Annotated in this window: 70 protein-coding genes and 2 pseudogenes (1 of these 72 running past the window's edge); 26 read left to right on the forward strand and 46 right to left on the reverse strand. The window is 62.0% G+C overall.

Features of this window, described 5'->3' with window-relative positions:
* The 4 genes from NTD88_RS07005 to NTD88_RS07020 form a co-directional block, all read right to left on the reverse strand.
* A protein-coding gene (locus tag NTD88_RS07005) for a TonB-dependent receptor plug domain-containing protein (protein WP_262156241.1) crosses the window boundary here: on the reverse strand, nucleotides 1–2,296 show its 5' portion. Its footprint begins 89 nt before the window's first position; only the first 2,296 of its 2,385 coding nucleotides appear in the window; its start codon is at nucleotides 2,294–2,296; its stop codon lies off the left edge, out of view.
* Nucleotides 2,297–2,671: 375 nt separating this feature from the next.
* Nucleotides 2,672–3,718, reverse strand: coding sequence for a substrate-binding domain-containing protein (locus NTD88_RS07010; protein WP_262156242.1), 1,047 nt, complete (start codon nucleotides 3,716–3,718; stop codon nucleotides 2,672–2,674).
* A 32-nt stretch (nucleotides 3,719–3,750) separates the two neighbouring features.
* Nucleotides 3,751–4,776, reverse strand: coding sequence for an ABC transporter permease (locus NTD88_RS07015; protein WP_410017264.1), 1,026 nt, complete (start codon nucleotides 4,774–4,776; stop codon nucleotides 3,751–3,753).
* A complete protein-coding gene (locus NTD88_RS07020; protein WP_262156243.1) occupies nucleotides 4,769–6,334 on the reverse strand; it encodes a sugar ABC transporter ATP-binding protein in 1,566 nt (521 codons plus the stop codon). Before NTD88_RS07020 ends, NTD88_RS07015 begins: the two co-directional genes overlap by 8 nt.
* A gap of 539 nt (nucleotides 6,335–6,873) precedes the next feature.
* Here NTD88_RS07020 and NTD88_RS07025 point away from each other — a divergent pair.
* The 5 genes from NTD88_RS07025 to NTD88_RS07045 all read left to right on the forward strand — a co-directional run bounded on the left by NTD88_RS07025 (nucleotide 6,874) and on the right by NTD88_RS07045 (nucleotide 12,535).
* Nucleotides 6,874–8,136, forward strand: coding sequence for an acyl-CoA dehydrogenase (locus NTD88_RS07025; protein ID WP_262156244.1), 1,263 nt, complete (start codon nucleotides 6,874–6,876; stop codon nucleotides 8,134–8,136).
* Nucleotides 8,133–9,485 carry an LLM class flavin-dependent oxidoreductase gene (locus NTD88_RS07030; protein ID WP_262156245.1) on the forward strand — a complete coding sequence of 451 codons (1,353 nt, stop codon included), beginning with the start codon at nucleotides 8,133–8,135 and terminating at the stop codon, nucleotides 9,483–9,485. Before NTD88_RS07025 ends, NTD88_RS07030 begins: the two co-directional genes overlap by 4 nt.
* 22 nt (nucleotides 9,486–9,507) lie before the next feature.
* Nucleotides 9,508–10,560, forward strand: a complete 1,053-nt coding sequence (locus tag NTD88_RS07035; protein ID WP_262156246.1) for an NADP(H)-dependent aldo-keto reductase — start codon at nucleotides 9,508–9,510, stop codon at nucleotides 10,558–10,560.
* A 46-nt stretch (nucleotides 10,561–10,606) separates the two neighbouring features.
* On the forward strand, nucleotides 10,607–11,809 hold the full coding sequence (locus NTD88_RS07040) for an acyl-CoA dehydrogenase family protein (RefSeq protein WP_262156247.1): 1,203 nt from the start codon (nucleotides 10,607–10,609) through the stop codon (nucleotides 11,807–11,809).
* Between the two features lie 102 nt (nucleotides 11,810–11,911).
* Complete coding sequence (locus NTD88_RS07045) at nucleotides 11,912–12,535, forward strand: dTMP kinase (RefSeq protein WP_262156248.1); 624 nt, start codon at nucleotides 11,912–11,914, stop codon at nucleotides 12,533–12,535.
* Here NTD88_RS07045 and NTD88_RS07050 read toward each other — a convergent pair.
* The 6 genes from NTD88_RS07050 to phnD form a co-directional block, all read right to left on the reverse strand.
* Nucleotides 12,519–14,003 carry an EAL domain-containing protein gene (locus NTD88_RS07050; protein WP_262156249.1) on the reverse strand — a complete coding sequence of 495 codons (1,485 nt, stop codon included), beginning with the start codon at nucleotides 14,001–14,003 and terminating at the stop codon, nucleotides 12,519–12,521. The two genes, NTD88_RS07045 and NTD88_RS07050, sit on opposite strands and share 17 nt — an antisense overlap.
* A 304-nt stretch (nucleotides 14,004–14,307) precedes the next feature.
* The gene (gene phnX, locus NTD88_RS07055) at nucleotides 14,308–15,135 is read right to left on the reverse strand and encodes a phosphonoacetaldehyde hydrolase (RefSeq protein WP_262156250.1); all 828 of its coding nucleotides are present in this window, start codon (nucleotides 15,133–15,135) and stop codon (nucleotides 14,308–14,310) included.
* A gap of 35 nt (nucleotides 15,136–15,170) precedes the next feature.
* The gene (gene psrA, locus NTD88_RS07060) at nucleotides 15,171–16,259 is read right to left on the reverse strand and encodes an iron-containing alcohol dehydrogenase PsrA (protein ID WP_095153398.1); all 1,089 of its coding nucleotides are present in this window, start codon (nucleotides 16,257–16,259) and stop codon (nucleotides 15,171–15,173) included.
* Nucleotides 16,260–16,338: 79 nt separating this feature from the next.
* Nucleotides 16,339–17,157 (reverse strand): phosphonate ABC transporter, permease protein PhnE, encoded by an 819-nt coding sequence (gene phnE, locus NTD88_RS07065; protein WP_095153397.1) that lies wholly within the window; start codon nucleotides 17,155–17,157, stop codon nucleotides 16,339–16,341.
* A gap of 2 nt (nucleotides 17,158–17,159) precedes the next feature.
* Nucleotides 17,160–17,954 carry a phosphonate ABC transporter ATP-binding protein gene (phnC, locus tag NTD88_RS07070; RefSeq protein ID WP_095153396.1) on the reverse strand — a complete coding sequence of 265 codons (795 nt, stop codon included), beginning with the start codon at nucleotides 17,952–17,954 and terminating at the stop codon, nucleotides 17,160–17,162.
* Nucleotides 17,951–18,820, reverse strand: a complete 870-nt coding sequence (phnD, locus tag NTD88_RS07075) for a phosphonate ABC transporter substrate-binding protein (protein ID WP_095153395.1) — start codon at nucleotides 18,818–18,820, stop codon at nucleotides 17,951–17,953. The genes phnC and phnD overlap by 4 nt, the downstream gene beginning before the upstream one ends.
* Before the next feature lie 111 nt (nucleotides 18,821–18,931).
* On the opposite strand from phnD, the gene NTD88_RS07080 reads away from it, so the two are divergent.
* Nucleotides 18,932–19,813: a LysR substrate-binding domain-containing protein gene (locus NTD88_RS07080; protein WP_262156251.1), complete on the forward strand. Its 882-nt coding sequence runs from the start codon at nucleotides 18,932–18,934 to the stop codon at nucleotides 19,811–19,813.
* 24 nt (nucleotides 19,814–19,837) lie between these two features.
* On the opposite strand, the gene uraH is transcribed toward NTD88_RS07080, so the two are convergent.
* Both uraH and NTD88_RS07090 read right to left on the reverse strand, forming a co-directional pair.
* Nucleotides 19,838–20,248 carry a hydroxyisourate hydrolase gene (gene uraH / locus NTD88_RS07085; protein ID WP_095153393.1) on the reverse strand — a complete coding sequence of 137 codons (411 nt, stop codon included), beginning with the start codon at nucleotides 20,246–20,248 and terminating at the stop codon, nucleotides 19,838–19,840.
* A 10-nt stretch (nucleotides 20,249–20,258) separates the two neighbouring features.
* Entirely contained in the window at nucleotides 20,259–20,762 is a 504-nt protein-coding gene (locus tag NTD88_RS07090) for a GlcG/HbpS family heme-binding protein (protein ID WP_095153392.1), read from the reverse strand.
* Between the two features lie 146 nt (nucleotides 20,763–20,908).
* Here NTD88_RS07090 and NTD88_RS07095 point away from each other — a divergent pair, with 146 nt between their 5' ends.
* The 7 genes and pseudogenes from NTD88_RS07095 to NTD88_RS29140 all read left to right on the forward strand — a co-directional run.
* On the forward strand, nucleotides 20,909–21,580 hold the full coding sequence (locus NTD88_RS07095; RefSeq protein ID WP_095153391.1) for a heavy metal response regulator transcription factor: 672 nt from the start codon (nucleotides 20,909–20,911) through the stop codon (nucleotides 21,578–21,580).
* The gene (locus tag NTD88_RS07100) at nucleotides 21,577–22,965 is read left to right on the forward strand and encodes a heavy metal sensor histidine kinase (RefSeq protein WP_262156289.1); all 1,389 of its coding nucleotides are present in this window, start codon (nucleotides 21,577–21,579) and stop codon (nucleotides 22,963–22,965) included. Before NTD88_RS07095 ends, NTD88_RS07100 begins: the two co-directional genes overlap by 4 nt.
* A 51-nt stretch (nucleotides 22,966–23,016) precedes the next feature.
* Nucleotides 23,017–23,541 (forward strand): sigma-70 family RNA polymerase sigma factor, encoded by a 525-nt coding sequence (locus tag NTD88_RS07105; protein WP_095153386.1) that lies wholly within the window; start codon nucleotides 23,017–23,019, stop codon nucleotides 23,539–23,541.
* Nucleotides 23,542–23,543: 2 nt separating this feature from the next.
* Nucleotides 23,544–24,482 (forward strand): FecR domain-containing protein, encoded by a 939-nt coding sequence (locus tag NTD88_RS07110; protein WP_095153385.1) that lies wholly within the window; start codon nucleotides 23,544–23,546, stop codon nucleotides 24,480–24,482.
* A 78-nt stretch (nucleotides 24,483–24,560) separates the two neighbouring features.
* Nucleotides 24,561–26,960, forward strand: coding sequence for a TonB-dependent siderophore receptor (locus NTD88_RS07115; protein WP_262156252.1), 2,400 nt, complete (start codon nucleotides 24,561–24,563; stop codon nucleotides 26,958–26,960).
* A gap of 343 nt (nucleotides 26,961–27,303) precedes the next feature.
* Nucleotides 27,304–28,230, forward strand: a pseudogene (locus NTD88_RS29135) (cache domain-containing protein); the annotation flags it as partial.
* A gap of 345 nt (nucleotides 28,231–28,575) precedes the next feature.
* Nucleotides 28,576–29,091: pseudogene (locus NTD88_RS29140) on the forward strand (methyl-accepting chemotaxis protein); the annotation flags it as partial.
* A 1,337-nt stretch (nucleotides 29,092–30,428) separates the two neighbouring features.
* Here NTD88_RS29140 and NTD88_RS07125 read toward each other — a convergent pair.
* A complete protein-coding gene (locus NTD88_RS07125; protein ID WP_262156254.1) occupies nucleotides 30,429–31,487 on the reverse strand; it encodes an ATP-binding protein in 1,059 nt (352 codons plus the stop codon).
* 426 nt (nucleotides 31,488–31,913) lie between these two features.
* Nucleotides 31,914–32,762 (reverse strand): DUF2726 domain-containing protein, encoded by an 849-nt coding sequence (locus tag NTD88_RS07130; RefSeq protein WP_262156255.1) that lies wholly within the window; start codon nucleotides 32,760–32,762, stop codon nucleotides 31,914–31,916.
* Nucleotides 32,763–33,054: 292 nt separating this feature from the next.
* On the opposite strand from NTD88_RS07130, the gene NTD88_RS07135 reads away from it, so the two are divergent.
* The gene (locus NTD88_RS07135; protein WP_262156256.1) at nucleotides 33,055–34,140 is read left to right on the forward strand and encodes a hypothetical protein; all 1,086 of its coding nucleotides are present in this window, start codon (nucleotides 33,055–33,057) and stop codon (nucleotides 34,138–34,140) included.
* A gap of 325 nt (nucleotides 34,141–34,465) precedes the next feature.
* Here the strand turns inward: NTD88_RS07135 and NTD88_RS07140 are convergent, their stop codons facing one another.
* Complete coding sequence (locus NTD88_RS07140; RefSeq protein ID WP_262156257.1) at nucleotides 34,466–35,062, reverse strand: hypothetical protein; 597 nt, start codon at nucleotides 35,060–35,062, stop codon at nucleotides 34,466–34,468.
* A 359-nt stretch (nucleotides 35,063–35,421) separates the two neighbouring features.
* The gene (locus tag NTD88_RS07145) at nucleotides 35,422–38,112 is read right to left on the reverse strand and encodes an AAA family ATPase (RefSeq protein WP_262156258.1); all 2,691 of its coding nucleotides are present in this window, start codon (nucleotides 38,110–38,112) and stop codon (nucleotides 35,422–35,424) included.
* Nucleotides 38,113–38,634: 522 nt separating this feature from the next.
* Between NTD88_RS07145 and NTD88_RS07150 the strand changes: the two genes are divergently transcribed.
* Nucleotides 38,635–39,348 carry a hypothetical protein gene (locus NTD88_RS07150; protein ID WP_262156259.1) on the forward strand — a complete coding sequence of 238 codons (714 nt, stop codon included), beginning with the start codon at nucleotides 38,635–38,637 and terminating at the stop codon, nucleotides 39,346–39,348.
* A 185-nt stretch (nucleotides 39,349–39,533) separates the two neighbouring features.
* Nucleotides 39,534–41,714, forward strand: coding sequence for an SEC-C metal-binding domain-containing protein (locus NTD88_RS07155; RefSeq protein WP_262156260.1), 2,181 nt, complete (start codon nucleotides 39,534–39,536; stop codon nucleotides 41,712–41,714).
* An 865-nt stretch (nucleotides 41,715–42,579) separates the two neighbouring features.
* Here the strand turns inward: NTD88_RS07155 and NTD88_RS07160 are convergent.
* The gene (locus tag NTD88_RS07160) at nucleotides 42,580–43,107 is read right to left on the reverse strand and encodes a hypothetical protein (protein WP_262156261.1); all 528 of its coding nucleotides are present in this window, start codon (nucleotides 43,105–43,107) and stop codon (nucleotides 42,580–42,582) included.
* A 419-nt stretch (nucleotides 43,108–43,526) separates the two neighbouring features.
* On the opposite strand from NTD88_RS07160, the gene NTD88_RS07165 reads away from it, so the two are divergent.
* A complete protein-coding gene (locus tag NTD88_RS07165; protein ID WP_262156262.1) occupies nucleotides 43,527–45,086 on the forward strand; it encodes a diguanylate cyclase in 1,560 nt (519 codons plus the stop codon).
* Here the strand turns inward: NTD88_RS07165 and NTD88_RS07170 are convergent.
* From NTD88_RS07170 to NTD88_RS07200, 7 genes are all read right to left on the reverse strand, one after another.
* The gene (locus NTD88_RS07170; protein ID WP_262156263.1) at nucleotides 45,059–45,499 is read right to left on the reverse strand and encodes an SRPBCC family protein; all 441 of its coding nucleotides are present in this window, start codon (nucleotides 45,497–45,499) and stop codon (nucleotides 45,059–45,061) included. The two genes, NTD88_RS07165 and NTD88_RS07170, sit on opposite strands and share 28 nt — an antisense overlap.
* Nucleotides 45,500–45,658: 159 nt before the next feature.
* Nucleotides 45,659–47,071 carry an amino acid permease gene (locus tag NTD88_RS07175; protein WP_262156264.1) on the reverse strand — a complete coding sequence of 471 codons (1,413 nt, stop codon included), beginning with the start codon at nucleotides 47,069–47,071 and terminating at the stop codon, nucleotides 45,659–45,661.
* An 85-nt stretch (nucleotides 47,072–47,156) separates the two neighbouring features.
* Entirely contained in the window at nucleotides 47,157–48,605 is a 1,449-nt protein-coding gene (locus NTD88_RS07180) for an NAD-dependent succinate-semialdehyde dehydrogenase (protein ID WP_262156265.1), read from the reverse strand.
* A 48-nt stretch (nucleotides 48,606–48,653) separates the two neighbouring features.
* Entirely contained in the window at nucleotides 48,654–49,937 is a 1,284-nt protein-coding gene (gene gabT, locus NTD88_RS07185) for a 4-aminobutyrate--2-oxoglutarate transaminase (RefSeq protein ID WP_262156266.1), read from the reverse strand.
* Between the two features lie 197 nt (nucleotides 49,938–50,134).
* Nucleotides 50,135–51,703 carry a PucR family transcriptional regulator gene (locus tag NTD88_RS07190; RefSeq protein WP_262156267.1) on the reverse strand — a complete coding sequence of 523 codons (1,569 nt, stop codon included), beginning with the start codon at nucleotides 51,701–51,703 and terminating at the stop codon, nucleotides 50,135–50,137.
* A 91-nt stretch (nucleotides 51,704–51,794) separates the two neighbouring features.
* Complete coding sequence (locus NTD88_RS07195; protein WP_262156268.1) at nucleotides 51,795–54,701, reverse strand: FAD-binding and (Fe-S)-binding domain-containing protein; 2,907 nt, start codon at nucleotides 54,699–54,701, stop codon at nucleotides 51,795–51,797.
* 211 nt (nucleotides 54,702–54,912) lie between these two features.
* Entirely contained in the window at nucleotides 54,913–55,947 is a 1,035-nt protein-coding gene (locus tag NTD88_RS07200; RefSeq protein ID WP_262156269.1) for an ABC transporter substrate-binding protein, read from the reverse strand.
* A gap of 269 nt (nucleotides 55,948–56,216) precedes the next feature.
* Here NTD88_RS07200 and NTD88_RS07205 point away from each other — a divergent pair, with 269 nt between their 5' ends.
* Nucleotides 56,217–56,900 carry a histidine phosphatase family protein gene (locus NTD88_RS07205; RefSeq protein WP_262156270.1) on the forward strand — a complete coding sequence of 228 codons (684 nt, stop codon included), beginning with the start codon at nucleotides 56,217–56,219 and terminating at the stop codon, nucleotides 56,898–56,900.
* A gap of 43 nt (nucleotides 56,901–56,943) precedes the next feature.
* Here the strand turns inward: NTD88_RS07205 and NTD88_RS07210 are convergent, their stop codons facing one another.
* Nucleotides 56,944–57,549: a DUF4142 domain-containing protein gene (locus NTD88_RS07210; protein WP_110970664.1), complete on the reverse strand. Its 606-nt coding sequence runs from the start codon at nucleotides 57,547–57,549 to the stop codon at nucleotides 56,944–56,946.
* Between the two features lie 193 nt (nucleotides 57,550–57,742).
* Between NTD88_RS07210 and NTD88_RS07215 the strand changes: the two genes are divergently transcribed.
* Nucleotides 57,743–58,390, forward strand: coding sequence for a transcriptional regulator (locus tag NTD88_RS07215; RefSeq protein ID WP_262130415.1), 648 nt, complete (start codon nucleotides 57,743–57,745; stop codon nucleotides 58,388–58,390).
* A 51-nt stretch (nucleotides 58,391–58,441) separates the two neighbouring features.
* On the opposite strand, the gene NTD88_RS07220 is transcribed toward NTD88_RS07215, so the two are convergent.
* Nucleotides 58,442–58,747 carry a RidA family protein gene (locus NTD88_RS07220; protein WP_262156271.1) on the reverse strand — a complete coding sequence of 102 codons (306 nt, stop codon included), beginning with the start codon at nucleotides 58,745–58,747 and terminating at the stop codon, nucleotides 58,442–58,444.
* Nucleotides 58,748–58,880: 133 nt separating this feature from the next.
* Here NTD88_RS07220 and NTD88_RS07225 point away from each other — a divergent pair, with 133 nt between their 5' ends.
* The gene (locus tag NTD88_RS07225; protein WP_262156272.1) at nucleotides 58,881–59,999 is read left to right on the forward strand and encodes an aminotransferase; all 1,119 of its coding nucleotides are present in this window, start codon (nucleotides 58,881–58,883) and stop codon (nucleotides 59,997–59,999) included.
* A gap of 123 nt (nucleotides 60,000–60,122) precedes the next feature.
* On the opposite strand, the gene NTD88_RS07230 is transcribed toward NTD88_RS07225, so the two are convergent.
* From NTD88_RS07230 to NTD88_RS07265, 8 genes are all read right to left on the reverse strand, one after another.
* Complete coding sequence (locus NTD88_RS07230) at nucleotides 60,123–61,028, reverse strand: SDR family oxidoreductase (protein WP_262156273.1); 906 nt, start codon at nucleotides 61,026–61,028, stop codon at nucleotides 60,123–60,125.
* A 103-nt stretch (nucleotides 61,029–61,131) separates the two neighbouring features.
* Nucleotides 61,132–62,052 carry a pyridoxal-phosphate dependent enzyme gene (locus tag NTD88_RS07235; protein ID WP_262156274.1) on the reverse strand — a complete coding sequence of 307 codons (921 nt, stop codon included), beginning with the start codon at nucleotides 62,050–62,052 and terminating at the stop codon, nucleotides 61,132–61,134.
* Nucleotides 62,049–62,843: a PhzF family phenazine biosynthesis protein gene (locus NTD88_RS07240; RefSeq protein ID WP_262156275.1), complete on the reverse strand. Its 795-nt coding sequence runs from the start codon at nucleotides 62,841–62,843 to the stop codon at nucleotides 62,049–62,051. The genes NTD88_RS07235 and NTD88_RS07240 overlap by 4 nt, the downstream gene beginning before the upstream one ends.
* 9 nt (nucleotides 62,844–62,852) lie before the next feature.
* Nucleotides 62,853–63,536 carry a transcriptional regulator gene (locus NTD88_RS07245; protein ID WP_262130409.1) on the reverse strand — a complete coding sequence of 228 codons (684 nt, stop codon included), beginning with the start codon at nucleotides 63,534–63,536 and terminating at the stop codon, nucleotides 62,853–62,855.
* A 109-nt stretch (nucleotides 63,537–63,645) separates the two neighbouring features.
* Entirely contained in the window at nucleotides 63,646–64,224 is a 579-nt protein-coding gene (locus NTD88_RS07250) for a flavin reductase family protein (protein ID WP_262156276.1), read from the reverse strand.
* A 102-nt stretch (nucleotides 64,225–64,326) separates the two neighbouring features.
* Nucleotides 64,327–64,998, reverse strand: a complete 672-nt coding sequence (locus NTD88_RS07255; protein WP_095158511.1) for a DUF3313 domain-containing protein — start codon at nucleotides 64,996–64,998, stop codon at nucleotides 64,327–64,329.
* 156 nt (nucleotides 64,999–65,154) lie between these two features.
* A complete protein-coding gene (locus NTD88_RS07260; protein ID WP_262156277.1) occupies nucleotides 65,155–67,119 on the reverse strand; it encodes a GMC family oxidoreductase in 1,965 nt (654 codons plus the stop codon).
* 11 nt (nucleotides 67,120–67,130) lie between these two features.
* A complete protein-coding gene (locus tag NTD88_RS07265; protein WP_095158509.1) occupies nucleotides 67,131–69,638 on the reverse strand; it encodes a hypothetical protein in 2,508 nt (835 codons plus the stop codon).
* Between the two features lie 352 nt (nucleotides 69,639–69,990).
* On the opposite strand from NTD88_RS07265, the gene NTD88_RS07270 reads away from it, so the two are divergent.
* On the forward strand, nucleotides 69,991–72,618 hold the full coding sequence (locus NTD88_RS07270) for a hypothetical protein (RefSeq protein WP_262156278.1): 2,628 nt from the start codon (nucleotides 69,991–69,993) through the stop codon (nucleotides 72,616–72,618).
* 119 nt (nucleotides 72,619–72,737) lie between these two features.
* Here the strand turns inward: NTD88_RS07270 and NTD88_RS07275 are convergent, their stop codons facing one another.
* Together NTD88_RS07275 and NTD88_RS07280 are read right to left on the reverse strand one after the other, a co-directional pair.
* Nucleotides 72,738–74,033, reverse strand: coding sequence for a serine/threonine transporter (locus NTD88_RS07275; protein ID WP_262156279.1), 1,296 nt, complete (start codon nucleotides 74,031–74,033; stop codon nucleotides 72,738–72,740).
* Between the two features lie 74 nt (nucleotides 74,034–74,107).
* A complete protein-coding gene (locus tag NTD88_RS07280; RefSeq protein WP_262130404.1) occupies nucleotides 74,108–75,484 on the reverse strand; it encodes an L-serine ammonia-lyase in 1,377 nt (458 codons plus the stop codon).
* Between the two features lie 146 nt (nucleotides 75,485–75,630).
* Between NTD88_RS07280 and NTD88_RS07285 the strand changes: the two genes are divergently transcribed.
* Both NTD88_RS07285 and NTD88_RS07290 read left to right on the forward strand, forming a co-directional pair.
* Nucleotides 75,631–76,560: a LysR substrate-binding domain-containing protein gene (locus NTD88_RS07285; RefSeq protein ID WP_262156280.1), complete on the forward strand. Its 930-nt coding sequence runs from the start codon at nucleotides 75,631–75,633 to the stop codon at nucleotides 76,558–76,560.
* 173 nt (nucleotides 76,561–76,733) lie between these two features.
* Nucleotides 76,734–79,427: an RHS repeat-associated core domain-containing protein gene (locus NTD88_RS07290; protein ID WP_262156281.1), complete on the forward strand. Its 2,694-nt coding sequence runs from the start codon at nucleotides 76,734–76,736 to the stop codon at nucleotides 79,425–79,427.
* 60 nt (nucleotides 79,428–79,487) lie between these two features.
* Here NTD88_RS07290 and NTD88_RS07295 read toward each other — a convergent pair whose 3' ends face one another.
* From NTD88_RS07295 to NTD88_RS07320, 6 genes are all read right to left on the reverse strand, one after another.
* Nucleotides 79,488–80,267 carry an SDR family oxidoreductase gene (locus NTD88_RS07295; RefSeq protein ID WP_262156282.1) on the reverse strand — a complete coding sequence of 260 codons (780 nt, stop codon included), beginning with the start codon at nucleotides 80,265–80,267 and terminating at the stop codon, nucleotides 79,488–79,490.
* Nucleotides 80,264–81,955 carry an FAD-binding protein gene (locus NTD88_RS07300; protein WP_262156283.1) on the reverse strand — a complete coding sequence of 564 codons (1,692 nt, stop codon included), beginning with the start codon at nucleotides 81,953–81,955 and terminating at the stop codon, nucleotides 80,264–80,266. Before NTD88_RS07300 ends, NTD88_RS07295 begins: the two co-directional genes overlap by 4 nt.
* Nucleotides 81,952–83,664 (reverse strand): FAD-dependent oxidoreductase, encoded by a 1,713-nt coding sequence (locus tag NTD88_RS07305; protein ID WP_262156284.1) that lies wholly within the window; start codon nucleotides 83,662–83,664, stop codon nucleotides 81,952–81,954. Before NTD88_RS07305 ends, NTD88_RS07300 begins: the two co-directional genes overlap by 4 nt.
* A gap of 196 nt (nucleotides 83,665–83,860) precedes the next feature.
* On the reverse strand, nucleotides 83,861–85,399 hold the full coding sequence (locus NTD88_RS07310) for an amidase (protein WP_262156285.1): 1,539 nt from the start codon (nucleotides 85,397–85,399) through the stop codon (nucleotides 83,861–83,863).
* 118 nt (nucleotides 85,400–85,517) lie between these two features.
* A complete protein-coding gene (locus NTD88_RS07315) occupies nucleotides 85,518–87,170 on the reverse strand; it encodes a methyl-accepting chemotaxis protein (RefSeq protein ID WP_262153359.1) in 1,653 nt (550 codons plus the stop codon).
* Between the two features lie 18 nt (nucleotides 87,171–87,188).
* Nucleotides 87,189–88,625: a coniferyl aldehyde dehydrogenase gene (locus NTD88_RS07320; RefSeq protein ID WP_262153358.1), complete on the reverse strand. Its 1,437-nt coding sequence runs from the start codon at nucleotides 88,623–88,625 to the stop codon at nucleotides 87,189–87,191.
* Nucleotides 88,626–88,822: 197 nt separating this feature from the next.
* Here NTD88_RS07320 and NTD88_RS07325 point away from each other — a divergent pair, with 197 nt between their 5' ends.
* Both NTD88_RS07325 and NTD88_RS07330 read left to right on the forward strand, forming a co-directional pair.
* The gene (locus NTD88_RS07325; RefSeq protein WP_262153357.1) at nucleotides 88,823–89,806 is read left to right on the forward strand and encodes a flavin reductase family protein; all 984 of its coding nucleotides are present in this window, start codon (nucleotides 88,823–88,825) and stop codon (nucleotides 89,804–89,806) included.
* Nucleotides 89,803–91,104, forward strand: a complete 1,302-nt coding sequence (locus NTD88_RS07330; RefSeq protein WP_177454472.1) for a spinster family MFS transporter — start codon at nucleotides 89,803–89,805, stop codon at nucleotides 91,102–91,104. The genes NTD88_RS07325 and NTD88_RS07330 overlap by 4 nt, the downstream gene beginning before the upstream one ends.
* Nucleotides 91,105–91,131: 27 nt before the next feature.
* Here the strand turns inward: NTD88_RS07330 and NTD88_RS07335 are convergent, their stop codons facing one another.
* Both NTD88_RS07335 and NTD88_RS07340 read right to left on the reverse strand, forming a co-directional pair.
* Nucleotides 91,132–91,875 carry an enoyl-CoA hydratase gene (locus NTD88_RS07335; protein WP_262153356.1) on the reverse strand — a complete coding sequence of 248 codons (744 nt, stop codon included), beginning with the start codon at nucleotides 91,873–91,875 and terminating at the stop codon, nucleotides 91,132–91,134.
* Nucleotides 91,876–91,959: 84 nt separating this feature from the next.
* Nucleotides 91,960–92,169, reverse strand: coding sequence for a hypothetical protein (locus NTD88_RS07340; protein ID WP_262153355.1), 210 nt, complete (start codon nucleotides 92,167–92,169; stop codon nucleotides 91,960–91,962).
* A 120-nt stretch (nucleotides 92,170–92,289) separates the two neighbouring features.
* Here NTD88_RS07340 and NTD88_RS07345 point away from each other — a divergent pair, with 120 nt between their 5' ends.
* Entirely contained in the window at nucleotides 92,290–92,805 is a 516-nt protein-coding gene (locus tag NTD88_RS07345) for a GNAT family N-acetyltransferase (RefSeq protein WP_262153354.1), read from the forward strand.
* A 3-nt stretch (nucleotides 92,806–92,808) separates the two neighbouring features.
* Here the strand turns inward: NTD88_RS07345 and NTD88_RS07350 are convergent, their stop codons facing one another.
* Both NTD88_RS07350 and NTD88_RS07355 read right to left on the reverse strand, forming a co-directional pair.
* Nucleotides 92,809–93,798, reverse strand: coding sequence for a DNA-binding protein (locus NTD88_RS07350; protein ID WP_262153353.1), 990 nt, complete (start codon nucleotides 93,796–93,798; stop codon nucleotides 92,809–92,811).
* Between the two features lie 379 nt (nucleotides 93,799–94,177).
* A complete protein-coding gene (locus tag NTD88_RS07355) occupies nucleotides 94,178–95,059 on the reverse strand; it encodes a pentapeptide repeat-containing protein (RefSeq protein ID WP_262153352.1) in 882 nt (293 codons plus the stop codon).
* Nucleotides 95,060–95,194 lie beyond the last annotated feature (135 nt).

A 95,194-nucleotide genomic window follows, 5' to 3' on the forward strand; every position in this document is an offset into this window, starting at 1 on the left:
TGATGTCGTTGTTGGAGCGCTCCGGGTATTGGTCGGTGAGGTTGTTGGCGCCCACGGTGACATCGAAGGTCGGGGTGAACTTGTATTGCACTTCCGCATCCAGTTGCCAGTCGGTGCCGTAGGTCTGCTGGGGCTGCGAGTCGCCGAAGTCGAACACTCGGGTGGTCTTGCCATGGCGGGTCAGGCGGCCGAGCAGTCCCCAGTGCTGGCTGGCCCAGTTGGCCGAGAGGATGAAGCGGTCCTTGGGCGCGGCGTCGGTCAGGGTGTTGCGCTCCTCGACACCCACCAGCGCATCGTTGCCAATGCCCAGGGCGGTGAGTTGCGACGGGGTGCCCTTGGTTTTGACGACCTTGGTGTCGTTGTAGGTGTAGGCACTGGTGATGCCCAGTTCCCCCTCGAACAGCGGCTGGTGATAGTTGAGCACCAGTTCCGCGCCGTTGGTGCGGGTGTCGGCGGCGTTGGTGAAGAAGTTGACGTCGTGCACGCCCGCCACGCCAAACTGGTTGTTGATGAACTGTTCGAGGGCGTCGCTGCCGATGCGCTGGGACAAGGTGATGCGGTCTTTCACGGCGATATGGAAGATGTCCAGCGACGCATCGAAACGCTCGCTCAACTGCGCGGTCAGGCCCAGGCTGAAGTTCTTCGAGGTTTCCGGGACCAGCGCTTGAGCGCCCAATGCCTGGGCGATCGGATCATTGACCGAGAGCACCTGCACATCGGTGAGCGTGCCACCTTCGCCGAAGTTGCTGGTGGTGTGCTGGAAACCGACCTGCGCCAGCGACGGCGCGCGGAAGTTGTTCGACACCGCGCCGCGCAATGCCCAGTTTTCAGTGAGGCGATAACGCCCGCTGAGCTTGCCGGTCAGTTTGCTGCCGGCATCGTCGTAGCGTTCCCAGCGCGTGGCGGCATCGACGAACAGGCGGTCGGTCAGGTCGGCGGAAAGCTCGGCATAGGTGCCGAACACATTGCGGTCCAGATCGGCCTCTTCATCAGGACGCAGGCCGTTGGCGCCGTCCGCGCCGCTGCCGGTGTAGGACGCCGCGTCGCCCGCGGTGGTCAGGTAGTTCTCGTAGCGGTATTCGGCGCCCGCGGCGAAAACGAAGGGGCGGTTGGCGATACGCAGTTCACGGCTGAAGTCGAAGTTGGCCGTGGTCTGGCGCAGCTCGTATTGGCCGGTGTCGAAGCGGGTGGGCGAGTCCGCGCCGAGACTGACGTTGAGGGTGCGCCGCGCGGCTGAATCAAAGTGGTTGCGGCCGTGGGTGATGCTGCTGTCGAAGTCCCAGTCTTCACCGATCAGGCCTTTGATCCCTGCGGTGGCGGAGAGGTCCTTGTTGGTGCCGAGGGACTGGGGAAGGTAGCCATTGGGATAGAACTGCGGTTGCTCATAGGGGTAGCGGTAGAACTGCGCGCCGGTGGTGTGGCGTTCGTTGAACGTACCGAAGGAATACGCCTTGGCCTCGCCGATCGGCAGCGCGCCGTTGAACCACAGGTTGACGTCCCGCGCCGACCCGTCGCCCTTGGCGTAGTTGATCTGGCCCGGCGTGTCGGCGAAGCCGTCGAAGCCGGCGCGCTCGGTCGGGTTGCGGTCTTTGTATTCGGCGCCGCCGCGAATGAAGCCGCCATCCTCGCCCAGGCGGGTGCCGATCTTCGCCGTGGTGATGGTGTTCTGGCCATCGGTGGTGGTTTTGTCGATGGCGTCCTGGTGGGTGTGGTAGGCGCCATAGGTGCTGGAGATTTCGCCGCCTTCCGGTGCGTCATCGAGAATGATGTTGATCACCCCGGCGATGGCGTCGGAGCCATATTGCGCGCCGGCGCCGTCGCGCAGCACTTCGATGCGCTTGATCGCGCTGATGGGAATGGAGTTGAAGTCGACCGGCGCGGTGCCGCGACCGGTTTTCGATGAATCGCTGACCAGCGCCGAGGTGTGACGGCGCTTGCCGTTGACCAGCACCAGCACCTGGTCGGGGCTCATGCCACGCAGTTGCGCGGCCCGTATGTGGTCGGCGCCGCCGGAGTTCGACTGGCGCGGCATGCTGAACGACGGCAGCAAGGTCTGCAGGGCCTGGCCCAGCTCGCCGTTGCTGGCACCGGTGGCCTTGAGGTCTTGTGCGGTCAGCACATCCACCGGCACGGGGGAATCGAGCACGGTACGCGCAGTGCCACGCGTACCGGTCACCAGCACGGTATCCAGCCGTTTCGTATCATCCACGGCCCCCGTGGATTCATCGGCCTGAACGTTCATTTGAGTCAATGCCGACACGACAGCGACAGCGAGCATTGAAAGGCGGTGATGCATGAAACAGCTCCTTGTATTAGTGCGAGGGCCGTCATGGCGCGCAACGTTAACGCTGTCGATAGCCGGACACGGTGTTGCACTTTGTATTATTGATTTGAACTTATGATTCGGCGGGGCTTTACAACAGTTACGCAACACCTGCGCAGGCACACGCAAAGGCAATCAGGTGCCGCGTAAGGTTGAGGATTAAAACGTTACCTAAATACGGGGTATATGCCAAAGAACGTTTTCCGCACTAATTAGAACCCGCAACTAATAATGACCGGCCTTCAACACATACTGTCGCGCAGGCAACAGTAGTGTCGGTAGTGCAACAGGACTTTCAAGTTGAACGTTGCAAGTTTGCGGGGTTTGGTTTGCTCGATAACGCGTTTATTAGTTGTCCTTGGGTATCCACGAGGGATGGGCAATGCCCCCGACGTCGCCAAACGCCGGCAGTTTCTTTGCCAGGTCACGAACGTTCTTTACATCCAGGTCCAATAACTGCTGACGGGTAATCAATGTTGGCGGCACCAGCAGGCGTGGCCCGGGATTTTCACCGGCAATCAGCATGGCCAGGCTGCGCACGCTGACCGCGCCGGCCACCTGCGGATTGACGGCGGCGGTAGCGACCCAGGCACTGCCGGGCTCTTTCATGATCTGGATGTCGGCCGTGGAAATATCGGCGCTGTAGATTTTCACCTGCGACCCCAATCCCGCTTCGTCCACGGCGATCTTCGCGCCTTTGGCGAACTCGTCGAAGGGCGCGAAGATCACGCTGATGTCCGGGTTGGCCCGCAGCACGGCGCTGGCCTGGTCGGCCACCGAGTTGGCAATCGGTGGGTTGAGCGTGCCGAAGCGGGCTTTTTCCACCACGCCGGGATTGTCCTGTTTGACCTGGCGCCAGACCTCGTCGCGACGCTCCATCGGGGTGAAACCGCTGATGTAGACGTAGCCGGCATTGAAGGTCGAGCCGTTGTCCGCGATGGCTTTGTCCAGCGCCAGGCGGGCCAGCGCATGGTGGTCCTGCTCGATCTGGGTGACCTTGGGATTGTTCAGGTCAACGTCGAACGCCACGACCTTGATGCCCTTGGCGATGGCCTTGTCGACCGCGTCGCCGAGGGTTTCGGGCAGCCCCAGTTGCACGATGATCCCATCGACCCCGAGATCGATCGCCTGCTCGATCAATTCCCGTTGGCGCGAGGCTTGTTGCCGGGCATCGAAGACCCTCAGGTTCACGCCCAGCGACGCCGCCTGTTTCTCGACCCCTTGCAGGTAGGCTTCGGGAAAATCCCCGGAAAACAGGTAGCCGACCAGCGCGATCTGCACCTTGCCCTGGTCGAACGGCGCGGGCGCGCCCGGCAGCGCCGCCGCCTGCCAGGCGAGGCCGGCGAGCAATGCCCCGGACAGGTAACGGGCAACGTCTTTGAACAATGGGCGCATACAGGGTCCTTGCGAGTAGATGAAGTGCGGTTTCAGCGCGCCCGATGGGCCAGGCCGAAGGTGAAGATCAGGGCCAGTACCAGGACCAGGCCCTTGACGAAATCCTGAGCGTAATAAGGCGCGTTGAGCATGCTCAGGCCATTGAGCAACGTGGCCACCAGCAAGGCGCCGGCGAGGGTGCCGAAGGCGTTGGGCTTCTTCGCGCCGAGTACGGCAAAACCGATCAGCGCGGCCCCCAGGGCGTCGAGCACCAGGCCGTTGCCGGAACTGACATCACCGCGTCCGAGGCGGGCGGCCAGCAACAGTCCGCCTGCGGACGCCAGCAGGGCCGACAGCACGTAGGCCAGCAATTTGTAGCGCTGCACCGGCGCGCCGGCCAGGCGCGCGGCCTGTTCGTTGCCGCCGATGGCGTAGAACAACCGCCCGATCCGCGTGCGCTCCAGAAACAGCCAGACGGCAAGCGCCACCAGCGCGGTGATCAGTACCGGAATCGGCACGGTATCCCACAGCCGGCCACGCCCGATGGCGAGAAACAGCGCGCTGAATTCACCCTCGGTTTCGCGGCCATTGGGCAGGGTCATGCCCACGGCGATCGAGCGTCCGCCGGTGGGGATCAGTTGCACGCCGATAATCAGAAACATGCTGCCCAAGGTCGCCAGGATGTCGGGGATGCGCAGTTTGACGATCAACCAGCCGTTCAGCAGACCGACCAAGGCGCCGCCCGCGAGGCTGATGACGATGGCAGACAGCGCGTCCCACTCCAGCACCACCATCACATAGCTGGCGATCATCAGGCTCATGGCGGCAACGGCTCCGATGGACAAGTCCAGGCCGCCGACGGCCATGGTCAAGGTCACGCCGAGGGCCAGCAAGGCGACGATCGACACCGACTGCAGGATCAGGAACAGGTTGTTCACCCGCATGAACGCGGGCTCGGCGACGCTGAACACAATGACGATCACCGCCAGCACCAGCAGCAGGCCGTAGCGGATCAGTATGTCCAGCCCACGCTGGCACGGGGCCGGCGCGCTGGGCGACGGGGAAAGCGAATCAGACACTCGCGGTACTCCTTGGCGATGTAGGGGATGCAACAACCGGCGGTGCTTCAACTTCGCTGCGGGCCAACTGCGCCACCAGCGCCGCGCGCGACAGCTCGGCGCGGGGGTACTGCGCGACCACCGCAAAGTTGCGCACCACCAGAATGTGGTCGGCGATGTCCAGGGCTTCGTCGATATCGGCGCAGATCACCAGCGTCGCGCGGCCTTCGGCGCTTTCACGCAACAGTTGGCCGATATCGCGGCGGGCGCGGACATCGACGCCCTGGAAGGGCTCGTCGAGGATCAGCACGCGGGCGCCGCCCAGCAGCCAGCGACCGAGGATGACCTTCTGCTGGTTGCCGCCGGACAGCGCCTCCATCGGCAGGTCGATGCCAGCGGTCTTGATTCCCAGCGCCGTCACGTGCTCCTCGACCGATGCGGCTTCGGCGCGGGCGTTGATAAATCCGGCGCGGGTGAAGCGCTCCAGGAAAGGCAGGGTCAGGGTCTTGCGCACTGAAAAGCCGGGGACCAGCGAGCCGTTCGCCCGGTCTTCTGCGGCGTAGAACACCCCGCAACGAACCGCTTGGCGTGGCGACTCCGGGTTCCAGGCGACACCGTCCAGATGCAGCGTGCCGCTCGCCGGGCGGCGCAGGCCGAACAGCAGCTCGGCGATTTCGCTTTTGCCCGCGCCGAGCAGCCCGGTGATGGCAACCACCTGATGTTCATGCAGGGTCAGATCAAAGGGCGCGGTGTGCGCCGCAACGCGAGCGCCGCGCAGGCTCAGCACCTCGCGACCCGGCGCCCTTGGAACGAAAGGCCGGGTGTCGATCGCTTCGCCGAGCATGGCCTGAATCGCGTCAGGTAGTTGCGCCGCGGCGAACTCGCCGGCCAGCCGGCCGTCGCGCAGGACCACCAGGCGTTGGGCAACACGCTGCAAGTCGGACAGCCGATGGGAGATGTACAGAATCGCCACGCCGCGTTCGCGCAGCCGGTCGATCAGGGCAAACAGGCGCTGCGCTTCGGTGTCCGAGAGCGCCGCGGTGGGTTCGTCGAGAATCAATAATCGTGGCTGCAAGGCGAGGGCCCTGGCCAGGATCACAAGCTGGCGTTCGGCCTGGCCGAGACGCTCGATGGGCGCGTGCAACGGCAGGTCCAGCTCCAGTCCGGCGGCGATGACAGCGGCCCGCGCGGCCAGGCGCTTGCGGCTGACCCACCAGCGCGCCTGCGGCAGGCACAGCTCGTCCAGCACCAGGTTTTCCGCGACGCTCAAGCCCGGGGCAATACCGTCATTGACGTGCTGGTGCACCGCAACGATCCCCACCCTGCGGGCAGCGAGCGGCGAGGCAAAGCGCTGCAAGCGGCCCTGCACCCAGAGTTCGCCGGCGTCATGGGGCTGGCTGCCGGCGAGAATCTTGACCAGGGTGGATTTGCCGGCGCCATTGGCGCCCAGTAACGCGACAACTTCGCCAGGAAGAATCTGTAGATCAACCTGATCGAGCGCGTGGTTTGCCGCAAAGGTTTTACTCAGGCCACGTACCCGGACAAGCGGTTCGGGTAGCGCGGCCATTGGAAGTGTCATGCTGGAATTCCGGGGTAACGGGTGGGTTAGTTCGCGAATACAAAAGTTGACTCCGGGATTAAATTCACTAACGCAAACAAAATCAACTAACCTGATCGCATAGAAAAAGTTTTTTAGTTATAAGCCATCCGCAACTTCAATTTCACTGTTCAGGGGCCAACACTTGAGCAACAAAGTGTTGGTGCAACGACAGGCGTGTAGGGTCGAGCAGTGCGTTAGTGCCTCAATCCGGGCGTAATGATTTATTGTCCGGGAGTGTTTTTAAAGAAATAGCTTTCCTTGTTTATAGCGTAAGCGCTGGTCTAATAGTGGGCACATGTTTTTCCGGCGTGGCATGTTGATTGCAATCTGCTTTCTGACGCGGTAACGGTGATTTCAAAATAAAGTTGATCGTGATTCCGATTTTTTCAAATACATCATCGAACTGTCCCTCTCCCAGTAGTAACCGCTGAACTTTGTGGTTGCGCAGCATCATTCGCTGTATTGCATTGAGTCGCCAGTGAGGGCGGCTTGGCACATGAACCCACCAGGAAAAAACAATGAGTTCGACACTTTCTCCCGACCCGACCTACGCAGACTTGCATCAGCGCTTTGCCGACGTGTTCGCCCGCATTGCCGACACCGCCGTTGCCCGCGAGCAGCGGCGTGAGCTCGCCTTTGAGCCGGTCAAGTGGTTGCGTGAAGCCCGTTTCGGCGCCCTGCGGGTACCGGTCGCACAAGGCGGACTGGGTGCGACCCTGCCGCAGCTTTTTCGCCTGTTGATTCAACTCGCAGAAGCGGACTCCAACCTGCCGCAGATCTTCCGGGCGCATTTCGGTTTCGTGGAGGGGCGGTTGTCCAGCCGTGACCCGGCATCGCAGGACTATTGGTTGTCCAAGGTGGCCGATGGTCAGCTCTGGGGCGCTGCCATGGCTGAGCGCAGCAGCACCACCGGCAATTCGGTTGCGCTCAGCCCTGTCAGTGCGGGATCGGCAACGGCCGGCTGGCAACTGGATGGCGAGAAGTATTACTGCACGGGAACCCTGTACGCGGACTGGATCGCCGCCGTCGCGCTGGAGGGCGAGGACTTTGTCAGCGTCGCGGTGCCGACCGATGCCCAAGGTGTATCGGTAGTGGATGACTGGGACGGTTTCGGCCAGCGCCTCACCGGCAGCGGCACCACGCGGTTTGCCGCGGTAGCGGTGCCGGAACAGCACATCATCCGCCGCTTCAAGAAAGACGAGGTTCGCGCCGAGTCGTACCTCACCGCGTTCTATCAGTTGTTCCACCTTGCAGCCCTGGCCGGGATCGCCAATGCGGTGCTGCGCGATGCCACCGAGTTCGTCAAGGGCCGCACCCGAGCGTTCGGCTTCCCGGGACATGCCAGCCCCAAGGACGATCCGCTGGTGCAGCGGGTTATCGGGCGTCTTTCAAGCCTGGCCTATTCGGCCGAAACCCAGGTGCTGGCAGTCGCCGGGATTGTCCAGGAGGTGTACGAGGCGGAGCAGGGCGGTTACGCCGAGGAACACCATTACACCGAAGCGGAAGTTCGCACCTTCCAGGTTCAGCAAATCGTCCTGGGCCAGGTGCTGGAAGCCACGACCTTGCTGTTCGAAGTCGGCGGTGCTTCCGCCACCAGTGAAACCCGGCGTTTCGACCGTCACTGGCGCAATGCCCGCACGCTGGCCTCGCATAACCCGGCGATCTACCGCGAGCGGGTGCTGGGCAACTATTACCTGAATGGCGTCACCCCGGATGCCGCCTGGCTTGCCCAGCAAGCCGCCGATACTACCGGCGCCCGCGACGAGGCGAGCGCGGTATGAGTAGCGCAAACCGGGGCAACCAACGTAGTGGCCAGATGAGCCTGGGCATGAACATGCTGGGTTTCGGCGCGCACCTGGGTGCCTGGCGTAAAGCCGAACTCGCCGCCACGGCTCACCTGGATATCGAGCATTACCAGCACATCGCGCGGCTGTCCGAGCGTGGCTGTCTCGACGCGGTGTTTCTCGCCGACTGGTCAGCCCTGGCGGGCGACGTGTCCAACCAGCCGGTCGGCCACCTGGACCCGGCCATCGTGCTGACCGCAGTCGCCGCGGCCACCCAGCGTATCGGCGTGATCGCCACGGCCTCGACCACCTACAACGAGCCGTACAACATCGCGCGACGTTTTGCGTCGCTGGATCATGTCAGTCGCGGCCGGGCGGCATGGAACGCGGTGACCAACGCCAGCGACGATGCCGCGCAAAACTTCGGCTTGGGCGGCGCGCCGCTGCACGTCAACCGTTATGCGCGGGCCGACGAGTTCATCGACGTCACCCTGAAGCTGTGGGATAGCTGGGAAGACGACGCGATCATCGGCGATGCCCGCACCGGGCAATTCGCCGACCCGCGAAAGGTCCATGCCATTGATTTCGTCGGTCAGCATTTCTCGGTCAAAGGGCCGCTGAACGTGCCGCGCTCGGCCCAGGGCCGGCCGGTGCTGGTACAGGCGGGCTCGTCGGAGGGCGGCAAGGCCCTCGGTTCACGCTATGCCGATGCGATCTTCACCACCCAGACGACACTCGACGCCGGCCAGCAGTTTTACCGGGAAATGAAGGAGCGGGCGGTGCGTTGGGGACGCAACCCCGAGCACCTGAAGATCATGCCGGGGCTGTCCACCGTGATCGGCAGCACCGAAGCCGAGGCCCAGGCACGTTTCGACGACCTTAATGCCTGGCATGGCGAGCACGGCTTGCTCGATCTGGTGGCGGGTCGGTTCGGCATCCCGGCCAGCGAACTCGACCCGGATGCGCCGCTGCCGTGGGACCGCATCGGTGCGGTGGCGGACTTCGAGCGCGGCTCGCAAGGCTTCCTCGAAGCGCAACTGAACCTGGCCCGCCAGGAGAACCTCAGCGTTCGCCAGCTTTCCCGGCGCATCCTGGTGGGCCATCGCCTGGTGGTCGGCACGCCCGAGCAGGTGGCCGATACGCTCGCCGAGTGGTTCCTGACCCATGCCGCCGATGGCTTCAACATCATGCCGGACATGTTCCCGTCCGGTGTCGAGGCGTTTGTCGATGAGGTCGTGCCGCTGCTGCGCAAGCGCGGGCTGTTCCGTCATGAATACACCGGCAGCACGTTGCGCGAGCACCTTGGCCTGCCGTTCCCCGTCAACCAGTACCGCCCGCGCTCCTGAGCACCGGCGACAAGGATTCAGCATGCGTTATCGCCAATTGGGCCGCAGCGGCATCGACGTGAGTGTTCTCGGGCTGGGCACCTTGACCTGGGGGCATCAGAACAGCGAACGCGACGCGCACCAGCAAATCGAACTGGCACTCGCCGAAGGCATCAACCTGATCGACACCGCCGAGATGTACCCGACGCCGACCAGCGCCGAGACCTGGCGAACCACCGAGCGTTATATCGGCAACTGGCTGGCCGCCAGCGGACGGCGTGCCGAGGTGGTGCTGGCCAGCAAAGTCAGCGGCCCGGCCGGCGGGCTTCAGAGCCAGCAACATATCCGCGGCGGCTTGAGCCGGCATGACCGGCGCAACATCGTCGAAGCCCTGGACGGCAGCCTTGAGCGTTTGCGCACGGACTATCTGGATGTGTACCAGTTGCACTGGCCCGACCGTAAAACCACCACCTTCGGCCAGCGCGAGTACGTGTACCAGGGCGATGCCGAGAGTATTGCCATCGAAGAAACCCTCAGTGTGCTGGCAGAGCAGGTCCGCGCCGGCAAGGTCCGGCACATCGGTGTCTCCAACGAGACGCCGTGGGGCGTCGCTGAGTTCCTCAAGCAGAGCGAGCGGCTGGGGCTGCCGCGCATTGTCAGCGTGCAGAACCCCTACAGCCTGCTCAACCGACTGTTCGAGGGTGGTTTGTCCGAGTTCAGTGACCGTGAAGGCGTAAGCCTGCTGGCGTATTCGCCGCTGGCCTTCGGTGCGTTGACCGGCAAATACCTCAATGGCGCTCGCCCCGAAGGCTCGCGGCTATCGGCGGTGTACCGGTCGTTCAACCGCTATGACAGCCGCTCGGCGCAGGAGGCCATTGCCGGCTATGTGGACATCGCCCGGCAGCACGGGCTGACGCCGGCGCAACTGGCGCTGGCTTTTGTCATCGACAAGCCCTTCGTCGCCAGCGCGCTGACCGGGCAAACCAGCCTGGCCCAGCTCAGAGAAAACCTCGGTGCGCTGGAGGCCACGCTGAGTGACGAGATAAAGGTGCAGATCCAGGTGATTCACCAGCAGATTCCGAACCCTGCGCCATGAACCCGCGCACCCACTCTTTACGCGAGACCTTGAACAAGGAACTGTCATGAACAGCGTGTCCGCCGTACCTCCGACCGTCACCCTGGAGCAGCTCAACGCCCGTATCGATCAACTGCTGCCCGTGATCGGCGCCGGTGCTTCGCAGCGTGAACGCGACCGGCAACTGCCTTACGAGGCCGTGGCCCAGCTCGCCAAGGCCGGTCTGTTTACCGCACGTATTCCGGCCAGCCACGGTGGTGCCGGCGCATCGGTGAAAGACGTGATCGCCTTGCTGATCCGCATCGCCTCGGTCGACTCCAACGTGGCGCAGGCGCTGCGTCCGGGCTTCGGATTCCTCGAAGGGCTGCTGGCCTCCAACGCCGACGGCGCCGAGGCCGAGCGCGAGCGCTGGTTCGCCCGCTATCTGCAAGGCGCCGTGATCGGTAATGCTGGCTGGGAAGTGGGCGGCGCCAGCGGCACGATCAGCGCAAGGATCGTTGCCGAAGGCGACCACTACCGAGCGACCGGCAGCAAGTTCTACAGCACCGGCGCGCTGTATGCCGACTGGGTCAGTGCGATGGCACTGGATGACAATGAACAGCCGGTGACCTTCATCATTCCCAGCGACCGCCAGGGCCTGGAATTGCTCGACGACTTCGATGCGATGGGGCAGCGCCTGACGGCCAGCGGCACCACGCACCTGCGCGGGGTGGTGGTCCATCGCGATGAGATCTGCACGCGGATCGTCGAAGAAGGCAAGCGAACGATCGTCACGCCGTTCCTGCAATTGTTCCTGGCCGCGGTTCAGGCGGGTATTGCGCGCAATGCGCTGAATGACGCGGTGAACTTCACCAACCAGCACGCGCGTCCGATCAAACACAGCTCGGCCAGCCGTTCGGTGGACGATCCGTATGTGCAGTTCAGTGTGGGAGAAGTGTCGGCCCGCGCATTTACTGCCGAGGCGGTGGTCCTGCGGGCGGCTGAAACGATCGACCGGGCGTGGGCCAGCGGGCTGGATACGCGGGTGGTGGATCAGGCTGCCGTGGATGTTGCCCAGGCGCAGTACATTGCTGCCGAGTCGGCATTGAAAGCCGCGGAGTTGATCTTTGATGTGGGCGGCGCGTCCACCACAGGACGGACGCACAACCTGGACCGGCATTGGCGCAACGCCCGTACCGTCGCCAACCACAACCCGCGACAATGGAAAGCGGCCGTGGTGGGCGCCTGGCAATTGAGCGGGACGCCACCGCCGACGTCCGGGCTGTTCTGAAGGGCCATAGACCCAAGGCGCCGCCGGCAGGGAATCTTATTGCTGGCGGACCGCCCGTTTTACTGGTAGGAAGTCCCACCCTTACCAATCGTTGTTTAAAGCATGAATCGTCCGCTGTTTGTCTCTCTCGATGGCCCCAAGGGCACCGGAAAAACCACACTGCTGGAGGCCGTCACGAAAGTATTGAGGGCCGACAACAAGAAGGTGATCCGGCTGTGCGAGAAGAAAAGCGACCCCTACCGGGGCGAGACAATGGCACTGGTTAACCAGCTCGTCAGAAATCCCGGTCGCGATCTGGAGTTAAAAGTTTGCGAGCGCTTTGCCGATAGCCGGGCCTGGATTTCCCGGCACGTGCTGCCTGAGCAACCACGGGACAGCATCATCCTGATGGATCGCTGGTATCCGTCTGATGCGGCGTTTCGCCGGCTGGTCCCGTTTGCGGACATCCTCCAGTTGAACCTCGATCGAAATGTGCAGGTGCCAGACCTGCATGTCGGGGTTGTCACCGCCCCGGACGTTTCATGGGCCAGGGCCGCGGCACGCTCGCGCGGGCTGGGCAGTACGCTGATCCACAAGCTGGAAGAACATATCGCCTGTACCCAGGCCTTCGAGCGCGCAGTCGCGGATCACGGTTGGGTGCTGTGCCGTAATGAAGGCACCGTCGAAGAGGCAACGATGCAGGTGGTTGCCGAGATCCAGGGTGTACTGATCAATCAACTACGTTGACCGGCGTTGGAAGCTGGGCGAAGGCTGACTGTTGGTACAACTGCGTGAACTGGCCACATTCCATTGCTTTGGCGAACAGCCAGCCTTGGGCGTATTTGACATGGTTCGCCCGCAGGTAATCGAGTTGCTCCGGCGTTTCCACGCCTTCGGCGACCAATGTCAGTTGCAACGCCAGCCCCATGTCGATGACATGGGAAACCAGGTTGGCCTTGACGTCCTGCTTGCCGATCTTGTCGACGAATGACCGGTCGATCTTCAGCACATCCAGGGACAGCCGTTGCAGGTACTGCAAGCTTGAGTAGCCCGTCCCGAAGTCATCCAGCGCCACCACGAAGCCCGCCTGCCGGGCGTGCTCGATGGTCTTTTTGGCGGAGTCGGGGTCGATAAAGCTGCGCTCTGTCACTTCCAGCCAGATCTGCCCGGGAAGCACATTGGCGCGGGCGATTTCACGCTGGAGGAGCGGCAGGAAACGCCCGGAACACACATCCGCCGCCGCGAGGTTTATCGCGATATGCAGCGAGCGGTCGGCAACCAGCAGCGCGCCGAGGTCGTTGAGGATGCTTTCAATGACCTGATCGGTGATGGGCAGGATGAGCCCGCTGCTTTCGGCAAGGGGAATGAACAGGTCCGGCGGGACCATATCGCCGTTGGGCTTGCGCCACCGGATCAACGCTTCGGCGCCGATACAGCGTTGGCTGTCGAGTTCGATGATGGGTTGGTAGTAAACGATGAATTCACGCCGGCGCACCGCGCGCTCCAGCGCAGCAAGGGGAGACAACGTGCGCCGCCAGGCGCGCAGGACCAGCGTCAGCAGCCAGGCCGCAACGATGGCCCCGAGCGGCAGAAGATACAACTGGTGTTCCCACAGGCTGGCCAGCAGGTGCTGGCGGGGAATCGCGGCGACAACGGTAAAGTTGTGCTGGGGCACGAGGGTGTAAAGAAAACCATCCTTGAGCCCGTGGGTCGGCCCCGCGTGGACCAGCGCCAGAAAATGCGCGGTATTGGGATGGGTCGGCCCCAGCACGCGGCCTTGTTTGGTGCCTACGGCCACCCGGATCCCTTCGTCGAGCGCCACTTCGCGGAATTGTTCGGGGTCGACCAGCACATTGAACGCGGCGTACTGCAAGGCCAGCATCGGTTTGACCAGATCGCTGTCGGACTGCACATCGATGGAAACCTTGACCCCGTCATCGGTGGTGAAGTCTTCGGGCCAGGCTTTCGATTTGGGCCGTGTCGCGCCCCATGACGTACACGCGAAGACATCTTCCTCGTAGCCCACGGACTCCACGGAAAAGGTGTTCATCGCCAGCATGCGCATCTGGTCGATGCCCTCGGGGGAGCACGGCGGCAGGTCGGTGAGGGCGATGCTCTTGAGGGCTTGCGAGGCCTGCTCGAACGTGGTGTTCGCCCGTTCGGAGGCGATCTGGGCGAGGGTGGTGAGCCGGGTCTGGGCCGAATGAATGGTCAAGAACCAACCGACGGCTCCGCTGAGCGCAAAGGGAACAACGACTGCCAGAAAACTCAGGAACAGACCACGTCGCATGATTGTGGAGCGTTTCATTTCACCCGCCTTGGGGAGCTGACCTGGACACCCAGGCCCAATACCTTGTGCATTCGGTTGACCATCGCGCCGACACGGCTGTTGAGCGTCCGTGTCGGCGTGATGGCTACAAGCTAATGGCATTATGGTACTGAACGCGACTATTGCCGGGTCATAGGTTAAAAATCAGCGGCGGGCTTGATTCAGAACAATAAGGAGCGGGCCACGCGGGTCAGCCATTCTGCGGCATCTCGCCGCGTGCCAGGCGTGCGTTGATTTCGGCGATCACCGCCGGCAGTTCAGCGATGGTGTCGATCAGGTAATGGGGGCGCGAGCCCTCGAACAGTTGATCGATCCTCAGGCGCTCCTGTTCCAGTTGCGCCTCGGGCAGCGCCTTGTACTGCTCGTACGTCAGGCCAAGGGCGTTGCCCGAACAGCTCAGGGCCACGGTCCACATGCCAGCGCTGCGACCCTCGAGGATGCCCGGCCAGGTGTCGTCCACCTTGACGCAGGCCGCCACGTCGCTGATGCCCAGGGCGATGACGTTGGCCAAAGCCTGCGCGGGCCAGGGGCGGCCGTTGGGGACTTCATCGGTGGCCACTACATGGTCGGCGACATAGCCGTTGCCCAGCGCCAGGGCCACCACTTTTTCCATCACCACCGCCGGGTAACCCGAGCAGGAGCCGATTTTCAGCCCTTGCCGGCGCAACTGGTCGATGGCTTCCAGCGCGCCCGGAATCAGTGCCGAGTGGTCGGCGATTTTCTCAATCTGCAACGGCATGAAGCGCTCGTAAATGGCGGTTACGTCCTCGTCGGTCGGCCGATGGCCGAAAGCGGCCTCGTAGCGCTCGGCGATGGCCGGGTTATCGCACAAGGTGCGGATATGGTCCCACTTGCCCATGCCCATCGGGCCGCGGGCTTCTTCAAGGCTGACCTGGATGCCGAATTCGGCGAAGGCTTCGACGAAGATCTGGGTCGGCGCGAAGGAGCCGAAATCCACGACGGTGCCTGCCCAGTCGAGGATGGCGGCTTGCAGTTGCTTTGGCGGTTGGTAGTTCATGGCGTTGTTCCAGAGAGTGAAAGGGGAATGGCGTGTCAGGCGCTGGGTGAACCAATGAAATTGCGGCCGCGGGCACCCTGCATGGCGAAGTCGATGATCGCGTCGGCTTCGGTGGCAGATAAGCCGTAGTCTTCGAATTCGGTCTTGACGCCGAGGCGCTGGAGGAAATCGCGCAAGCGGCGCTGGGCGTCGGGCAGGTCGCAGCCGAAGACTTTTTGCAGGGTCCGGTCGCGCCCGGCGTCGCGGCCCCAGGCCAGGCCCAGCACGCGCGGCAGGGTGAAGGAGCAGGCGATGCCGTGGGGCAGGCCGTGGCGCAGGGTCATTTCATAGGAAATGGAGTGGGCCAGGGCGGTCTTGGTGTTGGAGAAGGCCATCCCGGCCTTGAGTGCGGCCAGGGCCATGCGGGCGCGCAGTTCGCGGTTGCCGAGGTCGTGGTGCAGGCGCGGCAGGCAGTCGAGGATGTCTTCGATGGCCGACACCGCGAAGCTGTCCGAGAGCGGGTTGGCGTTGACGTTCCAGATCGATTCCAGCGCGTGGGACAACGCATCCAGGCCGGTGGAGACCGTCACGCCGGCAGGCACGGTGAGCATCAAGTCGGGGTCGATGATCGCGGCCTTGGGCCAGGTGCAGTCCAGGTGCAGGGAGTATTTCTTCTGCTGACCGGTGTCCCATAGCGTCGCCCAAGGCGTGACTTCACTGCCGGTGCCGGCCGTGGTCGGGGCGGCGACCAGGGTCATGTGCCGGGCCGGGACAAACGGTTTGCCGCTGGCCAGCAGGTCCAGCAGTTCGTCGAAACGGCCGGAAGCGGTGCCGACGATCAGCGCCTTGGCGGTATCGATGGCGCTGCCGCCACCCAGGGCCAGCACCGTGTCGCAGTCGGCGTGTTCGGCCCAGAAGCCTTCATGCACGTCGCGCAGCCAGGCCACGTCGGGATTGGGTTGTACGTTGTCGATCACGCAGGCCAGGCGCTCGCCGAGCAGATCGCGGACCCGCTCCACCAGCCCCAGTTGCGCAGCTTCAGGGAAGGTCACCAGGGCGACCTTGCCCTGGCACAGATCGGCGATCCGCTCGAGGCTGCCAGCGCCGAAGACGGTGGTGACAGGGTTGTAGTAACAGGCGGGCATTGCAGTGGCTCCAGGCATGAGTCTGCCCGTCGCGCGCCCGAGGGGACGCACGTGGCAGGGAATGATGAACAGGGTGGAATCAGTGGCGGCCGTTGCCCTGAATGGCTTTGCGCAGGCGGGTGGACACCAGGTCGGCGAGCACCACCATCAGCGTGATGACGAGGATGCAGGTGGCGGTTTCCTGGTACTTGAACAGCTTCAGGCTGCTCACCAGTTCGAAGCCCAGACCACCGGCGCCGACCATGCCCAGCACCGTGGCCGCACGCAGGTTGACCTCGAAGCGGTAAAGCACGACGGCGATCCAGGCGGTGATCACTTGCGGCAACACGCCGAAGGCGATCACCTGCAACGGCCGCGCTCCGGTGGCCTGCAAGGCTTCGATCGGGCCTTGGTCGATTTCCTCGATGCTCTCTGCGAAGAATTTGCCGAGCATACCCACGCCATGCAGCGCCAGGGCCAGCACGCCGGGGAAGGGCCCCAGGCCGACCGCCGAGACGAACACCAACGCCAGGATCAGTTCGTTGATGCTGCGGATCACGTTGAGCAGTTGCCGGGTGCCTTGGTACAGCCAGCGGTTGCTGTGCAGGTTGCGCGCGGCAAGAAAGCCCAGCGGCACGGCGCCGATGATGCCCAGCAGGGTGCCCCACAAGGCGATCTGCAGGGTTTCCATCGCCGGACGCCAGAGGCTGGGCAGGATGCTCATGTCCGGCGGAACCGAACGACCGATGAAATCACCGATCTGCGGCAGACCGTTGGCCAGTTCGCTCCAGCTCAGTTGCGCGCCCTCGGCGCTCCAGTGCAGCACGCAGAGCGCCGCCAGCAACAGGGCGCCGCTGCTCAACCAGCCACGGGTGCTGGTGGGGGTATTGACCAGCCATTGGTGACTTTGCGGGTTCATGCTCAGGCTCCTGTGCCGCTGGAAAACGCGGTGCGGGCGGTGGCCAGCGGCGCATGCGGCTCGCTGGCCGCGGGGTTGTGGTAGATGCGCTGGAGGGCGGCATCGTCCAGTTCGTCGGGGCGTCCGTCGAACACCATCCGGCCGCTGGCCAGGCCGACGATGCGGTCGCCGAACTCACGGGCCAGGTCCACCTGATGCAGGTTGCACACCACAGTGATGCCGAGGCTGCGGGTCGCATCACGCAGGTAATGCATCACCAGGTGGGCGGTTTTCGGATCGAGGCTGGCCACCGGCTCATCGGCGAGTATCACCTTGGGCCGTTGGGCCAGCGCCCGGGCAATACCGACCCGCTGCATCTGCCCGCCGGACAGCGAGTCGGTGCGGGCGCCGGCCTTGTGCTCCAGTTCCACCCGGCGCAGGCAGTCCCGGGCCAGCTCTACATCCTCGCGGCGAAACAGTTGCAGCAGCGAGGTGAGGGTGCCGGTGTAGCCGAGGCGGCCGGTGAGCACGTTCTTCAGCACCGAGAGGCGCGGCACCACGTTGTGATGCTGAAAGATCATCGCTACCCGCCGACGCAGCTCGCGCTGGTCGCGGGCACGCATGGCGTTCACCCCGGCCACTTCCAACTGGCCGCTGTCGGCCTTGGCCAGACGGTTCATGCAGCGCAGCAAGGTCGACTTGCCGGCGCCGGACTGACCGAGGATCACCACGAACTCGCCGGCCCGAACCTCCAGGTCGATGCCCCGCAGTACCGGGTTGTCTGCGTAGTCCTTGGTCAGGTGTTCGACGCGAATCATTTCAGGCCCTTCAGGTCGAGGTCGAGCACCTTGGCGGTGTCGCGCACCACGTCATAGGCGGCGTCGGAGGTGGGCTGGAAGCCGTTGAGCATGCCCTGGTCGCCCCATGGCACATCCTTGATGGCGGCAAAGGCGGTGCGCAGCTTGCCTTGCAGCTCGGGGTCGAGGTTCTTGCGCCAGACCATCGGCGACTCGGGGATGTCCTGGGAAGTCCAGACCACCTGGAAGTCTTCCTTTTTCACCTGACCGCTGTTCACTGCGCCGGCGAGGATGCGGTCGGCGACGGCAGCGGCATCCACCTTGCGGTTTTCCACGGCGAGGATGCTGGCGTCATGGGAGCCGGAGAAAATCACCCGGGAGAACAGCGCTTTCGGGTCGTGGCCGGATTGTTCCAGGCCCGCCTTGGGGAACAGGTGGCCGGAGGCCGAGCTTGGATCGACGAAGGCGAAGGTGCGGCCCTTGAGGTCGTCGAGGCTGCGAATGCCGCTGTCCTGCCGGGCGACGATCAGGCTGTGGTAGGCGCTGGTACCGGTCTTCTTGGTCACCGCCACGGCGAACGCCTCGGCGCCGGCCACCTTGTTAGCCAGGACATAAGAGAAGGGCCCGAGGTAGGCGACATCGAGCTTGCCGGCGCGCAGTGCTTCGATCACGCCGTTGTAGTCGGTGGCCACGAACGGCTTGACCGGAATGCCCAGGCGCTCCTGAAGCTGGTCGATGACCAACTGGCTGCTCTTGATCATGGCCTGCGAGTCCTCGGACGGAATCAGGCCGATGGTGAGGGTTTGCTGGGCTTGCACGGCGGGCGCCAGCAGCAGCGGCAGCAGGGCGAGGCGGGCAGAGCGGAACAGGCGGGTGAGGGTGATCATGGCAGTACCGGAGTGGTTGTTGTCGGTAACGCCAAAGTAGGGCTGTCATGTGACAGTCACCCCATCAATTCAATATGGGTTTTAACGCCAAACCATTCAAAGGATCTATGGATGTCCACCGCCCGCCTGCGCACCTTCCTTGCCGTCGCCCGCCATGCCAGCTTCAGCGCCGGCGCCAGAGCCCTCGGCCTGAGCCAGCCGACCGCCACTAATCAGATCCAGGGCCTGGAGAGGGAATTTAACGTCGAACTCTTTCATCGCCGAGGACGGCGTATCGAAGTGACGGCGGTGGGCCGTGCCTTGCTGCCCATCGCCCAGCAGATGTCGATGCTCGAATCCGAGGCATTCAACCTTCTGCGTGATTCCGGCAAGCTCAACCGGGGTCAGTTGAAGATCGGCGCGGTGGGGCCGTTTCATGTGATCGAAATGGTCGACCGTTACCGGCAGGAGTATCCGCAGATCGATGTATCGATTCGGGTCGGCAACTCGGCGTCGGTGCTGGCAGACCTGGAAAACTACGTGACCGATATCGGTGTGCTGGCGGGGTTGCAGGATGATCCAGCCTTTGTCGTCGAGCGCTATGCGCGGCATTCGGTGATCCTGTTCGCCCATGTCGATCACCCCCTGGCGCGGCATGACGAAGTGCCTTTGCAGGCCCTGCAGGGACAGCCGCTATTACGGCGCGAACAGGGCTCCACGACGCGGCTTGCATTGGAGCGAGGATTGGATGCAGCGGAAGTAACCCCGCGGATCGCCATGGAGATTGGCAGCCGTGAGGCGTTGCGCGAGGCGGTTGTTCGCGGGATCGGGATTGGGGCCGTGTCGGAGGCGGAGTACATCGCCGACCCGCAGTTGAAAGCGATCAGGATCATCGGCGATCCGGTGTATACGGAGACGTTTCTGTATTACCTGGCGGAGCGGCGCAGTAGCCAGGTTATTGCTTCGTTTCAGCAGTGCTTGAAGGCTGCGGGGGGCAAGAGAGGCGCGGGCTAGCGAGCCTCTCTGCGGGGTGGACGCTCAATTCCCTCGGTAGGTAGAGAAACCGTACGGGCTGAGCAGTAATGGGATGTGATAGTGCGCAAGGGTACCGTCTACCTCGAAAATGACCGGTACCTCTGGAAAGAAACTTGAGACGTTGTGAGCCTTGAACCATTCACCGGTTTTGAAGGTGACACGGTAGGTGCCTTTCTCCAGGGCCTGACCCTCGGGATAGAGCCCGGGAATACGACCTTGCTCGTTGGTCGCTGCGCTGTTGAGCATGTTCCAGTTCTTGCCGTCCTGTTTTTCCAACGTGACATTTACCCTCGGAGACGGCAAACCATCCTGCAAGTTGAGTACATGCACGCTGAGCGGGTTTCCTGCCGCTAATGCCAGTGTCGATACGACACTCAATACAAGGCCCGCGAAGAACGCTTTCAATAAAGTCATGATGAAGTCCTTAGTTTTTAACGGCAGGTAAAATTTTGTTGATAGCGGTTAATGCGCAACCCTCATCGAATGCTGCTCCACCAGCACCGGCCACTCCGATAGCGCCAATGACTTGCCCCTCAAACAACAACGGTACGCCGCCGCCCAGCAGCAATAGTTCATCCAGGGTGTTGAGGTTTTCAGCATCGGGTGTACTGCGTGCACGCTCTGCCAATAGCCGTGTTGGCGTCTTGGTCGACAGGGCGGTATAGGCTTTGCGTTGGGCGGCTAATGTGTTGTGCGGGCCAACGTTATCGTCGCGCTGCAGGGCTACCAGATTTCCGCCGCGGTCGACAATTGCAGCAACACCTGTGCGGCCGTCGGCATGACACGCTGCCAGTGCGGCATCAAGCAAGTCATTGGCCATTGCCAGTGATACGTCGCTGCGCTGCACAACTTGATTCGGGGCTGCAACGGCGAGCGCAGAGCTCATTGCGAGTGATATCAGCAATGAGCTCGATAGGCGTATACGCATGTTTTTTCCTTTGTTATTTCTGGCTGATTCAGAGCCAGAGAGGATGACCCGTGCGCTCCGTCAGAATGATTGCCCAATGATTACCAAGATGTAATGTGCCAACACGTGCGGGCGCGTTAGCCTATGGTCCGGTCCCGGAGAAAAAGATGCGTATCCTGATTGTTGAAGATGAAGCGAAAACAGCTGATTACCTCCATAAAGCCCTGACTGAATCGGGCTATATGGTCGAGGTCGCCCTGGATGGCGTGGAGGGCCAGTATCTGGCGCAGGAAAGCGAGTTCGACTTGATCATTCTGGACGTCATGCTGCCGGGTCTGGACGGTTGGCAATTGCTTCAGATCATTCGGCGCAAGTGGCAAACCCCGGTGCTTTTCCTGACCGCCAGAGACTCTGTGGAGGATCGGGTCAAAGGGCTTGAGTCAGGGGCCGATGATTACCTGGTCAAACCATTTTCCTATGCCGAGTTGTTGGCACGCGTCCGCACCCTGCTACGCCGAGGACCGCCCCGCGAGGTCGAGCAATTCCTGGTTGCAGACCTGAGCCTTGATCTGTTGCGGCGCAAAGTTACGCGCAGCGGGGAGCGCCTGACCTTGACCAACAAGGAGTTTGCTCTGTTGCACCTGCTCGTCAGTCGTGAGGGGGAGGTGCTGTCGCGCTCGTTGATTGCTTCGCAGATCTGGCAGATGAACTTTGATAGCGATACCAATGTGGTCGATGTCGCCATCCGTCGACTGCGGGCCAAGGTTGACGATCCTTACCCGCTCAAGTTGATCCACACCGTGCGTGGCATCGGCTACATGCTTGAGGTGCAATCCTGAAACTCTTTCCGCGCTCCCTGAGCTTGCGCCTGGCGGTGATGTTCGCGTTGGTCAGTGCGCTGCTGCTGGGCGCCATTGGCTTTTATCTTTATCAATCGTTACAGCGAGAAATCGCGTGGCGCGACGACCAGGCCCTGCTCGGACGGCTGGAGCGCATGCAGGCGTTGATCAACGACAGTGTCAGTGTCGAGCAACTAAGAGATCGGCCCAAGCTCTACGAAAATATGCTGGGCAATCGCGACAACCTGCTGTGGATTGTCGATGACACTGGCCAGGTGTTGATCCAGATAAACCCGATAAACATGAGCTTGCCCAGGTTACCTGCCGCAGCCCAGGCCCGGCTCGGTGACGGCCATGCTGCGCAGGGCGTGCGGCTTGCATGGAAGAATGTCATGCAGGGACAACGCGGCTTGACCCTGATTGCGGGCAAGTTATTAGGTGAGCGTGAGCAGATGCTGGCGGCTTACCGACTCAAACTCTGGCTCGCCATGTCAGTCGGCGCCCTTTTGGCGTTTGTGCTCGGCGGGTGGGTCAGTCGACGAGGCTTACAACCCGTACGCGTGCTGGCGCAGCATGCGGCCGGCATTGATGTACAGCATCTGCATCTGCGGTTGGATGAGTTCAACGAATTGAGTGAACTACAAGCGCTCAGTCGTTCACTCAATCAAATGCTTGCACGCCTTGAAGAAGGGTTTGCCCAGCTCTCGCGATTCTCCGAAGACCTCGCCCATGAGATGCGAACTCCACTCAGCAACCTGATGGGACATACCCAACAAACCTTGAGGCACTGCCGCTCCATCGAGGACTACCAGAACCTGCTGGTTTCCAATCAGGAAGAATATGAGCGCCTGGCGCGGATGATCGACAGCATGCTGTTTCTCGCGCGTACCGAGCAGTCGCAGGCATCGGTAAATGAAGAACTTATCGACCTGCACGATCTGGCTGAGCAACTGTGTGAGTACTTCGAAGGCGTGGCGCAAGAGCGTGATGTCACGCTGGTTAATCACGCCCATGGTCAGTTACGGGCTGATCCGGCGTTGATACGTCGAGCATTGGCTAACCTGCTCGCCAACGCACTGCGTTATGGGGCTCCCGCTGAGGCAGTGACTATCAGCAGCGTGGTGTGGGAGGGCAGGGTTGTAGTTACGGTGCACAACCTCGGCCAGCCGATTTCAGCAGAGCATCTGCCTCGACTGTTTGAGCGCTTTTATAGGTGTGATCCTTCACGCAATCAGCCGGATGATTCTGGCGGTTTGGGGTTGGCAATCGTGCGTTCGATCATGCAGTTGCATGGCGGCAGGGTAACTGTGGATAGCGGTCAATCAGGGACGAGCTTTCGTTTGGAGTTTCCTGTGCGGAAGGCTTTAGCCGTTCAGTTGCGGTAACACCAATCTAAAGGCATCATTTGCTAATAATTCCCATTAGCAAAATATTCCATGTCCTCCGTCCCTCTCGATAATCAGCGTCTCGCCTTACGTAACCGCGTTCTGCAGCAGATGTTCGGCGATCACCATGACTGGCTGTTGCAGCGCTTGCGCGCACGCCTGGGCTGCAGTCATGACGCTGCCGACATGGCTTCTGAGACTTTCGCCCAGGTGGTGAAGTTGCCCGACCCGCAAGGCATACATGAACCGCGAGCCCTGCTCACCACCATCGCCAAGCGCCTGGTGTTCGCCACCTGGCGGCGACGCGATCTGGAGCGTGCCTACCTGGAAGCGCTGGCTCAGCAAGTTCCGGGTTACGAACCGTCGGCGGAAGAGCAAGTGCAGGCGCTGGAAACCTTGAGCAACCTCGACCGCATGCTCGATGGCTTGTCGCCGCTGGGACGCAGTGCCTTTCTTTACAGCCAGCTGGAAAACCTCACTTACGCCGAAATCGGCTCACGCCTGGGTATTTCCGCGCCCCGCGTGCATCAGTACGTGGCCAAGGCCTTGGCCCTGTGCTACCTGGCGCTGGAGTGAGCATGCCGCAGACACGACTGCCAACAGCGGTGGCCGAAGCGATCGAATGGCTGGCGCTTCACCGCTCAGGAAGCATGAGCGACGCCGATCGCCAGCGTTTTCAGCACTGGTTGAGCCTCAGCCCTGATCACCCGCAGGCCTGGCAGCGCCTTGAGCAACGCCTTGGCCAGGTCTTCGCCGATATGCCACCGATGGCCCGTCAGGTGCTCAGCACCGAGGCCGCTAGCCGTCGGCGGTTGTTGCGCGGAGCGCTGGCGGTCGCCGGCATTGGTGCCGGTGGCTGGTGGTTGCAGCGCCTGGGTCTGCTGCCCTTTGCGGGGGGCGACCTGCACACCGGCTTCGCCGAGCGCCGGGCATTCACCCTGGAGGACGGCAGCCGTGTGGTGCTCAACGCCCAGAGCCGTGTGGACCTTGCCTTCGCCGGCCGGTCGCGCACGCTCATCCTGCGTGAAGGGGCGCTGAGCATTCAGGTAGCCGCTGACCCGCAACGGCCGCTGATCGTTGTCACTGCCTTTGGCGAGGTGCGCGCCCTGGGCACGCGCTTTACCGTCACCCTGCAGGAGCGGGCTGCCAACCTCTGGGTGCAGGAGTCACGGGTGCAAGCGCAAGCACCCAACGGTGCCCGCCTGGAGTTGGGCAGCGGTGAGGGCGCAGTGCTGTCCGGCAGCGGGATCCATGCGCTCGATCCCAACCGTGCCGGCGAGGGCCGTTGGGAAGACGGTTATCTGGAAGTTCACGATCAGCCTCTGGGCGCGGTGATCGATGCCCTGCGGCCCTATCGACGCGGCGTGCTGCGTATCAGCCCCGACGCCGCCGCGTTGCGGGTCTCGGGAGTATTTGCGCTGGATGACAGCACGCAGGTCCTGCATACGCTGCAAGAAACCCTGCCGGTTCGGGTCGACCAGCGTTTCGCCTGGTGGACCCAGGTGAGCCGGCGCTGAATTTTTTCATCGTCCCCTTAATAACGGAGCCCCTCGCGTCACATAGGTGGCATCGACTACCTATCGGGACCGCTGCCCATGTACCGGACATACCGTTTCAGCCTGACACCACTGGCCCTTGCCCTGACCTTGAGCGCACTACACGCGCCTGTCGTTGCGGCGATCGAACCCGACGCTCAGCAGCAAGTGCATGGTTTCGACCTGCCGGCCGGCGCGCTGGATGCAACCCTGACCGCCATCGCCCGGCAAAGCGGGCGCGGCATTTCCTATGACGCGTCGCTGACCCGTGGCCTGACGGCGCCAGCGCTGCGTGGCCGGTTCAGCACCGAGCAGGCGTTGAATCAGGCGCTGCAAGGCACCTCGCTGCAACTGGCCGTCACACCCGGCGGAGCCCTGAGTATCGGGCCGCGTGCGGACGATGTGTTGCACCTCTCCGACATCGACGTGTCCGGGCTGGCGTTCGAGCAGGATGCCTGGGGGCCGGCGTACAGCAAGGTCGCCCGGCGCAGCGCAACGATGAGCAAGACCGACACGCCGCTGTTGGAGACACCCCAGTCAGTGTCGGTCATCACCCGCGAGGAGATGGTTTCGCGCCAGCACGACAGCCTGGCCGACGTGCTTGGTTATACCGCCGGCGTGGTCACGCAGCCCAACGGCTACAGCCGGGTGGCCGATGACTACCGCTTGCGCGGTTTCGACATCGGCCCACGTACTGGGAGCGTGCTGCGCGATGGCATGAAGATGCAGAGCACTCAGTTCGAAGGAGGGCAGGAGCCCTATGGCCTGGAGCGTGTCGAGGTGCTCAAGGGCGCGTCCTCGGTGCTTTATGGACAACTGGCACCGGGTGGCTTGATCAACACCACTAGCAAGCGGCCGACCCTGGCCCCGCTGCACGAGCTCAACCTGGAATACGGAAATCATCAGCGCCGGCAGATTTCCACCGACCATAGTGGCGTGCTGGATGACCAGGGGCGCTTCAGCTACCGCCTGACTGCCCTGGTTCGCGACAGTGGCACGCAATACGAAGAGATCGATGACGACAAGCAGTACATCGCGCCGGCCCTGACCTGGCAAATGGACGATGACACCCGCCTGACGCTGTTGGCCAGCCACCAGCGCACCCAGACCACACTGACCCCACCGATCCGCTACGACCTGACCACCTTCAGCAAGACGCCAGGCTACAAGGTGCCGTATGACCTGTTCCCCGGCGAACCGGACTTCGACGACTACGACGGCACCCTGGAGACCTTCGGTTACCTGCTGGAAATCCGCCTGAGCGATCAGTTGCAAGTGCGCCATGCTGTCCGTTACTTCGAATCGCGCAGCGACTACGACTACATCACCCTCAACAGCAGCCGCGTCACCGGGGCGAACCTGAACAACCTGACCCGCAGCTACAATGCCCGCGAGGACGTTTCCACCGGCTGGACCAGCGACAGCAACCTGACCCTCGACCTCGCGCATGGCAACTGGCGCCACACCCTGCTCGGCGGCATCGACTACTACCGCAAGACCTACGACAGCCATCGGCACAGTGGCAGCGCGCCGACCCTGGACCTGGCCAATCCGGTCCATGGCAACCTGCCGAAGGTGAATACCGCCGTCGACAGCGGGTCGGACCTGCACAGCACGCAGATGGGGATCTACCTGCAAGAGCAGGCCACGTTCGACGAGCGCTGGGTGGTGGTGCTGGGAATGCGCCAGGACTGGGCCGAAAACAACACCCGCAACTACCGCGACGGCTCGCGCAGCACCGTCACTGACCGCAAGACCACCGGCCGGGTGGGGCTGGTGTACCTCACCGAGAACGACTGGGCGCCGTATGTCAGCTACAGCCAGTCGTTCCTGCCGTCTGCCGGCACCGACAGCAATGGCGACACCTTCGAGCCTACCGAAGGCGAACAGTACGAGGTCGGTGTGCGCTACCAGCCAGCCGATCGCGAGCTGCTGATCAGCGCCGCGGTGTACCAGCTGACCCAGCGCAATGTGTTGACCTCGATCGCCGGCTCCGACTTCGACGAGCAGACCGGCAAGGAACGCAGCACCGGCGTCGAACTTGAGGCCAAGGCACAACTGACGACCAACCTGGCGATGAACGCCACCTACGCCTACACCGATGCGCACATCCTGTCCGACAACGACAAGACGCTCGAAGGATCGCGGATCGAAGGCACGCCGTATCACAGTGCCGCCTTATGGCTGGACTACGGGTTGGGCTTGTTGGGATTGCCCGACGTCACTGTTGGCGCCGGTGCCCGATACAACGGCACTACCCACACCGTGCCGAGCGTGAGCGACCGCAAGATCCCGGCCTATACCTTGTTCGATGCACGCGTCACCTACCGGGTGAATGACCAATGGCAGGTGAGTGCTCGCGCCCAGAACCTGGCCAATGAGCGCTATGTGTATTGCGCAAACTCGTGCCGCTATGGCGATGAGCGCAGTGTGGTCGGGGCGGTCAGTTACAACTGGTAGCGGTGTTGCCGGTCGTCCATGGCTGTTACCTGGCTTCCACGCAAAGGCACCCCGCATCGTTCTAAAGTGCGCACCATCGCGGTCGATAAATCAGGGTACGCATGGGCGCTATTTCCTCATAACAACACATGCGACGTTCAGTATTGCGTTTTCCTTGCCAAAACTATAAATACCCGCAGGTGAAGTCATGAATATCAAGCAGAAGCTGACCTGGGCGTTCGCGGCTATCGCGTGCGTCCCGGTCATCCTGGTCGCCGTTTTGGTGGTGCTGAATCTGCGAGAGGGGGCCCTGGTCAATTTCCTCGACAGCAGCGGTCGCGAGATCCGCCAGATCGACAATGGCATGAAGCAGTTTTTCGACGGTATCAGCCAAAACGTCGACTACGTAGCGAAGGACCCGCGCGTTGTCGCCGCCAAAGACCTCAAGAGCTACGCTGGCGCCGAAGCAGCGCAAATTCCCCTCACCCAGACCAACAAAGAGCTGCTGGCGATATTCGAGCAGTTCGCCAAAAGCCATCCGAGTACCGCTTACCTGTCCCTGGGCCTGAAAGACGGCGGCTACGCCAGTTGGCCGGACGACACCAAGCTGAGCAACTACGACCCGCGGGTACGTCCCTGGTACAAAGCGGCCATCGCCGCGCCAGGCACCACCGTGCGCACCGGTGCCTACTATTGGGCGCCGGACGATGTGACGTTGATCGGCACGGTGCACACTGTCGCCGACGCTGCGGGAAATATCCTCGGCGTGGTTGGCCTGGACGTGTCGCTCAAACAGCTCACCGAACTGGTGCGCAACATCAAGCTGGGTGACAGCGGCTACCTGATGCTGGTGGAAGCCAACGGCAACGTACTGGTCGACCCCAGCGACGCCAAGCACAACTTCAAACCCCTGGCCGACCTGGGCCCCAACTACGCCGAACTCGCCAATCGAGGCGACGGAGTGACCCAGATCGAGATTGATGGTGTGCCCTACATGGCCAACGTGGTCAGCTCCAACGGTCTGGGCTGGCGCTTTATCGGCCTGATCAAGCGTGATGAAGTGATGGCCGAAGCCACCCGCCTGACCTGGTTGATTGCGGCCATAGCAGCGGCATTGGCGTTGGTGTTCGCGGTCGTAGGCGCAAGCTTTGCAAGTGTCATCGTGCGCCCGATTCGCGGCGTGGCCGACGGCCTGCAAGAAATGGCCGAGGGGGAGGGCGACCTGACGCGCCAACTCAAGGTGCAGGGCAAGGACGAAACCGCCAGTCTGGCGGGCTGGTTCAACCAGTTCCTGGGCATGATTGCACAACTGGTGCAGCGCATCGGCAACGCCTCATCGGACCTGCAGACCGCCGCCGTCGATACCCGCGAAGTGGCCAACAACATGAACCAGGCCGCAGGTCGCCAGCGTGAAGCCGTGGAACTGGTGAGTACCGCGTTCAACGAAATGGTCGCTACCGCCAACGAAGTTGCGCGTTCGTGCAGTGCCGCCGCGTCGAGTGCCGATGAAGGCTACCGCGACGTAAATGACGGCCAGCAGCACATCGGCGAAGCCACCGGCAGCGTGCTCAAGCTCAGCGAAGACCTGCAAAAATCGACTCAGACCATGCAGTTGCTGGAGCAGGACAGCCAGAACATCAACACCATTCTCGACACCATCCGCTCGATTGCCGAGCAGACCAACCTGCTGGCGCTCAACGCGGCGATTGAAGCGGCGCGTGCCGGTGATCAAGGCCGTGGCTTCGCCGTGGTCGCCGACGAAGTCCGCGCCCTGGCCCGTCGCACAGCCGACTCCACCGGCGAGATCGACAGCTTGTTGGGCAATCTTGCCCGCCGCACCCAGGAAGTCACGCAGCAGATGCAAGGCAGCCTGCAGGTGTCCCACGCCAGTGTGGAACGCATTCAGCAGGCACGTGACAGCTTCGACAAGATCCGTGGCTCGGTGGACTCGATCCGCGACCAGAACACCCAGATCGCCACAGCTGCCGAGGAGCAGCACCAGGTGGCCGAAGAGATCAATCGACACATCGCGCAGATCCATGCCGATGCTCAACTGGTCGAAGGCTTTGCCCTGTCCTCGCAGACGGGGTCGGGCCGATTGATAGAGATTTCTGGTCAGCTCAAGGGGTTGGTGGGGCGGTTCAAATATTAGTGTTTCTGGCCGGGTGAAAGTGTTGGGCGATAACCGCTTTTATTCGGGCAGACCAGTTGCTGCGGCGTTGCAAGTGACGCCGCGGGTTCTTGGTTTGAAATTTCTCGGAAGGTTTCACGCCCCTCTAAATTCCTAGTTAGTGATGGTCACTGTTTTGGTGAAGATGTTTAGGGTTAGGAATGAATTGGGCGGGCGGTGAATACTGATAGGGCTTCGCAGGTTTGAGAAACCGGAGATGACAAAATGCTTGAGCTTTGGGTGACATGGATGCTGATTTGCAAAGAGTACGGGGGTTTGTGGAATCGTCTGCGTAGGTTAGTGGAAACAGACAGATACTCATGAACAAATTTAACATGGCATATCATTTAACATAATATACATTATGCGAATGACGAGCATGTTCATGAGTGTTGCGTTACACAGGAAATTACCTAGGCCCAACTGCAACACGCTCTACCATAAAGAGCAGCTTCAGCTGTTGCGCTTAACCCCTCGGAAGCAATTTACCGGACAATCAGGAAGCTAATCTTCATCTAGCCGAGCGCGAATGGCTCGGCTGCACCATGCCCGATCTTGTCTGCAGCCAAGTTGCGGCGCGTCTTTTGACAAGTCCGTCTGCGGTAGCCCGGGGTTTATCCCTCGGGCCATAAAATTGCCTGGCGCAGCAATCACGCTTGGACGAATGGTGGCTTTGATTGCTCCGCGCAGACGACCAGATTGCTCGTCTGTGGAGATTCTTCCGCTTGGTTGATGATGGATTGCGTGGAGCTTGGGTTTAACCAAAACACAGGTTTTGCGGCCGGTTTTCGAGGGGTTGGCATTGCGTGATCTTGGGAAGAGCTTCTATGCGAGACGACCAAGCGCAAGCCCTCGCTTGCACAGATCCACTTGCAAGGCTTCGGCCAGTTGTACCGGAGTGCGCTGTTAGCTAGTGTGAGCAGTGAATGACTTTGGTGGGCTCAGAGACAACTAACCCCTCTGGTGAGCAGTATAGGTCACAAGACCTGTGCGAGGCCTGGGGGCTATTCTTGGAGGTAACGTTATCGGTGAACCTCCGAGCGCACCCTACCCGGCTTATGTAATCTAAAATTATAACTAAACTAAATATTCATTTAGTTTAGTTATAATTGGCGTTAACCAAAATGGTCTGAGTCAACCTCTCTCTGTCGGTGCACGGCTTGGTCGCTGCGCAGTTCAAGCACCGGACTGTCCACCAACGCAATCTTCCATACTGATCATCTCAATTAAGGTCATCCGCTATTTCCTGGGTAGATACCTGATAATGACGCTTAAACGACAAATATGATCGAAACAGCTACCGCAACATTAGCCATAATTCACTGAAAAGCCTGATGCAGCGAAAGCCGCCCTGTCCGAACACGTACGAACGCCTTGAGCTTGTTGAGTGCCTGAACAGCGTTATGCAACCCCATTCCGGAATTCGGAGACTGCGCCTTGGATGTAACGTGCTTTTTGAAACAATCGAGCGTGGCTTGAAGCTCAGCTTCCAGGCTCAGTTCCTCCAGGGTATCGACTGGGCGTTCCTCCTTAGCCGTCAGCCATCGCCGAGCCAGCCCAGGACCGCTGTCAATGACCGAGATTTCCAGGAACTCCAGTACCTCAGCCTTCAGAAACCGTTTCAAAATGAAACGCGCGAGCTCCGGCTCTACGTCAGAATACTCCAGCGCATCCTGACGACTCATCTTGTTGAGCTTGATCGATGTACCGCGTAGCGCCTTCTTATACTTGTTGCCGTTAACGTCCGTGACAGCATGTTGGTCAGCATTGGAAATCAGTTCCCAGAGCACACTGCCCAGTGCTGGAAGGCCCGACCTGAGTAACACCCCTTGATCACCGCGAGCATTCATCAGTTTCGACGACGTTTCCACGAGCGTCGAGAACCAAGTTCTCGGTTGGACTTTCGGCACGGCGTGATCAAAGTAGAACGGCTTGATGAACTCACGTTTTGCGTTGTTCACGCAGAACAAATTAATGGCAGTGGGGCGAGCGCCTCGGAGGTTGGACGTGTTACGCAGGTCACCTACGAACATCGCATCGACAAGAGGCCTGATTGCCACCAGCGCTTCTCGCCGATCAATTAATTGATGATCTTGAGCGTGCACTTCACTGCACATGATCAAAGCAAAGAATCCAGCAGCGCTCTGCGCCAACTGTGTAATTTGGGTGATTGCTTCATCACCAGCAGGTGAGTACAGGTGAAGGACGGTTTTTTCGTAAGCACGTGCCCAGGTCACGATGAACTGAGCCAATGCTGCATCGACGCCCAATCCACCGCCGTGGCTCATGCTGATAGGAAGCCGGAGGCTGGGATCCGTACCTAACGACTGATAAAGATCCTCGATTTCGTATAAGTTGAGCTTTCGACTGATTTGCATTCACGCCCCTCACATTCCATCGTTGACTTGGCGATACCCGGAATCCCGAGCTGCCACCGTCTTGACCTACCTTAGCCACCCCAAGCCGCTTACCAGAATGGTCGGCGGGCGGAACACGCGGCAGACTCTACGCGATGCAGCAAATTTAGGCGACGCTCTAAAAGCTTGCGTGCTTACCCGATCACTAGCCCAACGGGTATTCAAATCCTACACCGACGCCAGAACCAAACTCACCCCCAAAAGGGCAAGGGCAAGGCGGTAGCCATCAACAACCCCGCGAAGTACTTTGAAGTCAGCGACGACTTTCTGGACAACTTCATCGCTCGGCTGTACCAGGTGAACGATCGTCTGCACCTCATTCGCTCGATCCTGAGACCTGACATCGGAGCCCCTGCCCCACTGCCTGACGGAAGCTCTGCTGGGTGATCAAAGTTGGCGCATCAGCTCTCGAACCAGTCGCTCGAATTCTTCCACGGAAGAAGCCTTGGCGTTCAGGGGCCGGATGCGTATGAGCTTGGTATTTGCCGCACGGAAGATGGCGTCCTTAAGCTGGTCATTGACCTGCGCCTGAGGATCATCATGGAAGCTGCTGTCCAGCTCGATGAAGTACACCGGCACGTAGCCGCTACCCACGTCGAACAGAACGCTGTCGACAATACCTCGAAAGAAGTAGGACTTGGCTTGTTCCGACAGTTGATCCTTGATGGCCTGGTAATCGAGAACGCAGCTCAAGGCTACATTGGGGTAAGGATGGTGAGTGGGGAAGACCCGCCGCACCGCCTCGTAAAAGTTTTCTTCCTGCTTGGACTTGAACAAGCGAATGGTCTTTGGCCCTCCGGCCGTCACCTCTGTCGCCCGGACAGTCATGTTTCCCCGAAGGCTCGCTGAAAACACTTCTGGCTTGCCCTCTAGGAAAGACTGGATGATGTCCTTGGCTAGCGGGCGATGCTGATGGGTTTGGGCATAGTTGAGCAGTGCGGAGTGATTGGTCTCTTGCATCAGCTTCAGTCGCTCATCAACGAAGCGATCCACAAAGCCCTGGCTGAAGCCGTGCTGGTTAAGTTCAATGAGCAGATTGGTGGACTCGAATTGCCTTGAGCGCTCAGCAGGCGGTAGTGGCTCAGCGAAGGAGAAGAACTCGGTCTCAAAGAAGCCGGTCATTTGAGCCAGATAGGGATCCTGCACCTTGGCCTTTTTTTTCTGGTAAAGAAGCTTGCCAATTGCCTCCCAGTCCTTCTCCGCCAACAACGTAAACCAGTGCTCTCTGTCTTCCATGGCCGCGCTCCACGCCTGATGCCGAACGTCGGGTTAGGATATGGTCGGAGCCGAAGCACATGCAACGTCAGGTGAGGTAAAGGTTTCGGAAACCTAGGCGTCTAAGCGCACGTCAATGGACGTTCTTGCAGCACATAGCGCCTCAGAGGTCCTTGATGCAATGCTCCATTTGTTGTCACATTCGGCTACGGTGATTCTATCAATTCTTGCGCCATCAGCACTAGACCGAAAAATTTAATCGTAATTTACATACCAGGCTATGAAGTTTGGCTCATTATAATTGAGGTATATCTTGCGCGACGCTACTCAAAAAAACGAGAGTTTTGCTATCGAATTCAAGGACAGAATCGCAGCGTTTTCAGAACAGCAGGCGCTTAAATTTTTCAATCTTGTATTGGATTTAGGAGAAACCTACGGTACGGGCTATCAGTTTGAAGGTGCAATCCATTTAGTGCTGGATAACAGTATTATACAATCATACAAGCATAGGAATACTCAGCCGCATCGTGAGTTACAAGCGTTAGCATATACTGCATTCTGCCGCTTTGTGACTGGGTGGGGCGATCGCGAGACTTACTTGGCGCTATCGCCGGCGGCGGTTTACGAACACTTGGGACGCCCTGACCAAGTCACCAAAACTCAAATAGAAAAGGCATGCGCTGAGCTATCTGAATATTTTTCAGAAACAGGGCTAAAAATAAAGATGATCGGTTTTAGAAACCCTTCGGAGCTAATGCAACACCTCAAAGCAATAGCCGCAGATGACAAGTACTTAAGTGATTATTTCAAAGAAGTTGAATCTTTCGATTGGAAGACCGATTTGCGGGCCCCATTTGGCGTGAAAATCCCGCTAAGCATCGCATCCTCTAAAATACCTGACAACCTGCCACTTCAATACTTTAGCCCATGGTATGTTAAATTCGTCATTTCCAGTCGAGTGGAACGACTAATTGCGCAACAATCTCAACAAAATATTGAAGCTCGGCCGATCATGAGTGGAGAGCTCTCAGAATCACTTGCAGCAATGAATGATTTTACTAAAAAAGGTGTCTTAAGAGGGTTGGGTGACATTGATATGCTTCAGCTTTGCGATATAAACAGCCAATATCAGAGCAAGGTCAGTCAAGTGCTGCTTGGACAAACTTTTGATAAGGGTCTGTCTAAAGTCCTTCACCAGAGAACTGTTTTCTTTGAAAGCAGCTGTATCGAATATGGAACTGCTCAGGCAGAGGAGCAAATAAAGGCCACCGTGAGACTAATGACATCCAATCCATTCAAAGCCCAAGACGCTCGTGCTGAGAAATTTAGCGGATATCTGTCAACTTTCTGCGAAACGCTTAAAGCAACCTGCATTGAAGCACAAAGAAAATCGCGCTAGTCAAGTGTCTCGCTTTGCTTTGTTCAATTAGCCCCTGCACATCTTACGACTGTGCGGGGGCAGCAGGTTGTTGGCGTGATGCGTTTTTGATCCAGACAGCCAGTGGTGGATAGGGTCGATAATCGACACTGCAAACGATTTCGCCTATATGGCCTATCGGCCGCCTAACCGTCCTCCCAGATTTTTTACTAGATCCTGTAAGAAAAAAACTAAACTTGCAAACACCAGATGGCGCAAGCCAGTGAGATCCTCGCTGCAAACCATCTCGCAAGCTTGTCGACGCGCGTAGGACAAATGGAAAATCCCTTTTTAGTTCTCACACTGTTTAGCAACCTAGCTCGGGGTTCGATGCATAGTCTTGCGAGACGAGGAGGAGTGTTTTGGACGCAACGGCATAGATAACTGCCAAGCCCGTTATCATGAAGGTTAAGAACCACAGCATGTTATTAATGGAGGCTGGATCCATAAGGTTCGTAACGCCAATCATCACTATACCGTACAGCAGCGGGATCAGAGAGAGGCAGATCGCAAGCTTGGTTAGCCTTTCATACATAAAAATATGCCCAGTTCTTTCATTGCAGCGAGCTGACTCACTAGCGGACTTTAATGCCATACTGGCACGAATCAGATCGTAAACTGAAGCTGCGCCGCCTACGAAACAAACCCAAGCCATCGGATCGTTTAGCATAAATTTAGACTGAGATCCGAAAAAATAAAGGATGAGGTAGCCAGCAGGTGCTATCAGCAGGAAAAGCACTACCCCATATATATCGAGCGCCGCCTCGACAAACTTTTTCTTCATATCTCCTTTTAGCTTTCGGCTGATACGCCAATACATAAGAGGAGTGATTAATATTGCTATTATAAATACAAAGGCCGTGGATACCTGGACCCACTCTTGAGCATAAAAGTTTTCGAACATCGAGGAGTTCCCCCTGCACTTAAGTAACAAATTTATTGGTTCTGGTTGTACGCCGCGCTTTCGAACTATACGCCCTGCCCGCCTGTATCTCGACTCCTATGAACTCGACCACCAAAGCAAATATGATCGACCCAGTTTAATTCAACATTTGGCTGAAATAATTATTACACCTCAAAGAGTCCGAATAATTATTGAGGTTATCCAGCCTCGCTGGGTTGTAGTTCACTAAAGCGGCCTTCCTGCAGTGCTCGGGCGACAGCTGCCCTCTCGGTAAATCTATCGGCAGTCAACGAGCAGTAGCTCAGCCTTGCCTTGGATGAAGCCGAGCCCCGAGTTGGACCCGGCCTCATCGTGACACACTAGCCGCCGAAGACTTTCTTGCGTTGCGCAGTCCGCTCCCGGCGTTGGTTTTCGTAGGCGGTTCGCCGCTTGGCAGCCCGTTGGACCAGCTCCAGGACCAGGGCGATGTCGCTGAGCAGCTCATCCCGAGTGGGCAGAGCCAATTGGCGCTCACCAGGGGTGTCATGGGCTTCCGTGGCTTCACATGCCCGCGCATAAACGTCCTGCAGTTGTTCCCACTCCTCTGCGGGATGGCCGACCACGGCGCCAAAGGCTTCGACGCTGACCACGTCGCTGAATGGCTGAACCGTGTTGTTCAGGAATATCTCGCGAATGGCCCGTTCGACGGTGCCACGGAGGCTGGAGTAGCCCGCCGCAATTTGCCGTTCGAGTTCATCCCCCGGATAACTGCCGTCGATAGCGTTCAGGGCTTTCACCCGCTCGCGCAGATCGTTCAGTCGGGCATTGGTGTCCATCGTCGTCCAGGTCAGCCCCTCACTCACCAACCCTGGTGACTCATCCCAGCCGATGGTCTTGTAATTGGCTGAGCGCCCTGCACGCTGAAGCGCCATGGCCAGTTCAGTCAAAAACACGGCGTCATGGGTGAGCACCAATACCTGGCGCGTTTCGGACAAGGTCACCAAACGTCGGGCGATGGCCCGGCGAAAAACATGATCCAAGGAGGTGGAAGGATCGTCGAACACCACCGTTGATGTGTGTGGCAGCGAGTCAAGCTCAGCAAGGAACATGGCCAAACCCAAGGCGCGCTGTTCTCCTTCCGAGAGCACCTTGGAGGCTTTTGCGCTGATGTCCTTCAGGCGCAGCGTCACCTTGGTCACGCCGAGATCGGTACGCCCGGTCAGATCCGGTTGTACCCGGCGCTTGTAGCCCAGGGCCTTCAACTCGGCATTCATTGTGGTCGCCAATGCCTCGGTCACATGCGTCGCGGCCAGGGCCGTCAGTTTGCGTGATACTGCCTGAGGGTTGAGCGCGCCATGACAGCGGCTCAGTTTGTCATGCACCTGGCTGTCCTGGATAAAACGCTCAACCGCAGCGAGTTGGCCGGACAGGCGTTGTCGAGCCTCCATCTCCGCCAGTTCCCGGGCTAGCGCCAACCGTACGGTGGGATCAGCGGAGGCACGCAGGGTCTTGGCGTCGGCGCGCAGTAAGGCAGCTTTGGCGGCGAACGCACCATCCAGGTTCGCCTCCGGCGGAAGCGGCGCTAACCCAGGGGCCAAGTTTCCAGCTTCCAAGGCTTGCGTGACCCAGGTGTGCCGGGCAGCCCAGGTGGACACCGTTGCCGTTATGGCCGCGTGCAAGTCAGGCAGACGCTCAGCCACCTCAGCCAGCGTGGGCGCGTCCAGAATGCTGCGATCGACCGATTTCACCTTCCCGAGCGCCTCTCGACGTGCAGCGTTGGCTGCCTGGGCGTCCGCAGTGGCGCTGTCGGCCACAAAGGCTGCAAAGCGACGCATACGCTTGGCCGCGTTCGCTGCGTAGGGTTGCTGGCACAGTACACAGTGCGCGTCCGACTCCAGATGTGGGAACGGCTGTGCAGGATACGCAGCCTGTCGCGAGAAAGCTTCAGCGGCCCGATACATCATTTGCCACAGTGCATTGCCCGTTCCTTCTAGCAACGGGGCGGTGAGCGGAGCGGATGCCGGCGCCTCGTTGCCGTCTTCGGAGATGGTGCCGTGGAGCCGCGCTTGCGCGAGTTGCATGGCAACGTGCGCGCCCTTCTCGATCTCGATCAGTTCTTTTGCCCGCGCAATGGCGCGGTCGCTCACCCAGCGCTGGACAACCTCCGCACGCTGCTGTGCTTGATCCAGGCGGGTAGCCAGGCGCTCCAAGACCAATGCCTGCGGGCCCGGATCGGTTTCCAGCAGTGTCCGCTTCAGAAACTCCAGTCGCCTGAGTTCCTCGTCACTGACAGTCCCCAACCGAGTAAGCATCGTGAGGTCCGAGCCGCTGCTCAGGCTGGCGATGTAACGGCCGACCTCGGTGTCACCTTTCAACTGCTCGAACGGCCGTGTATCGAGGACCAACGCGCTGCGCTCGGCCGCGACGCGGGCTTGCAGGTCGCGCTGCAGTAGGACCAGGCGCGTGAGATGGGGCAAGCCGTACGGTTGGAACGCGGGAGTACCCTCCGCGTCGATATAGTCGTTGGCACAGGCCACGTCGTATACCGATACGGCGCTCAAATGCGGATGGGCCGGCCCGCTCTGGACCCAGCGTGCCGTTTCCGGCGAGCCATCCACCAGGATGGCGAAGTCTGCAGAAGGCGATCTGGGCGGTGCCACTGCCGCAAAGGCGTTGGGCAGAACCTCCACACGATGCCGGGCCTTGCAGGCATTCTTGAGGACGCGAGCATAGCCGGATTTACCGGCACCATTGTGGCCGAAAAGGATGGTCATGCCCTCCGGCACCAGGTCAAAGGAGCGGCCTGAGGGGAAGCCGTTGACCTGATCCAGCCCAGATACTCCAACCAGTCTGACGGTAGCGCCACTGCCGGCGCCCGGGACGTCATCAATGCTGAACGGTCTGCCGACACTAGCGACCGTGCCATCGCCTTCCTGCTCGCGGATCATCTGCAAGATAGCGTCGAGATCGAGCTGAGAGAGCTCGGGCCGCGCAAAGATGCGACGAAGCGCTTCTTGTTGCCAGGGTCTCATCCCACCCGCCCACGCGATGATCTCGCTCAACAATGACATAGCAATCTCCTTTGCCTGAACATAGGCTGGATTCTGTCTGTTTGAGCTTGGGAACACCAGCTACCTGGATCGGATCAATCTCATGATCGCTTCAATGGGCTACCTGCTACTCCATGTCGAACTTTGGATGGTAATCCGCAGAATGCCCTTTTCGGAGGAGATCCATCGGGACCGGTGGCCGGATTGAGGCTGCTACCTTGCGTTAATGACCGCTTTCGGCCAAAAGTAGGTAGTTACGCAGGGTTCGCAGCCCTTCCTTAAAGCTTGAAGGCGTCTACAGAAGCAGGGGCGATTCAGGCTCAACGTTTTGCGGCAGGTGATCGGTCTGCCTCCAGAGGCCGGCACTGCTGGCATTGCGCCTATCTGAGCATTTGTGACAGCATCGCCCGATTAACCTCAAGAGCTTCCTGCTATCACCATGGGACAATCAATCTCCGATAGGCGCGGGCGAAGGCTTGCCAGTGGGCGGGGGCTGAGATGAGGCGGTAGCCAGGCCACCATTACACAAGGATAGTTTTGGTTATGTCGTACATTAACTTGCCCAGTGATCAGCAAGCCGCGATCAGCGACGTTGATGAGACGGTGCTTCGGTCAGCAGTACACAAGTGTCTAGATGAAGAACGCGTAGGGCCTATTCATGGCCTTGGCCTCAGTAACTGTGGGCCCTACGTGGCTACCAAGCTCCATGGGTTCCAACAAGCGATCGCTGAGTACAGCAAGGCCAAGGCCCATGCCAAGCGCGAACGCACTCGGCAGGATGCGCTGTATGCCGGCAATGACCTCATTCACGCCTTGCAGCAAATGAAAGGGCGGCTCGAAACTGAGCGCAAAGAGGGGGAGCTGTTCGTCATTGATGATCAGATCAGGCCACCTTTCCACCTCAGCAAGCGACTATCAGTGCAAGTGTCGTTTCGCTGGCGAGCGTCGCCGTCTGCGGACTGGAAGCACGGGCACCTGACGTTCGTCTACGATTTCTCCCCTCAGCCCAGCTACACCCTGCCGCTGCCCAAGCGCAAACCCAGCGCGGCGCAGGTAGCGAGGGATCTTGAAGACAGTCTGTACCGAGAATGGGAGCGCTTGAAGGCTCAGGCACTTTTCTCTATGAGAGAGTTCTTCCGAGATGGCGGCGATGGGGATGCTGTGCCAGAGGTGTTCGCGGTGAGGTCTAGTCCCTACGGCGGGGGCTTGAATAACTTCAGCTGCAATTTTTGGCAGCCCGAGAGGCCGGCACCATAAATTTGAGCAAGCATCAGCCTCGGTATCTAGGACTGGTGTAGCTGCCCTTCACGAAAGGCAGCTAACGGCCACAAGCGGACCATCCAGCAGAGGCCTGAGTCGGCTATCCTTCCATGCTTTAAGGGATCTATGAAACTGGGGCGATTCACCAAACACTTGATACGCTGAACGGTGCTAGAAAATATATGACGTACAGTGAACCTCGCGTTGAACAGGAAATTTTCAAAGATCTCGCTCAGCTTTCCACTACACCGGGATTCGTGCATGCGCTCTCATGGATGTCGTTACGAGACAATTATGTAATTTTTGATGGTGCAATTGACGGCGAAACCCTCGCCACCTCTTATGCGCCAGGACGAACGGTGCGGACTGAGTTTTCGACCTTGCTCGGGCTAATGGTTCGTCAGCCGATTGACCTGAGCCAGCCGTCGCCCTCCGAAATTCAAGCGCTGCTTGATCGGACCAAAACATTGCTTGAGGAACTCCATGCGCACCTGGGGCGGCCAATGCGGGACTCGCTCATCGAAGCTGCGAGAGCCGTACAAGTGGCGGAGTCGAAGCGCCCGCCTTCTCCATTCACGCGTGCAGATGTGCTTCGGGAGCCGATCTTCTATGGAGGCGAGTCCGCGTACAGTTTCCAATATCGAGATATGGCGCGCGAACGCTACGCTGCGGACGAGACATGGTTGCTTGAGAATAAGGGGTTCACCATTGCGGACGCGCAAGCTATGGCCGATGCAATCTCGAAACTCCAGAACATCAAGATTGCGGACGCGCTGTCGTGCTTGAAAACCGGGGCGTCACACTCCTCATCCTTACTATCTGGCTTTACTACAACGGCTGAGGAAATCGCGGCGCATTGCACTCGGCCTAAAGAAATGGTTCAAGCGATGCTTTCGACGTTCAGTGTCACTGCGCCCTCCAATCAGGATTTCACGTCTCTCGGCGCGTTTAACGTTGTTAACGCATGTCCGATAGTCGCGCTGCCGGATGGACACTACATCGCACTCCAAACTTATGGAATCGTCGAATCGCTTTACGACTCACCGTTCTACTGGATGATCGGCGATAAATCCTATCGAGCCAAGGCCTCGGCGCACCGGGGCGACTTTACCGAGCAGTTTGTTGCTAAGCGGCTACGCTCGGTATTCGGCGAGAGCAATGTCCATTGCAACGTCAACATCGAAGGCTCGGACGGCCGTGTGTCCGAGATGGATGTGCTCGTCCTGTTTGGCGACCGGGCGCTGCTCGTCCAGTGCAAGTCTAAGAAGATGACATTGGAATCGCGTAAGGGGAACGATCAAGCACTACGCGACGATTTCCAGAAGGCGGTGCAGGATGCCTACGGCCAGGGCCTGCGCTGTGCACAGTCGCTTAGACGGCCGAGCTTGGACTTTGTGAAGGAAGATGGATCAAAGCTCAATATCCCCCAACTACGCGATATCTATATCTTGTGCGCTGTGTCGGACCACTATCCGGTGCTCACTGTACAGGCCAGGCACTTCCTCGAATATGAGGAAGACAGGGTCATCCATGCACCTTTGGTAGCCGACGTATTTCTAATAGACGTGCTAACCGAAATGCTCGCCAGCCCTCTGCGATTGCTCAGCTATATCGACCGGCGGGTCGGTTATGCCGAACGTATTTATGGAACCAACGAGTTGTCAATCCTTGGCTATCACCTGAGTCAGAACCTATGGCTCAAAGACAAAACTAGCATGGCCATGGTAGTAGATGATTTCTCGCTCGATCTGGACACCGCCATGACCGTACGTCGTGAGGGTATTCCCGGCGTCGCTACACCTAAAGGTATTCTCACCAAGTTCACGGACACGCGTGTCGCTCGGATCATCGAGAAGATTGAGCACGAGGCTGACCCTGACCTGATCGATCTCGGTTTCCTCCTGCTCGACATCAGCGGCGACACGGTAAAACAGCTGGACCAGGGGATGAAGGACGTCGCCCGACGCACTCGGCTCGATGGGCGGCCACACGACTTCACCCTGGGGTTCGATACCGGCGACACTGGAATTACTATCCACTGCAGTCGAGCAACAGCGAGAGATGCAGTTGAGGCACTCGCTGCTCATTGCAAGAGGCGCAAATATGTACATCGCGCTGATAATTGGTTTGGACTTCTCGTGCGTGAGACAGATGGGTTGCCTAAGCTCAGTCTGACGACACGCTTTCCATGGAAGCGTGACAGCCTGATGGAGACCCTGACGCAGGGCATGGTGCTCAACGGGAATTCGGGATCTGCTCAACCAGCTTCGTCGAACCGTACACCAGACGATTCGAAGATCGGCCGAAACGACCCATGTTTCTGCGGTAGTGGTCAAAAGTTCAAAAAATGCTGCTTGATGTGATGATCACTGCTATCCCAAAAGTGGGTGAATCGCCCTCAGTTTCATAGATGCTTTCGATCCTCAGCGGAACCGGCCCAGTCCTGGCGAGGCCGGCAGCTTCTGGCCGATCTCTGCCCTTCACGAGGGGAGGCTTTGGGTCGATAGCGGTCAGTCGTGAACGGTTGCAATCGACCCATTGCGGACTTTCATTCAACCCATTGAAACCAGAGCCAGCCGGGAATTGAGTTCCAGCAGGGGGAGCTTGCCCACTGCCAATGATGAACACATCCCATGATCGCTCTGCATGAGCTGTCATTCCAACTCCTTTCGAAACAGTGATGGGACACCTCTTTTCAGAACACGTAGCTTATTTCTACTTAAAGTCATGTCGAGCCCAAGCACACCTGGCAAACCAAGCAGTAGCTTTTTCCACTCCGCGGTGCATGCGGAAACCGACCTCGTGGTCAGGCGAAAAAATCTTAGCTTTGTCGCAAACGGCACACGCAGCGGTACGCTGTCGGCCAACGTTTCAAGCCAATACAGCAACATTTGCAGCAATTTCTCATTCAACTGTTGGTTAGGCCGACCCTAAGTGTTGCGTATGAATATGTGAATGTGTGCAACAAAACCAGCTTTAAGATTACTGCAACTCCAGTTGCTCGATAACTCTAATAAAACATAATAAATTCAATAAGTAATGAAACACACCACCCTCCGAAGACTCCCATTATCAGCACCTTCGTATGAAGGCTTGAGGAGCGTCCATTGATGCCGGCTGCTTTGCTACTAGCAACGCTCTGCATGGTACACGCCCGATTGAGCGCTCTGGCAGATCGTGCTGCGGCTTGGTAGAAATCGCACTGCGATTTTTTCGCGCGCGCGAAAATCACATGACCGATCGCACCGGCTCCTGGATCATTTCCTCCAGCACCTGGTCCAGGTGCGGTCCCAGTTCAAACACTTCGCTGTAGAACCGTTGCAGCGACTTGGCTTCGTACGTATAGCGCGCTCCAACGAACAACTGGGAGCAATCCTTGATGGATGCTTCAAGTGAGTAGCCAGGTTTTAAACGTTCTGAGATCTCACGCAAGCGATCGCCGAGGTCACTAGGAATTGCCTGGTACAGTGCAAGCAAGTCATGGCTATCCTTTCTTGCAGCCTTGGACAGCAGCAAGTAGCCCTCTGGATCGAACGCTGGATCGTATTCATCTGTCGGGCTGGTAGGATCAAACTTCACATGGAATGCTTTCAAAAAAAGCTCCAACGCCAAGCCAGTGCTCATGGCAGCAGGCCAAGCAAGGGCTAGGTCGCCATTAAAGGCTTCCGTTTTGATGAGCTCTGCTGCCCTTAGATATGTTCGACCTTCCTCGATAACTCTCCTGCTTGGCAACGGCTCGACGTAGGTGATGACCATGCTTCCTAGCTCCTTTGCAGATCGCAATGCGATTTTCTCGGACGAGAAAAATGAGTAATAATGCGTTTTTAATCACTCAGCAGAATAACTAAGCTAAATGACTATTTAGTGTAGTTATGAGTTCGAGCATCACGAATTAACAAAGAACCGCTCATGCAAATCATCGAATGTTCGCTCAAGTAATTGAACGACGCAGCCACACTATGAGTCCCTCGACTATCAGCGGGAAGATGTTTTCTTGCCCTATCACAAGTACCTGGGCACCTGACGGCCCTGTTCCAGAGCGCCGCACCCTCCTCTTTGCCTCTACTGCTGCGTCGGATCAGCCTGTATTCTTGCGCTAGGCCAGGAATGTGCCTTTCGCTGCGGTCGCCCGCCACCGCCAGCACGGGAATCCGGACTCTCCATCAGGTACTGACGTGAAGCGTGACATCCACCTCGTTGTCCTTCTGCTTTTGCTTATCGGTTGTTCGCTGGCTTCGTTGACGCTGTGGAAGGTCATGGCCTCACGCGAACGCGCGCTGGAAGAAATCGATGTCCACGGTTTGAACCTGACCCAGGCGCTGGTGACCTATTCCGAAGGGATTGTGCGGCAAAGCTCGCTACTCTTGCTCGGTCTGGTCGAGCGCCTGGAAACCGAGGGCAGCGGCCCTGCGCAGATCGCCCGGTTGAAGCAGTTGGTCGCGCGCCAGCAACCATTGATGCCGCAGTTGAGCGGCATCACCGTGTATGACCGGCAGGGTCACTGGCTGATGGCGTCCAACCGGCCGACGCCAGTCGGCGCCAACAGCAGCGACCGCGCCTATTTCGTCCATCACCGCGACGACCCGTCCCGCGAGCCCTTCATCGGCCCGCCGATCCGCAGCCGCTCCAACCAGGAGTGGGTGATCACTATCAGCCGCCGCTTCAACGACGCGGACGGCAGCTTCGCCGGCGTCGTGGCGGTCACCCTGGGCATCGAGAACTTCCTGCGTCTGTTCGGCACCCTCGACCTCGGCCAGGATGGCGCGATCGGCCTGACCAATACCGACGGAACCCTGCTGGTGCGTTACCCGTTCCGCGAACAGGACATGGGCCGCAACTTTTCCAACTCGCCGATCTACGCCAAGTACCTGGTCGACAAGACGGTGGGCACCGCCTCGTTCACGTCCAGCCTGGACGGCGTCGAGCGGCTTTATGCGTTTCGTAAAAGCGATCGCCTGCCGCTGGTGACCACGGTCGCCCTCGGCAAGAACGAAGCCTTGGCAGCCTGGCGTCTCGAGGCGATGCTGTCGTTGTTGGTGGTGTCCGGTCTGCTGGCCGTCGTTGGTGTCATCGGCTGGTTGCTGATCCGTGATATCCGCCGGCGGATCACGGTGGAAGGCGACTTGCGGGTGGCACAACAGCAGTTGCTCGACAGCAACAGGCAACTCGAGCGCCTGGCCATGGACGACGCTCTGACCGGCCTCGCCAACCGACGCTGCTTCGACCAGACCCTGTCCATGGAAATCCGCCGCGCGCAACGGGATACAACGCCACTGGCGCTGCTCATGCTAGATATCGATTTCTTCAAGCGCTACAACGACCGCTACGGCCATCCGGCCGGCGATGCCTGCCTGCGCGAGGTGGCCAGCGCCCTGGCCGGTTGCATCCGCCGGCCGCCGGATCTGGTGGCGCGCTACGGTGGCGAGGAAATGGCGATCATCTTGCCCAACACCGATGCCGAAGGCGCGACAGTGGTCGCGAAGCTGGTGCTGGAGGCGCTGAACCGACTGGATATCCTTCATGCAGAAAGCCCCTTCGGCCACGTTACCGTGAGCATCGGCCTGGCCTGCGCGTCGGGGCCCGCCCTGGAACCGCAGCAGGCCCTGATCGATGCCGCCGACCGGGCGCTGTATGCGGCCAAGGAAGGTGGGCGCAACCGTCTGGTGGTTGCCTGCCCTCCCCTGATCAGCGCGACAACAACGCTGAGTCAGGAAGCAAACAACTGCCGCAACTGATCGAGGCCGTCAGCGTAGATGCCTTCAACAACCGCCAAGGCCTCATCATCAGACGCGCCGTCCGCCACGAACTCCGCCTGCCAGGTCACCAGCGCCTCGCCGTCGGCTGCCGGCTCGACGCGCAGCAGCGATTGGTAATCCCGCGCTGGCAACGGTGATTCGATGATGCCGTAGCGATACAGCCGCTCGCTGTCGGAGTGCTCCAGCAGCCGCTCGTGGAGGGTCGCGCCGTTGCCCAGGGTCAGCAGCCGTTCGGCGCCCGCCTGGTTGTTGCTGCCGGCGAGCAACTGGCTGGCGCTGACCGCCGGGTGCCAGAGGTGCAGGCCGTTGAAGTCGCCGATGCGCTGCCAGACCTCATCCGGCGTAGCGCTCAGGGTGATCTGACGTTGTGCGTGCAGGGAACTCGTTGCCATGGTCGTTCGCTCCTTTTGGGCTGTTTGGCCAGCGCCAGTGTTACAGGCCCGGCGCCCTGCCCCCATTCTCCCAATGGCGCAAACCTCAGCCGCGAACCGCTACTTTGGGATAAACACAATGCACCGCGGCCGGCCCTCACTGGGCCGGCCGCGGTCTGTTCAGCGGTGACGGGCGCGCTTGGAACAGCGCGCCTGATGCACCATCCCGAGCAGCGCCAGGCACAGCCCCGCCCCGCCAGTGGAAATCACCAGCACCTGGTAGTCAGGCATGAAGCACATGGCACTCAGGCAGGTCACGATAAACACGATCACCGCCCAGGTCAGCCACGGGAACAGCCACATCTTCAGCGGAATGTCCTTGCCGCTCGCTTCCAGCTTGCGGCGCATCTTCAGTTGCGAACAGGCGATGACCAAGTAAACCAGCAGCGCGATGGTGCCGGTCATGTTCATCAGCGTATCCAACACATCCCGCGGGCGCAGTTCGTCACTGAAGTTGATCAGCGCCATCACCACCGCCACCAGGCAGGAGCCAATGATCGCGTACATCGGCACACCGGTGCCGGCTTTGGTCAGCTTGAAGAACGCCGGCGCATCGCCACGGCTGGCCAGCGAGAACAGCATCCGCGAAGCGGTGTAATGCGCCGAGATCAGGCAACTGCTGACCGAGGTGAGCACGACGAAGTTCATCAGCCACTCGGCGCCCGGAACGCCCAGCAGCTCCAGGGTGCGACGGTAGGAGCCGTAGCCGGATTGACCGAGCATCGGGTCGTTCCACGGCACGAGGCAGACGATCAGGAAAATCGAACCGACATAGAACATGCCGACACGCCACACCACCGACTTGGTGGTCTTGATGATCTGCTGGGAAGGGTTCTTCGATTCCGACGCGGCGATGGTGGCGATTTCCGCGCCGAGGAAGGCGAACATCACTCCGAGCATCGCGCCCACGACCGGCTCGAAGCCGTTGGGGACGAAACCATGGGCGGTCAGATTGCTGATGCCGCTGACCTCGCCGATGGTCCAGATGTTCAGCACGGCCAGGCAACACACCACCAGGAAGCACACGATAGCAACCACCTTGATCAGCGCGAACCAGAACTCGAACTCACCGTAGTTCTTCACGTTGAAGAAGTTGATGCTGATCAGCAGCAAGGTGGTCGCCAGCACGAATACGTTGACACTGACCGACGGGAACCAGCCGTTGAGAATCTTGCCGGCGACATAGGCTTCCCAGGCCATGAGCGCGACCCAATAACCCCAGTACAACCAACCGATGGTGAAGCCCGCCCAGCGCCCAATCGCGCGATCGGCGTAGGTGGAAAAGGAACCGGTGTCCGGCGAGGCCGTGGCCATTTCGCCGAGCATCCGCATGATCAACATCATGAGAATGCCACCCGTGAGGAAAGCCAGAACGGCAGCCGGACCTGCACTGTGAATCACACTCCCGGAGCCAACGAACAATGAGCCGCCGATCACACCGGCAATGGACATCATGGTCAGATGCCGGGACTTCAGTCCCGCCTTCAGATGGCTTTCATGCTGCGACTTGTCGACAGCTACACTCGCGTCCATCTACGTTTACCTTTTTGTTTTTGTAGTTAAGGGCGTGCGAGGCCGGCAGATCTGCAAGCGCCAGCCCCGCACGAGCATCACCGGCTCAGCGAGGCGCCAGGGCCACGGAGACGAACTTGGTGTCCAGGTATTCCTGAATCCCCCAGACCCCGCCTTCACGCCCCAACCCACTCATCTTCACGCCGCCAAACGGCGCTTGCGCGGTCGAAGGTGCACCGTCGTTGATGCCGACGATGCCGTAGTCCAGGCGTTCGGAAACGCGGTGGGCGGTATCCAGGTCGCGGGTCCACAGATAGGCCGCCAGGCCATACGGCGTATCGTTCGCTGCGGCCACCACCTCATCGGTGGTGTCGAACTCGAGAATCGGAGCCACTGGCCCGAAGGTCTCTTCTTCAAGAATGCGCATGCCTGGCGCCACGTCGCACAGCAAGGTCGGCTGGAAATACAGGCCGCCCAGCGCCTGGCCGCCGACCACCACACGGGCTCCACGCCCCACGGCATCCTCGACGTGCTCGCGGACTTTGTTCAGCCCCTGCTCATCGACCAGCGGACCGATCTGGGTGCCCTCATCGGCGGGATCACCGACCCGCAGTGCCGAGATCCGCGTCGCCAGCGCATCGATCAAACGAGCGCTGATCGACCGGTGCACATAGATGCGGTTGGTGCACACGCAGGTCTGCCCGGCGTTGCGGAACTTGCAGGCCATGATTTCTTCCGCCGCCCGCTCGATATCGGCGTCGGCGAACACGATGAAGGGCGCATGCCCGCCCAGTTCCAGCGATACCCGTTTCATGGTTTCCGCCGACTGGCGATACAGCAGCACGCCGACCTCGGTACTGCCGGTGAAGGTCAGCTTGCGGATGCGCCGGTCCTGGAAGAACACGCCGGAAATCTCGGCCGGCTTATTGGAGGTGATGACCTGGAAGGTGCCTTCCGGACCACCAACCTCGCGCCAGTACTGCTCCAGCAGCAGCGCGGTGAGCGGCGATTGCTCCGCAGGCTTGACGATCACCGTGCAACCGGCGGCCAGTGCAGGCGCGACCTTGCGGGTAATCATCGCCGCGGGGAAGTTCCACGGCGTTACCGCGTAAACCGGGCCAACCGGCTGACGGGTTGCATACAGGCGCTTGTTCTCGTGCTGGCTGGCGAAGGTCTCGCCATACAGTCGCTTGGCTTCCTCGGCGTACCACTCGGCGAAACCGGCGGCGTACATCACCTCCCCCACCGCTTCCTTGAGGGGTTTGCCCATCTCACTGGAAATCGCCTGGGCAATTTCATTGGCCCCCGAAACGATCCGGTCGAACCACTTGCGCAGCAACTGACTGCGGTGGAACGCGCTGGTGTGCTTCCAGGTGTCGAACGCTGCGACCGAGGCATCGGCCAGTGTTTTCGCATCGGCGGCGCTGCAATCCGGCACGCTGGCGCAGGCCTGTTGGGTCGCCGGGTTGATTACCGGGTAGGACTGGTTATCGGCGCTGCCGGCGGGGAGCGAAGCCAGCGTCCACGCCTTTACATCATCTGCAGTGGTAGTCACTGAAGGTACTCCATCAAAAAACTTGAAAAGGACAGATTGAGCGCGGGATCAGGCGTTAACAGCGACCAGAGCCCGCTCGAACATGACCAGCGCTTCGGCGACATCCTGCTCGGAGATCACCAGCGGGCAGAGGAAGCGCACGACGTTGCGGTACACGCCGCACTTGATCACCAGCAAGCCCTCCTCCCGCGCCGCATCGATAACCCGCTGCGCCAGCGCGGCATTCGGCTCTTTGCTGTCGCGATCGGTGACGAACTCGACCGCCGCCATCGCGCCGATTGCGCGGACATGGCCGATGCTGCTGAAGCGACCTTCCAGTGCCTTGAAGCCGGTCATCAGCCGCTCGCCGATCGCGCGGCTGCGCTCCACCAGGTTTTCCGATTGGAAGATGCTGATGACTTCCAGTGCCGCCGCGCAGCCGAGCGGGTTGCCGCCATAGGTGCCGCCCAAACCACCAGGCAGCGGCGCGTCCATGATTTCGGCGCGGCCGACCACGCCGGAGATCGGCAGCCCGCCCGCCAGGCTCTTGGCGACGGTGATCAGGTCAGGCTGGATGCCCGAGTGCTGGAAGCCGAACAGCTTGCCGGTGCGACCGAAGCCAGTCTGGATCTCATCGCAGATCAGCACGATGCCCAGCTCCTCGGTCTTCTTGCGCAGGGCTTGCATGAACTCGACAGGCGCGGCGAGGAAGCCGCCATCGCCCTGCACCGGCTCGATGATGATCGCGGCGACGCGGTCAGCGGCAATCTGGGTATCGAATACTTCCTGCAAGGCCGCCAGGGCTTTTTCAGTGGTCACGCCGCGGTACTCGTTCGGGTACGGGGTGTGATAGATGTCCGGCGCCAGCGGGCCGAAATTCTGCCGGTATGGCTGGCTCATGCCCGTGAGGGTCATGCCCATCAGCGTGCGGCCGTGGAAGCCGCCGCGGAAGGCGATCACGCCGGGACGGTTGGTGTGGGCACGGGCGATCTTGATGGCGTTTTCCACCGCTTCGGCACCCGTGGTCAGGAACACCGACTTGTAGTGTTCTTCACCGCCCACCAGCTTGTTCAGTTGGGCAGCCAACTCGATGTATTGGTCATAGGCGGCCACCTGGAAGCAGATATGGGAGAACGTCTCCAGTTGCTTGCGCACGGCTTCGACAACCCGCGGATGGTTGTGGCCGACGTTGAGCACACCGATGCCGCCGACGAAGTCCAGGTACTTCTTGCCCTGGTCGTCCCAGAGGTAGGCGCCGGCGGCGCGGCTTACGGTGATCGGGTGGGCAACGGCAATGCCATTGGAGACATGCTGTGCACGGGCGGAGACTGGCGGTTTTTGTTGAGAGGACATGGTGTTCACCTTTGTGTGTCAGTGAGCACATGCTATTCACCGCTCCCCGACGCAGATACGTACTCGGCGTAGGAGGATAAGCCGGGTGATTCGCACCCAAAACAGGAACGACAAACGCGGGCGGGAGACGCGAAAAAGCCCGCCGGTTATCACCAGGCGGGCCTTCTGGGTGCCACGTTTCTCAAGGGCGGAACGCTTCAGAATTCCTCGGATACCAACCTGTGCATCTGTGCCGCGACTTGCAGCTTGAAACGATCTTCCGGGTTATCCAGGGAAATCCCGAGAAGGCTTTCGATACGCTCGACCCGGTAACGCAAGGTGCTGATATGAATATCCAGCGCCTTCGCGGTATTGAGTAGCTGAAAGCCCTCGCGCGCCAGACACAACGCCGTATCGGTGAGCGAGTTGCCACGCTTGGGGTGTTCCAGCGGCACAATCATCCGCTCCAGCAACAGCCGCCGGGCATCGGCGTCGCCCATCAGGGCCCGGGGGAAAAGCACCTCATCGAAGTCATGGAGTTTCCCCGGCCGCAACAACGGAAGCAGCGCCGCAACATCCTCGGAGCCCAGCGCCATTCCATCCACGCCGCGATGAACCCGACTCACCGCCAGCGCACTGCCTTCGGTGCGAATGGTTTTCCAGACCGACTCGGGGGCTACTTCGGCAGGCAGCAGAAAGCTGATCTGGTTCAGGGACACCGAAATCAGCGGCGCGACGCTGAAGGTCTGCATCGCCGAGGCGATCCGGTCAGCCAGTTTCGCGCGGCGATTGAAACCCTCGATGGACAGTGGAATGGGCTCGTTGACCAGCACCAGACAGACCCGGTAGCTGCGGCTCTCGCTCCAGCCGGACGCCCGGGCGCGCTCGATGGCGCTGGGCGTCGCGGAAAACTTGCCTTCCAGCAGACCGGCGACAAAGGCATGGCCAAGGCGGGTTTCCTGATCGGACAACTGCCGCTGGTAAGCCAGGTGCAAGGCGGCGATGACCACCGAATGCTCCAGGGCCCGGGTGTCGAGTTCGCCGAATTGATCGGTTTCACCCTCCAGCCACACCACGGCGGCAATCTCGCCGCGAAGCTTGATCGCGCCGCCCAGTCGTGAAGCACCCAGCCGTGCACCGCCCGGCAAGACCACCGGGGCGTTGTCCTTGAACAACTCGGCAAGACTGTTGTGCGCGGTAAGGTCGCGAATCACTTCACGCTCGTATTCCTCACGGGCCTGCGGGTCTGAACTGCCGAGCAGCGTGCCATCGATGGAAACCACCGTGGCCGCCTTGTCCAGAGCAGCATGCAGCGCCCTGGCGAGACCTTCGAGGTTGTTCATCTCCAGCGCAGCTTCGGTCAGCGTGCGATGGATCAGGTCCGAGCGGCGGATGGTTTCCGCCTGGATATTGATGATGCGGGCCAGCACGTCGTGCATGATCTCGCTGAACTGGATCTCCCAGGGCAGTTCCAGCAACGGCAGGTTGCAACGGTTGGCCTCGTCGATGGCGGCCTGGGTGAAGTGCTCGCGAAAGTGCGGAACCGCCAGCACCACGCCGGCCAGGCCGATCTCGCTGAGGCGGCGCACCATGTCGCGGGAGTCTTCATCCGCCTCTGGCCAGTTGTAACCGGTGGTCAGCAGCAGCTCACCGGGCTTGAGCCAGTTGGTGATTTCCGGGTGGTCGACGATATGGACCCAGGTGATTTCCCGGTCCATCGCCCCTGCCCCGGCAACCACCGTGGCTTCGCGCAGCACCGTATGTTCAATCGCGACGTCGAGCTTCATTGTCCAGCTTTCCTGAAGGTGTATCGAAAGCGCAGCAGAAGGCGGCCTGTCGTGGAGCGACCATAGCAGCCATCTGCCCTGTCATGAAACGCTAGGAGAGGACCTTGGCCAGATATTCGGCCAAATGCATCGCTTCGCGGCCACTGACATTGCGAATCTGTCCCCGGCAACTGAATCCGTCGGCGACCACCGGGGTTTCCTCGGGGATGCGGTCGAGATGCGGCTTGAACTCCTGTTCGCCAATCACCTTGGCAATCGGGGCCGTTTTGGAATGATAGGCGTAGGCGCCCGCGACACCGCAGCAGCCCGCCTGAATCACTTGCCCCTTGCCGCCGAGCTTCTCCAGCACCCCTTGTTCGGCACCCATTCCGCCGCAGGATTTCTGATGGCAGTGCCCGTGGATCCGCACGTCCGCGTCGATCGCCGGCAACTCCAGGGCGCGACTGCGGATGAACTCGCTGAGGGTCATGATCGACTTTTCCAGCTTCTTCGCCCGCACATCGTCCGGGAACAGCCCCGGCATTTCGTCCCGGAACACCGACAGGCAGCTCGGTTCAAGCACGAGCACCGGCATGTTTTCCTCTAGCACCGGCTCCAACTGGTCGAGAATCTGCGCGAGATTGGCCTTCGCCTGATCGATCATGCCCACGTCGTAATAAGGGCGGCCGCAGCAAACATGGCGCTTCATCAGCTTCACGCTGAAGCCAAGCCGCTCCAGTACCTGCACGCCGGCTTCCAGCACGCTGGGGGTGAAACCGTTATTGAAGCTGTCCACCCACAGCAGTACGTCGGTGCCACGGCTACTACCGTCGCTCTTCAGAATGCGCTGTGCCGTCGCGCCGGAGCGGAAGCTTTGCGGCGCGATCTTCGGGAATTTCGCGTCCCTGGCAAGCCCGAACCAGGCGCCCGCCGTGCGCACCAGCGGATTGCCCATGGCGTAGTTCAGCACTGGGGACAGTTTGGTGGCATGGGGCAGCCACGCGCCGATACGGCCGATCATGGCATCCATGACCGGGCGGCGTTTGTCGGCGTAGTAACGGTTGAGGAACTCGGTCTTGTAGCGGGCGATGTTCACATGGGTCGGGCAATCCGTCTTGCAGCCCTTGCAGCTCAGGCACAGATCGAGGGAGTCCTTCACCTCCTCGCTCTGCCAGCCGTCCTCGATCACCTCGCCCTTGAGCAATTCGAAGAACAACCGGGCGCGGCCTCGGGTGGAGTACTTCTCTTCGCGGGTCGCGCGGAAACTCGGGCACATGGTGCCACCGTCCAGCGAGCGGCATTTGCCCATGCCAATGCAACGCTCCGACTCGCGGGCCAGTCCCTTGTTCCCCAGGCGCGCATCGTAGGTGAACTGGCTTTCGACCTCGCGGCGGCTGTAGTCAGGGCCCATGCGCAGGTTGGCATCCACCGGCATGGCATGAATGAGCTTGCCCGGGTTCATCCGGTTGAGCGGATCCCACAGGGCCTTGAATTCAGCGAAGGCCTGCATGATGGCCGGGGGATACATGATGTGCAGATATTCCCCCTTTGCCTGACCATCACCATGTTCGCCGGACAGCGATCCGCCGTAACGCACCACCAGCCGCGCCGCCTCGTCAAGGAAGGCGCGCCAGTCCCGTACCCCGCTGTCGGATTTCAGATCGAAAGTAATCCGCGAATGAATGCAGCCGTCGCCGAAGTGGCCGTACAGGTTGGTCTTGTAACCGTACCGCCCGACCAGCGCCCTGAATTCCCGCAGGTATTTGCCCAGATGTTCCGGCTCGACGGCCGCGTCTTCCCAGCCGACCACCGGGTCCGGCGTGTTTGGGTCCAGCCCCAGGGACGTCGCGGAGGCTCCGGTTTCGCGAATGGTCCAGATCCGGTTCATCAGCCCCTTGTCCGTCACCAGGCGAGCACTGGGCTGGCCGGGCAATAGCGGCGCGATGTCCACCGCCCGACGGGCAAGCGCGGTGGCCTCTTCACTCGACAAGGCGCCGAACTCGATCATCAGCCAGGCGTTGCCGGCGGGCAGCTCGGCGATATCGGCGAGCTTCATGCCGCGTTCTTTCAGGCCGCCGATGATGCCGTCATCCAGCCCTTCCATCGCGATTGGGCTCAGTGGCAGCAATTGCGGGACCGAATCGGCGGCTTCGTAGATTTCCGCGTAACCGAGTACCACCAGGACACGGTGCGTCGGGTTCTTCACCAGCAAGGTTTCAGCCTGCAGGACCGTGACACAGGTCCCCTCCACGCCCACCAGGGCCCGGGCGATATTGAAGCCGTTTTCCGGCAGGAGCTGATCCAGGTTGTAGCCCGAGACGCGGCGCTTGAGTTTCGGGAAGCCTTGGCGAATCTCGTCTTCGTAGTGATCCACCAGGTCCTTGAGCCCCTGGACGATCGCCGCACGTTGGCCGCCTGCCTGGAGATGCTCGCGGAAGATGTCGTCATCCGTGGCACCGACCCAGAAGCGCTCGCCGTCATAGGTCAGCACCTCCAGGCGCTCGATATTCTCGACGGTCTTGCCGGCCATCACCGAGTGCGCGCCGCAGGAGTTGTTGCCGATCATGCCGCCCAGGGTGCAACGGCTATGGGTCGCGGGGTCGGGGCCGAAGGTCAGGCCGACTTTCGCCGCTTCATCCTTGAGCTGGTCGCAGATAACGCCCGGCTGCACCCGCGCAAGCCGTCGCTCGGCATCGATGAAGGCGATGCCGTGCAGGTACTTCGAAGCGTCGATCACCACGGCCGCATTCACCGCTTGCCCGCACATGGAGGTTCCCGCGCCACGGGGCAGCAACGGCAGACCCGCGTCCTTGCACAGGGCGACCGTGGTGACGATGTCCTCGAGGGTCCGCGGAATCACCACGCCGATGGGCAACTGCCGGTAGTTGGACGCTTCCGACGCGTAGACAGCGCGTGTCGCGGCATCGAAGTGGATTTCCGCCGTCGTTTCCGCCTCCAGCTTCTGGCGCAGGTTGAGCAGGATATTGAGGTCGAGGGGGATGGAGTTGTTCTTGGTCATGGGGCGAAGCCTTCTCGGTCATCAGCACGGTCGCGTCGATAGGCCGGTACTTTAGGGCGCCAGCCCGGCTTCGCTCTACGACTGTCAGCAACGAAGAACCCCTGCTAACTACCTACTTCAAGAAGGTATCGAACGTTTAGGCAAAAACGCCGATGGCGCCCCGAAAGGCGCCATCGACGGGCCTTTCGGCCAAGGGAAAACGTGCGTGGTTTCAGCGACTGGACCAGGCCATGAAGCGCTCCTCCAGTGCCTCGCCATGATCCAGCCAGAAATTCACATCCATTTGCAGGGCGTTCTTCATATTGGCCGGATTGGTCGGCAGGTCTGCCTCCAGGTCCTTGCTGAGCAATGCCGCAGCCGCCGTGTTGGACGGGCCGTAGGCCATTTTCTCGGTGTAGAGCTTTTGCTGCTCGGGACGCATGGAGAAGGCGATGAAGTCGTAGGCGGCATCCAGGTTCGGCGTGCCTTTGGGAATGGCCCAATCATCGAACTGGTACAGATTGCCGGACCAGACCACCTGTAAATTCGCGCCGCTGGTCTTGGCCGCGTGAATGCGACCGTTGTACGCCGAACTCATCACCACATCACCGGCCATCAGGTATTGCGGCGGCTGGGCGCCGGCTTCCCACCACTGGATGCTGGACTTGATCTGGTCCAGCTTGGCAAAGGCCCGGTCGACGCCCGCTGGCGTTGCGAGCAGCTTGTACACCTCGGCGGGCGGAACACCGTCGGCCATCAGCGCGAACTCAAGCGAGCCCCGCGCCGACTTGCGCAGGCTGCGTTTGCCCGGAAACTTCTTGAGGTCCCAGAAATCGCTCCAGCCCTGTGGCGCTTCCTTGAGTTTGTCGGCGTTGTACGCCAGCACGTTCGACCAGACGAAGATCCCTAGCCCGCATTCGCTGCGAGTGCCCTCGACCAGCGGGTCCTTGATGCCGAGGCGGTCATGGTCCAGCTTCTCGAACAAGCCTTCCTCACAACCACGGGCAAGGTCCGTGTCCTCGACATCCAGCACATCCCAGGACGTACTGTTGGTGCTGACCATGGCTTTGAGCTTGGCCATTTCACCGTTCCATTCGCCGGCCACCACCTTCTTGCCGGAGTGACGCTCAAAGGGCTTGTAAAAGGCCCCGACCTGAGCCTCCTTGCTCGCCCCACCGTAGGAAATAACGGTTACCGAATCCGCAGCAAATCCATTGCCCGAGAGGAATCCACCGCAAACGAGAGCCAGCAGAACTTTGCCATTCATAGCAGCACCTGTTTTTTATCAAACGTTTATTGGTTGGGGCAGCGTTCAAGGAATAGGGGAAAACAGTGAGGCAGCCTTGGAGGTTTTGTTGGTTTCGCGTTTATTGGCGCCTGGGGAAATATAATCATGCGCCCGGCGGGCACCGCTACCGGTGAGAACCATGAACAATGGAAGGAAACCTGATACTTGAACTATGAAGTCCCTCCTACGATGAACTTGAGCAGGGCTTCGCGAGCACAGGCCCAGAAGACAATCAGAGCCCCGCAAACATGAGCGCCACCCTTGACCGCAAACACGTCCGTCTGATTCGCCACGCCGAAAGCGCTGCCAACGCCGGCCTCGTCACCACGGATCCAGACACTATCCCGCTGACCGAAAACGGCCGCAAACAGGCCATCGCGCTCGCTGCTTCCCTCGACCATGCGCCGCAACTGATCGTGTACTCGCCCTTCGACCGCGCACGCATGACCGCCCAGCCCATCATCCAGCGATTCCCGGATGTGCCAACCGCAATCTGGCCAGTCGAGGAGTTCACTTACCTCAGCCCGCGCCGCTTCAATGGCAGCACTCAGGCGCAGCGCAAACCTCAGGCCGATGGCTACTGGGCACAAGGCGATGCGGCGTTTCGGGATGGTGAGGATGCGGAGTCTTTCCGCCAGTTGCTGGAACGTGCCCAAACCCTGCTGGATCGGCTGGCCCGGCATGAGGCTGAGGACATTCTGGTGGTCAGTCACGGTCAGTTCATTCGTGCCGTGGCATGGCTGATTCTCTACGCAGATGAGGCAGCAACACCGGCGCGGATGCGCGCGTTTCGCCAGCAGGATGTGGCGGTGCCGTTTGGTAATTGTCAGAGCTATCTGATGGTGTTCGGGCCTGATGGCTGGCGGGTGCTGTACCCGATCAGTGCGGATGGGCTGCCGCAACCCGCCGATCCTTTCTGCAGCGCCCCGTAGAACCTGCGGGGTCCATCGCAATGGCGCCCCGCTCGGCCGTTACTCAGGGCTTGGTTTCAGCGTGATCTTTCGGGGTCACCGGAACGCCGTTGGGGCCGGGGACCACCGGGTCGGTGGCATCACGGGTGGTGGCGTGCGGATCGACCGAACTGCCGCCATGAGCCGCAGCCAGTTCCCGGGCTTTCTGCAGATGGGTTTTCAGGGTCGGCAAGGTCTGCTCGGCATAGGTGCGCAGTTCCGCATCCTTGCCGTCCTTGGCGTAGTTGGTAAACAGTTTGACCGCCGCTTCGTGGGCGTTGACCTGGTTGTTGGCGTAGGCCTGGTCAAACGACTTGGCTCCGCGCAGTTCCAGGATCATCGCCTTGGCCTTGTCGATCAGGTCGGCATCGCTGGAGACTTCGAGTTTCTTGCTCGCTGCCAGTGCCTTGAGTTTGTCGTTGGCCTGGGTGTGGTCCTTGACCATCATCGCCGCGAACGTCTTCACGTCGCTGGCCGTGCCCTTCTCTTCCGCGAGCCTCGCCGCTTCGACTTCCGCGATGCCCTTGGCCGAGGCGTCCTCGACGAAATCATCGGCGTCCTGGGCCGCATGCACGGCGCCGGCCAGGGTGAATGCCAGAGCGAAACCCGCACTACGCAACAGTGTGTTCATCATTGAATCCTCTTGTCAGTTCCAGATCTGCGTATCACTCACTGATCTGAGCAAGCGGCGATTGCAGAGGTTCATCTTTTTTTGCCCGTCCCGGAGCACGGACAGCCCCGGCCCCCCCCAGAGCCCGACAGCACACCAACTGCTATCATGCCCGTCACTGCCCGATCCAACCCCAAGGACGCTGCCGTCAACCATGAAGAAACTGGACAACTACAAGACCATCGCCGACTGCATCGCCACCCTGCTCTTCCCCCATGCCGAAGTCATCGTCCACGACCTGCACAGCCAGACCGTGGTGCACATCGCCAACAACTTCTCCAAGCGCACCTTGGGTGAGGACTCGGCGCTGGACGAGTTGCCCGGCGACTTCGACCAGGTTTCCAGCCTCGGTCCCTATGAAAAGCTCAACTGGAACGGCCAGAAGATCCGCTCCATCACCAGCGTGCTGCGCGATGAGCAGGACCAGCCCGAGGCGCTGCTGTGCATCAACATCAATTTCTCGGTGCTCGATCAGGCCCGCGAGGCGCTGAATGCCTTCTTCCAGGTCAGCCGCCTGATCCCGCAGCCCGAAGCGCTGTTTCGCGATGACTGGCAGGAGCGCATCAACACCTTCCTGCACGCGTGGATGGCCGAGCGGCAACTGTCGCTGAATACCTTGAGCATGAAAGACAAACGCGCCCTCATCGAGGCGCTGTACGCCGAAGGCGCGTTCGAAGGACGCAGTGCCGCCGACTATGTGGCCAACGTGCTGAGCATGGGCCGAGCGACGGTCTACAAGTGGGTCAAGGCGCTGCGCGATGTTCCCGTTGGCGGCCGTGGCCTGGCGCAACCGCAGGCCTGAATCGCCTTTTTGCGTGCTGCCCCATGGACAGCTCGCCGCCCTCCTCGCCGGTCAGGCGTTCGCCGCCGCAATCACGCTGATTTCCACCCGCATGCGCGGATCGCACAGCGTCGCCTGTACTGTCGCCCGTGCCGGTGCGCTGCCCAGCGGCAGCCATTCATCCCAGACGCCATTCATCGCGGCGAAATCCGTGGCGATGTCCCGTAGATAAATCGTCGCCGAGAGAATCCGGGTTTTGTCCGTGCCCGCCTGTGCCAGCAGGCTCTCGATATTGCGCAACGTCTCGCGGGTCTGGCTCGCCGTGTCCCCTTCCAGATCGTTGGCCCGTGCCCTCGTGCTTCCGGCGGGAAGAATCATCTCTTCATGTGGATATATTGTCTACCGTAGATATTTAGGCTATACATGTTTCCCGCCCGCACACCACCCATAACTGGGCGAGCGCGCCTGAACCCTGCTTTTATCAACCTGCAACAACCACAAGAGAGCAACCATGAAGATCAAAGAGTTCGGCGTCGAAATCTGGATGAACGCCTACGAGAACAAGTGCCGCTACAACCTCGCGGAAACCTGCGTGGAGTCCATTACCCTGGGCCAGTTGCTGGCATTTGCGGGCAAGCAGGACAGCATCCTCGATGAACTGCTGCCGATGAAAATGACCTACGGCGCCATCGAAGGCTCCGACCGCCTGCGTGACCTGATCGCCTCGCTGCACGACAGCCAGGAGCGTGAAAACGTGATCGTCACCCACGGCGCCATCGGCGCCAACGCGCTGGTCTACGAGACCCTGGTAGAGCCCGGCGACCACGTGGTGTCGGTAGCGCCGACTTACCAGCAGCATTACTCGATCCCGGAAAGCTACGGCGCCGATGTATCGATCCTGCGTCTGCGCGAAGAAAACGCCTTCTTGCCGGACCTCGAAGAACTGCGCGGCATGGTCAACGCCAAGACCCGCGTCATCGCCCTGAACAACCCGAACAACCCCACCGGCTCGCTGATGGACCGCGCGCTGCTGGAGCAGATCGTCGAAATCGCCCGCTCGGTGGACGCCTGGCTGCTCTGCGACGAGGTCTATCGCGGCACCGACCAACACGGCGACGGCTTTACCGCCTCGGTGGCCGACCTCTACGAGAAAGGCATCAGCACCGCCAGCATGTCCAAGACCTACTCTCTGGCCGGCCTGCGCCTGGGCTGGATCGTCGCCCCGCAAGCGCTGATCCACGCCGTGTCGATCCACCGCGACTACAACACCATCAGCGTCGGCATGCTGGACGACCACTTCGCCGCCATCGCCCTGGAAAACCGTGAGCACATCCTTGCCCGCAGCCGTTCGATCACCCGCGACAACCTGGAAATTCTTGACGCTTGGGTGGCGAATGAACCGCGGGTGTCTTATGTGCGGCCGAAAGCGGGTACTACCGCGCTGCTGAAAATCGACACTGACCTGTCGTCGCGGGATTTCTGCGTGCGTTTGCTGGACGCCAAGGGCGTGATGTTCACTCCGGGCAGCGCGCTGGATATCGAGGGCTATGTGCGTATTGGCTATGCCAATAACGCGCAGGTGCTGAAGGAAGGGTTGGCGTTGGTGTCGGCGTTCCTGCGGGAGATCTGATCAGACCGGGCGCCGCAGGCTTCAGATCGCCTCCATGCTGTGGGAGCTGTGGGAGCGGATTCATCCGCGAAGGGCTGGCGTCCGGTGAATCCACTCCCACCGGTTGGTGAGTAATCAGGCCCTTCAAGGCAACGGATTGCCCCCCGTCACCCCAAACACCTCACCGGTGATATAGCTGGACTCCTGCGACGCCAGCAACACATACAACGGCGCACACTCGGCCGGCTGCCCCGGGCGCTTCATCGGGGTCTGCCCGCCAAAGTTCGGGATTTTCTCGGCGGGCTGGCCGCCACTGGGCTGCAACACAGTCCAGATCGGTCCCGGCGCCACCGCATTGACCCTGATCCCGCGCTCGATCACCTGTTTGGCCAGCGCCTTGGTAAAGGCGACGATCGCCGCTTTGGTGGTGGCGTAGTCGAGCAAGGTCGCCGAGGGCTGATACGACTGGATCGAGGCGGTATTGATGATGGTCGCCCCGGCCGGCATCAGCGGCACCGCCGCCTGACACAGCCAGAACAGCGCATAAACATTGGTCTTCATCGTCGCGTCGAACTGTTCGCTGGTGAGATGGGCCACCTCTTTGCGCGCCATCTGCTTGCCAGCGACGTTCACCAGAATGTCGAGGCCGCCCAGTTGTTCGTGGGCCTTGTCCACCAGGTCCTTGCAGAAGCGCTCGTCCTTCAGGTCTCCCGGCATCGCGATCGCCCGACGGCCTTCGGCTTCGATCAGTTTGATCACTTCACGGGCGTCAGCCTGTTCGATAGGAAGGTAGTTGAGGACGATATCGGCGCCCTCGCGGGCAAAGGCAATCGCCACCGCGCGGCCGATCCCGGAGTCTGCGCCGGTGATCAGCGCCTTGCGGCCGGCCAGTCGGCCGAAGCCCTTGTAGGTGTCTTCGCCGTGATCGGGCTCAGGCTTCATGCGTGAATCCAGGCCCGGTGCTTCCTGGCCCTGAGCCGGAAATGGCGGTTGCGGGTATTGGGTCAGCGGGTTCTGCATGCTGAACTGGTCGTGCTTCTTGGTCGGCATCGGAGACCTCCACAGGATGGTGCGCAACAGCGCGCTACTGTGAGGTTCGAGACGGGGCGGTCCGGGAAGGTTTGCCCGGACCGGCCACGTCACCGACCGGCGGTCAGTCGACCTGGGCCCGCCACTCGCGAATCTGGTCAATGGTCGCCGTCACACCACCGCAGACCACCACCAGCACCCGGTGATACGTCCGCAGCGCTTCGCTCGGTGCGTAAGCCAGCGCCAGCGCGGCGCCGCAGGCCGGTTCCACCAGCACGCGGTGGTCGCGCAGGAAACGCTCGCAGGCGTCCAGGGCTTCGCCGTCGCTGACGACATGACTGATGATCGGCCGCCGCTGAATCAGTTCGAATGCCTGACGGCAGACCTGCTTCGCGCCCAGCGTGGTAGCGATGCTGTCAATGCTGTCCAGCGCCGCCCATGTCTTTTGCGTCATTGCCGCCGCCAGCGACGCCGCGCCCGCAGTCTCCACGGCGAACACCGGCACGTCCTCCCAGCCATTGCGCTCCAGGCCCTCGCAGACGCCGGACAGCAGTCCGCCGCCGCCCACCGACAACACCACCGCATCCGGCTTGAAACCGCTGGCGACCACTTCGTCCACCAGACTCGCATGGCCTGACCAGAGCAGCGGGTCGTCGAACGGATGAATGAACGCGTCGTCCTCGCCCACCAGCGACAGCGCCAGTTCATTGGCCTCATGCCAGACCTTGCCGTGGACGATCACTTCGGCTTCTTCCTGGCGGATCAGTTGTCGGGCACGCTCGGTGGTGCTTTCCGGCACCACCACGGTGACCGGCAGGCCCAGGCAACGGCCCGCGTAAGCGACGGCGATGCCGGCGTTGCCGCCCGAAGACGAAATGAAGCGGCGCTTGCCTTGCTTCGCATGGTGCTCGCAGGCCTGGCCAACGCCGCGCAGTTTGAACGAGCCGGCGGGTTGCAGGGCATCGAGCTTGAGCCAGACCTCATGGCCGCTGGCCAGGCTCAGCGGGCGGGATTCCAGCAGCGGTGTATTCAGGTGCAGGCTCATGGCCGATTCTCCAGGTAAAGGGTGCCGCGCAGGTAAAGTGCGGCCTGGCCGCTGATGATGATCCGGCCGTTGTCTTGCACGTCGCACTGCAATTCGCCACGTCGGGCGCCGCCCTGACGGGCGCGCAGGCTGCGTTTGCCAAGGCGTTCGGCCCAATACGGCGCCAGCGCGGTGTGCGCCGAGCCGGTCACCGGGTCTTCGTTGACGCCGACCTGCGGGCCGAACCAGCGCGAAACAAAATCGACGTCGGTGCCCGGCGCGGTCACGGCGACGCCGCGCACGTCATAGCGCGCCAGGGCGGCGAAGTCAGGTTGCAACCCTTCCACCACCGCTTGGCTCTCCACCACCACGATGTAGTCGTCGCAGCGATACAGCGCCTCGATTCGGCAACCCAGCGCTTCGGCCAGTCCGGCCGGCGGGGTTTGCGGGTGTGGTTGTTTGAGCGGGAAATCCATGGCCAGCAACGCGCCGTTGCGGCTGACCCGCAGTTCGCCGCTGCGGGTGAAGAAACGCAAGGTCTCGCGGCGTTCGCCCAGTTCGTTGAACAACACCCAGGCCGCCGCCAGCGTGGCGTGGCCGCACAGGTCGACTTCCACGGCCGGAGTGAACCAGCGCAGCCGGTAGCCCTCGCCTTCGGCAACGAAGTAGGCGGTTTCGGACAGGTTGTTCTCCGCGGCGATGCGCTGCAGCGTCTCGTCGTCCAGCCAGGCCGGCAGCGGGCAGACCGCCGCCGGGTTGCCGCCGAACGCGCGGTCGCTGAACGCATCGACCTGATAGAGCGGTAGTTGCATGGAGACTCCTTAACCGTTACGGATTTCTTCGAGGTAGTTGTAGATCGTGTAACGACTGACGCCGAGCGCGGCGGCGGCCTTCTCCACCGCGCCTTTGACGATAAACAGCCCGCCGTCGTGCATCTGCCGCACCGCATCGAGCTTCTGCGCCTTGCCGAAGCGCACGCCCTGGCGGCCGGCGTCCTGCAGCGCGCCGTCGATGATCTGGGTCATCAGTTGTTCGAGGTCCGGCGTGTCGGTAATTGGCGGCGCCGGTTCCACCGCGGTGGCGAGCAGTTGTTCGAGGCAGGCCTGGGCGGCGGCGATGCCGCTCAGGTCGGTGTTCACGCAGAGGCTGGCGTAGGGCTCGCCGGCGGCATCGCGAAACACCACGGTGGCGCTGCGCAACGTGCGGCCATCGCGGCCACGGGTGGGGTAGTTCTCCACCACCACCGGCGCCTGGCTGCCCTTCTCCAGCCCGGCCTGCAAGACCGCGTCGAAACCGCGGTCATCCTGCGGGCCGGCGAGGATCGGGCTGCCGACCTGACGGCCGCTGATATGGCCGTTGACGATGGCGAGCACCGATCGCTCCGGGCACGTGAGATCGTGCAACAGCACTTCGGTGTTGCGGCCCAGCACGCTGCCGAGCATGCGGATCGTGGCCCGCAGCACGTCCAGCACCAGGCGGCGTTCTTCGTGGGTGGCGTGGGTCACGGCGAACTGTCCAGAGAAAGTGGACAGGAAAAATATCAACAGAGCGTTGAAAATTCAACAAAGCTTTTAAGTTGCCCGCCGGAACGTTTCGCCAGCAGGCAACACGCCCTCAGGGCTGCTCGACATCCAGCGCCTCGCCGATGGCATAGAAATGCCCGCCAGCCACGTAGTGCAGGCTGCGCAGCGCGGGATCGGCGGTTTCGAAGGTCCAGTGACCGTCCTGGAACACGCGGTCATCGGCCCAGGCGGCGACGACTTCGGCAATGAACAGGTCGTAGGTGGACTGGTTGTGCGGCTCATCGATAACCCAGCACATCAGCCAGGCCGAACAACCGGCGACCAAGGGCGCCGGGTAACCCTCGACGCGAAACAGCTCGACGCCGGCCTGCGTCAGTTTGTCCGGCGTATCGGCGAGGCTTTGGGTGCCGACCTGATGGGTCAGCTTCAACTGGCCGGCATTCGGCACATGCAGCACCATCCAGCCGCTGCCTTCCACCAGTTGCCGGGTCTTGGCGATCTTGTCGAGGACCACGGTGACCTTCGGCGGGTCGAAGTCCAGGGCGCAGGCCCAGGCGGCCGCCATCACGTTATCGACTCCGTCGTGGGACGCCGATACCAGCACGGTCGGACCGTGGTTGAGCAGGCGGTAGGCTTTTTTCAGGTCGACGGGCTGGAAGTGCGCGGGCATGGGGTAGGACCTCGGAATGCGGAATCGAGGCAGTCTACAACACCTGTTGTCGGGGCGAGCTTGTCGCGATCGCGAGCAAGCTCGCTCCTACAGGAGGGAGGGTTATTTGGTTTTGAGGTTTAGATAGGACTGGTGCAAATCCGCCGCCCAGCCATCGATCACCGCCTTCACATCGTCCGGCTTGAGTACCTGGCTGGTGTTTTCCAGCGGTTTGCCGGTGCCTTTGCGCACCACCTGGGCCACGACTTTCTGGGTGCCGCCATCGATGAACTGGGCCTCGGTGGCGATATCGGTTTCCTGGTCGCGAATCCCCGAGGCGGTACTCACCGCCGCTGCGACCAGGGCGATCGGAATCACTTCATAGGGCTTGAGCCCTTCGGTCTTGCTGCTGACGGCGGTAATCGCCGGACGCACCACGATCACACCCGGCCCCGGCGCGCTGGCCAGTGGCAGGGATTTGCCCAGTTCGCGCTTGAGCGCCTGGTCGTAGTAGTTGGTGATGCCGGTCAAGGTGCTCTGCGGGATCTGCGCCGTCGCCTGCGGTTTGGGATAGAGCTGGCTGGGCTCGATGTACACGCTGCGGTAGGTTCCGGCCTGCAGTTGCGGGTCGATCCAGCGCATCACCGGCGCGCCGGAAGGCGAGCGGGCTTCTTTGAGTCGGCTGTAGTCCTTGAGAAAGCCCGAATACTCGGTCGGTTGGGTCAGGCTGCTGGAGCAGCCAGTCAGTAGCAGCGACGCCAGGCAAAGCGAACCCATCATGGATGCGGCTTTCATTGCATGCTCCTGGGTGGCCTCACGGTACTTCGACCGCGCCACCGCGACAGTCTTGAAAGGGACCCGCCGGGCACGGCCGGCGGGTTGGTCAGGCAGGGTTAGGTATAGCCCAGCTTTTCCGGCGTGCCGGAGCAAAGCCGGAAAAGCACGACCGGTTCAGTTTTTGTGGCCGACCATCGCCTCCACCGTGGTCGCCGCGCTACTGCTGGCCGCCGCTGTCCGGGCCCCGCTGCGTGCGTTCTGCGCCTGGCCGCGGGCCGCATCGGCAAGGATCACCTGGGCGGCTTTTTCCGCGGCGACGTAGATCGAGGTGACGATGAAGAAGCCCGGGATCTTCGGAAAGATCGACGCGTCCACCACCCGCAGGTTGCTCACCCCGCGCACCCGGAAAGCGCTGTCGAGCACCGCCATCGGGTCGTTGGCCGCACCGATCGGGCAGGTGCAGGAGGCGTGGTGACCCCAGGCCTGGTTCTGCACGAACTCCTTGAGCTGCTCGTCGGTCTGCACCGCGTCGCCCGGCAGTTCTTCGGCGGCGATCAGTTTCGCCTCTTTGAGCGGCTTGGCCAGGCCACGGACGAACTTGATGCCCTCCACCACCGATTGCAGGTCTTCGCCCTTGGTGTCGTTACCTTCCTCGAAGTAACGGAAGTTGATCAGCGGGGTATCCGCCGGGTCCTTCGAACGCAGGGTGACGTAGCCGGCGGTGTTGTTGGTGTGCGCCTTGAGCACCGCCCAGGTCAGGTAGTTGAGCTTGTCGACGATCAGGTTCGAATAGCCGGGGAAGTAACCGCGAAACAGCGCCAGCAGGGAGAAGCAGAACAGGTCCGGCAACGGCCGTTGCTTGAACGACTTCTTGATCACCGCCAGCACCGCTCCGTTGGTGGAATACACGCCGAGCTTGCCTTTGGCCCATTCCTCGTACTGCGGGTCGCCCTTGGCGTAACGCGCGCCCTTGAGCACTTCCCACTCCTCGAAATTCATCCGGTTGACCACCCCGACTTCGTAGCGGTCCTGCAGGTTGCGCCCGACACCGGGCAACTCCACCTGCACCGGCACCCCGACCGACTCCAGCACCTCGCGCGGGCCGATGCCCGAGAGCATCAGCAGTTGCGGGGTGTTGAACGCGCCACCGGCGAGGATCACCTCGCGACTGGCGCGGACCTGGCGCAGTTCGCCGGCGGACGCCGGGTTGCGCGGCAAGGTGCAGGCCCGATACAACCGCGCGCCCTTGATGTACTCCACGCCATAGGCGCGCTGCTGATCATCCAGCAGCACCCGGGTCACCAGCGCATCCAGCTCGATGTGCAGGTTGTCCGGGAAACGTTGCTGCACGTCCAGCAAGCGCTCGCGGGTGCCCATGCGGTGGTGCTTGTGGGTCGCCAGCGGCGGATAGCGCAGGCCGAAGGCCTCGTCGCGCACCAAGCGCCAGTCATTTGGGTCGCCGACGCCCTGCAATTGCCAGCCGATGCGCTTGAGCTTCTCGCCCAGTGCCTTGAACGCCTGTTCGGCGGACTTGACGATGGAGCGCACCAGCGACAGGTCGTCGATCACCGCTTCCGGCACCGCCTTCTCGGTGTGCAGCCACCCCTTGTAGCCGTGCCGCGACGGGTTGATGCCGAACCACGAGAGAAAGCGCTGGAACGGCCGGTGATGGCAGTTTTCCAGGCGCTCGAAATGCTCGCGCATGGCGCTGGCCTGCCACGACGGGTCGCCGGTGATCTGGGCGATATGGTCCCAGTCCTGGTTGTGCGGGTAGACCGTGATCATCGCGTTGTGCGCGGTGCAGCCGCCCAGGCAACTGGCCCGTGGATAGAGCACGCCGTTGACGGTCTCGCCCTCGTAGTCGCGGATGAACTTGGGGTCCTGGGACTGCCGCGCGTCACTGCTGTAGTGACGCACGAAGAAGTCCCAGCGCATCGCGTTGTTCTCGGTGGAGCGCGGGTGGAACGCCGGCACCTGGTACTGCTCCGGCAAACCTTCCGCGCCGCCATTGGCCACCGGATCGCTGCCCGATTCCAGCACCAGCACCCGGCGCCCTTGTTCGGCCAGGCGGGCGGCGACCGTGCCGCCCCCTGCCCCGGATCCCACCACGATGTATTCGTAATCCATTTCGTCAGTCATCGCAGCCAACCTCAGAAGGTTTTCAGGAGGGCGATCAGTGCCCGTTTGTCTTCATCGCTCAGCCCGGGCTCATCCTTGAGGTAGCCGGTGCCGAAGTAATGCCCCTTGTCCACCACGAAGTCCGGGCACTTGCTGACTTCCAGCAACGGCTTGACCAGACGCTTGAACACCTTGCGCGCTTCATCGTCGCTGGCGCCGGGCGGCAGTTGCTTGAGGTCGTGCTTGATCTTCAGCAGCAGGTCGAGCACCTGGTCGCCTTTGTCCAGGTCGATGTTGGACAGCAGGTTGACCGGCGTGCCCTGCGGGATCGGCCCGAGCTGGATACCGTCATCGCCGAACGCCCACGGGAACCAGCGGCTCAGCACGCCTTCGAGTTTTTGCAGGAAGCCCGGCAGGTAACCGCTGTTGACCCGCAGGTAGCTGGTTTCGGTGGTCACATCGACGGTACCGGGGTGGGTCTTGCCGGAACGGGTCACCACCTGGAAGTTGCCCTGGCGTTTTTCCGGCCACAGCAGCATCTCGATGGAGTTGTCGAAGGACGCCATGCGGTCATTCACGCTGCCCGACCACTTGAACGTACCGAGGGTGTTGTTGAGGAACAGCGGCGCAGTGGACCAGACGCTGATCAGCGACGCCGGCCGCGTATAACCGCGCCCGCCTGCCGGCATGGTGTACTCGCTCGCATCGCCGGTGAACGGGTTCTGCACCAGCACCGAACCGACGCCCGGCAGCTTCTTGTACGACTCCGAGGAGAAGTTGTCCCAGATGTTGTCCGCCAGGGCGTTGGTCGCCAGCGGGCTGCAGGCGTTGGTTTCCAGCAACGTGACCGGCACCCGCAGTTCGGTGGAGAGGAAGTTGTCGGTGAGGAAGTCGTCTTTCTTGACGATGTCCCGCATCGCGTTCTTGAACTCCGGCGTCTTGCTGTAGCTCCAGTAGTCGTTCCAGCACTGCAGGTAGTTACCGTTGACGCAGCCGTTATCCGGGAACTTGGCCCAGGCCTTGTCCGGCAGCTTGCTGGAGTGGCAGCGCGCACAGGTGTCGGCGAAGACTTCCTTGCCGCGATCCAGCTCGGTCGGCGAAGCGTTCAGGTGCGCCGCGCCACCGGGGGCGTTCTTCAGGTAGTCCGGGGTTGCCGAGGCCAGGAAGAACAACGCCAGGTCGGGCGTTTGCAGCTCGTTGGCGTTCCAGTACGAGGAGTTCTTGCGCGCCACATCGATGCGGAACGGAGTGATCGGTTTGCCGCCGATCAGTGGCCGGAAGTGGGTGGTCCACTCCTCGCTGAACAGCCCGATATTGACGAACACCCGGTTCAGCGCACCGAGGGCGCCGACCGAGTCGGAACCGTCCTTGAGCACTCGTGGGGTGAACACGGTGTCCGGCTTCTTGTAGAACTGGGTCAGTGGACTGTCGGCCGGAATCCCCGGCACATCGTTGAACTGGCGGTTGTTGAGGTCGCCGCCGGCAAGTTTCTCCTTGCCCAGGTGCGCGGCCAGCTCGATCCGCGCCTTGAGGTTGTAGACCGCGTTCATGGTGCGCGGGTTGTTGATGTAGTCACTCGACACCAGCGAGGTATCCAGTGCGCCCGGCCGTGCGGTGTGGAACAACTGATTGGGGAAGCTGGTCGGGTCCTGGTCCCACATGAAGATGCGGTCAACCCAGAAATACTGCGCTCCGGGGTTGGAACTCAGGTTGGCCCAGGCTGGACGCTCGGGATCGGCCGGCGGATTGGTCGGGTTCGGCCCGACGTGGCAGAAGCCGCAGGACATGCCCACGCGATACGGTTTCACCAGCTTGCTGTCGTTGTAGTAGCTGGGGTCTTCGTAGTAGCGCTTGGCGTCCCAGCGTTTCTCCGCCTTCTCGTCGAAGTCCGGGTTGGGGAACAACCGCAGGCCGACGATGCCGGTGCCGTAGCCGTAGTACGAGCCCACGGGCAGGTTCTTGCCGCGGGCGCCGATTTTCACGCCGGGGTATTTGCTTTCGTTCTCGAACGGGTCCGCGCCGCAGGACGGATCACGGCTGTCCAGCCACAGGCCATGACGGTCCTCGCGCGGCCCTTGCGCCTTGGTGTAGCACGGCTCGTTGACTACGCCGAGGTACTGCCAGCGGTTGTCGCGGTTGGCTTTCAGGCTTGGGTGGTTGGAGATGGTCTTGAGGAAGTCGAGGTTGCCGACGCTGTCGCGGGACAGTTGGTCCCAGAGTTTGTCGTTGCCGGCGGTCCAGACGATCCAGTTGTTGCGCCCGCGGGCAAAGGCGTCGACCGCCTGTTGCTCGGTGATGCCGGGAATGAACGGCGACAGCCGCTCCACCAGCAGATGGGGCTGTTTCGACACCCCGTAGTCCATGTCGGCGAAGTAGTCCTCTTCGGCGCCTTTCAGGCTGTCGGCTTCGCGGCCGACGCATTTGGCTTCATCGAGGATCTTGCCGGATTGGTCCCCGCAGGGATTCTTCGTTTCGCTGTTACACCCCTGTAACAGCACCAAAGGAAGGAAGACGCTCAGCATCAGCTTCACGGGTTTCATGCGCTGCTCCTTGCAAACGTGCAGACCGGTCCCTCTGTCCTTGGGGACACGTTATTGCGGCCGGTCCAGATGGCCGGTTGAACTGACAGCCACGCGACAGACCGGTTAATCCGCCGCGCCAGTTACGTTACAACTCCTTGCAAGCGCCCAGACTAGGCTATTTCCAGTCACTCCATTAATTTCATTTCGCTATGAAAAACCTGCACTTATCGCGGCTTCTTATAGGTTTGCGTACAGTGTTTTTGTGAAGTCGATCACACTGCTGGCTAATGGCTATTTTGCTGCTCTACACTCCTTCGCCAGGACGCTCATCCACCTATCTGGCAGGCGGAACATGGACAAGGAAAAGCCCGTGTCACAAGAACAGGTTTCACCCGAGCAACGCGCGCAATACCGCGCCGAACATGCGCGGATCGGCACACGCCGCAGCTTGCTTGGCCTCGCCAACGAGAAAAAGGCGCACTGGGCCGTGGCGCTGTCCGGTGGCGGCATTCGCAGCGCGACGTTCTGTCTGGGGGTGCTGCAGTCGCTGGCCCGGTCGAAAGCGCCGGGTGCGGACGACGACAAGGACAAGCCGCGCAACCGCCTGATCGCCCAGTTCGATTACCTGTCCACCGTCAGCGGTGGTGGTTATCTCGGCTCGTTCTTCGGCAGCCTGTTCCTCCCGGACCGCCTGCGCAAAACCGACGAGGCGCCAGTCGCCAGCCCCCCGGAAGTCCAGGCTGCCGACACCGCCTATAAGGTGCTCGACTACGAGCCACCGGGGCGCATCCATACCAGCACCGATTACCGCACCTCGCCGCCCGGGGAAGCGCCGCTGGCCTGGCTGCGGGAAAACGGCCGCTACCTGACACCCGGCGGTGCCGGCGACATCTTCTATGTCCTGGCGTTGTCGCTGCGTAACCTGCTGGCCTTGCAGGTGGTCATCGGCCTGCCGCTGCTGTTCACCCTCGCGGCGGCCGTGCTGTTGCAGGTGTATATCGCCGGCAGCGCGATCTGTTCGCCGATTGCCGCGTTGCTGCCGATGGGTGTGGCGCACCTGCTCTGTGATTCGCTGTGGTGGGTGCCGGGACTGCTGACGCTGGTGGCGGTGATCCCGCTGATGGCGGCGTTCTGGATGGTGTACTTCCAGAAAAACCAGGACGAACGCGTGCACCTGTTCAACTGGTCCACAGTGTCCGCGTTCGCTGCGGGACTGATGATCTTCGGTCTGGCCTCCGCCTCTTGGGGCATGGACGGTGAGCTGTGGGCCATTCTGGTCGGGCTCGGCGCCGTCAATTGGTTGGGGATTGTTTATGCCGTGTGGATCGGCTTGTCGCTGAAGCACAAGCGCGACCGCGACGACGCCATGGCCCGCAACGACTGCGTGCGCACTTACCGCGTACTGGTCACCCGCTACCTGAGCCAGGCATTCATTGCGGTGCTGGTCGCCAGCTTCTTCGCCCTGGTGCCCTGGCTGACCGAGTGGATCTACAACAGCGAGCAACGCGGCCCGTTGATCTCCTCCACCGCCGTGTTGCCGGTATTGATCGCCCTCGTTCGCGGCCTGTCTGCGTTCAGCGACGATAAGGCCATGCCGAGCTGGCTGGGCCGCCTGCCGATGAGCGTGATTGCTGGCGCAGCCGGCGTCACCATTTTCATGCTGGTCGCGGTGTTATGGGGCTTGCTGGTGCAGTTTGTGCGCTATCAGGGATTGGAAAACGACGCCGTCACCCGCCTGTGGGTGCTGGTGGCGACGGCGGCGCTCTTGAGTTTAGTTACAGGTCGCTTCATCGGCTTCCTCAACCAGTCGTCGTTGCAGTCCTTCTATGCCAGCCGGCTGGCCCGCGCCTACCTCGGCGCCTCCAATGGCCAGCGTTTCGACGGCGCGACCCGCAAGATCCGCAAGCAGCGCATGAGCGTCGCCGAAGCGCTGCCCGGCGATGACGTGGCGATCGAAACCTACTACGGCACCACCACCTGCGCGCCGGTGCACCTGATCAACGTCACCATGAACCTGACGGTCGACCCGGCCGAGCAACTGGTGCAGCGCGACCGCAAGGGCAAGCCATTGTGCCTGGCGCCCAGTGGTCAAGCGGGCAATGCCAGCGTCAGCTACATCCTCGATGGCGAACCGCGTCAACGCGGCAGTCAGGAACGTTTTATCGTCAGCGAAATCTACCAGCCGCTGGGCCTGGCGCATTGGGTCGCCACCTCCGGCGCGGCGTTTTCCACGGGGCTGGGCCGCGCCACCAGCCTGGGCACCTCGCTGGCCTTCGGCCTGACCAACGTGCGCCTGGGTAGCTGGTGGCCGGCGAACTTCCTCGAAGCCGATGAAAAGACCGGGACGCCGCGGGTCTGGCGGGACAAAGGCTGGGCCACGACCTTCCCGACCCAGACCTACCTGTTCTACGAACTGACCGCCCACTTCCACGGCCTGCGCCGCGACTTCCAGTACCTCTCCGACGGCGGCCATTTCGAGAACACCGCGACCTACGAGCTGATCCGCGAGGGGCGCAATGTCGAACTGATCGTGATGTGCGACTGCGGTGCCGACCCGACCTACAAGTTCGACGACCTCGCCAACCTGATCCGCCTGGCGCGCATCGACCAGGCGCTGGAAATCAGGCAGGACATGGACGTGCTGAGCGACCCGGTGCTGGGCCCCTACTTCGGCCTGCCGGAAAACTTCGCCGCGCCGGGACCAGGCGACAGCCTGCGCTGCGCCATGCTGTTCAACGTCAGCAACCAGAAAGGCCAGCGCACCGCACGCATTCTTCTGCTCAAACCCAACGTCGTCGCCGGGTTGCCGGTGGACGTGATCAACTACGCCAGCGAACACCCGACCTTCCCCAACGAAAGCACGGCCAACCAGTTCTTCGATGAAGCCCAGTTCGAGAGCTACCGGCAGTTGGGGTTGCAGACCGGGCAACGGTTGTTTGGCGATGGCAAATCGGGCTCGGGTGTTGCGGATGCATTGTGGGCGTATTTGGCGAGGTAGTGTCGGCCAGCATCTTGCAGGCCATCGCAAACCATCGGCCACTCGCGATCCTGTAGAAGCGGCCCATCGCGGCTAACGGCCGCTCCTACAGGTTTTGCGTCGTTTACACGGCCGTGGTGTCAGGCCACCACCGACCACGCAATCGCCGACAAGGTCACCAACCCCACCAGCACCACGAACACGTTCGACACCTTGCCCGAGTACTTGCGCAGCGACGGCACTTTGTTGATCGCGTACATCGGCATCAGGAACAGCAGGCAGGCAATCACCGGGCCGCCCATGGATTCGATCATGCCGAGGATGCTCGGGTTGAGGGTCGCGACGATCCAGCAGGTCACCACCATGAACAGCGCCGTCAGTTGCTCCAGGCGCTTGGCCGACAAGCTCCGGCCGCGACCACGCAGGCCTTTGACGATCAGGCCCTGGAAACCTTCGCTGGCACCGATGTAATGGCCGAGGAAGGATTTGGTGATCGCCACCAGCGCAATCAGCGGCGCGACGAAGGCGATGACCGGGGTCTGGAAGTGGTTCGCCAGGTACGACAGGATCGAGATGTTCTGGGTCTTCGCCGCGCCCAGGTCGGTCGGCGACAGGGCCAGCACGCAACTGAAGCAGAAGAACATCACCGTCAGCACCATCATCAGGTGCGACAGCGCGAGGATGCGCCCGCTCTTCTCATCCGCCTGCTCGCCATAACGGCGCTTCTGGCTGACCGCGAAGGCCGAGATGATCGGCGAGTGGTTGAACGAGAACACCATCACCGGAATCGCCAGCCACAAGGTCTTGAAGAACAGACCCGGCGCCATACCCTCGGCCGCCTGGGCGAAGAACGCACCGTTCCAGTTGGGAATCAGGCTCAGGGCCAGCAACAGCAACGCCGCCACGAACGGATAGACCAGCAGGCTCATCACCTTGACGATGATGCCCTGGCCGCAACGCACCACGATCATCAGGCCGCAGATTAGCAGCAGCGACAGCAGCGCCCGCGGGGGCGGCGCGATGTGCAACTGGTGTTCGAGGAAGTTGCCCAGGGTGTTGGTCAGCGCAACGCTGTACACCAGCAGGATCGGGAAGATCGCCAGGAAATACAGCAAGGTGATCATCGCGCCGGCACCGGCGCCGAAGTGTTCTTCCACCACTTCGGTGATGTCTTCGTTGCCGCCCTTGCGCCCGGACAGGACGAAGCGGGTCAGGCCACGGTGGGCAAAGAAGGTCATCGGGAACGCCAGCAATGCCAGCACCAACAGCGGCCAGAAGCCGCCGACGCCGGCGTTGATCGGCAGGAACAGGGTGCCGGCGCCGATGGCGGTACCGTAGAGGCCGAGGGTCCAGGTGGTGTCGTGACGGCTCCAGCCCGTTTCGCGCGCAGCAGGGCTCGCCGCGACACCGAGGTTCGTGGTGTTTACATCAGTCATTGATTACGCCTTGTAGTTGTTTTTGTCGCCTATGAATAACCAGGGTGGCGCGTTAGCGATCCGCGCCAAGGGGTTCAGCATTCAACAAAGCTGACGGCCAGGCCGCCGCGGGAGGTCTCCTTGTAGTTTTCATGCATGTCGGCGCCGGTGTCGCGCATGGTGCGGATCACCCGGTCCAGGGAAATGAAATGCTCGCCGTCGCCGCGCAGGGCCATTTGCACGGCATTGATCGCCTTCACCGCAGCGATGGCGTTGCGCTCGATGCACGGCACCTGGACCAGGCCGCCGACCGGGTCGCAGGTCAGGCCGAGGTTGTGTTCCAGGGCAATTTCCGCCGCGTTCTCCAGTTGCGCCGGGGTGGCCCCGAGCACATCGGCAAGGCCCGCCGCGGCCATGGCGCAGGCCGAACCGACCTCGCCCTGGCAGCCGACCTCGGCGCCGGAAATCGACGCGTTTTTCTTGCACAGAATGCCCACCGAGGCGGCGGCCAGGAGGAAGTCGACGACATCGTTGTCGCAGGCTTCGGGATTGAACTTCATGTAGTAATGCAGCACCGCCGGGATGATCCCCGCCGCGCCATTGGTCGGCGCGGTGACCATACGCCCGCCGGCGGCGTTTTCTTCGTTGACCGCCAGGGCGAACAGGTTGACCCACTCCATGGCGCTCAAGGTCGAGCCGATCACGTTGGGTTTGCCCAGCTCCTGCAGACTGCGGTGCAGTTTGGCGGCGCGGCGCTTGACGTTCAGCCCGCCCGGCAGGATGCCTTCGTTGCGCAGGCCGTTGACCACGCACTCCTGCATCGCCGCCCACAATTGCAACAGGCCGCTGCGCACCTCGGCTTCTTCGCGCCAGGCCAGTTCGTTGGCCATCATCAACTGGCTGACCCGCAGCCCGTGACGCTTGCACAGCGCGAGCATTTCTTCGGCGCTGGAGAACTCATATGGCAGTTGCACTGTGTCGGCGCCGCCGCCCGCTTCAGTCAATTGCGCGGCCTCGACGATGAAGCCGCCGCCCACCGAGTAGTAGGTTTGCTGCAGCAGCAGGCCGTTGTCGCCGCTGGCTTCAAGCGTCATGGCGTTGGGGTGATAAGGCAGGCTTTCATTCAGCAGCAGCAGGTCGCGCTGGCAATCGAAAGTGATCGGTTGGTCACCGCCAAGCATCAGTACGCTGGTGGCCTGCAATTGTTCGATGCGCGGGCCGATGCTCTGCGGATCGATGCGGTCCGGCCACTCGCCCATCAGCCCCAGCAGACAGGCACGATCGGTGGCATGGCCAACGCCGGTGGCCGACAGCGAACCGTACAGGCGCACCTCGACCCGGCTGACCTGGCCCAGCACACCCTGCCCGCGCAGCGCCTCGACAAAGGTCGCGGCGGCGCGCATCGGGCCGACGGTATGGGAGCTGGACGGACCGATGCCGATTTTGAACAGATCGAAAACACTGATAGCCATGCTAATGCCTGCGTGCCCGAACGACGACGACCCTTTCGGTGCACGGTGAAAAAATTGAGAGGTGTCGCGAAGTTGGGCGATACTGCCGCGCCGCTCGGGCGATGACCAACGAAACTTTCTAAGCAAGGCTTTAGCAGGACTAAACGATGAGGCGACAAATGAACGGCCAGATGTACGTCTGGTTGCACGTGTTTTCCTGTGCGGCGCGGCACCTGTCGTTCACCCGCTGCGCCGAAGAACTGCACATCACCCCCGGCGCAGTGAGCCAGCAGATTCGCCAACTGGAAGAGCGCCTGGGCTTTCGCCTGTTCCTGCGGCGGGCCCGTGGCGTGGAGTTGAGTGCCGAGGGCCAGCGCCTGGCGCTGACCGTGCACGAAGCCTACGGCAACATCGATGCCGAGCTGCGCCGGCTGGATGCCGGGGAAATCCGCGGCACCTTGCGCGTGCGCTCGATTCCCTCGTTCCTTGCCAAGTGGCTAACGCCGCGCTTGCCGCGCCTGCAACAACGCTTTCCGGATATCCAGTTGCGCCTGGTGGCCGAAGACAGCAACCACTCATTGCACGAAGGCGATTTCGACCTCGCCATCGACCTCAACGACGGCAGCTACCCCGGCATGCACTCGACGCCGCTGCTGGACGAAGAAATCTTCCCGGTCTGCTCCCCCGCCCTGCTCCGCGGTCGGCCGCCGCTGCACGGGCCGAGCGACCTGGTGCATTACCCGCTGCTGCACGACATCACCGCCTGGCGCGGCAGTTCGGAATACGCGGAATGGGAGTTCTATCTGCAAGCGATCGGCGCCGAGGGGCTGGACGTGCGGCGCGGGCACACCTTCAACCGCAACCACCTGACCATCGAGGCGGCCATCGCCGGGATCGGCGTAGCGATTGCCCGGCGCACCCTGCTCAACGACGAGCTGGAACGGGGCACGCTGATCGTGCCGTTCGGCTCGCCGGTGTCCAATCACAAGCGCTATGTGTTGCTGTACAGCGCCGGAACCCTGGCCCACCCGAGTGCACGGGCGGTGCATGACTGGCTGGTGGAGGAAGCGCAGGCGTTTCGGTCGCTGTACGAATGACGGCTCTGCTGATGGAGCGAGCGTACGAGCGTCATCAAGATTTCGATTTGATCTAAGGCGAAAGGCCCCTCGCCTGCGGCGTTGGCTTTACTTGTAAAAAGTTCCGCTTGGGTGGCGCTGTATCCGAGCCGTTTCAATCACCCGATCGCCGCCTGATCCGTTGAGACTTGCTCATGACCAGATCCCTTCATCAGCACACCCCTTCTCTCACGGTCGTTGATCCACGCGGGCTATCGGTTCGTACCATTGCTTACTACCGACAGGCTGTTGAAGACGTCGTCGCCAAGCGCGTCCATCGCCAGGTGTTCAACGTCAATGGTCATCTACACCAACAATGGGATCCGCGGCTACTTGCGCTGAGTGAGGTTCAGGCGGGCGTGCAACCCAACCAGGCCATGCTCTGTAGCCTCAGTGGGCAAGTGTTGCAGACAGAGAGTGTCGACGCCGGCTGGCGGCTGGTCTGCAATGACGCTGCCGGGTTGCCGCGGGAGAGCTGGGACGGCCGCGAAACCCATCGACGCCATGACTACGATGAGCTCATGCGCCCGTTGAAGGTGTTCGAACAATGCCCCCAGGATGTCGAGCATTGTGTGGAGCGCTTCACCTATGCTGGAGCCAGCGAGGAGGACGCGCGTGATAACCGTTGCGGCCAACTGATTCGCCACGATGATCCCGCCGGCAGCTTACGGCATGAACGTTTCGGGCTAGCCGCACAGCCACTGACCGAAACACGTCGCTTCTGCAAATCGCTGACGCTTACGCACTGGCCTGAGTCGGAAGCGGATCTGGAAGATACCCCTTACACCACCCGCTGGCGTCACGATGCGCTGGGCGCTGTCGTCGAGCAAACCGATGCCCTTGAGCATGTGCGGCGTTTCAAGGTCAATGTCCTGGGCCAAACCTGTGCATCCTGGCTGGACGCTGTAGCGGTGCTCAAACACACGACTTACAACGCCTCTGGCCAAATAGAAATTGAGCAGGCAGGCAATGATGCGATCACCACCGCGTGTTATTCGCCGGTGGACGGCCTGCTGTGTAGCCTGAAGACCCAAGGCGGGGGAGGCAAAACGCTGCAGGACTTGCACTACCAGTTCGACCCGGCAGGCAATATCCAGCGCATTGAAGATCTCGCCCAGCCGGTGCAATGGTTTGCCCGGCAGCGTATTCAGGCAGTGAGTCTCTATACCTATGACACGCTCTATCAACTGACCAGCGCTACCGGTCGTGAAAGTGCCCGCCAGACCGTGGGGCCGGGTCTTCCGGAGCTGGAGCTCTTTGGCACGGTGGATGACAGTCGTTGGCGCAACTACAGCCAAACCTACACCTATGACTGCGCTGGCAACCTGATCCGGCTCAAGCACGATGCCGGCGCAGGCAACGCCTATGTCCGCGACATGGTGGTCGACGAGCGCAGCAACCGCGCCGTGTTCAAGGAGGGGGCACCCATGGATTTTGCCAAGGCATTTGATGCCAATGGCAATCAACAGGCTTTGGCGCCGGGGCAGGTCATGCACTGGGATAGCCGCAACCAATTGCGCCAGGTCACTCAGGTGCAGCGCGATGAGCCGGGTGGTCAGGATGACGATGTCGAAACCTATGTCTATGACAGCAGCGGCCGTCGCGTGCGCAAGGTGCGCCGTTCCAAAACCCGCAGCGGCGAGCAGGTGAGTGAAGTGCGTTATCTGCCGGGGCTGGAGATTCACACGCGCACGGGAGGCGAACAGTTGCATATGGTGATTGCCGAGGCCGGTCGTAATGACGTGCGCTTGCTGCACTGGGAAGGCGGGCGGCCCAAGAAGGTTGATAACGATCAATGGCGCTACAGCCTGAGTGACCACCTGGGCAGTGCGACGTTGGAATTGGGCCAATCCGGCGAACTTATCAGCCAGGAAAGTTATTACCCTTACGGCGGCACCGCTTGGTGGGCCGCGAAAACTGCCATCGAAGCAAAATACAAAACAGTACGGTATTCAGGCAAAGAACGTGACGCGAGCGGGCTGTATTACTACGGCTTCAGGTATTACGCGCCGTGGTTAAGTCGTTGGATAAATCCAGACCCGGCGGGCGTTATTGATGGGCTCAATCTGTTTTGCATGGTCCTGAACAACCCGATCAGTTACACCGATACGGATGGACGAATGCTTCGATCGGTAAACCAGCCGACGACAAAAAAGGAAAACCAGCCCGACGTAAATACCCAGTCAGGCTCAAGTACCGTTATCCCTTTCCCGTCAGTAACGCGACCTGCCACGGAAGCGGCAGCCCCTGGTGGGTCGAGTGAAAGCAGAGCTGTCGATTTTTTTCGAGTCGATCTGGCCCCGCCCAGTGAGGTTCTGGCTCGGGGGTTTCGAGGCAATGATACCGAGCGGGTGCTCAAGGCTTTTGGTGATGACACGATATTCGTGGCTCAGGACCTTGAGGGCATCGATGCTTTCAGAGCCGAGATATCCGGTAAAAACCTGTTTGGCGATGCCAGAAAATACTATTTCGAAATGAAGATGATTGGCGGGTATGCCAGGGAGGTTCAGAAGCCGCTTCATTTATATAAAATCTCGCTCCCGGCAGAACACCCTCATTATGTGCTGAGTCGCGCTGTGAGCGAAAAAGGCTTCGTTGAAACTGCTTTCGAGGCTACCAACAAGAAGGGTGTTGTGGCTGAGATAAAAGCAATCAGCGAAGCACTGTATCAATACAATATCGAGGCGTACCGCGCGACCCTTGAAGACTACGCGCAGAACTATAACGCAACTAAAGAAGTTCAAGTAAAAGGCCCCATACTGCCTGCGTTCATAACGCATATTACTGCGACTGAAGAGGCGTTCATGAGAAGAACCGCGGTGACGCCAAAAAGAGCGGGAGCGATGTGATAGCGGCACCTCGACGCTGTGACGCATCGAGGGTTCTTGGCGAACTTGATTCAGGTGGCCTCAGATACTCATCACCATCTGCCCGCTGTCCACCCGCAACTCGACACCGTTCACCGCCCGTGCCTCGTCGCTGGCGAGGAACAGCACGCTGGCCGCCACGTCTTCCGGCCGGCACATGCGGTTCATCGGGTCGCTGTCGATGGTCAGGCGCTCCGGGTCCAGGCCGGCCGGGAAGCCGCCGCTGGTCATGTCGGTCAACACGCCGTCCGGGTGCAGGCTGTTGCAGCGAATCCGGTACTTGCGACGCCGACAGAACGCCGCCACCGAACGGGTCAACGCCGCCACCGCGCCTTTCGAGGCGCTGTAGGCCAGGTAATCGTCGCGTCCGGCCAGGGCGGCGATGGACGACAGGTTGATGATCGAGCCACCGCCGGCCTTCATCAGCCCGATGGCCTCGCGACAGCCAAGAAACACGCTGTCGGCGTTGACCCGCATCAGCCGGTGCCAGTCCTCCAGCGAGGTTTCCTCGATCGTGCCGGCGATCAGGATACCGGCGTTGTTGACCAGGATATCCAGCCGCCCGAAGCGCTCGCGAACCTCGCCCATCAGTTGCTGCCAGCCCGCTTCGCTGCTGGCGTCATGGCGAAGGAACAGCGCGGCGTCGCCGATTTCGGCGGCCAGGGCTTGACCCGCGGCCACGTCGATATCGGCAATCACCACACGGGCGCCTTCCCGTGCCAGCAGGCGCACGCTGGCGCGGCCAATGCCCTTGGCGCCGCCGGTGACCAGGGCGATCTTGTCGCGCACCCGGCCGGGGAGTTTCTGTTGCAGTTCAGTCATGACAGGGCCTCATCGGCAAATTGCGCTTGGTTCAGTGTTTCGCGGGCTGCTGCCTGTCCGGCGCGACGGCCGGAAAACACGCAGTCGGCCAGCGACAGGCCGCTGATATACAGGTGCGAAGGAATACCCACCGCGGCGCGGCCGGCGGCGTACAAACCGGGAATCGGTTGCGCGGCGACGTCCAGCACCGCGCCGCTCTGCTCATCGACCCGCAGGCCACCGAGGGTCAACGCGCCCAGCGGGAAAATCGGATTGCCCACGGAAATATCGCAGGCCTGGAACGGGCCTTTTTCCAGCACCCGGCGCCCGCCACGGGACTTGCCGAAGGGATCGCCGATCTCGCCACGGGCCGCGGCATTGTTGGCCTGGACCGACTCGCGCAAGACCGCCGCATTCATCCCGGTGACCCGGGCCAGTTCATCGAGGCTTTTGCCCTTGCGCACCTTGAGCAGCATCAGCGCCAGGGCTGGCACGCTCTGGAACCACCAGTAGCCGCCAAACAGCGCTTCGCGGATGGCCTTCCAGCGCAGTGGCGCATCCAGCACCAGCCAGGCGCGCCCGCCCTGCTCTTCCATCAACGGCTGGCCGAGGGTGGCGCCGTAGACTTCTTCGTTGCAGAAACGCCGGCCCTCGGTGTTGACCACGATGCCCTTGTGCCAACTGTACGGCGGGTTGATGAAGCGCCAGGCCGAGACCCGTTCCAGACGATCACTGGCGGCGCCGACACTGAGCCCCAGGCGCAGGCCGCTGCCGTCGCAGCCGGTGGCGCCGACCTTGAAGTTGCGGCGGAATTTCGGCGCGTGCTGGGCGATCAGTTCGCGGTTGAAGATGAAACCGCCGGTGCTGAGGATCACCGCCTTGCTCGCATGCACCAGCACCGGCCGGGCGAAATCGCGCTCCAGCTTGCTGGCGCGCTGGCGCAGTTTGTCGCAGTAGCCGGGCGCGAAATTCTGCAGGCGCTCGGCGCGTTCGATCCATTTTGCATGCAGCATGGCCTGCTCGCTGCCCGGCGGCAGGCGCCAGAATTCGGCGCCGATCACCCGGCCGCTGCCGTCGAGCACCAGGCGTTTGGCCGCCGCCTGCAGCAGCGTGCGCACCCCGGCCTTTAGGCACGCGCTTTTCAGGTGGGCATAGAGCACCGCGCCGCACTGGCCCTTGCCGGCGGTGCGGTGACCGCGCGGGGCCGGCGGATTGGCGCCGCCGTAGAGCGGCACCAGTTCGTTGCCGGAGTAGTACAGGTAATAACCGTCCTGCGGGTAGGAGGTCTTGCCGCCTGGCGGGACTTCGTGGGAGTACGGCGCGCCATGGCTTTCCAGCCATTCCAGGTTGGTCACGCTGTCATCGCAGAAACGCCGCAGGGTTTCATCGCTGATCACGCCCTGGGTTTCATGCTTGAGGTAATCGAACATGGCTTGCGGGCTGTCGTTGTAGCCGGCGGCGCGCTGCTGGCGAGTGCCGCCGCCGGCGTACACCACGCCGCCGCTCTTGGCGCTGGCACCACCACCGCAGAAACGGTCGGCCACCAGCACATCGGCGCCTTCGGCCCGCGCCTGCAAAGCGGCGCAGGCACCGGCCGCGCCCCAGCCGAGCACCAACACTTCGCATTGTGCGTCCCACTTCAGTGCCGAACGGCCGTCCACCTGCAACGGCGGCAGGATCGGTGTCACGCATCCCTTTTCGGTGCTCATGAGGCCGCCCTCGCCAGGTGGTTGGCGGCGACATAACCGAAGGTCATGGCTGGGCCGAGGGTGCCGCCGGCGCCCGGATAGCTGGTGCCCATCACCGACGCCGAGCAGTTGCCGATGGCATACAGGCCAGGAATTGGTGTGCCGTCGTCGCGCACCACCTGGGCATGTTCGTTGGTCAGCAGGCCGCCCTTGGTGCCGATGTCCCCGGCGTCCAGGCGCATGGCGTAGAACGGCCCCTTGCGCAACGGCGCCAGGCACGGGTTGGGCTTGATGTTGCAGTCGCCGTAGTAGCGGTCGAAGACGTTGCCGCCACGGTCGAAATCAACGTCGACCCCGGTCCGCGCGTACTCGTTGACCTTGCTCGCGGTGGCCTCCAGACCGGCCGCGTCGACGCCGATCTGCCGGGCCAGATCGGCCAGGGTGTCGGCCTTCCAGTACAGGTTGTTCAGCCATTCCTTGCGCAGGCGGCTGTCGGGCATGACCTGGGCCGGCATCAGCGGGCCCATGGCGTAGTGGAAGCGGAAATGCGCGTCGAAGATCACCCAGGCCGGCACGCTGCGCCCGCCGCTCTGCTGGTTGTCGCGGTGCATGGCATCGACGAATTCCAGATACGGCGCGGCCTCGTTGACGAAACGCCGGCCCTGGCCGTTGACCACGATGGCGCCGGGGAACGCGCGCTCGGCGAAGATGCCGCGGGGTTTGTCTTCGCCCGGCACGGCGATGGTCGGCGCCCACCAGGCCCAGTCCATCAGTGCGGTGGCGGCGCCCTCCTTCATCCCGGCCAGCAACGCGGCGCCGGTGTTGTTGCCGGGCGGCGTGGCGCTCCAGGTCATCTGGGTCGGTTTGGGCAGGTACTGTTCACGCAGGGCCTGGTTCTGCTCGAAACCACCGGAGCCGAAGATCACCCCGTGGCGAGCGGCGATGCGAATTTCCTGGCCGTCGCGATTGACCACGATCCCGGCGACCTTGCCGTCTTCCATCAGCAGCTCGCGGAAATCGGTGTTGAGCCACAGCGGCACCTGGCGGTCCATCAGCGAGCGGCGCAGCGACGCCACCAGCGAACTGCCGAGGGCGGCGCGGCGGTCGTATTTGCTTTTCTTGCGCCATTTGAAATCGAGCTTGTAGCGCAGCATCAGGCCGAGCACCAGCAGACGCCAGCCGAAGCTGCGGGCCATGGCCTTGTGCGCATGGCGCGCGGTCCAGGCGATGCGGCCCATCAGCAGGGTCGAGGGCGACGGCTTGCGCAGGTTGTCCAGTTCGTCTTCGAGCAGGCTGGTGTCGAACAACTCCGGGTCGAGGGTCCGCCCGCCGGGCAGCGAGCCGGGCAGGTGCGGGTAGTAATCCGGGTATTTCGCCGCCACCGCGTAGCGCACACGGCTGTTGCGCGTGAGGGCTTCGATCATCTTCGGCGCGTTGTCGAGATAGGCTTCGAGGCGGGCCGGTTCGACGTGCTCGCCGGCGGATGCTTGCAGGTAGGTGCGTGCCAGCTCGCGGCTGTCGTTGCCGCCGTGGCGAGCGAAATAGTGATTGTTGGGGATCCAGATCCCGCCGCCGGAGATCGCCGAGGTGCCGCCGTACTTGTCGCTTTTTTCCACGATCAGGACACGCAGGCCGTGATCGGCGAGAAACACCGCCGAAGTCATCGCACCCGCGCCCGAGCCGACGACGATCACGTCGTAGGCGGATTGAGACTGAACTTGAGCCGTCATTGTTGTTATGCCATTAGCTGAGGTCAGGAAAGGCCGGCGGCGTGTGCGGCCGGCGGCTGATTCCATCTTCAGCGGGTGGCGGGGTGGGGATCATCGTCAAAGCGGACTAGGTGGGCCTTATCGCGAGCAAGCTCGCTCCTACAGGTTCAGCGCAATACCTGTAGGCGCGAGCTTGCTCGCGATGGCCCACTCAGATCTACATCACCGCCCGCCGCCCCACCCAAGGCCGGTCCTGCTCCAACTGGCTGGCAATCCGCAGCAACCCGTCTTCCCCCCCCAGCCGCGCGGTAAACATCATGCCCACCGGCAACCCACTGTCGCTCATGCCCAGCGGCAAGGAAATCGCCGGCTGGCCGCTGACGTTGGCCAGCACGGTGAAGCCGGCGCTGCCCATGGCCCGGTGGGCGTAGCTGTCCCAGCCCTGGTCGAGGGTCAACAGGCCCATTTCAGGGGTCAGGTTGGCGGTGACCGGCGAGAGGATCAGGTCGAAGCGCTCGAAGTGCTTTTCCATCGCCGCGCCGATGTCTTCGAACGATTGTCGGGCGCGGTACAGCGCTTCGCCGTTGGTGCCTTTGGCGCGCTCCAGCACGACCTGGGTGATCTGTTCCAGGTCCTGGGCGGTGGCGGCGCGGCCCAGTGTTTGCTCGCGGTCATGCACCAGGCTCAGCAACGCAGTGCCGATCACCGCGCCGTGGGCGCCGAACAGTTGCCGTGGGTCGATGCCGAGGTTCAGCTCTTCCACCTCATGACCAAGGCCGAGCAATTGCTTGATGGTCTGCTCCAGGGTTGCGGAGATTGCAGGATCCAGCGGTGCACCGGTCAACGACTGGCGGACCACGGCGATGCGCAGCTTGCCTGGATCGCGGCGCAGTTCCTCGACGTAGGGGCGTTCCACCGGCGCAGCCCAGTAAGCGCTGCCGGGCTCATGACCGTGACCGGCGTCGAGGAACAGCGCTGTGTCACGCACGCTGCGCGACACCACATTGCCGACACTGGCGCCGAACCAGCCCTCGAAATGCGCCGGGCCGCTGGGGGTGCGGTAGCGGCCGGGCTTCAGCCCGACCAGGCCGCAATAAGACGCCGGGACACGGATCGAGCCGCCGCCGTCGGTGGCGTGGGCCACCGGCACAATGCCCGCCGCTACCGCCGAGGCGGCGCCACCGGATGAGCCGCCGGCGCTGTGGCCGAGGTTCCACGGGTTGCGGGTCAGACCCCAGGCCAGGGATTCGGTGGTGGTGGTCAGGCCGAATTCCGGGCAGGTGGTCTTGCCGAACGGCACCGCGCCGGCCCGCTCGTAACGGGCGATCAGGGTGCTGGTGAACGGCGCGGGCGGCGCGTCCTTGAACAGGCGGCTGCCGTTGCTGGTGGTGGTGCCTTGCAGGTAGGTGTTGAGGTCCTTGAGCAGCACCGGCACGCCGGCCAGCGCACCCTGGGCCTGATGGCCGGCGGCGCGGCGCTGGGCGAGCAGATTGCGGGCGTAGTCCTCGTGCAGCATGTTCACCGCCTGCACCTTGGGATTGACCCGCGCGTGGCGGGCCAGGGCCGCGTTGAGCAGGGTTTCCGGCGAGAGTTCGCCCTTGCGCACGGCCTCGGCCATGGCCCAGGCATCGAGGGATTGGTAGTCGCTGGCGGACAGATCGCCGGCCTGGACGCTGGCGAAGCGGCCGAGCAGGCCGATGCCGGCGGTGATGGCAGTGGCTTTGAGCACGGTGCGGCGGGGGATTTCGGTGGTCATGGAGGGCACCTTTTTAGTTATTAATGGTTTTAGGGGGCATCGCGAGCAAGCTCGCTCCTACAAGGGGTGTGCGATGTGTAGGAGCGAGCTTGCTCGCGAAGCGGTCCCAGAAAATCTGTCAGGCAACATTGAACCGCGCCGAAAGCTGATCCAGCGCCCGCGCCAGTTGTTCCAGGTCCGCTGCCGCCACGGCGCTGCGCCCGGCACTCGCCGACAGCGCACCGGTACCCGCCGAGACATTCTCGACCCGCACGACCATCTCGCGGGTGACGCGGACCTGTTCGTCGATCACTGCGGCGATGGTGTCCACGCTGCGGATTACGTCGTCGGTGCCAGTGCGGATCTGCGCCACGGAATCACCGGCTTCGTGGGCCAGGTTGACGCCTTCGCGGACCCGCAACACCACGCGGCCCATACCATCGACCACGGCGCGAGTGCCTTCCTGGATGCGTTGCACGGTGATGTCGATCTCGCCAATGGAGCGCCCGGTGCGCTGGGCCAGCAACCTTACTTCATCGGCGACCACGGCAAAACCGCGACCCTGCTCCCCTGCCCTGGCCGCCTCGATCGCGGCATTCAGGGCCAGCAGGTTGGTCTGCTCGGCAATGTTGCGGATAACGTTGAGCACATCGCTGATTTCGGCAGAAAACACTTCCAGTTCGTGAATATGCACAGCGGTGTCGCTGATGACGTCGCTGATGCGGTTCATTTCCTGGGCCATGTCGCGGATAAAGCCTTCGCTCTTGCCCGAACGCCCCGCCGAGTGCTGGGTGATATCGCGGGACACGCCAACATGGTTTTCCACCTCGCCGATGGAGCCGGACAGGTGCTCCACCGCACTGGAAATGCCGCGCACCGCCTCGCTCTGCTGCTGGGTCGCCACCGACGCCAGTTCCGCCGACTCGGCCAGGTGCGCCGCCTCGCGGCTGACCCGCTGGACCAGTTCGCGCATCTGCGAGATCAGGCCATGCAGGCTGTCGCGCATGGCGGCGGTGTCGCCGAGCATCAGGGCGAATTCATCGCGGCCATGGATCACGATGGGTTGCGACAGGTCGCCCCCGGCAATCGCGCGCATGCTCGCTGAAGCCTGGCCGAAGGCGCGACGCAGCCGGCCCAGGGTGGTGAGCGCCGTGGCGCTGCCAACCACTACACCGACCACGCCCAACAGCAGGTACGCGAGAACGGTGCGCTGGTAACGCTGCTGCGCCGCCTCATACGCCTGCTCCGCCGCGGCCTGTTGCAGCACCTGCAACTTGCCCAGTTCGACGCCGGCGGCGCTGCCGGCCGGTTCCGCCACGCGCAGGAAGGAAATAATCCCCGGCAGGCGGAAATCGCCGGCGCGCAGCGACTCCAGCAGGATCGTCAGTTCCTCGACCCAGACGGCGTAGTGGCTTTCGAATGCCTCGGCGACCTGCTGTTCCTCGGCGCTCAGGTCGCGTTGGCGGTACTCGTTCCAGCGCTGGGTCACGGCCTGGCCGTTGGCTTCGATGGTGCCGAGGGTGACTTCCACCGAGCGGTCGAAGGCCGCCATCAGCGGTCCTTCCGGATCCTGCAGGACCGCCAGCAACGCCTGTCGCCGGCTTTCATCCAGGCGGTGCTGGATCTCGCCGAAGGTGAGCAGGGTCGCCAGGTTGTCTTCGTTAATGGTGCGCAGGCTGTCGCGCGCCTGTTGCAGCCCGTAGACGCCGAAACCGACGGCGGCAACGAACAGCAAGGTGGCCAGCAGCGCCCATATCCACAGGCGCTGAGCGATGGTGATGGCTTTGAACACGGTCGTTCCTCGCCCGGGTCAGTCGGAGGTGACCATGGCGAGCATCGTCGCCAGGTAGTGCTCGCCATAGGGTGGCAGCAGGCCCCACTCGCGGCGCGGGTCGTGGGCCGGGGCCTTGAACACCGTGCGCAGGTGGCTGAATTCGAGGAAGCCCTCGCGGCCGTGGTAATGCCCCATACCGGAGGCGCCGACGCCACCGAAGGGCGCGTCGTGCATCGCCGCGTGCATCATCACGTCGTTGAGGGTGACGCCACCGGACACCGTGTGTTCCAGCACCCGGCGCTGCTCGGCCGCGTCCTGGCCGAAGTAGTACAGGGCCAGCGGCCGCGGGCCCGCGTTGATCGCGTCGATGACCTCGTCGAGGTCGTCATAGCCGAGCAAGACCATGGCCGGACCGAAGATTTCTTCATTCATGATCTGCGCGTCGTGCGGCGGATCGATCACCAGGCGCAGCGGGCGACGGCGGTCGTTGGCGTCCAGTGGCAGCGCTTCCGGCAAGGACTCGATGCGCGTGCCGCGTTGCCGGGCGTCGTCGATATAGCCTTCGACCCGCGCCAGATGACGCTGATTGACCACCGCCACCACGTCCGGATTGCCCTGGATGCTCGGGTGCAGGCTTGCATAAGCGGCGCGCAGCGCGGCGATGAACGACGCCTGCAGGTTGCGCGGCACATAGACCAGGTCGGGGTTGATGCAGATCTGCCCGCCATTGGTGGCCTTGGCCGCGGCGATGCTCAAGGCGGCCTGGTCCAGGTCCGCGGTGGTCGAGATGATCACCGGCGATTTGCCGCCCAGTTCCAGGGTCACCGGCACCAGATGCTGCGCTGCATTGCGCATCACCGCACGGCCAACGGCGGTGCTGCCGGTGAACACCAGGTGATCGAACGGCTGCGCGGTGAAGGCTTCGGCCAGCTCGGCGTCGCCGGTGACCACCGCGACCTCCAGCGGGTCGAGGTGCTCGGCGCACAGGCGGGCGACCACGCCGGCGGTGCGCGGAGTCACTTCCGACGGTTTGAGGATCGCCCGGTTACCCGCCGCCAGGACTGAGGCCAGCGGGCTGAACAGGGTATACAGCGGCGCATTCCAGGTGCCGATGATGCCGACGCTGCCTTTGGGCTGGTACATGATCCAGGCCTTGGCGCCCAGTTGGTCGTAGGGCGCGAACGCTGCGCGCTGCTCGTCCTGCATCCAGTGCGCGAGGTGATCGCGGGCGTGCTTGAGGGAGGCCAGCGCGCCGAGCACGTCGTTCATCAGCGAAAAGCCGGCGGGACGCCCGCCGAAATCCGCGTCCATGGCCTCGGTCAGTTCGCCGTGGTGGGCCACCAACAGGTCGATCACCCGCTGGATGCGCTGGCGGCGGGTGGCCGCGTCGACGGCGCCGGCGGCATTGAAGGCGCTTTTCTGTCGGGCCAGAAGGCCGGAAAGCGTGTCGACGGATGATGCGACTGAACTCATGCGTGTCCCCTTGCGAATCGGCCTTCATGGCCTTGGCAGCGCCCGATGCGCCTGGGACCACGTTGCCCCGCCAGGCCCCGCCGCGCCTCGTCCGATCGGACGAGGATCGAGCAAAAGCGTTAGTCCGTTGAGACGATGTAGGCCGTGCGGCCGCGTCCAATACTGGCCCCACGAAAACACCACCCATGAGGCCAGTCATGGCAACACAACACATCAGTTTCGATCCCCAGGCCTTCCGCGCGGCCCTCGGCACCTTCACCACCGGCGTGACCATCATCACCACCCAGGGCGAGGACGGCGCGCCGGTCGGCATCACCGCCAACAGCTTCAACTCGGTGTCGCTCAACCCGCCGCTGGTGCTCTGGAGCCTGTCCAAGCAGGCGCGCAGCCTGCCGGTGTTCAGCAGCGGCAAGCACTGGAACGTGCACGTGCTGTCCACCGAGCAGGAAAAGCTCTCGGGCCGCTTCGCCACCCAGGGCGAGAACAAGTTCGCCGAGGTCGAGCTGGACTGCGGCGTCAGCGAAGCCCCGCTGCTGCAGGACTGCACGGCGCGCTTCCAGTGCCGCACGGCGTTCCAGTACGAGGGCGGCGACCATGTGATCTTCGTCGGCGAAGTGCTCGCCTTCGACCACAGCGACCGCGCGCCACTGGCGTTCCAGAGCGGCCAGTACGCCCTGACCACCCGCAAGCCGCGCAACGAACTGCGCCTGGCGACCACCCCGCCGCCGCCCGAGTGCAGCTACACCGAGGACCTGCTCGGCTATCTGTTGGGCCGCGGGCATTACCAGGTGCTCAACGTGCTGCGGCATATGCTCAGCAACCAGCAACTGGACGAGCAGGCGTTTTTTATCCTTGCCGTGCTGTGCATTCGCGACAACCTCGACCTTGCCGAGATCAACACCTTCGTCAGTTACACCGGGCATGTGGTGACCCTGGCCGGCATGCGCTTCCTCGAGCGTCAGCAACTGGTGGCGATCGAAGGCGATGACGACGACCTGCGTTTCGTCCTCACCGCCAAGGGCCGCGAAACCTCGCTGCAGCAGGTTGCGCTGGCCAAGGTGGTAGAGCAGGAATTGACCGCCAAGCTCGGCATCGCCGATGCCCAGGCGCTGAAAGTGCTGCTCAAGCGCCTGATCGTGGTCAGCGACCCCGGCTTGCCCGACCTCTGGGCGCCGCGATGAGCGCGGCCGTGCCGGCCCTGTCGGCATCGCCGGTGGGCTGGCGGGCCCATGGCCTGCTGGCGTTGCTGGCGGTGGTGTTCGCCGACAACTTCGTCGGCCGGCAGATCCTCGCGGTGATGATCGAACCGGTGAAGGCCGAGTTCGGCGTCGGCGACACCGCCATGGGGCTGATCTCCGGGCTGGCCTTCGCCGTGGTCTACGCGGTGATGGGCTTGCCCGCCGGGCGCCTGGTGGATCGCCTGCCGCGCACCCGCTTGCTCGCTGCCTCGTGCTTGCTCTGGGCGTTGGCGACCATGGCTTGCGGAGTGGCCGGCAGTTTTCTGCTGCTGGCGATCGCGCGGATGGCGGTGGCGGTCAGTGAGTCGCCGACCACCTCGGCTTCGCTGTCGTTGATTGCCGACCTGTATCCGCCGCAAAAGCGCTCGTTCGCCATCAGTTGCTTCACCGCAGCGCCGACTTTTTCTTCGATCATCGGCCTGAGCATCGGCGCTTGGGTGGTGGAGCACTACGGCTGGCGCGTGGCGTTCATCGCGTTGGGCGTGCCGGCGCTGCTGTTCGCCGCGGCGCTGGCCTTTATCGTGCGCGACCCGCCACGCGGCCGCTGGGACCTCACGCCCCACGCCCCCGGCGCCTCCCCCGGCCTGACCGCCGAAGCCCGTGGCCTGTGGGCGTTGCCGGCGTACCGGCAATTGATCCTGGCGGGCGGCCTGACCACCCTCAGTTCCTACGCCATCGCCATGTGGAACACCAGTTTCCTGGTGCGCTCCCATGACCTCTCGCTGCAACACGCCGGGCTGCTGGCCGGAGTGATCTGCGGCACCGCCGCCGGTGTCGGCGGACTGTTCAGCGGCTGGCTCAGTGATCGCCTGAGCCGGCGTGACGCGCACTGGCAGTTCTCGATCCCGATCATCGGCCATCTCACCGCGATGACGGCCCTGGTCATCTACCTGCTCTGGCCCGACACCGTGCTGCTCCACCTCGGCAGCCTGCCGGTGCCGGCGGCGATGCTCTGGTGCGCGCTGTACAGCTTCTTCGCGGTGTGGTGGGTGGCGCCGTCCTACAACCTGGTCACGCAACTGGTGCCGGCCAACCGCCGTGGCGCGGCGATGGCTCTGCAAACCATCGTCAGCACTCTGCTCGGGATCGGCATCGGCCCGCTGTTGGCCGGATTGCTCAGTGACCTGCTGTTGCCGCTGGCCGGCGAAGATTCGCTGCGCTACGCCCTGCTGCTGGTGAGCTTGCCGGTGCTGGGTTCGGTGCTGTTGCTGTTGCGTACCTCGCGGCAGGTGGGTCGATAGCGACGCCCGCGCTATCGACCCGTTCCCTCAACGCTGATTGCTGAAACCGGCGATGGCCTGGCGGGCCGTGTCGGTTTCCAGCATCCGCGCGAACACCCGGGCTTCCTCATCGATGCGCTCGCGCAGGGCGGGCGCATCGGCGCTCTTCAGCAGACGCTTGGTTTCCATCAACGCCGCCAGTGGCTTGCACGCTAATTTGCGCGCCTGGGCCAGGGCCGTGTCGAGGACCTGCGCCGGCTCCAGCACCCGATTCACCAACCCGGCGCGCAACGCCGCCTCGGCGTCGAACGGCTCGCCCAGCAACAACGCCTCGGCGGCTCGCTGATAGCCGAACACCCGGGGCAGCAACAGGCTGGAGCCGGCTTCCGGACACAACCCGAGATTGACGAACGGCAGGCTGAACCGCGCGTTGCTGCCGGCGAGCACCAGGTCGCAGTGCAATAGCAGCGTGGTGCCGATGCCCACGGCGACACCGCAGACCGCGGCCACCAGCGGTTTGCGGAAACCACTGACGGCACGCAAAAACTGCCAGACCGGCGCGTCGAGGCCATCGGGCGGATGGCTGATGAAATCGGCCAGGTCATTGCCGGCGCTGAATACCTGTTCGCTGCCGTGAAACAGCACCACGGCAATCGCCGGATCCTCCTCGGCCTGGTGCAGCAGGTCGGTCAGGCGCTGGTACATGGGCACGGTCAGGGCGTTTTTCTTGGTTTCGCGGTTGAAGGTGATGATGAGGACGCCGGAGTCCTCGCGGGTCAGGATGTCGGTCATTGCGCGCTCGCTGGTTGACGGGAGCCCTAGCAATAGCCCGTCGCCGTCCGCCGCGAAACGTCCGGATTGAGTAGGTGTCGCGTGTCAGCGTCGCTCATCCGACAGCGGCGTCGGCTCGTCCGGCTCTGGCACGGGCATGTCCTGCTGCGGAGCGTCCGGCAGGCGCTCGATGTCGTTGGGTTCGTCCGAGCGCTGCGGGTCACCGTTGACGTTGGGGTCGGTGACCGGGTCGGTTTCGCGCTGCGGGTTGTTCAGCGGGTCTTTCCAGAGTGGGTCGTCTTTGGGCGAGTGCATGATGCGGTCCTCGGTGGTGGGTCCTGAGCATTGGAATAGGCATCGGAATCAGGAGTGCCGGGCAGCCGATCAACGGAGCAACGCTGTTAAAGTGGCAGCCCGCCACCGATGGAGATGACCATGTCTATCCGCCCTGCCCGTCCCCATGACGCCCACCTGCTGCCCGCCATCGAGCGCTCGGCGGCCGAGGCGTTTCTTGCTGTTGAGCGGTTGGCGTGGGTTGCGGCGCATGAGGTGCTGAGTGTCGAGGAACACCTGGGCTTTATCGACAAGGGCCTGCTCTGGCTGGCGGTAGATGAGCAGGACCGGCCGCTGGGGTTTCTCTGCGCCAGCGTCCAGGACGGCGGCGTGCACATCGACGAATTGTCCGTGGCGCTTTGTCATCAAGGGAAAGGACTGGGTCGGGCGCTGATCGCCTGTGTCGAGGCGTGGGCCCAGGCGCAGGGCTTCACGGCATTGACCCTGACGACCTTCAAGGACGTGCCGTGGAACGCACCTTTCTATGCACGGCTGGGTTTCGTCGCGCTGGACGACGGGCAGTTGCAGGGTTTTCTGCAGCAGCAAATAGCCCATGAGCACGCGCTTGGGCTGCCGGGACGTTGCGCGATGCGCAAATCATTGTCCGTCCCGGCTTGAGCTTTATTTCTGTTCTTGCGCTTTCTCGGCTTCGGCCGCCGCCTGTTGCGCGGCGCGCAAGGCTTCGATCGTTTGCTCCAGCAATTCCACCTGCTTGAGTAGCTGACGCCGTTCGCCGCCCACCAGTTCGAGTTGCTGGCCCTGGGACTGGAACTGGCGCTGCAGTTCTTCGCGCGCGCCCTGGGACTGCGCCAGGTTGGCGCTGAGGGTGCGGGTTTCCAGCGCGTGCTGTTCCTGCTGGTCCTTCAGGTGCTGGCATTCGCGCTGGACATGCCGCGCCTCCACCAGCAACCGCTCGTTATCGCGGTTGAGCCGGGTCACTTCGTCCTGCTTGATGATCAGCGTCTGCTGCAACTGGCGCAGCTCCGTCTGCAATTGCTGGACTTGCGCTTCGTGCCGGCGGTGATCCTGCTCGCGCTGTTCGCGGCTGGCGGTGCGGTAATGCTCCAGCGCATCGCGGGCGTGCTGATGCTTGTCTTCCAGCGAGGCGATCTGTTCGTCCTTGTCGGCCAGCCGCACATTCAACTCACCCACCGCCTGGCTCAGCGTGGCATTACGGGTGTGTTCGCTCTGCAGGCTGCTGCGGGCGGTGGCCAGCTCCGCGGACTCAGCGGCCAGCGCCGCGCCCTGGATCTGCAATTGCTGCTGCGCCGCCGCCAGCGCCTGCTGGCATTCCTGCAAGTGCGCGTTCAGCGCGGCGTTTTCCACATCGAACGACTTTTGCGCCTCTTCGACGCAGGCGTCGCTCTCTTCGCGCAACTGCTCCGCCAACTGCTTGACCAGCCCCATCAGCGACGCGCTGAGGTCCGGCACGCTGGTGGTGGCGGGCGGTTTCTGGATTTCCAGCTCTTTGAGGTAGCGATGAATGGTGGTTTTCGAACCGGTATTTCCCAGTTCAATCCGCACCGCATCGATGCTCGGATGCTCGCCCCGACCGAGGATCGCCTGACGGGCTTTATGCACGACTGCTTTGTTGATACCACCGCGGGCCATGTCTGAGTTCCTGCTATTTCATAATGTGGTACGTATCATGTGTTTACATACCAAAAAGATCAAATTAATTTTCATAATTTGATGATATTTAAGATGAAATAATCGCGACTTATCAAATCAGAGGCAGTTTTCACCCGTCAGAAAGCCGGGCCAAGACTATTCGGCGACATCGCCGCGGCCAGACTGGCGGTCGCCTTGAACGCCACGCCGGCGGGATAGGCTGGCCAGTCCCGCATCAGCAAGGGCGCCATGCCGAACACCTGCACGCCCTGCTCGCGGCGGGCAGGACGAAACGAGGCATAACCGAACGCGCCGACAATGCCCGCGAACCCGCCGTACCGAGTAGTCCCGGGGATGGCTCAAGTCGGTATCGCGGTCATTATCCAGCCGCCACTGACGGTCCATGTCGAGGATCGGTGCCCCCCCCCAGTGGGTAACCCGCTCGGGCGAACAAGGGCGCCAACCCGCCAATGCCTTCGGGCGTGAGGTATTCCCACGCCACTGACGCCAAGCGGAACAACGGCACGCCCTGGATCTGCGCGCCCGCTAGTGAAAGCGCGCGGGCAGATCCATCGGCGCGAACGGTACACCCGGCAATCCGTGCATCCACCAGCACGCTGTCGCTCAGGTCGGCGGCGGAAAAATCCGCCTCGGTAAAGTTGGCATTGCTGCCCAGGATGTTTTTCAGCGAGCACTTGCGCAGGCTTGCCCGCCGCGCGAAGACATTCCTCAGGTCGGCACCGTCCAGCACCGCGCCCTCCAGCCAGCAGCTCTCCAGGTGGGCATCGGTCAGCAGCGCCCCGGTGAGTTGCAGGCGGCTCAGGTCGGCGTGGCTGAAATCGCCGCCGCTGAAGTTGGCATGGGCGCAGTCGAGGCGGGCCGACGGGCTGCCGAGAATCGCGCCCCGGGCTTGGCAAAAGCTCAGGTCGATCCCCCGGGCACTGCGTGGCGCACCCCAGCCAGGCCGGCCAAGGGTCGCGCCGGACAAGTTGGCGTGATCCAGCAATGCACCGTCGAAAAACACGCCGTTGAGCCGGGTGTCGCGCAGATCGGCCTCGCCGAGCAGGCAATTGGACAGGTCCGCGCCCTGCAGGCTGGCACCAGTAAAGCGCGCGCCGGTGAAGTCCACCCCGATGGCGCTCGCGCCATCCAGCACCACATCGGTCAGGTCCACGCCCCGGCCCTGTCCGCTGGCCACCAACGCCGCCAACGATGGGGTGGCCAGACACGTCGCCCCCGCATGGAAGGTGAACTTGCCCATGAACTCACCCAACGTTCCCGTCCTCACAACTGCACCTTGGCTTTGATCGAGTAGCGGGGGGGGGGGGGGGGGGCGGGGGCGGGGGGGGGGGGGGGGGGGGGGGGGGGGGGGGGGGGGGGGGGGGGGGGGGGGGGG

The organism is Pseudomonas sp. 20P_3.2_Bac5, from assembly GCF_025466035.1.
In the GTDB taxonomy this organism is placed as follows: domain Bacteria; phylum Pseudomonadota; class Gammaproteobacteria; order Pseudomonadales; family Pseudomonadaceae; genus Aquipseudomonas.

Coding starts and splice junctions, on each gene's coding strand:
- NTD88_RS07040 (WP_262156247.1), top strand. CDS start 10,607: ATGAACAGCGTGTCCGCCGTACCTCCGACCGTCACCCTGGAGCAGCTC.
- NTD88_RS07225 (WP_262156272.1), top strand. CDS start 58,881: ATGAAGATCAAAGAGTTCGGCGTCGAAATCTGGATGAACGCCTACGAG.
- NTD88_RS07335 (WP_262153356.1), bottom strand. CDS start 91,875: ATGACCGACATCCTGACCCGCGAGGACTCCGGCGTCCTCATCATCACC.
- NTD88_RS07150 (WP_262156259.1), top strand. CDS start 38,635: ATGTCGTACATTAACTTGCCCAGTGATCAGCAAGCCGCGATCAGCGAC.
- NTD88_RS07280 (WP_262130404.1), bottom strand. CDS start 75,484: ATGGCTATCAGTGTTTTCGATCTGTTCAAAATCGGCATCGGTCCGTCC.
- NTD88_RS07325 (WP_262153357.1), top strand. CDS start 88,823: ATGGCAACACAACACATCAGTTTCGATCCCCAGGCCTTCCGCGCGGCC.
- NTD88_RS07030 (WP_262156245.1), top strand. CDS start 8,133: ATGAGTAGCGCAAACCGGGGCAACCAACGTAGTGGCCAGATGAGCCTG.
- NTD88_RS07095 (WP_095153391.1), top strand. CDS start 20,909: ATGCGTATCCTGATTGTTGAAGATGAAGCGAAAACAGCTGATTACCTC.
- NTD88_RS07355 (WP_262153352.1), bottom strand. CDS start 95,059: ATGGGCAAGTTCACCTTCCATGCGGGGGCGACGTGTCTGGCCACCCCA.
- NTD88_RS07195 (WP_262156268.1), bottom strand. CDS start 54,701: ATGACCAAGAACAACTCCATCCCCCTCGACCTCAATATCCTGCTCAAC.
- NTD88_RS07010 (WP_262156242.1), bottom strand. CDS start 3,718: ATGCGCCCATTGTTCAAAGACGTTGCCCGTTACCTGTCCGGGGCATTG.
- NTD88_RS07205 (WP_262156270.1), top strand. CDS start 56,217: ATGAGCGCCACCCTTGACCGCAAACACGTCCGTCTGATTCGCCACGCC.
- NTD88_RS07200 (WP_262156269.1), bottom strand. CDS start 55,947: ATGAATGGCAAAGTTCTGCTGGCTCTCGTTTGCGGTGGATTCCTCTCG.
- NTD88_RS07305 (WP_262156284.1), bottom strand. CDS start 83,664: ATGACGGCTCAAGTTCAGTCTCAATCCGCCTACGACGTGATCGTCGTC.
- NTD88_RS07260 (WP_262156277.1), bottom strand. CDS start 67,119: ATGACTGACGAAATGGATTACGAATACATCGTGGTGGGATCCGGGGCA.
- NTD88_RS07290 (WP_262156281.1), top strand. CDS start 76,734: ATGACCAGATCCCTTCATCAGCACACCCCTTCTCTCACGGTCGTTGAT.
- NTD88_RS07130 (WP_262156255.1), bottom strand. CDS start 32,762: ATGGAAGACAGAGAGCACTGGTTTACGTTGTTGGCGGAGAAGGACTGG.
- NTD88_RS07020 (WP_262156243.1), bottom strand. CDS start 6,334: ATGACACTTCCAATGGCCGCGCTACCCGAACCGCTTGTCCGGGTACGT.
- NTD88_RS07160 (WP_262156261.1), bottom strand. CDS start 43,107: ATGGTCATCACCTACGTCGAGCCGTTGCCAAGCAGGAGAGTTATCGAG.
- NTD88_RS07340 (WP_262153355.1), bottom strand. CDS start 92,169: ATGCACTCGCCCAAAGACGACCCACTCTGGAAAGACCCGCTGAACAAC.
- NTD88_RS07240 (WP_262156275.1), bottom strand. CDS start 62,843: ATGCAACTACCGCTCTATCAGGTCGATGCGTTCAGCGACCGCGCGTTC.
- NTD88_RS07275 (WP_262156279.1), bottom strand. CDS start 74,033: ATGACTGATGTAAACACCACGAACCTCGGTGTCGCGGCGAGCCCTGCT.
- NTD88_RS07295 (WP_262156282.1), bottom strand. CDS start 80,267: ATGACTGAACTGCAACAGAAACTCCCCGGCCGGGTGCGCGACAAGATC.
- NTD88_RS07320 (WP_262153358.1), bottom strand. CDS start 88,625: ATGAGTTCAGTCGCATCATCCGTCGACACGCTTTCCGGCCTTCTGGCC.
- phnX (WP_262156250.1), bottom strand. CDS start 15,135: ATGAACTACCAACCGCCAAAGCAACTGCAAGCCGCCATCCTCGACTGG.
- NTD88_RS07170 (WP_262156263.1), bottom strand. CDS start 45,499: ATGGCAACGAGTTCCCTGCACGCACAACGTCAGATCACCCTGAGCGCT.
- NTD88_RS07255 (WP_095158511.1), bottom strand. CDS start 64,998: ATGAAAGCCGCATCCATGATGGGTTCGCTTTGCCTGGCGTCGCTGCTA.
- NTD88_RS07210 (WP_110970664.1), bottom strand. CDS start 57,549: ATGAACACACTGTTGCGTAGTGCGGGTTTCGCTCTGGCATTCACCCTG.
- NTD88_RS07190 (WP_262156267.1), bottom strand. CDS start 51,703: ATGAAGCTCGACGTCGCGATTGAACATACGGTGCTGCGCGAAGCCACG.
- NTD88_RS07080 (WP_262156251.1), top strand. CDS start 18,932: ATGTCCACCGCCCGCCTGCGCACCTTCCTTGCCGTCGCCCGCCATGCC.
- NTD88_RS07345 (WP_262153354.1), top strand. CDS start 92,290: ATGTCTATCCGCCCTGCCCGTCCCCATGACGCCCACCTGCTGCCCGCC.
- NTD88_RS07220 (WP_262156271.1), bottom strand. CDS start 58,747: ATGATTCTTCCCGCCGGAAGCACGAGGGCACGGGCCAACGATCTGGAA.
- NTD88_RS07110 (WP_095153385.1), top strand. CDS start 23,544: ATGCCGCAGACACGACTGCCAACAGCGGTGGCCGAAGCGATCGAATGG.
- NTD88_RS07285 (WP_262156280.1), top strand. CDS start 75,631: ATGAGGCGACAAATGAACGGCCAGATGTACGTCTGGTTGCACGTGTTT.
- gabT (WP_262156266.1), bottom strand. CDS start 49,937: ATGTCCTCTCAACAAAAACCGCCAGTCTCCGCCCGTGCACAGCATGTC.
- NTD88_RS07310 (WP_262156285.1), bottom strand. CDS start 85,399: ATGACCACCGAAATCCCCCGCCGCACCGTGCTCAAAGCCACTGCCATC.
- uraH (WP_095153393.1), bottom strand. CDS start 20,248: ATGACTTTATTGAAAGCGTTCTTCGCGGGCCTTGTATTGAGTGTCGTA.
- NTD88_RS07330 (WP_177454472.1), top strand. CDS start 89,803: ATGAGCGCGGCCGTGCCGGCCCTGTCGGCATCGCCGGTGGGCTGGCGG.
- NTD88_RS07235 (WP_262156274.1), bottom strand. CDS start 62,052: ATGAGCCTGCACCTGAATACACCGCTGCTGGAATCCCGCCCGCTGAGC.
- phnC (WP_095153396.1), bottom strand. CDS start 17,954: ATGATTCGCGTCGAACACCTGACCAAGGACTACGCAGACAACCCGGTA.
- NTD88_RS07265 (WP_095158509.1), bottom strand. CDS start 69,638: ATGAAACCCGTGAAGCTGATGCTGAGCGTCTTCCTTCCTTTGGTGCTG.
- NTD88_RS07215 (WP_262130415.1), top strand. CDS start 57,743: ATGAAGAAACTGGACAACTACAAGACCATCGCCGACTGCATCGCCACC.
- NTD88_RS07145 (WP_262156258.1), bottom strand. CDS start 38,112: ATGTCATTGTTGAGCGAGATCATCGCGTGGGCGGGTGGGATGAGACCC.
- NTD88_RS07350 (WP_262153353.1), bottom strand. CDS start 93,798: ATGGCCCGCGGTGGTATCAACAAAGCAGTCGTGCATAAAGCCCGTCAG.
- NTD88_RS07035 (WP_262156246.1), top strand. CDS start 9,508: ATGCGTTATCGCCAATTGGGCCGCAGCGGCATCGACGTGAGTGTTCTC.
- NTD88_RS07105 (WP_095153386.1), top strand. CDS start 23,017: ATGTCCTCCGTCCCTCTCGATAATCAGCGTCTCGCCTTACGTAACCGC.
- NTD88_RS07230 (WP_262156273.1), bottom strand. CDS start 61,028: ATGCCGACCAAGAAGCACGACCAGTTCAGCATGCAGAACCCGCTGACC.
- NTD88_RS07175 (WP_262156264.1), bottom strand. CDS start 47,071: ATGGACGCGAGTGTAGCTGTCGACAAGTCGCAGCATGAAAGCCATCTG.
- NTD88_RS07250 (WP_262156276.1), bottom strand. CDS start 64,224: ATGCCCGCGCACTTCCAGCCCGTCGACCTGAAAAAAGCCTACCGCCTG.
- phnD (WP_095153395.1), bottom strand. CDS start 18,820: ATGATCACCCTCACCCGCCTGTTCCGCTCTGCCCGCCTCGCCCTGCTG.
- NTD88_RS07140 (WP_262156257.1), bottom strand. CDS start 35,062: ATGTTCGAAAACTTTTATGCTCAAGAGTGGGTCCAGGTATCCACGGCC.
- phnE (WP_095153397.1), bottom strand. CDS start 17,157: ATGAACCCGCAAAGTCACCAATGGCTGGTCAATACCCCCACCAGCACC.
- NTD88_RS07090 (WP_095153392.1), bottom strand. CDS start 20,762: ATGCGTATACGCCTATCGAGCTCATTGCTGATATCACTCGCAATGAGC.
- NTD88_RS07045 (WP_262156248.1), top strand. CDS start 11,912: ATGAATCGTCCGCTGTTTGTCTCTCTCGATGGCCCCAAGGGCACCGGA.
- NTD88_RS07300 (WP_262156283.1), bottom strand. CDS start 81,955: ATGAGCACCGAAAAGGGATGCGTGACACCGATCCTGCCGCCGTTGCAG.
- NTD88_RS07155 (WP_262156260.1), top strand. CDS start 39,534: ATGACGTACAGTGAACCTCGCGTTGAACAGGAAATTTTCAAAGATCTC.
- NTD88_RS07025 (WP_262156244.1), top strand. CDS start 6,874: ATGAGTTCGACACTTTCTCCCGACCCGACCTACGCAGACTTGCATCAG.
- NTD88_RS07115 (WP_262156252.1), top strand. CDS start 24,561: ATGTACCGGACATACCGTTTCAGCCTGACACCACTGGCCCTTGCCCTG.
- psrA (WP_095153398.1), bottom strand. CDS start 16,259: ATGCCCGCCTGTTACTACAACCCTGTCACCACCGTCTTCGGCGCTGGC.
- NTD88_RS07125 (WP_262156254.1), bottom strand. CDS start 31,487: ATGCAAATCAGTCGAAAGCTCAACTTATACGAAATCGAGGATCTTTAT.